Origin of the sequence: Brevibacillus sp. NL20B1 (genome assembly GCF_018195675.1) — a bacterium.
In the GTDB taxonomy this organism is placed as follows: Bacteria; Bacillota; Bacilli; order Brevibacillales; family Brevibacillaceae; genus Brevibacillus; species Brevibacillus aydinogluensis.
The window spans coordinates 1-115,343 of the sequence record NZ_JAGTPT010000010.1 but is presented as its reverse complement, the minus strand read 5'-3'; the positions used below and the strand labels follow the sequence as shown (position 1 = coordinate 115,343).

Genomic DNA, 115,343 nt, shown 5'->3' with positions numbered 1-115,343 from the left:
CAACGCCTGGGAACGCCAGGGCATTCGCAACCATACCACTCGGTAAATTTACTTGCTCCCCCTTGCTGTCTTTTTCTACCGTATAGGAAGAAACAGGCAAGGGGGTATTTTTATGGGTGGCATGTTGCGCCGGATGGCACATTTGCTGCTGCTGGCTGTTCTGATGTTGAGCAGCGTGGTTCCGCCCGGTTGGGCCAAACAGAGCACTGCGCTTTCCCATGAGGCGGGGGACAAGCCTCGCGAGAGCGAATGGACCACGCTTGCACACCAGGAGGGCGAAGGTGGAGAAGAGACGACAGCGGAGGAAGCAAAGGAAGCGGACGACTCCGATTCAGTGACGGGAGAGGAGGAGTTGGGCGCGGGTGACGTGGGAGAAGAGGGCGAAGAGGCAGAAGAAGTCGAAGACGGGATTCATGAGTCGGACGAGCAGGCGGACCGCAACCTGCAGGAACAGGAAGAGGAGTTTACCCGGCGCTTTTCCGGCAGGAAGAAGCCGTCGGAAGTGGAACTGCGGGCGCTGCCCGCGACGTACGAACTGGAGCCCAATGACACCTTTTCCAAAGCGGATTGGATGTTTGCCGGAAAGGACGCGTATGGCCGGATTGGAAAAAGCGGTGACGTGGATGTGTGGAAAATGAAAGCTCCCACAAACGGGACGATCACGTTTACGCTTTTTGATATTCCCAGCAAGACAGATTATTTTCTGTACGTGTTCGACAGCGAAGGGCGTGAGCTGGGGCGTTCTGACCAACCGCGAAGTGACAGGCAGCGGGTGGAAGACGTCGCTGTCGAAAAAAACAATTGGTACTACGTGAAAGTGGAGGGCAGCCAGGGGGCCTTTAACAAGAAAGTGTACTATCGCCTGAGGGCGGATGCCGTGGCGCAAAATGAAGGCAAGCAGGATGAGTACGAACCAAATGACACGATCAAAAACGCTCGCGAACCGGAGGACCGCGAAAACATCGTGGCCAATTTGCATCACCTTGACGATGTCGATTTCTACCGCGTGACGGTCAACCTGTCTTCCACGATCCGGGCAACGCTCAGCAATATTCCCGAGGGGATGGACCTTGACTTGTACCTGTACAACAAGGAAAACAAGCTGGTTGCCAGATCGGAAAAGGCCAAGAATGCCGACGAGCTGATTGTGTACAACGGCGACCCCGGCACCTATTTCGTAAAAGTATCGGCCAGCCGCAGCTCTGCGCTCAAGCCGCATGCCTACAAGCTGTCGATTACGACTGCGACGATTCCGGTCATTCTGATTCCGGGTATCGGCGGTTCCCGGCTGGAGGTTGAAGAGAACGGGAAAACATCGGAAATATGGCTGGGCCTGTGGGAGATGAGCGTGGGTATCAAAGATCCGCGGCACCGCAAAATCTTGTCGCTGGAACCCGTCAAGAATGGAAGCATAAACGTACAGCCCCGCCAACCAGGGATCAAAGTGTTTCCGGAGCGGGCGGATGGCGGGTTTCGCGCCATCGAATATCTGTCGTATGCTTCACTGGATGTCATCAAGAAAAAAGCGGAGCAGTATGCAAGCATGGTCAAGCATCTGGAGAAAATGGGGTACGAGAAAAACCGGACGCTTTTTGCCATGCCTTACGATTGGCGGTACAGCAACGCCGATAACGCCACTTTTTTAAAACAGAAAATAGACGAGGCTCTAAAGCGATCTGGAGCCAGTCAGGTACAGTTGGTGGCCCACAGCATGGGCGGATTGCTGGTGCGGGAGACGCTTCTGTCCAACGTGTCCTACCAGCAGAAAACAAAGCGTATCATTTACATGGGCACCCCGTTTTTGGGATCGCCCCGTGCATACCAGGCGATCAAATACGGCTACAACTTCGACATCCCTGCACTGCACGAGGAAACGGGGAAAGTCATCTCTGCATACGCTCCGGCTGTATACGAACTGCTTCCTTCCCGAAAGTACTTCGACACGGAAGCGTTTCTCAAAAAAGATGCCGTGCATTCGTACTCCTATAAAGAGTTCTTGCAAGATCGGCAGATCCGCCTGGACTATGACCCGTTGGTCAAACAAGCGGGGGAATTGCATGAAAAGTGGGACAACAAGATCATCTATGTGCCGCAGTATTCGATCATCGGAATAGGGCAAACGACGCTGTTGGGATATGTCATGAACCCGGTATCCCGTCAGTTAGAACCGTTTTTTGACAAAGGTTTTGGAGATGGGACAGTACCCTATGTGAGTGCCACCTATGCCCAAAAAGACATCAAGAAACAGTATTTCATCCTCGAGGAGCATGCCAAGCTGCCGGTTAATCCGTACGTCATCCAGCAGGTGGGCCATCTGCTGATTGGTATCGAGGATGTGCAGAAAGGAATGCGGCGGACTCCCAAGCAAACATCCTCTTACCTGTATTACATCCTGTCCCGCGAAGACGGTGAATTTCCCGAAGTGATCGTCTCCAAGTCCGGCAGGTCCATGCGGATTGATCCTGAGAAAAAAGAGGTGTGGGACGATGTGCGCGTCGAATACCACGGCAATATCGTGGTGATTCACGTGCTGGACGGCCAGCCGCTTCACTTTCAGGAAATGCCGCGTTCCAAGCACAGTTCCTCGGCCAAGTTGCTGATCCGGCGGTTTTCATCAGATGATCAGCAGGAATCGGGACGACTGTTCCGTCTTGTAGAAAACCGAATGGAACACGTGAAAGGAATAGAAATTGATGAGCGCTGACGTCATCCTCTACATCATCATGTGGATCGTTCCCGCCTGGGAATTCGGCGGACCTTTGATCGGTCTGGTAATTTCCGGATACTTGAGCCTTATTTTCGGCATCCGCATCTGGCTGATCATGGCGGTTACCTTTCTTGTGACCTTTTGTTATTTCGAATTGCGTCTCGCCGAGTATACCATGTTCAATTCCTGGGAATTTAACGCACTCATGGCGTTTCACAGTGCCTGGAACGTGGCTCTGCTGATCTGGCTGATTGGTAAAGCGGTGCGAGCAATAAGAGGAAAGCGACCGAGGAACTGACGAGTGGCTGGGCGTCAGGCACACTGTCCTCAGGATGATTCTGCTGAGCGTTGAGCGTAGCTGCAAATGGCCAGACACGCCGAAAAATTGCGCCTCACACTGTTTCCAGGTAGAATATGCTGTAAGAAACAACGGGTCAAAAGAGGGTGGATCACGTGGACATTTTTGACAGCAAATCTGGCGGTTTTACGATCGTGAGCGGAAAAACGAACGTGCACGGCGGTTATGGGCAGGGGGTGCTTGACCTGAGCGCTGTCTCCTCCGTTATCATTGACGGGGACAAGGCTTACATCGACATGGGTGCTATGCATGCAAAAAGCGCCGTGGAAAAAGGCGTCAAGTGGACGACCAACAAGGAAGAGGTGCCCAACGGCAAGCCGTATTGGGTGGTTTGGGTAACGGTTGACCGCAACGATTCGGGGCCGTATTACGCCGGGGTAACCGCCTGCTACATGGAGATTGACCGGGAGGCTCGGCGCGGATACAAAATTTTGGCCGACCATGTCAACCGAATGGACTACTCGATGAAACGGCGCATCATGGTGTCAGAGCTAAACGACACGGAAAAAGCGGCGCTGAAAAAGCTGTTGATGGAACACAACCCGGCGATGTGGGAGAATTCCAGCGAGGAACTGAAGCAGGCGTTGGCGTAAAGTTGGCGTTATAAAGCAGGACGTGCACGTGCACGGTTGAGCCTTTCGTTCGGTCCATCCTGTTGTCTGGTTGGGCGAAGCTCAGCGTGTAGACAAAGTCCGCGGCGCATGGGAGATCGGGCCCGCTCGCTCGCTTGACGCCCAGCACAGAAGCGGATGAAGTCCGCTCCAAAACGAGACGCGGGTAGGGGACAAACATCTGGGTATTTCGAGGAAGTGAGACTTGTGTCCTTGTTGATTCCCGCGTCTTCGTTTTTCCGCTGAGTCGGTCGTCAAAGGAGCTCGCTTGGCCCAACCCTTCATGCGACGCACATTGTCTTCCGCTTCGGTTGATGAACAGGCAGGCCTTTCGGCCTGGAAATCATTTTTTGTGGACGCTAACTCAATGAACCGTTTGTCTTCAGTATGGAAGCTGTAAATCTTGAACGGAATGTGAACAAATTGTGAAATCAATTGTTAGTCGTATTGAAGTCAGGTAAACTTATTTCCATAGCTGTATACATGTACACTAGGTCAGCAAACAGGAAAAGAGCCCGTCTCTCTTTTCCTGTTTGTCTTTTTTTACGAAAACGTTTGCTTCGCTGTGTTTGCTGCTGATCCGTGATGTTGTTGGAGCATTTTTCAGCGCATGTCCTGTCCGCAGATGCGTGAAACTAGGAAAGCACGGCCACACTGTTGACGGAAGGGGCGTTGAAGATGACCGACCGTATACAAGGGGGAGAGCTGCCGGGGAACGACGCTCAGGCAGGTCACGACCATTTCGTGCGGCACGGCGGCGTCCATTTTCGCACGCACGTGTCTCCCCAGGAAATCAACAACTTTGTCCGCAAGTTGCCGGCCGGAAAACGGGAGAGCCTGTTTGAAGTGCTGGATGAGCTTGACCGCGCCGGGCTGATCACCATTTGCAATGACCACGTGTTTGCCGATGGCAACGGCGTCGTGGGGGGCGGCGAAGAAGCGGCCCGCTGACGACAAAGAAGAATCAGCCCCCTGACGGCAAAGAAGGCTGTCCCCGGCAGTTTCGTTCTGCCGTGCAGGACAGCCTTTTTTTGTGCCTACTCGGTCGGTTTCCACCAACTGCCCATGCGCTGCCAGAACGAGGGGGTGTCCGGAGGCGGGAGCGGCGTGGGCGTTTCATGGTTGGGGAGGTGATCGGTGCAGTACTCCTGCGGCTCGGTACCTTTGGCAAAGTAGAACAACTGCGGGTTGGGGCAGTGCTCCGTCGCCAGCTTGCCCGATGCCGGATCGATGTACACCGACACCACCCCTGCCGGCATGTCAAACAAGGCGGGAGGCTGGTCTTTCAGCGCACTTTCCATGAACTGCGCCCAGATTTTTTTGGAGAGGTAGCCTTCGGTGACATCGTCCACTTTTTGGTTTTTGTCGTATCCCACCCAGACGGTGGTGACCAACTGCGGCGTAAATCCGCTGAGCCAGGCGTCGTAATCGGTGGAGCCGGTTTTGCCTGCGACGGGCCTGTTCAATTCGCCCGCCACCCGGTGGCCTGTGCCGCCCGGTTCAAACACGCTCTGCATCAGATTGATCAGCAGTGCCGAGGCCACCGGATCGGCCACTCTGGTTTTCTCCGGTTTTTCCTCGACGAGCACGTTTCCCTGGCTGTCCTCAATCCGGGTGATGGCAATGGGCTTCACCCGCTCCCCTTTGTTGGCGATGGTGACGTAGGCGGTGTTCAATTCAAGCGGGGAGACGAGCGACGTGCCCAGGGCCAGCGAGGGTACAGCCTGCAGCTTGCTGGTGATCCCCAGCTCGCGGGCCTGATCCACCACTTTTTGCGGGGTGAGATGGTCGATTGTCTTGACCGCGTAGATGTTGTCCGAAGTCTTGATCGCCTCCCGCATGTTGATATAGGCATGGGCGTAGCGCTCCCCAAAGTTTTTCGGGATGTAGGTCTTGCCGTTGTCGTAGGTGAACACGGTCGGTTCACTTTTCATCTGCGTCAGCGGCGTAAAGCCGTTTTGCAGGGCGGCCAGGTACAAGATCGGCTTGAACGCAGAGCCCGGCTGCCGCATGCTCAATGCCCGGTTGTACTGGCTTTTGGTGTAGTCACGTCCGCCCACCATCGCCTTGATGTGGCCGGTGGCCGGGTCCATGGCAACCAGCGCCACCTGCAGATCGGGTTTGTCTTTCGGCAGCACTTTGGCGATGATGTCTTCCGCTTTTTTCTGCATCACCGGGTCCAGGGTCGTGTGGATTTTCAGTCCTCCGTGGATAAAGGTCTCTTCGTCGATGCCGTATTTGTTCTTCACCAGGTTGGCAATGTAATCGCGAAAATAAGGGGCTTGTTCAGCCGCGGCTTCGGTGTTGCGCTCCTTTAGCTTGATCGGTTCGGCATACGCCTGCTCCGCCTGTTCCGGCGTAATGTAGCCGGAGCGGACCATGGCCTGGAGAATCACCTGCTGCCGCGATTTGGCCTTGTCAAAGTCCACGTAGGGAGAGTAGTACGACGGCCCTTTGGGGATGCCGGCCAACAAGGCGCTTTCTGCCAGCGTCAGATCCTTGGCGTCTTTGCCGAAGTACGTTTGCGCGGCGGCCTGGGCGCCGTAAGCGGAATGGCCGTAGTAGATCTGGTTCATGTACATCTCCAGGATTTCGTCCTTACTGTAATTTAGTTCCAACTGGATGGCCAACAGCGCTTCCTTTATCTTGCGCTCCCAGGTCTTGTCCATCGAGAGATACAGGTTTCGCGCCAATTGCTGCGTGATCGTGCTGGCTCCCTGCCGCTTTTCCATGTGGATCACGTCCACGTAGGCGGCCCGAGCCAGACGCAGCCAGTCGATGCCGTAGTGCTTGTGGAAGGAACGGTCTTCGATGGCGATCGTCGCCTGCACCAGGAAGGGGGAGATGTCCTTCAGCGGGACGACAAACCGGTTCTGGCCGCGGTGCAGCGTATCCAGCACCTCACCGTTGCTGGCGTAAATGGTCGTCGTCTGATTGATCGAGACTGCCGGCAGCGGCTGCGAACGAAGGTAGAGAATCAGCAGCAGGGCGGCAAACGAACAGCACAATAGGCTGAGTATGAATAATTTTATGAATTTCTTCGCCCAACGCAGATAGCGGAGCAGCGGGGCTTCCCGGATTACTTCCATGTCCTCTCTAGTCCTTTCCCCTCATATTTTTTCGAATCGGGACATACTAACCAAACGATAGGGTTACTGTCTAGTATGGGACAAACTCCGGTTGGATAAACTTAACGGCCGCGCCGGGCAGCGCGTCTCGCAAAAATTGCTTGCATTTTGGGAGGCAGCCACTATAATTTTCTTGGCAGATACGAATGGCAGCGGTCTGGACTAATTTGGCAGGGACTGGCCGCTATCTCCTGCCAAACCGGCGTCGGCCGGGGTCTTTCAATACCAATGCGGTTAGTTAAGGAGGGTACATAATCATGAACATGGAACTGTGGTACACCGAAAAACAAACGGAAAATCACGGTATTACGACAAAGATTACCGAGACGTTGTACAGCGAGAAAACCGAATTTCAACAATTGGATATCATCAACACCAAGCAGTTCGGCCGCATGCTCGTTCTCGACGGCATGGTCATGACCACTGATGTGGACGAGTTTGTCTACCACGAAATGATCGCCCACGTTGCCCTCAACACCCACCCGAACCCGAAAAAGGTGCTCGTCGTGGGCGGTGGCGACGGCGGTGCCATTCGCGAAATCGTCAAACACCCCTCCGTGGAAAAAGCCGTATTGGCGGAAATTGACGGTGGCGTGATCGAGGCCAGCAAAAAGTTTTTCCCGGCCATCGCCAGTGAGCTGTCCGGTAATCCGAAAGTGGACGTGCAGGTGATCGACGGCATCAAGCACATTCACGACCACAAAGGCGAGTACGACGTGATCATGGTCGACTCCACCGAGCCGGTCGGACCGGCTGTAGGCCTGTTTGAGAAAGGATTTTACCAAGGCATTTACGACGCGTTGAAACCGGATGGCATCATGGTGGCGCAGACCGAGTCCCCGTGGTTCAACCGCGACTTGATCAAACGCGTGTTCAAGGATATTAAATCGATTTTCCCGATCACCCGTCTGTATACGTGCAGCATCCCGACCTATCCGTCCGGCCTGTGGAGCTTTACGATCGGCTCCAAACAGTACGATCCGCTGGAAGTGGATGCGAGCAAGATCAAGGATTTGAACACCAAGTACTACAATGCGGAGGTTCACTACGCCGCGTTCAAGCTGCCCAACTTCGTGGCCGAGCTGACCCGCGACTAAGGATTGGGAGGAAGAAACAAGATGCGTTTTGACGAAGCGTATTCCGGCAACGTCTTTATCCGCAGCCATGGCAGCTACGAGGAGAGCCAGGCGGTCATCTACGGTATGCCGATGGACTGGACGGTCAGTTTCCGTCCCGGTTCCCGTTTCGGCCCGGCCCGCATCCGCGAGGTCTCGATTGGTCTGGAAGAGTACAGCCCGTATCTGGACAGACTGCTGGAAGACGTAAAGTATTTCGATGCGGGGGATATTCCCCTGCCGTTTGGCAACGTGGAGGGCAGCCTGGATGCGATCCGCACGTTTGTCAGCAAAATTTTGGCGGACGGCAAGTTTCCGATCGGTCTGGGCGGCGAACACCTGGTGACCTGGCCGGTAATTCAGGCTGTGTACGAAAAGTACAAGAGCGACCTGGTCATCTTCCACTTTGACGCCCACACCGACCTGCGCGACCATTACGAGGGGTATGAGTACTCCCACTCCACGCCGATCAAAAAGGCGTGCGATCTGATCGGCGGCAAAAACGTCTATTCGTTTGGCATCCGCAGCGGGATGAAGGAAGAGTTTGAGTGGGCGAAAGAAAACATGCACCTGTACAAGTACGACGTGCTGGAGCCGGTCAAACAGGTGCTGCCGACGATTGGCAACCGCCCGATCTACCTGACGATCGACATCGACGTGCTTGACCCTGCATACGCGCCGGGTACCGGCACGACCGAGGCGGGCGGCATCACCTCCCGCGAACTGCTGGAGACCATCCACTACATGGCGAAAAACGGCGCCAACGTGATCGGCTGTGACCTGGTGGAAGTGGCACCGGTCTACGATCACAGCGAGATGACCCAGATTGTGGCGTCCAAGATCGTGCGCGAGCTGATTCTGGGCTTTGTAAAATAACAGACGGTACCACAAGCGTCCCCGGTTTCACACTGGGGGCGTTTTTTTGTCGGATGGGGCGGAAGCACACGTGATGACGGGCGTTTGGGGGTCTATTATAAAACTTTTTTATTTACAAAATTAAAAATATTGCGTATGATAGTGGCAAATCCTTCCACATGCAGTTCAGGGGGCGCATTCCATGAGAGAAGTGTTTGCCAACCGTCAGTTTCGCAAGCTGTTTTTTTCCAACCTGTTTTCCGGCTTTGGTCAGGGAATGACCATGATCGGCATTGCCTGGTACTTGGTGGAAACGACCGGATCAGCCGAGCTGCTCGGCTCCACCATGTTTGTCTCGGCTGTGCTGATGTTTGTGGTCGGCCCGTACATCGGCACGTTGATCGACCGTTTTTCCCGCAAACGGATGCTGCTGGCGGAGCATGTGATCGGCATTGCCGTGCTGGCCGCCCTCGCGATGTGGGGCTTTTTCGGTCCGTATACCAAGTGGATGCTGGTCGCCGTCTACCTGGTGACGACCCTGATGTTTCAGATTCATTACCCGTCGCAGTCGGCGCTTGTCCAGGAAATGTTTGAGCCGCGGCACTACAACGACATCAACAGCCTGCTGGAGATTGAGGGACAGACGTCGTCCGTGCTGGCCGGGGGGATCGCAGGGTTTCTCCTGGAGGCATACGGGCTGCATGTCGTTTTGCTGATTAACGCCTGTACGTATCTGGCAGCCTTCGGTCTCATGGCCACCATGGCCTACACCTTTACCCTGGAGCGGGAAGTCCGGAACAACAGCGGGGTCAACTGGGTGGGCCAACTGCTCCAAAGCTGGCATTACATACGGGAAAAACGGGGCTTTCTCCTGTTTGGCATCGCGGCGTTGATGCCGTTTATTGCGGTGATGGCCGGCAACTTGTTGAAGCCTGTTTACGTGAATCAGACCTTGAAAGCGGACGTGACGGTGTTTTCGCTCGGAGAAACGGCATACGCCATCGGCGCGGTGGCGGCCGGATTCCTGGTTGCTGCCGTGACAAGGAAGTACGGCCAGGTTCCGGCGATGGTTGGCAACACGCTGCTGTTTGCTGTCGTCATGGCAGTCATGGTGGCGCTGCCCTACGGATGGGCCCTGATTGGCGCCTACATGGTGTTCGGCTGGTGCAATGCTTCTGTCCGGCTTATCCGGCAGTCGCTGTACATGACGGTCGTGCCGAAGCCGTTCATGGGACGGGTCATGAGCTTTTTCAATTCACTCGGGATGATGATGCGCTTGCTCCTGATCGGCGTGTTTACGTGGATGATTGACCGGACCGGGGCCGGGATGGGGTACCTCGTGCTCGCCGGACTGCTGCTGCTCGCCGCCGTCGGGATTGTGGGAACGATGCGCCATCTGCTGGATGAGCAGTCCGGTCAGTCGGCGGTTGCAACAAAAGAGCGATGAGGCGTACAATGGACGGGTACAAGCAGAACGGGAAGTGAGGACGATCCATGCAAGACGTGCTGATCACCCTGACCGCCAGACAGCGCACGGGAGGAGATTGGGAGGAAACAATCTATCGCTATGCCGGCCGATGCGTGGAAAAGACAGGCGGCTGGTATCTGACGTACAAGGAGCAGCTGGAAGGGGCCGGCGAGGTGAGCACGACGCTGAAGCTGGCAGACGGGACGGTCACCCTGCTGAGACAGGGCGACGTGCAGACGAAACAGCAGTTTCAGCAGGGCATGAGCCACCAGACGACCTACCGCAGTCCCTACGGGCTGTTTTCGATGGAGACCCATACACGCAAGCTGCGCATCCGGCATGAGCAGGGAAGGCCGGTCCAGGTAAGAGTAGCTTACCAGCTGTGGCTGAACAGCCAGTATATCGGCGAGCACGAACTGACGCTGAATGTGGAGTGGCCCTCCGCGACACACTGAACAAATCAAGCGGTCATAACCAACCATTGGCGATAATCTTGTGCAAACTGGTGTACTTGGAGTAAAATGATGCTAGAAAACACAAGCAGCAGAAAGGTTGCAAGCAATCGCCTGCGACCAGGCTGGTACCGTTGGTGGAAAAGAATCACAAAGGTCGGCAAACCGATGCGATTCTTTTTGGGCCAAGCGTGGTATGATAGGAACAGCAGATGCATATGGTAAAAAAGGCTACAGATGAGGCGACATCTGCAGCCTTGTACAATAGCTGCTCCCTTTACGGGATCGGCTCAGAATTTGACCGAAGTGACCTCCGGTTCTCAACTCAAGGGGAGGTCACTTCTTTTTTTGCGTCAAAGCAACAATCGCCACGACGAGACTCAGCAGGCCGACAATAAAGCCGCCGAACTGAATCATCAGGCTCATGGTTTCGTGCGTTATTGCCATGCTCTCACCTCCCCCGTTTCCGACGTGGGAGATGAGCCGACCACCCTTGAGGAGCCGATGTCTATGAGTATAGCATAATTTTCCGCTGCGGAGCATGGATCAACAGAAGGGGGAAATAACGTGCACGGCATGGAGTGATGGGCCAGGCTCGTTCGCTATAGCCGGTCGGGGCGGTTTTTTCGTACAATAAGGGTAATTCACACAAGGAAAGGGGAGGGGCATCGTGGGGTTTGCACTCGCAACCGGTGGCATGGCCGGCCTCGTTCTGGCCGCGTTTCTGGCTTTGGGAGACGGACTGTTTCAAACGTCGACGCTCTCCGTCCTGATTGACGTCAGCTATGTCCCCGGCCTGGAGGGACTGCCGTCCGTGGTCGAGCTGTTGGTCCACCTGTTGGTCAGTGCAATCGTCGCGTTTTTCATGATGTACTTTTATCCCCGAACCCGCGGCGAGCGGAGAATCAAATATCTGTCGTACTGGGTGCTCGCCTTTGCTGCGGCCTATCTGCCATTTAGTCTGCTCAGCGGCGCGGCCGTGTCGTGGGCAGATTTTTTCCTCTGGCTGCTGGGCCATCTGCTTTACACGCTGATCATCGCGGTGCAGGCGGAACGGCAGCGGTGACTGCCGAAAATTCGGCACAGTGATGATTTTTTGGCAGTTTGTTCGAAAGGAGGCTGTTACACTCCATGCCGATGTCGGAAACGGTGGAAATGCTGCAGGCCATCCTGGGAACGATCGATGAGGGAATCCACGTCGTTGATGCGAACGGCATTACCATTTATTACAATCACGTGGCGGCCAGACTGGACGGGCTGACGCCTGACGAAGTGCTGGGAAAGCCGCTGCTGGAGGTGTTTCCCTCGCTGGACCGTCACTCCAGCACACTGCTGAGGGTCATTGCGAGCGGCGAACCGATCTACGACCAGCCGCAGACCTACACCAACTGGAGAGGGATGCGGGTGGAGACGATCAATACGACGCTGCCCGTGCGGGTGGGCAATCGGCTGGTCGGGGCGGTCGAGGTGGCCAAGGATATCCGCAAGCTGAAAGAGCTGTCAGAGCGGCTGCTCGACCTGCAGGCGCAGATCAGCAAGCCGAAGCGGGCCAAGCGGAGCAAGCTGGACGGGGACGGGCTTTCCTTTCAGTTTGCCGATATCCTGACACAAAACGAACAGATGATGCGGTTAAAAGACCGCGCGAGAAAGGCGGCCCGCACTTCATCTCCGGTATTGATCTACGGAGAGACGGGGACGGGGAAGGAACTGTTCGTCCAGTCGATCCACCAGGCGTCGTCCCGCTGCGGCAAGCCGTTTATTGCGCAAAACTGCGCGGCCCTGCCGGCTTCGCTGCTGGAAAGCCTGCTGTTTGGCACGACCAAGGGCAGCTTTACCGGAGCAGACGACAGACCGGGACTGTTTGAACTGGCGGATGGCGGGACGCTGTTTCTCGACGAGTTGAACAGCATGCCGCTGGACCTGCAGGCAAAACTGCTGCGCGTGCTGCAGGACGGGCAAATCCGGCGGATCGGCAGCAGCAGCGCCGTACGTGTCGACGTGCGGGTGATCGCTGCCGTCAATGAACCGCCGCTGGAGTTGGTTCGGCGCGGCGCGCTGCGATTGGACCTGTACTACCGCATCAACGTGGTCTCCTTTGAGCTGCCGCCGCTGCGGGAGCGCAGGGAGGACGTGGACCTGCTCGTCCGCCATTTCCTCGACAAATACAATCGCCGTTTTCACATGCAGGTGCAAAACATCAGTCCGGAGGTGGCCGACCTGTTCAGGCAGTACGACTGGCCCGGCAACGTTCGCGAACTGGAGCACGTGATCGAGGCGGCGATGAACATGGTGGAGGGAGCAGTGATTGAACGGGAACACCTGCCGCCGTACTTGGCGGAGCGTTCGCTGGTGAACGGTCCGGGCGAGACCGGACCAGGGGAGATCGGATCGGCCATCCCTCCTATCGAGGCGTGGGCGGCAAAACAGCGCACGCTGCCGGAGGTGCTGCGGGAGGTGGAGGAACGGTGCATTGCCGATGCGCTGAAATCCACTGGCGGCAACGTGCTCAGGGCGGCACGGCTGTTGGGCATCCCCCGGCAGACGCTGCAGTACAAACTCTCGCAGCGGGGAGCAGGCGAACGGTAAGTGCCGAATTTTCGGCAGTCCAAAAACTCCTACAGATGGAAAATCTGCTTGCCAATGCTTTATTTTCTATATTCAAAATCTTTTGATTTGATTGGCACGACTGTTGCATTCCCTTTGTTGTTGAGGAATACACGCGTATCTTCACACAACGCAAAGGGGGATGACAAGGATGACGGTTACAGCCAAACGTGACTGGCGCCAGATCGAAATGTGGAAAGACGTCACCGAAGAACAATGGAACGACTGGATGTGGCAGCTCACCCACACCATTCGGACTGTAGATGAATTGAAACAGGTGATCAACCTGACACCGGAGGAGGAAGAGGGTGTACGCATTTCCAACCAGACCATCCCGCTCAACATCACGCCCTATTACGCCATGCTGATGGACCCGGACGATCCGAAAGATCCGGTCCGCATGCAGTCCGTTCCGCTTTCCTCCGAGATGGTTCGGACCAAATACGACATGGAAGACCCGCTGCACGAGGACACTGATTCACCGGTGCCGGGCCTGACGCACCGGTATCCGGACAGGGTGCTGTTTTTGGTCACCAACCAGTGTTCGATGTACTGTCGTTACTGTACGCGCCGCCGCTTCTCCGGCCAGATCGGCATGGGCGTGCCGAAAAAGCAGCTGGACGCCTGTATCGACTACATCCGCCGTACGCCGGAAGTGCGCGACGTGCTCCTCTCCGGGGGCGACGGTCTGCTGATCAACGACCGCATCCTGGAGTACATTTTGAGCAATTTGCGGGCCATCCCGCACGTGGAGATCATCCGCATCGGCACGCGCGCTCCGGTGGTGTTCCCGCAGCGGATCACGGAAAACCTGTGCAACATCCTGAAAAAATACCATCCCATATGGCTCAACACGCACTTTAACCACCCGAAGGAGATTACCCCGGAAGCGAAGCGGGCCTGCGAAATGCTGGCCAACGCCGGCGTGCCGCTCGGCAACCAGTCGGTTATCCTGGCGGGCATCAACGATTGTCCGAATACGATGAAAAAGCTGGTGCACGAGCTGGTCAAGATTCGCGTACGGCCGTACTACATCTACCAGTGCGACCTGTCCGAGGGGATCGGCCACTTCCGCGCGCCGGTCAGCAAAGGGATCGAGATCATCGAACACCTGCGAGGCCATACCTCCGGCTATGCGGTGCCGACGTTCGTGGTGGACGCGCCGCATGGCGGCGGCAAAATTCCCGTCATGCCCAACTACATCATTTCGCAGTCGGCCGACAAAGTGGTGCTGCGCAACTTTGAGGGCGTGATTACCTCGTATCCCGAGCCGAAAAACTACCACGCCCACGACGAGGAGAATTGCGAGTACTGTCAGGCTGCCAAGGGCAAAGCCGTCGGCATCGCCGCGCTGATGAGAGACGAAGCCGACAACCTGGAGCCGGCTGACCTGCCGCGCAACAAGCGGATTCAGGCGACCAAGATCAAATCGCTGGCAGACATCCGGCAGGAACAAAAAGAAAAGAAATTGCAGAAAGAACAAGAACACAAAGAGGTGTCCGGCAAATAGGCCGGATGGACCGCATAGGCTGACAAGGCCGCCAGGGAAGCCAGGGTTGCTGGCATTCTCTGGCGGCTGTTTGCGTGGAGGAGATTTGCAGGTGACGAATGGGAGCAATCTGTGTTAATATCAGGGCAGACGATTCTGAACGAACGCTCAGTCTGGACAGGCTGCCGCGGTTTGACAAGCGTTTGTGTAGGAATCAACATAATGAGTGAATAGTCATTCATTTTTTCTTGCGATTCTGATAAGATAGAAAAAAACGGACGAACATGAAAAGGGGGAGAAGACCTTGCTGGCCTTGCTCAATCTGATCGCGTTTTTCCTGGTGCTCGCTTACGGTCTGTACCTGGTCTGCCACGTCCTGTACAGCCGGTATCTGTTTATCAAACTGGGCAAAAAGCCGGACGTCAAGGACGACTTCGGCACGCGCCTGAATTTGCTGCTGGAAAACGTCGTCTTTCACAAAAAGCTGTTGAAGGACAAAAAGAGCGGCATCATGCACGTCGTCATGTTTTACGGCTTCATTATCCTGCAGTTTGGCGCCATTGAACTGATCGTGAAAGGTCTGGTGAAGGGCTTTGAACTGCCATTTGGCAGCGCTCACAAGTACTTCAGCCTGATGCAGGAGATCACTGTCTTTCTGATTCTCGCGGCAGTCAGCTACGCGTTCTACCGCCGGTATATCGAAAAGCTGAAGCGGCTGAAGCGCGGATTCAAATCGGGACTGGTGCTGCTGTTCATTTCCACGCTGATGGCAACAGTTTTGTTCTCACTCGCGTTTGAGCAGCTCTGGTTGGGGCACGAACCGTCCGGCTACGCGCCGTTTTCCTCGCTGATCGCGATGGCGTTCGCCGGCATCCCCAATACCGCGGCGGCCGCGCTGTTCTACGTGTTCTGGTGGCTGCACCTGCTGATCCTTTTGGCCTTCGCCGTGTACGTGCCGCAGTCCAAGCACGCTCACCTGATTTTTGCGCCGATCAACGTCTGGTTCAAAAAACTGGACCCGCCCGGCAAACTGTCCAAAATCGACTTTGAAGACGAGACGCAGGAAGTGTTTGGGGTCGGCCGGATTGAGGATTTCACCCAGACGCAGCTGATCGACCTGTACGCCTGTGTGGAGTGCGGTCGCTGCACCAGCATGTGTCCCGCCTCCGGCACCGGCAAGATGCTCTCCCCGATGGAATTGATCACCAAGATGCGGGATCATTTGACGGAAAAAGGAGCGGCGATCACCTCCCGCACGCCGTGGATGCCGAGCTTCGCCTTTACCGGCTCGACCGCCAACCAACTGGCGCTGCAGGCGTCGGAAGTGGCGGCGGCGTCCGAGGGAGCGACCGCAGTCGCCTACGAGAAAAACCTGATCGGCGACGTGATTACCGAGCAGGAGCTGTGGGCCTGCACCACCTGCCGCAACTGTGAGGATCAGTGCCCGGTGATGAACGAGCACGTGGAAAAAATCATCGACATGCGCCGCTACCTGGTGATGACTGAGGGCAGCATGCCGCAAGAGGCGCAGCGGGCGCTGAACAACATCGAGCGGCAGGGCAACCCGTGGGGCATCAACCGCAAGGACCGACTGAAGTGGATCGAAGGGCTGAACGGCCAATACGACGTGCCGACCGTGCAGCAGGTGGAGGAATTCGAGTATCTGTTCTGGGTCGGCTCGATGGGCTCGTTTGACAACCGCAGCCAGAAGATTACGCAGGCGTTTGTCAAGCTGATGCACGAAGCCGGGGTAAGCTTTGCCATTCTCGGCAACGAGGAGAAAAACTCCGGTGACACCGCTCGCCGCATCGGCAACGAGTTTCTGTTCCAGCAGCTCGCCCAGGAGAACATCGCGCTGTTCCAGGCTTACGGCGTGAAGAAGATCGTCACCTGCGACCCGCATGCCTACAACACCTTTAAAAACGAGTACCCCGAGTTCGGCCTGGAGGCGGAGGTGTATCACCACTCCGAGCTGCTCGCCCAGTGGGTCAAGGAAGGACGTCTGAAGCCGACCAAGGAAGTAAAGGAGCGCATCACTTACCACGACTCCTGTTACCTGGGCCGCTACAACGAGATTTACGACAAGCCGCGTGAGATCCTCACGGCGATTCCAGGCGTGGAGATTGTGGAAATGAAGCGGAGCGGCTGCGACAGCATGTGCTGCGGTGCCGGCGGCGGCCTGATGTGGATGGAGGAGCACGAAGGCACCCGCATCAACGTGGCGCGCACCGAGCAGGCGCTGGAAGTAAATCCGACGGCCATCGCCAGCGCGTGTCCGTACTGTTTGACAATGATGAACGACGGCATCAAGATGAAAGAAATGGAGGATCAGGTCAAAACCCGCGACATTGCCGAGATTCTCGCCGATGCCTTGTGATTTTGAAGAGTGTTTTTGGTGTGCTAATCCCTGCCCTGTCTAAGGGTGGGGATTTTTTTGCATAAAACGCAATAATAGGGGGTATCAATCGTTTCTCTTTTTTACCTAGTAAGTGAAAACGACAATGACCGGTCTAAAGTCGTTTATCTACTAGCTAAAGGAGAGAATATGATGGCGTTGATACCAATTCCAACAGAACCTGTTAAAGTTGATGGTGTTCGAGATACTTATGTAGACTTGAATCCAAATACCGATCCCAATGATAAAGTACAAGCTTTCGTTGATGCGTTCAAACGAGTTGCCGAAGATGCTAGCGATGAATGTTATGGCTTGCCTGTTGAGGTAATCCTCGCTATGTGGGGAGGAGAATCAGGATGGGGTGCAAGTAAAACACAACGAAACAATCAAAATTGGTCAAACATGAAATATGTAAGTAGTTCCAATCCACCAGGAAACTATGGCAAAGGAGAAGGCGGATGGGCTGCTTATATCGGTCGCAGTACCCATGCTAACTCCTTTGCGCGGTTCTTTAAAGAAAATAGCCGATACTCTGCGTTAATCAATTATTTGAAAAGCACAAACAACCCCAGTTCAGAAAAATGCATACGATACATCGCGGATGCCGGGTATGGCGGCTCCGACCATGATCAATACTATGATGAAGTAATGGGGTATCTGGAAACACTCCGCAGACGAAGCAATCTGTAGTTTGGAAAGAAGCACCATGTATATGGTGCTTCTTTGTTATAGTCCCGTGTGCAGAGCTAAATGTAGATCGATTTCTTTTTTCACCCAGCCGCCATAATCTTTAACCTGATAGATCTTCCATTCATCCAGATTATGCGGGTTCTGCACACCGACAAAGGCGTCATTTGGATTCTGCGGATCAAGATAAATCACGATATCCTTTCGAGGGAATTCATTTACCCCGCTTTCCGGAATGAAGGGCTTTTGGACAATTCTTATGTACACTTTGTCATATTGACTTGTTCCTTCTTCCAGTTTTTCTTGCAGGAATGGCAGTTTTTGCTCGTCCCCCAATTCCTCGCCGTCTCTTCGATAAGCAAACCTGTACAAATCTTTGGCATTCACAAGAATCCCCATGCAGCGCGAAGGATTCTCGAAAACAAAACGATCATGCCCTCTTTGCACCACAAGCTTTTCCACTTCTTCAGCCTGTGAATCCACTGAATGTGGCGCCGATACCTGCTCATGATTATGTTCTCCCTGGGAAGAAACGGCACTGCACCCGCTTGCGATTCCGAGCAATATGAGGAAAAGAATACATTTTTTCATGTATGCCGCACACCTTTCCATCGCCCTTTGTTTAGATACTATATTGGACGAGTGAAATTCCAATAAGTTTCATATTTTGGAAAACCGTGCATCTATCAAGCGAAAACATTCGAAAAAACCGGATGTTTTACTAACAGGAAATTTACCTAGAGAACAGGGGGGATTCGATGGAAAATCAGTCAATGTTTGATTACTATCGCCAAATGTTAAAACGGATCGCATGGAGATTACAGTATCAAGCAAATAAAGTATATCGCCATGAAAGCGTGCTTGAGGATGTATGGACAAAAGAACACAAGGGATTGGTAGTATCAGATCTATTTGTTAAGGAGTTGCTCAGTAGCCTTCCTGATAGAGGACGTTTTATCCTTCAAAAGGTGGTGATTGAAGGCATACCTGAAAGAGAAGTGGCGAAGCAACTTAATATTTCACAGAAACGAGTAAATGTTTGCAAAACAAAGTATTTACAGCAGCTACGTCAAAAACTCATTTCTGATTGACAGCGGGACTATACGGAACCAACAGCCCCTTGGATTTTGCGCTCCCATACAGCGTCAGAAAGGCAAGCGGGATGCCCGTCCGGCAACGAATGGCTGCCGGACTGACAAGAAAAGTCAGGCGTCCTTTTTTTCGTATTACATTGACTATTCAGACGGGAGACGGCAAAATGAAAGTAAGCAAAAATGAGCGATCGCTCGATCATTTTGTAATGAATGCCATGCAGCGAGGAGGAGCCGAGATGAAAACAGTAATTGCGGGGGCGGCACGCACCCCGTTTGGCAAGTTCGGCGGCGCGCTGAAAGACGTTTCCGCAGTTGATCTGGGGGCCATTGCGATCAAGGAAGCACTCAAGCGGGCCGGCGTGTCCGGCGAGCAGGTGGACGAAGTGATCATGGGCATGGTCGTACAGGCGGGAGCGGGGCAGGTGCCCTCCCGTCAGGCGGCCCGCAAGGCGGGACTGCCGTGGAACGTGGCCAGCCAGACCATCAACAAGGTGTGCGCTTCCGGGATGAGGGCGGTCACCATGGCCGACCAGATCATCCGCGCCGGAGACGGGCAGATCATCGTGGCTGGCGGCATGGAGAGCATGAGCAGTGCGCCGTATGCACTGCCCAACGCGCGGTACGGCCTGCGCATGGGCGATGCGGTTGTGCGCGACCTGATGATGTACGACGGGCTGACCTGCCCGTTTGATCAAGTGCCGATGGCCGTCCACGGCAGCAACGTGGCGGAGGAGTACGGCATCACCCGCGAGGAGCAGGACCGTTGGGCGCTGCGCAGCCAGCAGCGAGCGGCCAGGGCGATGGCGGCCGGTCTGTTCGACGAGGAAATCGTGCCGGTGCCGGTACCGCAGAAAAAGGGCGATCCACTCCTCGTCACCAAAGACGAGGCGCCGCGTCCCGACACCACGCTGGAGGTGCTGGCCAAACTGCCGCCGGTGTACAAAAAGGACGGCACGATTACCGCCGGCAACGCGCCTGGCATCAACGACGGCGCGGCAGCGATGGTGCTGATGGCGGAGGACAAGGCGGCCGAATTGGGGATTCGCCCGCTGGCAGTCATTCTGGGTCACGCGCAGGTGGGCGCGGAGGCGCCGTACATCGCCACCACGCCGGGACTGGCGATCCAAAAGCTGCTGGAAAAGACCGGCACGCGGCTGGACGAGATCGATCTGTTTGAAGTGAACGAGGCATTTGCCGCCGTTATCCTGACCAGCGCCAAGATCGTCGGTTGGGACGAAGAAAAGGTAAACGTCAACGGCGGGGCGATCGCGCTCGGCCATCCGATCGGGGCGAGCGGGGCGCGAATTATCATGCACCTCGTGTACGAACTGCGGCGCCGCGGGGGCGGGTTGGGCGTTGCCGCCATTTGCAGCGGAGCGGCCCAGGGAGACGCGGTTCTGATCAAGGTGTTCTAGTCTCTGCGGGGACCGGTTGCGTTTGGACGGGTGAATAAAAGGCATTGTTGCGAGGAAGGGGACGTGTTTATGAACATTCAAACGATCATGGTCGTAGGTGCGGGACAGATGGGCAGCGGCATCGCCCAGGTGGCGGCGCAGGCCGGTTTTCGGGTGATTCTCCACGACATCCGGCAGGAATTTGTGGACCGCGGCCGGCAGACGATTGAGAAAAATCTGGCCCGCAGCGTGGAAAAAGGCAAAATGAGTGCGGAAGACAAAGAGGCGGTGCTGGCCCGCCTGACCCTCTCCGTCGATCTGACGGATGGCCGTGACGCAGACTTTGTGGTGGAAGCGGTTACGGAAAACATGGGCGTGAAAGCGGAGATTTTCCGCCAGCTGGACGAGATCTGCCCGGCGCACACGGTGCTGGCCAGCAACACCTCCTCGCTGCCGATTACGGAAATCGCTGCCGTGACCAAACGGCCGGAAAAAGTAATCGGCATGCATTTCATGAACCCGGTGCCGGTGATGAAGCTGGTCGAGATCATCCGCGGCCTGCAGACGGCGGACGAGGTGTATCAGTTGACGGAGGACCTGGCCAAACAGATGGGCAAAGTACCGGTCAGCGTCAACGACTTTCCCGGATTCGTCTCCAACCGCGTGCTGATGCCGATGATCAACGAGGCGATCTACTGCGTGTACGAAGGCGTGGCCGAGCCGGAAGCAATTGATGAGGTGATGAAGCTGGGCATGAACCATCCGATGGGGCCGTTGACGCTGGCCGACTTCATCGGGCTGGATACCTGCCTGTACATCATGGAAGTGCTGTACGAAGGTTTCGGCGACTCCAAATACAGGCCGTGCCCGCTGCTGCGCAAGTACGTCAAGGCTGGCTGGCTCGGCCGTAAATCGGGACGAGGCTTCTACGTCTACAACTAGAATCTGTACGCGGCAAAGAGGGAGGACGCGATGGATTTCCGATTTAGCGAAGAGCATGAGATGATGCGCCGGATGGTGCAAGATTTTGCCCAAAAGGAGATCGCTCCGTTCGTTCCCGTCATGGAAGAGACGGAACAGTTTCCCCGCCACATCGTGAAAAAAATGGGGGAAACCGGCTTGATGGGCATTCCGGTACCGGAAGAATGGGGCGGAGCTGGCGCTGACTTCATCTCGTACATTCTGGCCATTCACGAGATTTCCAAAGTAAGCGCCACCGTGGGCGTGATTCTCTCCGTGCACACCTCTGTCGGCACCAATCCGATCCTGTATTTCGGAAGCGACGAGCAAAAGCGAAAGTACCTGCCCAAGCTGGCCAGCGGCGAATACCTCGGTGCGTTTGCGCTGACCGAGCCGCAGGCGGGATCGGATGCGGGCAATATCCGCACGACGGCCGTCCGCAAAGGGGATGAATACATCCTCAACGGCAACAAGGTGTTCATCACCAACGGCGGCGAGGCGGACGTATACATCACATTTGCCGTGACCGACCCGTCCCAGGGGCGAAGGGGCATCTCCGCGTTTATCGTGGAAAAGGATACGCCAGGCTTTATCGTCGGCAAAAAGGAAAAGAAGATGGGGCTGTTTGGTTCCAATACGACGGAACTGATTTTCGACAACGCGCGGGTGCCGGCCGAAAACCTGCTCGGGCAGGAAGGCATTGGATTCAAGATTGCCATGGCCAACCTCGACTATGGCCGGATCGGCATCGCCGCGCAGGCGCTGGGCATCGCGGAAGCAGCCGTTCAGTACGCGACCGATTACGCCAAGGAACGGAAGCAATTCGGCCAGCCGATTATCAAGCAGCAGGCGGTCGCCTTCAAGCTGGCCGACATGGCGACGCGGGCGGAAGCGGCGCGGCTGCTGGTCTACCGGGCCGCCTTCCTGCGCAGCCGCGGGCTTGCGTGCGGCATGGAAGCGTCCATGGCCAAAAAGTTTGCCTCCGACGCGGCGATGATAAACGCCACTGAGGCGGTGCAGATCTTCGGCGGATACGGGTACACCCGGGAGTACCCGGTGGAGCGGCTGTTCCGCGACGCCAAGGTGACGCAAATCTACGAGGGCACCACCCAGATTCAGCACATTGTGATCGCCAAACATCTGCTGTCCACTTGAGAAACGGGACGCACGAATAACCATGACGCAGGGGAGTGGGGAACATGAATTTTCATCTGACGGAAGAGCAGGAAATGCTCCGCAAAATGATTCGCGACTTCGCGGAGAACCAGGTGGCGCCGACAGCGGCGGAGCGCGATGAGGAAGAGCGCTTTGACCGGTCCATTTTTGAACAGATGGCGGAGCTGGGGCTGACCGGCATTCCCTGGCCGGAGAAGTACGGCGGCGCGGGAGCCGACTACCTCAGCTACGTGCTCGCCGTGGAGGAGCTGTCCCGCGTGGACGCGTCCATCGGTGTCACGCTGTCCGCCCACGTTTCGCTGGCGAGCTGGCCGATTTACAAGTTCGGCACGGAAGAACAGAAGCAGAAGTACCTGCGGCCGCTGGCGGAAGGCAAAAAGCTGGGCGCTTACTGCCTGACCGAGCCCGGCTCCGGGTCCGACGCTGCCGGGATGCGCACCACTGCCGTGCGCGACGGCGATCACTACGTGCTAAACGGCTCCAAGATTTTTATCACCAACGCGGGCGAGGCGGAGATTTACATCGTCTTTGCCTTGACCAATCCGGAGCTGAAGCACAAGGGAATCACCGCCTTTATCGTGGAAAAAGGCATGCCCGGCTTTACGATGGGCAAAAAGGAAAAGAAGCTGGGGATTCGCTCGTCGCCGACGCTCGCCGTCAACTTTGAGGACGTCCGCGTTCCCGTGGAAAACGTGCTCGGTGAAGAAGGACAGGGCTTCAAGATCGCGATGATGACGCTGGATGGCGGGCGCAACGGCATCGCCGCCCAGGCGCTGGGCATCGCGCAGGGGGCGTTTGATCACGCGCTGGCGTACGCCAAGGAACGGCACCAGTTCGGCAAACCGATCGCGTCGCTGCAGGCGATTCAATTCAAGCTGGCCGACATGGCGACGAAAATCGAGGCGGCTCGACTGCTCACCTACCAGGCGGCATGGCTGGAAGACCAGGGGCTGCCCTACGGCAAGGCATCGGCGATGTCCAAGGTATTTGCCGGCGATATCGCCATGGAAGTGACGACGGAGGCGGTGCAGATCTTTGGCGGCTACGGGTACACCCGCGAGTATCCGGTGGAACGCTTCATGCGCGACGCCAAGATCACTCAGATTTACGAAGGAACCAACGAGATTCAGCGAGTTGTCATCAGCAACTACCTGCTGAAAGAGTAAGATGCAGCACAGTACAGGGCGAGAAGAGGGCTTTTCATGCACGAGATCACACGGCGCATCCTGGCGGGCGACGCGCGCGGGGCAGCCCGCGCCATCACCTGCATCGAAAACGATTATCCGGAGCGGTCGCAGATCCTGCGGGAACTGTTTCCTCACACCGGCCGGGCGAAGCTGATCGGCATTACCGGGACGCCGGGCGCGGGCAAAAGCTCGCTGGTGGACTGTCTGATCAGCTACCTGCGCACATTGGGGTTGAAAATCGGCGTGGTGGCGGTTGATCCGACCAGCCCGTTTACCGGCGGCGCGCTTCTGGGCGACCGCGTGCGGATGCAGAACCACGCGCTGGACAGCGGTGTGTTTATCCGCAGCATGGGGACGCGGGGCAGTCTCGGCGGCCTTTCCCGCAACACGCGGGACGCCGTGCGGGTGCTGGACGCGTACGGCTGTGACGTCATCCTGATCGAGACGGTCGGGGTAGGGCAGTCGGAGCTGGACGTGATGACCATCGCTGATACGACGGTGGTGGTGCTTACTCCCGGCGGAGGCGATTCGGTCCAAGCGTTCAAGGCGGGCATCATGGAGATTGCCGATCTGTTCGTGATCAACAAAGCCGATCTGCCGGGCGTGGAAAAGCTGCGGATCGAAGTGGAACAGATGCTGGATCTGGCCAAGCATGACGCGCCTTGGCGTCCGCCGATCGTCCAGACGGTCTCCACGCGCGGCCAGGGAATGGCTGAGCTGTGGGAGCAGGTGGGACTGCACCAGCGCTTTTTGCAGGAGAGCGGAGAGGGGCAGATACGCCGCTCCCGCCACCTGCAGGAGGAAGTGCTGGACATCGTTCGCGATTCTCTCTACCAGCGGCTGCTGGGCAGCATCGAAGCGGGCCGGTACCGGGACGAACTGGAGCGAGTGGCAGCGCGGGAAGCCGACCCGTACTCCACTGCCGACCGAATTGTCCGCGAGTGGTGGGGACAGACTCCCTGAGCGGAGGAATAAAGAAAGATTGGCGTTAGGCGCTCTCTCGACGTATAATATACGGGATATAATAGAAAGAGAGCGTTGCGGTCTTTCTTTTTCCAAATGTTGCCTGACCAAACGCTCAGTCGGTTGGAGAGGTGTAAGAAATCATGTCTGAAAGACGAAAAACCATACCGTCCCTGGTAAAGGACCCCAAGCTGATCGAAAAGCGGCGGGAGCAGATTATTGAAGCGGCTGTCGATCTGTTCATCAACAAAGGGTTTCACAAGACGACCACGCGGGAGATCGCCCGTGCGTCCGGATTCAGCATCGGCACCCTGTACGAATACATCGAATCCAAGGAAGACGTCCTCTATCTGGTGTGCGACGCCATCCACGCGGAAGTGGAAAGCCGCCTGCGCGAGGCGATCACGTTCAACGGCACCGGCTTGAAAATCCTGAAGCTGGCGCTGAAGAGCTTTTTCCGCGTGATGGACCAAATGAGCGACCGCGTCCTGTTGATCTATCAGGAGTCCAAGTCGCTGCCGAAAGAGACGCTGCGCTACGTGCTGCAGCGCGAGGAAGAAATTACGCAGATTTTCGAGGAGATTCTGCGCAAAGGCATTGCCGACGGGTCCATCGGTATTGACGAGAAGCACGTCAAGCTGATGGCTGACAACATCATGGTGCTGGGTGAAATGTGGGTATTCCGCCGCTGGGCGTTAAAGCGGCACTACACACTGGAGGAGTTCACCGAGAAGCAGACGGCTTTGCTTTTGCGGGAGGTCAGCGTCTCCGAGTAAACGAGTAACTTGATATTCGGGGAGAGTGGAACGATGGAAACGGAAGTGTATCGTCCGCAACACAAGGTTCGCTTTGTCACGGCTGCCAGTCTCTTCGACGGGCACGACGCGTCGATCAACATCATGCGCCGCATCCTGCAGGCATCAGGGGCGGAAGTGATTCACCTGGGGCACAACCGCTCCGTCGATGAGATCGTTACCGCTGCCATCCAGGAAGATGTGCAGGGGATTGCCGTCAGTTCCTACCAAGGCGGTCACGTCGAGTTTTTTAAATACATGGTGGACCTGCTGCGTGAGAGAGGAGCGGGACACATCCGCGTCTTTGGCGGCGGAGGCGGGGTCATCGTTCCACGGGAAATCCGCGAGCTGGAAGCGTACGGCGTCTGCAAGATCTTTTCCCCTGACGACGGCCGCCGCCTCGGGCTGCAGGGGATGATCAACTACATGCTGCGAGAGACCGACTTCCCCACAGTCACGGAATTGACGAGTGAGGTGGAGGAACTGCGTCGGCAGCAGCATCAGGCGATCGGCCGGCTGATTTCCGTAGCGGAGTACGGCGTGGAAAAGCCGGAGTGGAAGGAGCGGCTCACGGACGGACTGCCGGAGCCGGAGCGCACGGTGCCGGTGCTGGGGATCACCGGCACAGGCGGCGCGGGAAAAAGTTCACTGACTGATGAGCTGGTTCGCCGCTTTTTGCGCACCTATGCCGACAAGACCGTCGCGATCCTGTCCGTCGACCCGTCCAAGCAAAAGACGGGCGGAGCACTGCTTGGCGACCGCATCCGCATGAATGCCAACAACACGCCGCGCGTCTACATGCGCAGCTTGGCCACGCGCCGGTCCGGCTCGGAACTGTCGGCCGCCGTCAAGGATGCGATCCGGGTGGCCCGGGCCGCCAACTTTGACCTGATCATCGTGGAAACCAGCGGCATCGGACAGGGAGATGCCCAGGTGAAGGATGTTTGCGACGTTGCGCTGTACGTGATGACCAGCGAATTTGGCGCCCCATCCCAGCTGGAAAAGATCGACATGCTCGACTTTGCCGATCTGGTGGCAATCAACAAGTTCGAACGAAAAGGGTCGGAGGACGCGCTGAGAGAGGTGCGCAAGCAGTACCGGCGCAACCACAACCTGTTTGATGTGCCGGATGAGCAGATTCCCGTGTACGGCACGATCGCCAGCCAGTTCAACGATCCGGGCACCAATGTGCTGTTTGCCGCCCTGATGCGCAAGATCGTGGAAAAAACAGGTGTCGACTGGCCGGTGGAACATCTTGACGCGACGCCGGTCAAGACGCACAAGACGGCACTGATCCCGGCGGAGCGCGTCAACTATCTGCAGGAGATCGCCAACACGGTGCGGGCGTATCGGGGATTCGTCACCGAGCAGTCGGCGATTGCCCGCAAGCTGTATCAACTGCACGGCGCCAAGGAGACGCTGCTGGCGTCGGGCGAACCTGATGCGGCCCAGGTGGTCCGTGTGCTGGATCAGCAGATTGCCCATTTTGAAGGCAAGCTGCATCCCGAGTGCCGCCGCATCCTGGACAACTGGCCGAAGCTCAAGGAACAGTACCGGCAGGATCAATTTGTCACCAAGGTGCGTGACAAGGAGATCGTCACCCGGCTGTACACGGAGTCGCTCTCCGGCACCCGCATCCCGAAAGTGTGCCTGCCTGAATTTGAAGACTGGGGCGAAATTTTGAAATGGTCGCTCAAAGAAAACGTGCCGGGACAATTCCCGTTCACAGCGGGCGTCTTCCCGTTCAAGCGGGAAGGGGAGGACCCGAAGCGGCAGTTTGCCGGGGAAGGCACACCGGAGCGGACCAACCGGCGCTTTCACTTCCTGTCGCAAAACGACGAGGCGAAGCGGCTCAGCACGGCGTTTGACTCGGTAACGCTGTACGGCGAAGACCCTGATTACCGCCCCGACATTTACGGAAAGATCGGCAACAGCGGTGTCAGCGTCTGTACGCTCGACGACATGAAGAAGCTGTACGCCGGGTTTGACCTCTGCGCGCCTACCACCTCCGTATCCATGACCATCAACGGTCCGGCGCCGATCATACTGGCCATGTTCATGAACACGGCGATCGATCAGCAGGTGGAAAAATTCGTGGAGCGGGAAGGGCGACAGCCGACGCCGGACGAGTACGAGCAGATCAAGGCGTACACGCTGTCTACAGTGCGCGGCACGGTGCAGGCGGACATCCTGAAGGAAGACCAGGGACAAAATACCTGCATCTTCTCCACCGAGTTCGCCTTGCGGATGATGGGCGACATCCAGCAGTACTTCATCGACCACAAGGTGCGCAACTACTACTCCGTCTCCATCTCCGGCTACCACATCGCCGAGGCGGGGGCCAACCCGATCACGCAATTGGCGTTTACGCTGGCCAACGGCTTTACCTACGTGGAATACTACCTGAGCCGGGGCATGCATATCGACGACTTTGCGCCCAATCTGTCGTTCTTCTTTTCCAACGGACTGGACCCCGAGTACACGGTGATCGGCCGGGTGGCGCGCCGCATCTGGGCGACCGTGATGAAAAACCGCTACGGCGCCAACGAGCGCAGCCAAAAGTTGAAGTATCACATTCAGACGTCCGGGCGCTCCCTCCACGCGCAGGAGATGGACTTCAACGACATCCGGACCACGCTGCAGGCGCTGATCGCCATCTACGACAACTGCAATTCGCTGCACACCAACGCCTACGACGAAGCGATCACCACGCCGACGGAAAACTCCGTCCGCCGCGCCATGGCGATCCAGATGATCATCAACAAGGAGTTGGGGCTGGCGAAAAACGAGAATCCGCTGCAAGGCTCGTTTATCATCGAGGAACTGACCGATCTGGTGGAGGAAGCGGTGCTGCAGGAATTTGAGCGGTTGAACGCGCGCGGCGGCGTGCTCGGCGCGATGGAGACGCAGTATCAGCGGGGCAAGATCCAGGACGAATCGATGTACTACGAGATGAAAAAGCACAGCGGCGAGCTGCCGATCATCGGGGTGAACACCTTTATCAACCCGAACGCCTCGGAAGAGGACTACGAGATCGAGCTGGCGCGTGCGACGGAAGAGGAGAAAGAACAACAGATCCGCACCCTGCGCGCCTTCCACGAGCGGCATCGCGAGCAGGCGCCGGCTGCACTCAAGCGGCTGCAGGAAGTGGCGATGTCCGGCGGCAATATCTTCGCCGAGCTGATGGAGACGGTGAAGGTGGCTTCGCTGGGACAAATCAGCGCCGCGCTGTACGAAGTGGGCGGACAGTATCGACGGAATATGTAGACGCAATATGTAAAAACGAATGCCCGCTGTGCGAAAGCAGGCTGCTTCCGCAAGGCGGGCCTTTTTTCGTTCCGCTGCCGGGGAGTGTGTCGAAACGGATGCAAGACGGCCGATGTAAATGGGGACATAGCTGTCACCACGTTCGCATCGGCAGTGCGCCGGGAGCCGGGTGGATGAACAGCTGCACGAAGGGCATCGTGTAGGCAAACAGGATCAAGCCAACGGCCACACCGATCCAGATGGACCAGCGTTCCAGAAACAACGGCGGTTTGGGCTGATCAGGGGTGACCTCGCCGATGGGGTATTCGTTGGGCGTTTCCGTTTTCGGCGCAAAGAACCACAGGTATACGGCGATAATCAGAAACAGCACAATTCCCGTGAACAGGATGCCCCCGCCCCACGCCATCGCTTGACGGTAGGGGAACCACATCTGGGCAACAGGATGGTCGTTGTACGTCGTGTAGCTGATTCGCCGCGGCTCGCCCAGGAGCCCGACAGCGTGCATCCCGCCCGACATGAGCGCCATCCCGATCACCCAGGTAAACGCCTGGACGATCCCCAGACGATTCATCGCCGGGGTCAGTGTCCGGCCGCGCAGCACCGGAATCAGCATGTAAGATATTCCGAAAAATGTAAGGATGACGCTGGTGGCCAGGGTAAGGTGAAAGTGGCCGGTTACCCATAACGTGTTGTGAACCACCTGGTTTAACTGATAGCTGGCATTGATAATCCCGCCGATGCCGGCCGGTACAAACAGGACCATGCCAAGAAACGGCGCGAGAAAGCGAACGTCCTTGTACGGCAGCTTGGTGATCCACCCCAGCAGCCCTTTTCCCCCTTGGGAACGGCCGGCCAATTCAAACGTGGCCAAAATGGAAAACGCCGTTAAAAACGAGGGAATGACCACGAAAAAGGTGAGAACGGTCTGCACAAACTTCCAGACCGAGTCAATGCCCGGCTCGTTAAACTGGTGGTGCAGCCCGACCGGTATGGAGTAGAGGATAAACAGAATAAACGTCAACCGAGGCAGCGAATTGCTAAAGATGCGCCCTTTTATCAGCCGAGGGATGTTGACGTACCAGTAAATGTAGGCCGGCAGCAGCCAGAAGTAGACCAGGGCGTGACCGAAATACCAGAACAACGTCCGGCTCAGGCTGACATCCACCCGTTCTGTCCACCCCATTGACCAGGGAATCAGCAGGAACAGCATTTCGATCGCGACGCCGAGGGTGCAGATGACCCATAATATCATCGTCGCGACAGCCATGTAGGCAAACAGCGGGGACGATTCGCCGGGATGAGCGCGCCTCCATCTGCGGAAGGCGGAAAAGATGGTGACGCTGCTGCACCAGCTTCCGACCACGACGGCAGTCAGGCCGACGTAGAACAGCGGAGAGGCTTTGAGCGGTGCGTAAAAGGTGTAGAGCACGGACGCGTCATTTGTGAGGATGGGAATGAGTGCAAGCGCGGTACCCGCCGCCATCAGGACGAAACCCGTCCATCCCCATGCCCGTTCCCGTGGTGTCAGCTCGCCTCCCGTTGTTTTGGCCACGCCCGAAAAGAGAAATCCGATGATGAAAAAGGTGGTGAACACCAGGGCCAGACTTACCCCGTGCAGGGTGAGCAGCTGATAGTAACCGAGTGCCGATGGCAAGCTAATGACGCCCGTCCGCTGCAGGGTCTGCAGCACTCCCGCCAACGCTCCAAGCAGCAGGGCCAGATAGGCAAATCCGATGTGGGCCTGAATAAGCAGTTGGTCATTGCGATGAAAGCGAAAGTCGCTTTTGCCGACTGTGGCACCGCCGAAGCCGGTGTTTTGCAAGTCATTCATCTTCAACAACTCCACCCGTTTTATTGAACCACCATTTTGGCCATCATGACCTGATGGCCGATGCCGCAGTATTCGTTGCACAAGAGCAAATACTCTCCCGGCTTCTTGAAGGTATAGGTAAATTCCGTGACATGTCCCGGCAGGACCATCATGTTTACGTTGGTTCCCGGTATGGCAACGCCGTGTATGACATCAGGGCTGGTCACGCGAAAATGAACGGTCGATCCCGCGGGAACGGTCGGGGCGGCCGGCAGGAAGTTGAAGGCCTGGGCCACCATGACGACCTGATACTCCTTGTCGCCGACAGGATAGACACCCGGTTTGTCAAACGGCGCCGTGCTCAATACCTGTTCCGGAGCGACCGTCCGCTCGTGACCGGCGGCCGGGTGCAGGTTCATCGCGAATGCCATGATCCCGGTGACGAGAAGAAAGATAATGAGGGTGATGACGCCGAACCACAGCCAGATCTTTTCGTAACGAGGCAAATCAATTCCCAGCACCGCCATTCCTCCTAACCTACTGCCGACTGAGATACAGGTCGAAAATGCTGACCCAGCCGAGAATCATCAGGACGCCCAGGACCATCACCAAAAAAAAGCTGCCGGCCAGTTGTCTGTCGTTTTTCATTGTCACCCTCCGCTGCGTGTGAGTTACAATATTAGACATTTCCCACATACTGGGTGGTTATGCACTCCTCTGCGTCCTGTTCTACCACATCACAGTTTGACGCCTCGGGATGCTAGAAAAACCGTTTGAATTCCTTGCATTTTTGTCTAAAATAATGAATACTGTAAGGTAGCCTATTTACCGTTGATCAGAGACCAAGGTCTCGGCCGAACGGCGAGAGCCTTGACGGAACGCCAAGTTTTCCAATGAAAGGACGTGCCCTGGGTGAGTCAATTGCTTGCACATATGGACCGTGAAAAAATGAACGAAATGGCATTGGTTGACATCGCGTACGAGATTTTGCGCGAAACCAATCGGCCGTACAATTTCCGCGAGCTGATGGACGAATTGGCTGCCCTGCGCGGAATGACAGAAGAGCAAAAGATGGCCATTATTGCCCAAGTATATACGGAAATCAACATCGACGGCCGTTTTGTCTGCCTGGGAGACAACACCTGGGGATTGAAGCGGTGGTACCCGACAGACGCCGTGGAAGAAACCCAGGAGGGCGGCAAGAAGAAGAAGGTGCTCCTCGACGACGACTTCGACGATTACGAGATCGAGGAAGACATCGTCGAAGAGTACGAAGAGGACGAAATCGCTATCTTCGAAGACGACGAAGAGTTCCTGGACGATGCGGCGTTGGATGACGAACTGGACCCTGAAATTGACGATGAGGAAGAAATTGTGGAAGACGATGAGCTGTTTGACGACGAAGACGCAGACAGCGAGGATGCGGAAGTTGACGAGGATAACGAGGATTTTTAGATTCTTGACTTCCGCCTAAGAGACAGATAAAATACTCCTTGGGCTTCACATGAAGAAGGATTTAATATGGGAAACTACAAAACAAAAGTGCCCCCTGCCCGAGCTGGATCGGGGTGGGAACCGCTTTTGTTTTTTCTTTTTTTGGAGCCGTCTTCATCGTTGTTTATCTGTACAATCATCACGCAACAGGGGAAAGAGGGGACGTAAATCATGACCAAGTACATTTTTGTGACAGGCGGGGTTGTATCCTCGTTGGGAAAAGGAATTACTGCCGCTTCTTTGGGCCGACTGCTGAAAAACAGGGGCCTAAAGGTAACCATCCAAAAATTTGACCCGTACATCAACGTCGACCCGGGTACGATGAGCCCGTATCAGCACGGCGAAGTGTTCGTCACCGATGACGGGGCGGAAACGGACCTGGACCTGGGGCACTACGAGCGCTTCATCGACATCAACCTGAGCGCCAACTCCAACGTGACCACCGGGAAAATCTACTCCGCCGTCATCGCCAAGGAGCGCCGCGGCGACTATCTGGGCGGCACCGTTCAGGTCATTCCGCACATTACCAACGAGATCAAGGAGCGCGTCTTCCGTGCGGGACGTGAAACCGGCGCCGACGTGGTCATCACCGAAATCGGCGGCACCGTGGGCGACATCGAGAGCCTGCCGTTCCTGGAGGCGATCCGCCAGATCAAGAGCGACATCGGTCGCGAAAATGTCATGTACATTCACGTCACCCTGATCCCGTATATAAAGGCTGCCGGCGAGATGAAAACCAAGCCGACACAGCACAGCGTCAAGGAACTGCGCAGTCTGGGTATCCAGCCCAATGTCATCGTCACCCGTACCGAACACCCGCTGTCCCAGGAGATGAAGGACAAGCTGGCGCTGTTCTGTGACATCGACAAAAACGCGGTGATCGAATGCGTGGACGCCGAGACCTTGTACGACGTGCCGCTGCAGCTTCAGGCACAGGGTCTGGACGATTACGTCTGCCGCCACCTGGGACTCACCTGTCAGGAAGCAGACATGACCGAATGGAAAGCACTGGTCAACAAGATCAAAAATCTGTCTCGCACCACCCGCATCGCCATTGTCGGCAAGTACGTGGAGCTGCACGACGCCTACCTCTCCGTCGCGGAGGCGCTCTATCACGGCGGCTACGCAAACGACAGCAACGTGGAGATCAAGTGGGTGAGCGCCGAAGAAGTGACGCCGGAAAACGTGCATGAACTGCTGGGCGACGTAAACGGCATTCTCGTGCCGGGCGGATTCGGCGACCGCGGCATTGAAGGAAAGATTACCGCCACCCGTTACGCCCGCGAAAACAAGGTGCCGTTTTTGGGCATCTGTCTGGGCATGCAGATCGCCGTCATCGAATTTGCCCGCCATGTGGCCGGTCTGGAGGGCGCTAACAGCTCGGAAATCAATCCGAATACGAAATACCCGGTCATCGACCTTCTGCCGGAACAAAAAGAGATCGAAGACATGGGCGGCACCATGCGGCTTGGTCTGGGACCGACCAAAGTGGAGCCGGGCAGCCTGGCCGAAAAGGCGTACCAGAGCACACTGGTGTACGAACGCCACCGTCACCGCTACGAAGTGAACAACGAGTACCGCGAGCAGTTGGCTAAGTTGGGCATGCGCTTTGTAGGTACTTCCCCGGACGGCCGTCTGGTGGAGATTGTGGAGATTCCGGACCATCCGTGGTTCCTGGCTACGCAGTTCCATCCGGAATTTACCTCCCGTCCAAACCGTCCGCAGCCGCTGTTCCGCGAATTTGTAAAGGCTTCGCTGGCGTACAAGGGCTAAGCGGCGCGGGTCGTACCCAAACAAAAAAGACGCACCTTCGGATCTCCGGTGGTGCGTCTTTTTGTCCAGGATTTTTGGCCCGGGATGGAAACAGGGCGTCAGCGCCGTCCCGTCTGTGATCCGTTCGCCGGACGATTTTCGTCTGATGCCAGTCTTGTCTCACCAATCAGGCGATCGCTAATGGAACAGCGGGGCCAGCCAGGCCACCCAGTGGGCCGCCGGCACGAGCAGGAACTGAGCCAGGATCGTGCCGAAGAAGCGGGACACCATCAGCGACAGGTACGTGTCCCGGATCGTCTCGGTCGGGGCTTGTCCCTGCAGGGCCTTGTCCGTCAGCAGCGCCACCTGCGGATCGATCAGCACGGTCATGATGATGGTGGCAAAGCCGTTGACCAGACCCGAGGACATCAGCACCGTCGCCTTGAAAGCAGGGGCGAGCAGCGACGCGTACAGGACGGACAGGATGCTTGTCGTGTAGATGCCGGTGACGACGCAGTTGAGCAGCAGCAGCCGTTTGGGGATGCCCCGGAAACGAAACCGCGACAGCGCCCGCCAGCGGGGCAAGCGGATGTGATGCCGGACGTGGCGAATGCTGTGGACCGTGACGGATGTCCGCAGCATCTGCGGGATGGAGCCGGCCAGTTCCAGGTGGGCGATCAGCCGCTTTGAGAGCTGGACGCAGGTGGGAAACAGGAGGATGGCCGCCAGCGTGCCCAGCGATGCGGCACCGATGATCATGTGCAGATCGGGGGCCACATCCGCATGAGTGACGGTCGCCCGGTCAATCAGTCCGCCGGTAAACGGACTTTGCATCAGGTTGGCGGTGCGGGAGACGAGCAGAACCATGCCAGTCAGAGACAGCGCGACGGCCAGCCGCGCTGTCTGCACGCCGGCCAGGCGAATGGCGAACGAAAGCGTCTCCGTGGCGTGGATCACAAATGTAAACAGGCAAATCAACCAGACTGTATTCATACGGGTTCAGTCACCTTGCATGTGTCGAAAATGGTTATCCTTCATTATACTTCAAAGGTGCTGCCGGGGAAATTTTCCACTAGCCGTTGCAGGATTTTCCTGATTTTAGGCGAATCAAGGTAATTTAAGTAAAACGGTCTATTGAGCAGGGGGATAGGAAAACCATGCAGGATAAACGGGAGAAAAAAGTGTTGGTTGTGGACGATCAGTACGGCATTCGCATCCTGCTGTACGAGGTGCTTGGCAAGGAAGGCTACAAAACGTTCCAGGCGGCCAACGGCAAAATGGCCCTGGAGATCGTGGAAAAGGAGTCGCCTGATCTGGTGATCCTCGATATGAAAATCCCCGGCATGGACGGCATTGAGATTTTAAAACACATCAAAAAGATCAACCAGGACATCAAGGTCATCATGATGACCGCGTACGGCGAGCTGGACATGATCAAGGAAGCGACACAACTGGGAGCGTTGACTCACTTCACGAAGCCGTTTGACATTGATGAGCTGCGCATGGCTGTGCATCAGCAGTTGGCTTGTTAACGACACCAGGGTCCCGGGACCCGGGCCCCGGACAAGCGTACCTGTTAACACGCAAATTCATGTGGTATAATAGGCCACGTTACAGAGTCTGCTAAGGAGGATATATCAATGCCACTGGTACCTATGACCGCTTTTACTGAAGACGTCAAGAAGCATAAATACGCTGTCGGACAGTTCAACCTCAACAACCTGGAGTTTACGCAAGCGATTACGGAGGCAGCGATCGAAGAGAAATCCCCGGTAATTTTTGGCGTATCCGAAGGCGCGCTGAAGTACATGGGGCTTGAGTTTACCGTTGCGATGGCCAAAGCGGCGGCAGAGCGCGCAGGTGTTCCGGTTGCCCTGCACCTGGACCACGGCAGCAACTTTGACATCGTAATGAAATGTATCCGTGCCGGTTTTTCTTCCGTGATGTTCGACGGGTCTCACCATCCGTATGAAGAGAACATTCGCCTGACCAAAAAGGTTGTCGAGGCTGCCCATGCGGTCGGCGTTTCCGTGGAAGGCGAGCTGGGTACCATCGGCGGGGTAGAGGACGACCTGTCCGTGGATGAAGAAGACGCTACCCTGGCAAATCCGGAAGAAGCAATCCGCTTCTGGGAAGAAACCAAAGTAGACTATCTGGCCATTGCTGTCGGAACGGCACACGGCATGTACAAAGGGGAGCCGAAAATCCGCTTTGACATCATCGAAAAAGTGGCAAACAACATCGGCGCTCCGATCGTGCTGCACGGCGGCTCCGGCGTACCGGATGAAGCGATCAAGAAATCGATCAGCCTGGGCGTCGGCAAAATCAACGTGAATACCGAAAGCCAAGTCGCATGCACCGAAACGGTGCGCAAAATCCTCGCTGCCAAGCCGAACGAAATTGACCCGCGCAAATACCTGGGACCGGCCCGCGAGGCGATCAAGGAAGTCGTTAAAGGGAAAATGCGCCTGTTCGGAAGCAGCAACCGTGCGTAACCAAGGAGGTACACATCGTGCGTTTTTTGATAGATACCGCTAACGTCGAAGAAATCCGCGAGATTCACGAGTGGGGCGTGGTGTCCGGCGTGACGACCAACCCGTCCCTCGTTGCCAAGGAAGGGCGCGATTTCATCGAGACGTTGAAAGAGATCATCGACATCGTGGACGGCCCGATCAGTGCGGAAGTGATCAGCACGGACGCCAAGGGCATGATTGAAGAAGGGGAGAAGCTGGCTTCCCTGTCCAAGAACATCGTGATCAAGGTGCCGATGACGGCAGAAGGCCTGAAGGCTGTCAAGCACTTCGCCAAGCGGAAAATTCGCACCAACGTTACGTTGGTATTTACTGCCAACCAGGCGCTGCTGGCCGCACGGGCTGGCGCCACCTACGTTTCCCCGTTCCTGGGCCGTCTGGACGACATCGGCCACGACGGCATGCAATTGATCGAAGACATCGCCGAAATCTTTTCCGTTCACGGTCTGGAGACGGAAATCATCGCCGCCTCTGTCCGCCACCCTGTTCACGTGACGGAAGCGGCACGCCGCGGCGCTCATTTCGCTACAATCCCCTATAAAGTGTTCAAACAACTGATTGCTCATCCGCTGACCGACAGCGGTCTGGAGAAGTTTCTCGCGGACTGGGCAAGCATGAAACAGACGAGTGTGTAAAAGGCCTAAGCACCTTTTCCGTTGGGGAAGGTGCTTCTTTCCCGATTACGCCTGAGGAGAGCTACGCATGGAAAAGCTGATCATCAATGGTGGGAAGCGACTCGAGGGTTCGGTTTCCATCAGTGGAGCCAAAAACAGCGCCGTTGCCCTGATTCCTGCCGCGCTCCTGGCAGACGGGCCGGTCGTAATAGAAAATCTGCCGCATATTCAGGACGTGGAGATTTACTGTGAGCTGCTGAAGGAAATGGGAGCGGATGTCCTGTTCGAGGACGACTGGATGGAAGTGGACGGCCGTCCGATGCAGCTGAAGCTGATGCCCAACGGACGCATCAAGAAGCTGCGGGCTTCCTACTACCTGTGGGGAGCGCTTCTGGCCAAATTCGGCGAGGCCCATGTCGGTTTGCCGGGCGGCTGCGACCTCGGTCCGCGCCCGGTCGATTTGCACATCAAGGGCTTTGAAGCGCTGGGAGCCCGGGTGGAAAACCAAAACGGCGTCATGACCCTTCGCGCCAAAAACGGCCGCCTAAAAGGCGCGCGCATCTACCTGGACCTGGTCAGCGTCGGAGCGACGATCAACATCATGCTGGCTGCGTCCAAGGCGGAGGGTGTGACGATTATTGAAAACGCTGCCCGCGAGCCGGAAATCGTCGACGTCGCCACATTGCTGAACAACATGGGCGCCAAAATCAAGGGGGCCGGCACTGACATCATCCGGATCGAGGGAGTGGAACGCCTGCGGGGCTGCCGTCACACGATCATCCCGGACCGGATCGAGGCGGGCACCTACATGATCGCGGCAGCCGCGACGCGGGGTAGCGTTACCTTGGAAAACGTCATCCCCAAACACCTGGAGTCCGTCACGGCCAAGCTGCGGGAGATCGGGGCGGAAGTGCTGGAAATGGACGACTGCATTCAGGTGAACGGGCGGGAGGTTTACCGCGCCATCGACGTGAAAACCAGCCCGTATCCTGGCTTTCCGACCGATTTGCAGCAGCCGATCACGACCTTGCTGACGCTGGCCACAGGCACCAGCGTCGTGACGGACAACATTTACAGCGCCCGTTTCCGCCACGTGGACGAGCTGCGCCGCATGGGGGCCAACCTGAAAGTGGAAGGGCGTTCGGCGGTCATCGAAGGCACAAGACAGTTGAACGGGGCCAAAGTGGTCGCCTCCGACCTGCGCGCAGGCGCAGCGCTGGTCATTGCCGGGCTGGCCACGCCGGGCACGACGGAGTTGGAAGGATTGGAACACATTGATCGCGGTTACGAAAATCTGGTGAGCAAGCTGCAAAGCCTGGGAGCCGATGTGAAACGGATCGGTCTGCCCCGCATGGAGCGCCATCCGCGGTAACCGCAGCAAATGCCAGGAGAGGAGTCTTCCGATATGGAACGCAGTCTTACACTAGAACTGGTACGTGTTACAGAAGCGGCAGCGCTGGCATCCGCCCGCTGGATGGGCCTCGGCAAAAAAGACGAGGCCGATGACGCGGCAACGACGGCGATGCGCAAGGAGTTTGAAAACGTGCCGATGGACGGGATTGTTGTCATCGGTGAGGGAGAAATGGACGAAGCACCGATGCTGTACATCGGGGAGCAGCTGGGCCAGGGGGTGGCGCCGGCCGTGGACGTAGCCGTCGACCCGCTGGAGGGCACCAACATCGTTGCCAAAGGGACCTGGGGAGCCATCTCGGTCATCGCCATCGCCGACCGCGGCAACCTGCTGCACGCTCCTGACATGTACATGGAGAAAATCGCCGTCGGTCCGAAAGCGGTGGGCAAAGTGGACATCAACGCGCCGATCAAGGATAACCTGAAGGCAGTCGCCCAGGCCCAGGGCAAGGACATCAGCGACCTGGTGGCAATCGTGCTGGATCGCGACCGCCATCAACGGATCATCCACGAGATCAGGGAAGCCGGCGCGCGGATTCGGCTGATTTCCGACGGGGACGTGGCTGCGGCGATCAACACGGCGTTTCCCGACACGGGCGTGGACATCCTGTTCGGGTCCGGAGGGGCTCCTGAAGGCGTGTTGGCAGCGGTCGCCCTCAAATGCCTTGGCGGCGAGATTCAGGGCAAGCTGCTGCCGCAAAACGAAGAAGAGCTCGAACGCTGCAAGCGGATGGGATTGGCCAATCCGCATCAGGTCCTGTACATGGACGACCTGGTGAAAGGGGATGACGCCATCTTTGCCGCCACCGGCGTTACCGACGGTGAACTGCTCAGGGGCGTGCGTTTCCAAGGCATGCGCGCCACGACCCATTCCGTCGTCATGCGCGCCAAAACGGGAACCGTGCGCTTTATCGAAGGAAACCACCGCTTGGAGCGCAAACCCCGCCTGGTATTGTAAGCCGGCGATCGGACGAGAATAGAGAAAGAGAATACAAAGAGTGGTGGAATCATGTTACTTTCCGAACTAGAAGAAAAGAAGCTGACCGAACTGTACAAGCTGGCAAAGGAATACCAGATTCCGTACTATTCCCAGTTGAAGAAAAAGGAACTGATCTTTGCCATCCTGAAAGCCAGGGCAGAACGGGACGGTCTGATGTTTATGGAAGGGGTGCTGGAAATCCTCCCCGAGGGCTACGGATTCCTGCGCCCCATCAACTACCTCCCCAGCTCGGAGGACATTTACATCTCCCAGTCGCAGATTCGCCGGTTTGATCTGCGGATGGGGGACCTGGTATCCGGCAAGGTGCGGCCGCCCAAGGAAAACGAACGGTATTTTGGGTTGCTGCAGGTGGAAGCCGTAAACGGAGAAGACCCCGAATTAGCCGCCGAACGCCTTCACTTCCCCGCCTTGACACCGTTATACCCTCAAAACAAACTCGTATTGGAAACCGTTCCGGAGCGCATTTCCGCACGCCTGATGGACCTTATCGCCCCTGTCGGGCTTGGCCAGCGCGGCCTGATCGTCGCGCCGCCCAAAGCGGGAAAAACCATGCTCCTCAAAGAAATTGCCAACAGCATTACGGAAAACCGGCCGGACATTCACCTGTTTGTCCTGTTGATCGATGAACGGCCGGAAGAGGTAACCGACATGCAGCGCTCCGTCAAGGGGGAGGTCGTCGCTTCCACGTTTGACGAGCTGCCGGAAAACCACATCAAAGTGGCGGAACTGGTGTTGGAGCGGGCAAAACGATTGGTGGAACACAAAAAGGACGTCGTCATTCTGCTCGACTCCATTACCCGTCTGGCGCGCGCCTACAACCTGGTGATTCCGCCCAGCGGACGGACGCTGTCCGGCGGGATTGACCCGGCCGCGTTTCACCGGCCCAAGCGCTTTTTCGGATCGGCCCGCAATATCGAGGAAGGCGGCAGCCTGACCATCCTGGCGACCGCTCTGGTGGAGACGGGCTCCCGCATGGACGATGTGATTTACGAAGAATTCAAAGGGACAGGCAACATGGAGCTGCACCTGGACCGCAAACTGGCGGAACGCCGCATCTTTCCGGCGATCGACATTCGCCGCTCGGGCACCCGCCGCGAAGAACTGCTGCTTTCCAAAGAAGAGTTGGAGAAGCTGTGGGCGATTCGCAAAAGCATGAACGAAACGCCGGAATTCGTCGATTCGTTCATCAAGCGACTGGCGGAGACCAAGACCAACGAAGAATTTTTGCAGACGTTTGAATCGCATAAAACGCGCGGAAAACAAGCAAACGTGACGGCAGGGTAATTTACTTGCCGTCATTTTTTTTTGGGCCCCCGCATACGGTAAAAGCAGAGTTTCTGGAACGTGCGGCGGCTGCTGGGCCCGTGGCGAAGCGGCACCGCAGAAAGGAGGAGCGGCTGTGGAGTTCGCGCAAATGTCCGCTGATTGGGGCGGGAAGCAACAGATCATGCAGGATGTGGCCGGACAGGTGCTGTTTCAAGCGTTTAATCCTTACGCCTCGCTGACCAAACCGGCCCCGGCCAAGCGGAGCGATGTGATGACCTATACGGTTCAGCGGGGCGACACGCTGTCTGGCATTGCTCATCGGTACGGGTTGTCCCTGAAGCAACTGGTGGAACTGAACAGGCTGGCCAACCCCAACCTCGTGGGAATCGGCATGAAGCTGAAACTGAGTCAGGGCGACGTGACCCATACCGTCCGCCGCGGCGAAACCTTGGACGATATTGCCCGCCGGTACGGCGTAAGCAAGGAACTGCTGCAGGAGCGCAATCCGCTGCTTCGACTCATGTCGGACAACCTCTACATTGGACAAACCATCCAGATCCCTGTCACCAACCCGCAATCGGTGACGGCCAAGGAGTGGCAGAAGCGGCGCGGCGCCGTACAGGTGGCCAGCCGCCAGTCAAGCCGTTCCCGCGTGCTGGATTGGCCGGTCAAACAGGCGACCGTCACCAGCGGCTTCGGCACACGCTGGGGAAAGATGCACAAGGGCATTGACATGTGGAATCAGGACGAGGGGCGGACCCCCATTCATGCCGCCAAGGAAGGCGTCGTCGTGGAAGCCGGGAGCGGCCGTTCCGGTTATGGTTATTTGGTTGTTCTCGATCACGGAGAAGGACTGCAAACCTACTACGCACACATGCGCAAAATTCTCGTTTCCCCGGGCCAGTACGTGGAGCGGGGGGAAGTTCTCGGCTACATGGGGCGGACCGGCGATTCCACCGGGTACCACCTGCACTTCGAGGTGCGGCAGGACGACGTGCCGATCAATCCGCTGCGTTACTTGAGCAGGTAACCCTTCACATTTACATTGACATGCCGTTGCGTTACAATGGGCTGAGCGAATAAAGCGAGGCGATTTTTCAATGTATGTGGTATACGCAGACGAAAACGGCAACGTCTACGACCACCCGGGACTGCTCGCGGTGGCGCGTAACGGCGATATCCTGACGGAGATTTTGGAGGACGAACTGATTCCCCTGCCGGAGGGAGCGACGCTGGTCAGTTTGCCCAATACGGTGGCGATCGGCATGGACCCGGACACGGGTGAGATGGTGAAGCTGGACGGGTGCATGGCGGTCGGCGCCCTGATCCCCCAGGGTTATACCCGGCTGCTTCTGCCGGGCTACATCAAGACCGACAAAAACAGCAAGCTCCCTCTGTTCGGCTACACGGCCGTGGTGTGGAAAGACGGCGGCTTCTGGGTGGCCGGTCGGCAGAGCGATGATCCGTACCAATGGAATCCGCTCAACTTTCCGATGGACGAGCTTCGCCAGCGGGTTGAGCAGACACTGGAGCTGTTTCCCAACAACCGGATTTTGCGCCACCTCTCCCACTGTGCGCTGGAATACGAATGCCTGACTGCCTCCAATAACTTTTTCAACCGCTGGGAGGGCAGTCTGCCGGTATCCTACACCTGTAACGCCGGTTGTTACGGCTGTATTTCCGAACAGCCGGAGGACAGCGGTTTCCCGTCTCCGCAGACGCGGATGAACTTCAAGCCGACGGAAGACGAGCTGGTCGAGGTGATGCTCCATCACCTGCGGACGCCGGAGAGCATCATCAGCTTTGGCCAAGGCTGCGAAGGGGAACCGTCCACGATGGCTTCCATTATCATTCCGGCGATGCGCCGCGTCCGTGAGCAGACCGACATGGGGTACATCAATATCAATACCAACGCCGGGCTGACCGATCACATCAAAGGCATCGTGGACGCCGGATTGGACCTGATGCGGATCAGCATCATCAGCGCGATTGACGAACACTACAACGCCTACTACCGGCCGCGCCACTACACGCTGGAAAACGTGGCCCGCTCGGCAGAGTACGCCGCATCCAAGGGCGTGTACACGTCGATCAATTACCTCTGTTTCCCGGGCGTTTTTGACCGCGAAGAGGAGATGGAGGCAATGATTAACTTCATCCGCCGGACCGGCATCAAGCTGATCCAGCTGCGCAATCTCAACATCGATCCGGAGAGTTACCTGGCGATGATCCCGCCGGCCAAGGGGGAAGTGTTCGGGATGAAGCAGGCGATCGAGATCTATCAGCAGGAGCTGCCTGATGTCGTGATCGGCTCGTTTACGCACGTGCCCCCGGCTGAGCTGCGCCGCCGGAAAAACATGGCGTAGCGGACAGTCTGTTGCATTTCGCTTCGAACCGTGCTACTATCTTGTATGTGCATTTGTATATAACTCTGTTTCGGCAAACGATTCAGGGCGGAAAAGAGGTGTATGAGGATGAAACAAGGTATTCACCCGGACTATCACATTGTGAAAGTAACATGTGCATGCGGCAATGAATTCGAATCCGGCTCCGTGAAGCAAGCGCTGCGCGTGGAGATTTGCTCCAACTGCCACCCGTTCTTCACCGGCAAACAAAAGTTTGTCGATGCCGGCGGCCGCGTAGACCGTTTCAAACGCAAATACAATCTTTCCTAATCGGGAAGAAGAACCAGGCAGGGATCACTGCCTGGTTTTTGCTTTTTTTGCGCAAAAAACGTTCCGTTTCGCGGCATGTACCCCTACAATAGAGCCAGAAGCCCTGACGAATGACCTTGACGGGGGAGCCCGGAGCGGCATCGTTCGGAAGGGAAAATGATCGTAAAGGGAGACAGACAGGTGGCACAACTGTATTTTCGCTTTGGGGCGATGAATGCTTCCAAATCCATCCAGTTATTAACGGTGGCTCACAACTACGAACAGTCAGGCAAAAAAGTGCTGGTGTTTACCCCGGCCATCGACGACCGGTACGGTGTCGGCAAGGTAGCCTCACGTGTGGGGATCAGCCGGGAAGCGATTCCGATCAGCGACGATACGGACATCTTTGCGATCGTCGCCGGTGAGGAGGGCCGCCCGCACTGCGTCCTGGTGGATGAAGGACAGTTTCTCGGCAAGCAGCATGTGGAACAGTTGGTCAAAATTGTCGATGAACTGGACATCCCGGTGATCGTGTACGGGCTGTTGAAAGACTTCAAAAACCAGTTGTTCCCGGGCAGTGCCCATTTGCTGTGCGAAGCGGACAAGATCGAGGAGATCAAGACCGTGTGTGTGTACTGCAACAAAAAAGCGACCCACATCCTCAAGTTCAAGGACGGTCGACCCGTTTACACCGGAGAGACGATCGAGATCGGCGGAAATGACACGTACAGCAGCGTATGCCGCCGCCACTACTACCACCCGCCGGTTGCATACTGAAGGCGGCCCTCGCTTGAGGGATTCTGCTCGTGAAGGCCTCCCCTGTTTGCCTGTGAATGGCCGTCGCCTGCGATGCGCACAATAAGGCAAACAGGAGGTGGCTTTTTTATGCGATGCCAGTCCTTTTGGAAAAGTACTCTGGGCGTGCTGGCCGCCGTTGTGCTGGCATCTCCCCTGACGGCCGGGTGCGGCCGGACGATGCCCCAGGAGCAAAGCTACGGCGCGCAAAGTTACGATCCACAGCAGCACGCGACCATCAAAAGCGATCGGAATGATGACGCCATTGACCGGGGGGCGTCTCCGCTGGAAGACCGGGACAGCTTGATGGGGCGCAACCAAAACCCCAACATGATTATCGGTCACAGCAACGTGCGTTCCACACAGATCGATATGGACAACATGGAAGCCATGGCCAAATCGGTGCCGGGCGTGGAAAACGCACGAATCACACTGAGCGGCGGAAATGCATATGTTACGTTGGATTTGATCCCCAACGTCACGGCAGCGCAGGCCCGGTCCATCGAACAGCAGGTGATCGCCGCCCTGCGTAAAAAAGTGCCGCGCTACGATTTTCACATCACCTCAAACGACGGGTACCATCGCTGATTCCCCGCCCGATGCTTTTGTCAGGCTGGACTGATGCCAGCCCTGCCTGCCAGCACCGGCTGCGGGGTACAGCCGCATGGCGATCCTCCTCCCCGTCACTCGCTGTTCGGCTCGGTCGGGCTTGTTTGCCGCACTGTTTGAAAACCAAGCTTCTTCGATGCAATCGCTTGTCTTAAGTCCAAAGGCTCGGCCATGCCGGGCCTGTTTGCCTGCTTGTGCCGTTTTGACTTTTTCCACATCTCCCTCTATAATTTATCTGTTATAGTCGACAGTATTTTAACGGTGGGGTGAAATGCAGTGTTCGAGCGCTTATCTGCGGTTGAAGAGCGTTATGAAGAAGTGACCAATCTCCTATGTGACCCCGACGTCATCAACGATACGAAACGACTGCGCGAACTGTCCAAGGAGCAGGCTTCTTTGGAAGAGACAGTGGTCGTCTACCGTGAATATAAATCGGTCGTAAGCCAGCTTGAGGATGCCAAGGCGATGCTGGAGGAAAAGCTGGACGACGAGATGCGCGAAATGGTAAAGATGGAAATTTCCGACCTGAGCAAGCGCAAGGAACAGCTTGAGGGCCGTTTGAAAATTCTGCTGCTGCCGAAAGATCCCAACGACGAGAAGAACGTCATCATGGAAATCCGCGGCGCGGCAGGTGGCGACGAAGCTGCGCTGTTTGCAGCCGATTTGTTCCGCATGTACACCCGCTACGCCGAGCGGCACGGCTTCAAGGTGGAAGTGCTGGAAGCCAACCCGACGGACATCGGCGGCTACAAGGAAATTGTCTTTTCCGTCAGCGGGCGCGGTGCGTACAGCAAGCTGAAATTTGAAAGCGGCGCACACCGTGTGCAGCGCATTCCGGCCACGGAGTCGGGCGGACGGATTCACACCTCCACGTCGACGGTCCTCGTGCTGCCGGAAGCGGAAGAAGTGGAAGTAGAGCTGAACGAAAAAGACATCCGCATCGATACGTTCTGTTCCAGCGGCGCCGGCGGGCAGAGCGTCAACACCACGAAGTCGGCCGTGCGGGTGACCCACATTCCGACCGGCATCGTGGTTTCCTGTCAGGATGAAAAGTCGCAGAACTCCAACAAGGAAAAGGCGCTGCGCGTACTGCGCGCCCGCCTGCTGGACTATTATCAGCAGCAGCAGATGGCGGAGCAGGACGCCACCCGCAAAAGCCTGGTGGGGACAGGCGACCGCAGCGAGCGGATTCGCACCTACAACTTTCCGCAGAGCCGCGTCACCGATCACCGCATCGGTCTGACGCTGCACCGTCTGGAAGCGATTCTGGAAGGCGAATTGGACGAAGTCATCGACAACCTGATCATGCACGAGCAGACGGAGCTGTTGAAGAGTCATGCAAGCACAGCGTGAATGGCCGGATGTGACGACAGTACGGGAAGCCCTGGCACGGGCTTCTTCCTTTTTACGCGAGGCGGGCGTGGCCGATCCGCCGTTTGAAGCGGAACTGCTGCTCCGTCACTGCCTTGGGTGGGACCGGACCCGCTATTTGATTTCCTTGGGCGAACCGATGCCCGCTGACGCCCTGGCGTGCCTGATCGACCTGTGTCAGCGCCGGGCACGTCGCGAACCGATCCAGTACATGATCGGCACTCAGGAGTTTTACGGCCGTCCCTTTCGCGTCCGTCCCGGCGTGCTGATTCCCCGGCCGGAGACGGAGATTCTGGTGGAACAGGTGCTGCGGCACGCAGCTGTCATCTGGCCGTCGGAGCAGCCGCTCGTCGTCGCAGACATCGGCACGGGCAGCGGAGCCATCTGTGTCACGCTGGCCTGCGAACGGCCGCATTGGCAGGTGAGCACGGTAGATCTCTCGCCGGACGCCACCGTGATCGCGCGCGAAAACGCGGAACAGTTGGGCGCACGCGTCCGCTTTTTGCAGGGAGACCTCACCCAACCGCTGGTGGAGGAAGGTCTGCAGGTGGACATTCTGGTCTCCAACCCGCCGTATATTCCGAGTGCCGTGGTCGACACGCTGGACGCAGAAGTGCGGGCGTACGAACCCCGGCTGGCGTTGGATGGAGGGGCGGACGGACTGGACTGCTACCGCCGCCTGTGCGAGGCGCTGCCTGCGGTGCTGAAACGGCCGGGGCTGGTCGCGTTTGAAGTGGGCATTCATCAGTCCCGTGACGTTGCCCGTCTGATGAAGGAAAGCGGCGTGATCGACGAGGTGGAGATCATCCCCGATCTGGCGGGGATCGAGCGGGTCGTCGTCGGGCGTGCGGGGACACCCTCCTCTCAGCGCTGAAGAAGCGTGGTCGTGTGCGCAGCACGATCGTTTGCCGTACGTCACGCAGACGTCTTGAACCGCTGTGTTTATCGCGGAAGCTCCGCATACGTTACGCTAGAGTCGGATCGTTTTGCCAGAGTCGCATACGTTTCGCTAGAATCGCGTAATGTTTTTGCGAGAGTGCGTATGTTTTCGCTGGATTCCGTCCATACTGGTTGCTAGAAAAAGAGATTCGCAGCAACTGTATGAGAAAGGGAGTAGGATAAACATGAAGCGGTTCTGGTTGGCGGCATTCTGTGTGTTGATGTTAATGATGAGCTGGGAGGGACAGCTTACGGCGGCCAATGTGCTTGACAACGGGCCGATCCCTCAAGAGTCGATCCGGCTGCGGATTATCGCCAACAGTGATTCCTTGCAGGATCAATGGCTGAAACGGGAAGTGCGTGACGCGATCGTCGCACGGATGAACGAGTGGGTCACGGAGATCCGCTCTTACGAGGAAGCCCGCCAGGTGGTGGCTGCCCGGCTGCCGGAATTGCAGCAGCTTGTGGACCAGACGATCCGGGAGCGGGGGTTTTCCTACCCGGCCGAGGTTGATTTCGGTCGTGTTCCGTTCCCGACCAAATTGTACGGGACGTATGTGTACCCCGCCGGGGACTATGAGGCGCTGCGCGTCCGAATTGGCGAAGCCAAGGGGCAAAATTGGTGGTGTGTCCTGTTTCCGCCGCTTTGCTTTATCGACATGTCCAACGGCGACGCGGTCCAGGCGGCGTCCGTCGAGCCCGATACCGAGTCTGAGCCGTCAGGCCAAGACGACGGACAAATGGAGGCGGCAGCGCAGCAGACGCTGCCGGCCGTGATGGCTGACGTTGATTCCGAATGGGAAGCATTCGCGGAACGGCGCCTGGCTCACCTGGAAGCCCGCTGGTTGGGCGACGTGGAAATGGCAGCAGATCAACCGCCTGCCGAGCGAGAGGGCAATCCGTACAAAGCTGCCGATCGCGACGCGAAGCAGGAGCAGCAGCCAGCCGGCAAAAACCCGCAGGGAACAGACGTCAAGGAGACGACGGCTGTTCAGCCGAATATGGAAGTACGCTTCTTCTTCTGGGAAAAACTGACCGCCTTCTTCTCCTGATTTTCAAGATAACGACACCCGGTTACGCCGTGGTGTCGTTTTGCATATCGCTTGGGAACGTTCTGAAAAAAGTGAAACTTATTCACAAGTTACCCACAGCCTGTTGAAAACTTGTATCATCACCTCTATACTAAAGGCACGAATTGTTGTGAAACGAGCATACGGAAAGGATATTCGCCAAGATGGAAGAGCATCGGGAAACAAAGCTATGGACTGTGAATAACACTGTGGATAACGCTGTGGAAAATTGGCAGGGTTGTCCACAGATTGTGGATGCCGCCCAACTGCTCCGCGACGGGGAGGTCGTCGCCTTTCCCACGGAAACCGTGTACGGGTTGGGGGCAAATGCATTGTCGGACGACGCTGTGGAAAAAATATTTTTGGCAAAAGGCAGACCTGCCGACAATCCACTGATTGTCCATGTAGCCGACGAAGCACAACTGCAAACGGTTGCCGAAGCGGTGTCGGATAAGGCCCGCCGGCTGATGGAGGCGTTTTGGCCCGGACCGTTGACGCTGATCCTTCCCAAGACGGACCGGGTGGCCTCGTTGGTGACGGCCGGGCTGAACACGGTCGGCGTGCGGATGCCGGACCATCCCGCTGCGCTGGCGCTCATCCGCCAGGCTGGTGTGCCGGTGGCCGCGCCCAGCGCCAATCGCTCGGGCCGCCCCAGCCCCACGACGGCTGCCCACGTCCTGACTGACCTGGACGGCCGCATCGCCGGCGTGCTGGACGGCGGTCCCACTGGTGTCGGGGTGGAATCGACGGTCATCGACGTGACGGTGGAGCCGCCGATCATCCTGCGGCCGGGAGGCGTCACCCGCGAGCAGTTGGAAGCAGTGATCGGCCCCGTGGAGCTGGACCCCGCCTTCTCCGCCGGTTCGGCGGAAACTCCGCGCTCGCCCGGCATGAAGTATGCCCACTACGCTCCAGAGGGCGAGATGTGGCTCGTCGAAGGTGAGGAGCCGCGCGTCCGGGAAAAAATGAACGGCATGCTTGCCGAGGCCAAACGCCGCGGACTGCGCACCGGGGTGCTGGCCAGTGCGGAGACGGCATCGTATTGGCAGGCACATCCCGAAGCCGATGTCGTGCTCTCCGTCGGGTCGCGGGCGGAACCGGGTGAAGTGGCGCAGCGCCTGTACGCGGTGCTGCGGCAGTTCGACGAGCGACAGGTGCAGTTTATCGTCGGGGAAACATTTCCCCGCTCCGGTCTGGGAATGGCGGTCATGAACCGTCTGGAAAAGGCAGCAGGCGGACGCATTCTGTCCGTGTGAATGTCTAAACGCCCTCTTGTCCGCATATGGTGAAGAGACAGGAGGGGGAGCGGTGTGGACCTGACCATATTTCATTGGGGACAATTTTTAACCCTGCTGGTGATTGCCTTTGCCCTGAGCATGGACGCGTTTTCACTGGGAGTGGGCGTGGGGATGGTGGGCATGCGCCTCAGAGAAATCATCAAAGTCAGCATCACCATCGGGTTGTTTCACGTAGCCATGCCCTTCGTGGGGATTGCCATCGGGGTGTACTTGTCCGGGCTGGTCGGGGATATTGCAGTGTTTATCGGCGGTGCGGTACTGATGGTCATCGGTGCGAATATGCTGTGGAACGGGTTCGTGCAGAGCGAGGAAAAGAGCATCCTGTGCACGAAAGGACTGGGACTGTTGCTGTTTGCCGTCAGCGTCAGCCTGGACGCGATGACGGTCGGCTTTTCCTTTGGCTTGATAGAGGTAAACAAACTGCTGGCGGTCACCCTGTTTGGCATCATGGGCGGTGTGATGGCCTACTGCGGCCTGATGATCGGACAAAGGGTGGGAGGATGGCTGGGCGAGTACAGCGAAGTATTAGGTGGACTGATTTTGCTGGGATTTGGTCTGAAATTCATGCTGTGACACTGCTGGCTGACGGCAGCGGCAAAACGGGCCCGAAATATTTGAAAGATCGCTTGCTTGGAAGATGGTTCTGACAGCAGCTTCGCCGGAAAGGGGGAGAGACACGTGAAGCGCATCTTGTTCGTCTGTACGGGAAACACCTGCCGCAGCCCGATGGCAGAGGCGCTGTTTAAAGCGAAGGCAACGGACGGCCAGTGGGAAGTCCGTTCGGCGGGAGTGGCCGCGTTCGACGGTCAGCCTGCTTCCCTGCACGCCATGCAGGTGCTGGCGGAACGGGGTATCGATCACGATCATCAGGCACGTCGGCTGAACGACGACTTGGTCGCCTGGGCCGATCTGATCCTGACCATGACGCAGGGCCACAAGACGATGATCCAGAGCATGTTTCCCGGTGCAGCAGAAAAAGTGTTCACACTGCGGGAATATGTCGGCGTGGAAGGGATGAGCGACATCGCCGACCCGTTTGGCGGTACGGTGGAGGACTACCGGCGCTGCGCAGAGGAAATCGAAGAGTCGCTGGACTACCTGATTAACAAATTCACAGGCTGACGTTGCGGCGCATATCGTGAAGAGATGAGGTGCTGGCAGTCGGCCAGGGCCTGCTTTTGTATAATATGGCGAACATTTTTTTGCAACTCACTTAAAAATGTTCACTTTTTACATTGCGGATTCTGATGTATAATGGCAGAAGATCACGACACAAGCGAGGGATGGCAGGATGAAAGTGGCGATTGGCGCCGATCACGGCGGGTACAACCTGAAGGAGGAGATCAAGAGGCTGTTGACCTCGATGAACATTTCCTTTGAAGACTTCGGCTGCACCTGCAATGATTCGGTCGATTATCCCGACTACGCATTGCCGGTGGCGGAAAAAGTGGCGGCAGGGGAGTTTGACCGCGGCATCCTGGTATGCGGGACAGGCATTGGCATGTCAATCGCAGCCAACAAGGTGCCCGGCATCCGCTGCGCACTGGTGCACGACACGTTTTCCGCGCGGGCGACCCGCGAACACAACGACTCCAACGTACTGGCCTTGGGCGAACGGGTGATTGGTCCGGGGCTGGCGCTGGACATCGTGAAAATCTGGCTGGAGACGGAGTTCCAGGGAGGGCGTCACGCGCGCCGCGTGGAAAAAATTGCAGCGATTGAAGCCAAACATGCGGGAGTGAAGTAAGGTGGACATGCTCGCAATCGAACGGCAGGTGAGCGCGCTCGTCTCTGAAGTGGCAGAGTTGGCCGAGCTGCGGCCGGGGCAGATTCTCGTCATCGGCTGCAGCACCAGTGAGGTGCTGGGCAAGCAGATCGGCAAAGCGGGCAGCCGGGAGGTGGCGGCCGCCATTTACCGGGGGATTGCCGCCGTTCAGGAACAACGCGGTTTTGCGCTGGCTTTTCAATGTTGTGAACATTTGAACAGGGCGCTGGTCGTGGAGCGAGAGACACAGGAACGTTACGGTCTGGATGAAGTGACGGTCGTCCCCGTGCCGCAGGCGGGCGGTTCAATGGCCGCACACGCATACGCCCACATGGCCGATCCCGTCGTGGTGGAGCACGTTCGCGCACATGCCGGCATCGACATTGGCGACACGCTCATCGGGATGCACCTAAGGCACGTCGCCGTCCCCATTCGCCCCTCCTGCCGGACAGTGGGGGACGCACATGTCACCGCAGCGCGGACGCGTCCCAAGCTGATCGGCGGAGCCCGGGCGGTCTACGACCGAACACCGTCGTCGGAGAGTTGTACCTAGGTCGGACAAGCGGTATTCCTACCAAGATCCCTGAGTGTAAAGAGGAGGAGACAAGCATGCTAGAGTTTTTGCGCAAGCAGGATCCGCAGGTGGCGGAAGCAATTCGACTGGAACTGGGCAGGCAGCGCGACAAGATTGAACTGATCGCGTCTGAAAACTTTGTCAGCCGCGCCGTTATGGAAGCGATGGGCACGGTTCTGACCAACAAGTACGCGGAAGGCTACCCGGGCCGCCGCTACTACGGCGGCTGCGAGTATGTGGACGTCGCCGAAAACATCGCCCGTGACCGCGTCAAGGAGCTGTTCGGGGCGGAGCACGCCAACGTGCAGCCTCACTCCGGGGCTCAGGCCAACATGGCGGTCTACTTTGCCGTACTGAAGCCTGGTGACACCGTGCTCGGCATGAACCTCTCCCACGGCGGACACCTGACGCACGGCAGCCCGGTCAACTTCTCCGGCACGCTGTACAACTTTGTGGAGTATGGTGTGGACAAGGATACCCACCGGATCAACTACGACGATGTGCGTGCAAAAGCTCTGGAGCACAAGCCGAAGCTGATCGTCGCTGGCGCCAGCGCGTACCCGCGCACGATCGACTTTGCCAAGTTCCGCGAAATTGCCGACGAAGTCGGTGCGTATTTCATGGTGGACATGGCCCATATCGCCGGTCTCGTGGCGGCGGGACTCCACCCCAATCCGGTGCCGCATGCGCACTTTGTCACCTCCACCACCCACAAAACCCTGCGCGGTCCCCGCGGCGGCCTGATTCTCTGCAAGGAAGAGTTCGCCAAGGCGATCGACAAGTCGGTTTTCCCGGGCGTGCAAGGCGGTCCGCTGATGCACGTGATCGCAGCCAAGGCGGTCGCGTTCGGCGAAGCGCTGCAGCCTGAATTCAAGACGTACGCGCAGCAGATCGTCAACAACGCTCAGGCATTTGCCGAAGCGCTGAAAGCTGAAGGGCTGACGCTGGTTTCCGGCGGCACCGACAACCACCTGGTGCTGGTAGACGTGCGCAACCTCGGCTTGACCGGAAAAGTGGCGGAGCACCTGCTGGACGAAGTGAACATCACCACCAACAAAAACACGATTCCGTACGATCCGGAAAGCCCGTTTGTCACCAGCGGCATCCGCATGGGTACCCCGGCAGTGACCAGCCGCGGCTTTGACGAAGAAGCGATGAAAGAAGTGGCAGCCATCATCGCCCTGACCTTGAAAAACCCGGAAGACGCAGCCAAACACGAAGAAGCTCGCCAACGCGTAGCGGCGCTGTGCCAACGCTTCCCGATGTATGAAGGATTGACGATTTAATTTCAGAACGTGCATGCTGTGGCAAACAGACCCCGTGAATAACTCCGGGGTCTCAGCATGTAGACAAAGTCCGTGGCGCATGGGTGATCGGGCCCGCTCGCTCTCTTGACGCCCAGCAAAGAAGTGAATGATGTCCGCTCCAAAACGCGACGCGGGCAGGGGGCAAACATCTGGGTGTTTCGACGAAGTGAGACTTGTGCCCCCTGTTTTTCCCCGCGTCTTTCGTTTTTCCGCTGAGCAGGTCGTCAAAGGAGCTCGCTTGGCCCATCCCTCCATGCGATGTACGTTGTCTTCAGCTTCGGTTGATGAATGTGCAGGCCTTCCGGCCTGGAAATTATGGAAATCGATTTCTGTGGACGTTTACTAAATAAACAGTTTGTCTTCAATTTAAGACCCCGTGAATAACTCCGGGGTCTGTTTTTTGTTTGTAAAACACGATGTATGGTTTGATTTTTATGCATATTGTTCCGGACATAATCGAATTCGGCACTCGCCTTTGTTGGAAATCATGTGAAAAAATGTTAGGATATGCTTGTGTTTTTACAAATGAGGTTTGCTCGTAATCTAATCAACACGGGGGAATTCCCAATGAATAATCATCGGAAATTTGATATTGCTGAAAGCCATGTTAGTGAGCTGAGAGAATTTTTCTTGGAAAAATACAAGGAATAGACAAACGGTAAATGTGGTGCCCCGTGTAAGCAACAAGGAAGGGCCATCATATAAAAAAAGCCCCCACTCGGGCAGGGAAAGAGAAAAAAGTACGAAGATTGGGCAAATTGACGGCGCCTCTCTCCTTCGCTATGATGGAAAAGATGCATTGATACGGAAACGGAGGAACATGCATGAGCCGCGTATACGTATTTGACCACCCGCTGATCCAGCACAAGCTGACCTATATCCGTGACAAAAACACGGGAACCAAGGAATTTCGTGAACTGGTAGACGAAGTGGCAACCCTGATGGGATACGAGATTACCCGCGACATGCCTTTGGAGGAGACGACCATCGAAACACCGGTGGCGACCTGTAAAGCACGCGTCATTTCCGGCAAAAAGGTGGGACTGGTGCCGATTTTGCGTGCCGGTCTGGGTATGGTGGACGGTTTGCTGAAACTGATTCCCGCTGCCAAGGTGGGCCACGTCGGCCTGTACCGCGACCCGGAGACGCTGCAGCCGGTGGAATACTACGTGAAACTTCCGTCCGACATTGCCGAACGTGAACTGATCGTCATCGACCCGATGCTCGCAACCGGGGGTTCTGCGGCAGCGGCCATTACCGCCTTGAAAAAGCGGGGGGCCAAAAACATGAAGCTGATGTGTCTGATTGCTGCGCCGGAAGGCATCAAGATGGTGCAGGACGAGCATCCGGACGTGGACATCTACGTCGCCGCCATCGACGAGTACCTGAACGACCACGGCTATATTGTGCCGGGCCTGGGCGACGCTGGCGACCGTCTGTTTGGGACGAAGTAGGAGAGGAAGTCCGATGAAAAAGCTGAAAGTGATGACTGTGTTTGGGACGCGGCCGGAAGCCATCAAGATGGCGCCGCTCGTGCACGAATTGAACAGGCACGAAGACCAGATCGAGTCGATTGTTTGCGTGACCGCCCAGCACCGTCAGATGCTGGACCAGGTATTGGACATCTTTGACATCCGACCGGACATTGATTTGAACATCATGAAAGACCGGCAGACGCTGGTGCAGATTACCACCCGCGCCCTGGACGAGCTGGATGGCGTGATGAAGGAAGTAAAGCCGGACATCGTTCTGGTGCACGGCGATACGACCACCACCTTTGTCGCCAGCCTGGCGGCGTTTTACAACCAGGTGGCGATTGGGCACGTGGAAGCGGGCCTGCGCACATGGGACAAGTACTCCCCCTTCCCGGAGGAGATGAACCGGCAGCTCACCGGCGTGATGGCCAACCTGCACTTTGCCCCGACCGAGGGTGCGGCAGAAAACCTGCGGCGTGAAAACAAGCCGGAAGAGGCGATCTACATCACCGGCAACACCGCCATTGACGCGCTGAAAACAACCGTCCGCAGCGATTACACCCATCCCGTGTTGGAACGCGTGGCCGGCCGGAAAATGGTGCTGATGACCGCTCACCGGCGGGAAAACCTGGGTGAGCCGATGCGGCGGATTTTCCGCGCGGTCCGACGGCTGGTCGACGAACATGACGACATCGCCGTCGTATATCCGGTGCACCTCAACCCGGCTGTGCAGGAAGTGGCGCAGGACGTGCTGGGCGGACACGAGCGCATTCACCTGATCGAACCGCTCGACGCCTTTGACTTCCACAACTTTGCCCGCCGTGCCCACCTGATTCTGACAGACTCCGGCGGCGTCCAGGAAGAAGCGCCGTCGCTGGGTGTGCCGGTGCTGGTGCTGCGCGACACCACGGAGCGGCCGGAAGGAATCGCAGCCGGCACGCTCAAGCTGGCCGGCACCGACGAGGATCAGGTGTTCTTCATGGCCGATCAGCTGCTGCGCGATGCCGACGCGTACGACGCCATGGCCCGCGCTGCCAATCCGTACGGAGACGGGGAGGCTTCCCGCCGGATCGTCGAGGCGATTTTGCACCATTTCGGACGCAGAGCGGAGCGGCCGGAACCGTTCCGTCCCGGCTTGTAATTCCGGGCTCTGTTCAACGAGGAGGCGTTGGTAAAACGCCTCCTTTTTGCTGCCCGTAAAACGGCGGTGCAAACGGTCCCCGATGGTCGGTATTTCCAGCAAAGAAAGTGCCTCAAACCATGAAACTATCACCTTGCTCGTGCGTCTATTATGTTGCTGAGACAGTATGAAACAAGAGATATAGGAGAGGAGTTACCAACATGAGAGGGCGGAAGGTTGTCTCGCTTCTCACGGCTGCTGCGGTAGCGTGGGGAGCTTTTGTTCCGTTTGCGCCGGTTGCGGTCCAAGTGGCGCAGGCGAGAGCGGAAACAAGCCCCTTGCAGATGATGTGGGAGACCCCGATCGGGGAAGGGACTATGTTGCAGAAATACACGAAGTCGTTCGGAGGTCAGCAGATCACCATCATGGTGACCAAGGTGGACCTGAACAATCCCTACGTGGAGGTCAAGCCGGTCTACGGCACCAACGGCAAGCTGACCGAGCGGCAGACGGTTACCCAGATGGCTCGGGAGACCGGTGCTGTTGCCGCCATCAACGCCGACTTTTTCAACATGACCAAACGGGGTGCGCCGTTTGGCATCGTCATGAAGGACAAGCAGTTGATCTCGTCGATGGGGCACATCTCCTACTGGTACAGTCTGGGGATTACCAGCGACAAAAACGCGGCTATCGAAAAGTTCGGTTTTACCGGAAAAGTGACGGCACAAAACGGCAATTCGTTTCCGCTGCAGGGACTCAACAAGGAAGAATACAATCCCAGCGAAGGACGGAAAAGTCACGAGAACCAGTTGAACCTGTATACGCCGGCGTTCGGCAAGACCAGTCTCGGAGCGATTGCCGGCTACAAGGACGTCGTCGAAGTGCTGTTTGTGGACAACGTGGCCAAGGAAGTGCGCATCAACCAACCCGGCTTTTACATACCGTACAACGGCTACGTGCTGTGGGGACACGGCGCGGCTGCCAACTTCCTGAAGCAAAACTTCCCGGTGGGGTCAAGGGCGACTGTCGAGTACCAGACGACGCCGCTCAATCAGGACTGGGTGCAGGCGGTGGGCGGAAACGTGCTGCTGGTCGATCAGGGCAAAGCGCTGTCCTCGTTCCCGGCCGACAAATCGATTCTCTCGATCAACGCCCGCACCGCTGTCGGCGTCCCCCGCGACGGCAAGACGCTGTACATGGTGACCGTGGACGCGAGCAAAGGCGTCTATCTGGATGAATTGGCCAAAATCATGGCCGAACTGGGGTCCTGGCGGGCGGTGAACTTCGATGGCGGCGGTTCGACCACGATGGCCGTGCGCATGTTGGGCGAAACGCACGCCAGCCTGGCCAACCAGCCAAAAGACGGCGCGGAACGGCGGGTTCCGACCGGACTGGCCGTGTACAACACGGCGCCGCCGGGAGAACTGGCAGGTTTCCGGATCTTCGGCCCGACAGAAATGCTGATCGGTCAAACGGCGGAGTTTACGACCAAGGCGTACGACTCGCACTACCAGCCGTACGCAGTCAATCCGTCCACCATCGTCTGGGAGGCCGGGGACGCGGGCACGTTTAACGGACAGTACTTCACCCCGACCCGTTCGGGACAGGTATCGGTTACGGCGCGTGTGGGCAGCGTGGCCTCGAGCAGTGCGGTGCACGTCATTTCCGGCAGCGAGGTGCAGCAGATCGTCGTCTCGCCCAATCCGATCACCATCGCGCCCGGACAGACGCTTACCCTGGACGTGAAGATCAAGACGAAAAAGGGACAGCTGATCCAGGCGACCCCGCTCAGCGTCCAGACCAGCGTCAATTCGGCAGCGGCGACGGTCAACGACAAGCTGCAGCTCGTCGCGGGACAGGAACCGGGCAGCGGGACGCTGACCGTAACCTACGATGGCGTCACCACCAGTGTGCCGTTCGTCGTCGGGCAGTTTGAACAGCCGTGGCTTACCTTTGACAATCAAACAGGCATGCACCATGCGGCCGTGCCGGCTTCGATCAACAACAGCGGATCGTTTACCGCGGTATCCGATCCGGTCTTCCGCACCCGCAAGGCAGCCAAGCTGCTCTACAACTTCTCCGGTGCGCCGGCGACCGACCTGCGCATCGCCTACGGCCGCGTTGCATCCCAGCCGGTGACCATACCGGGCAAACCGATCGGCCTGGGTCTGTGGGTGTATGGAGACAACAGCAAGCACTGGCTGCGTGCAGAGGTCATCGACGCCAACGGCAAGACCGTCTACGTCGATTTGGCCCAGTCAATCGACTGGAGCGGATGGAAGCAGGTCAAGGGGTACTTCCCGGCCAACGCAGCCTACCCGCTGAAGCTGAAGAGCATCTACGTCGTCGATCGCCCCGATGACGGCAACCGTCACGACCAAGGAACGCTGTACTTTGACGAGGTTTCCCTGCTCCTGCCGAGCACGGCCGGCAATCAGCCGACCGGCAGAGACATCGTGCCGGAGACGCCGGGCACCCTTTCCCTGGGCGCTGAACTGGACCTCGGCTATTCGTTCGTGCGCACGGCGTCTTTTCTGCAGTCTGCTTCGATCAAGGTCAATTCGATTGTGCAGCAGCAGCTCCCCGGTTACGTGCCGGCCGACTACTCGTTTACCATCAAGCCGGGCGCTCTGAAGGAAGGTCAAGAGGACCAAATCTCCACGTCGCCGGTGACGTTGACGCTGACGCCGAAACAGTGGCTGCCGGGCAAAGGCGTGGGCCTGCTGTACGTAAACGAGGCAAACAAGACGTTTGACCAGATCCCTGGCGCCGTCAATGCAAAGGGGCAGTGGGTGTACGAAGTGAACGCCTACGGCACGTACATCCCGTACTACATGGACGGCGGCGGCGTCGCCTTCACGGACATCGCCAACCACCCGGCCAAGGCGGAAATCACCTACATGGCACAAAGGGGCCTGGTGAAGGGATTGACGGAAACCACGTTTGGCCCCGAAGTCCCGCTGACCCGCGCCCAGTATGTCACACTGCTGGCTCGGACGTTCGAGTGGGAGCTGCCGTCCTCGCCGAAGCTTGGCTTCAAGGACAAAATCCCGGCATACGCACAAGGGGCGGTGCAGGTGGCAGTCTCCAAAGGGCTGGTCAAAGGGTATCCGGACAATACCTTCCGTCCTGATCAACCGGTGACCCGGGCGGAAGCGGCTGTGATCCTCGACCGCGTGCTGAAACAAAAGGGGACGACGTCCAAGGCGATCACCGACAAGCAGGTATGGCCCGCCTGGGCTGCCTCGTCGATTACCAACATCGTCGGGCTGGGGCTGATCGACCCGATCGGCAGCAGGTATGAGCCGAACAAGGCGACCACCCGTGCAGTTTGCGTCGTGGCGATGTACCGGATTTTGCAGAAAAAATAATTGATCGGAATGTCGACGAAAGACCGAGTTCTTCCCGAGGGAAGACTCGGTCTTTTGTTCTGTTTTTGGCCGGGTCTTCAAAAATCCTTTGCAGAAATTTGTTAACTAAAATACAATTTTGGTTGACAAATTGTTTTCCAAATATTGTGCCGAAGGAGGGGACCCGGTTGTCACATCCACATACCTACGAAGAATTGGCACGAAAAAACAAACAGTACCTTTGGCATCCCTTCACGCAAATGAAGGACTACGTGGCGGAAGATCCGCTGATCATCGCGCGGGGCGAGGGGATCAAGCTGATTGACGTAAACGGCAAGGCCTATTACGACGGGTTTTCGTCCGTCTGGCTGAACGTTCACGGCCACAACGTGCCGGAGCTGAACCGGGCGATTGTCGAGCAGTTGGAGCAGGTGGCGCACTCCACCCTGCTGGGCATGGCCAATGTACCGTCCATTCTGCTGGCGGAGCAGCTTGTCGGCATTGCGCCCGACGGCTTGACCAAGGTGTTCTACTCCGACAGCGGAGCGACCGCCGTGGAGATCGCCTTGAAAATGGCGTTTCAGTACTGGCAGAACATTGGCGTCACCGGCAAGCGTTCCTTTATTACCATGAACAACGCCTACCACGGGGATACGATCGGCGCCGTCAGCGTCGGGGCGATTCCGCTGTACCACGAGGTGTACCGGCCGCTGCTCTTTTCCTCGTATACGATCCCGTACCCCTATCCATATCGTCACGAGGGAGAGCGGTCCGCCGTCGAAGAGACGCTTGCCAGTCTGGAGCGGCTGCTTATTGAGAAGGCGGACGAGATCGCCGCGCTGATCGTGGAGCCGATCGTCCAGGGGGCGGGCGGGATGATCATCATGCCCGACGGCTGCCTGAAGCAGATAGCCGATATGGCCCGGGCGTATGACGTGCTGCTGATCGCCGACGAAGTGGCTACCGGTTTTGGCCGCACCGGCAAGATGTTCGCCTGCGAGCACGAAGGCGTGACGCCGGACATCATGGCGGTGGCGAAAGGGATTACCGGCGGCTATTTGCCGGTAGCCGCGACGCTGACAACGGACCGGGTATACGACGCCTTTTACGCCGACTACGAGGAGCAGAAGACGTTTTTCCACGGTCATTCCTACACCGGCAATCCGCTCGGCTGCGCCGTCGCCCTGGCCAACTTGCGTCTGCTTAAAGAGCGGCGGATCGTCGAGGGAGTGGCGGAAAAATCGCGCCGTCTGGCGAAGCTGCTGGCGCCGCTGGCCGATTTTGACCACGTGGGAGAGGTGCGGCAAAAAGGCTTTATGGTCGGCATCGAACTGGTGCGGGACAAGCAGACCAAAGAGCCGTATCACTGGGATGAGCGGATCGGCGTCCGGGTCTGCCGACGGGCGCGGGAAAACGGGCTGCTGACCCGGCCGCTGGGCAACGTCGTCGTGCTGATTCCGCCGCTGGTCAGCACGGAGGACGAACTGGCGGAGATGGTGGGCATTCTGGCGGAAGCGATCGAGGACGTAACCGCGTCAGCCGCGGTCAAAGGAGCGTGACACAGATGGGAGACGAGTGCTTCGCCGGCTTGTTCGTCGCCGGCACCGACACCGGGGTGGGGAAAACAGTCGTGACGGGCGGACTGGCCGCTGCCCTGCGCGAGGACGGCCTGAATCTGGGGGTCTGGAAGCCGGTCCAATCGGGGGGAGAAACGGAAGAAGAGCGGGATTCGTACCGCCTGCGCACGCTTTCGGGTGTAGCCGACGCCTGCGAGGAGATCGCCCCGTTTTCCTTTGCCGCGCCGCTGACCCCGCTGCTTGCCGCCGAGGCGGAGGGCGTCAGCCTTTCCCTGGAGACGATCATCGCGTCCGGCCGGCCGCTCAAGCGCCGGCACGATGCGCTGCTGGTGGAAGGAGCGGGCGGATTGGCGGTTCCCTTGACCGCAAGCGAGCTGATGATTGATCTGGCCGCCCGCCTCGGCATGCCGCTGCTGCTCGTGGGGCGCGCCGGTCTGGGGACGATCAACCACACCCTGCTGTCGGTGGAGTACGCCAGGCAGCGGGGCATCACGGTAGCGGGGGTCATCCTGAACGGCAGCCGTGCGGACAATGGCGACCAAAGCGTGGAAAGCAACGCGGCGATGATTGAACGGTTCGGCGATGTGCCCGTGCTCGGGCAAATACCCTGGTTGGAAGGGAACATGACCCGTGCCGGTGTGATCGAAGCGATACGCCGCCATGCCGATCTGGAGCGCATCCGCGGCTGGGTGGAAAAAAGCATGCTGCAAAAAGGAGAGGATTGCCGATGAATCGAATGGTGACGGCCGTAAACTGGGAGGATTACGCGGAAAAAGCGCTGGCCGGGGAGGGACTGACGCGGGAGGAGGCGCTGTCCGTGCTGCGGGCGGACGACGACGACATCCTGCCGCTCATGCACGCCGCTTTTCGCGTTCGAAAGCGCTACTACGGGAAAAAGGTAAAGCTGAACATGATCATCAACGCCAAGAGCGGGCTGTGTCCCGAAGACTGCGGCTACTGTTCGCAGTCGATCGTCTCCAGCGCGCCGATCCAAAAGTACACGCTGTTGGACAAGGAGACCCTCCTGGCAGGAGCGCGTGAGGCGCTGAACCGCATGGCCGGCACCTACTGCATCGTCGCCTCCGGACGGGGCCCCACGGACAAGGAGCTGGAGCAGGTGATCGAGGCGGTCAGGGAGATTCGCGCCACCATGCCGCTGAAAATCTGTGCGTGTCTCGGCCTGTTGAGTGAGGAGCAAGCGGCCCGGCTGGCGGAGGCGGGCGTCCACCGCTACAACCACAACCTGAATACCAGCCGCGCCAACTACAGCAACATCACGTCGACCCATACCTACGATCAGCGCGTGGAAACGGTGGAAACCGTGAAGCAGTCGGGGATGTCCCCCTGCTCCGGGGTGATCATCGGCATGGGAGAAAGCGATGAGGAGGTCGTCGAGATGGCGTATGCGCTGCGCGAACTGGACGCCGATTCCATTCCGGTCAATTTCCTTAACGCGATTCCCGGCACACCGCTGGAAGGATACGGGCGGACGCCGGCCCTGCGTGCGCTCAAAGTGCTGGCGCTGTTCCGGTTTGTCTGTCCGACCAAGGAAATCCGCGTCGCAGGCGGGCGCGAGGTCAACCTGCGGACCCTGCAGCCGCTGGCCCTGTACGCGGCCAACTCCATTTTCGTCGGCGATTACCTGACCACGCCCGGCCAGGAGGTTGCGACCGACCATCAGATGATAGAAGATCTCGGCTTCGAGATTGAGCGCTGCGCGCTGCAGGAGTGAGGCGGATGAACGGAACCGTCTATTGCGACTGGATGGAAGCGGAGCTGGACGCGCTCCGGCAGCAGTCCCTGCACAGGTGCCTGCGCATCGTGGACGACCGCGGCGAGGAAGGGGGCAAATGGCTGACAGTTGGCGGCAGGAGGCTGTTTAACCTCTCCTCCAACGACTACCTGGGCCTGGCGGGCGATCCCCGGATCGCCGATGCTGCCCGTCAGGCGGCGGAACAATGGGGAGCGGGAGCAGCCGCCTCCCGGTTGATTTGCGGCAATCACCGCTGGTATGCCGATCTGGAAGAACGTCTGGCCGAATGGAAGCAGCGGGAAGCGGCGCTGGTCTTCGCCAATGGCTACATGGCCAATCTGGGGGTAATCGCCGCGCTGGTCGGGCGGGCGGACGCCGTGTTCAGCGACCGGCTGAACCACGCCAGCATTGTCGACGGCATCATTCTCAGCCGCGCCCGCCACTACCGCTACCGCCACAACGATCCGGAACACCTGGAGCACCTGTTGAAAAAGCACGCCGGACACCGCCGCGCCCTGATCGTCACCGATGCCGTCTTTTCCATGGACGGAGATGCGGCGCCGCTAAGTGAACTGGTGGAGCTCAAAGCGCGCTGCGGCGCGATGCTGATGGTGGACGAGGCGCATGCCGGCGGCGTGAGAGGCAGCAGGGGGCAGGGGCTGTGTCACGAACTGGGACTGCACGAGCAGGTGGATGTGATCATGGGCACCTTCAGCAAGGCGTTTGGCGTGTACGGCGCCTACGTCTGCGCCGACCGCGTGCTGATTGACTACCTGGTCACGAAGACGCGCCCGCTGATCTACTCCACCGCGCTGCCGCCGATGGTGGTGGCTGCCGTCCGCAAAGCGCTGGAAGTGGTGCAGGAGGAAGGCTGGCGCCGCACCCGGCTCAGGGAAAACAGCGCCTGGTTTCGCCGGCGGCTGCGGGCGTGCGGTTTTGCGATCGGAGAGGGCGACTCGCCGATCATCCCGTGGATCGTCGGCGACAACAGGCAGGCGCTCCGGTTGAGTCAACGTCTGGAGGAGCGGGGGATCGCCGCCGTCGCCATCCGCCCCCCGACCGTACCGGAAGGCACTGCCCGCATTCGTTTTTCTCTGATGGCGACGCATACGCGTGAGGAATTGGAGGAGGTTATTCGGCAGATGCAGTTGGCGGCGGGAGCAGGGGAGGTGGAGACGGGATGAAGGCGGCGATGCTGTGGTTGAACGGGTGGGGGATGTCCGACGAGGTGTGGTGCAGCATGCAGAGCCAGTTTCCGGAGTGTGCGCACACCGTCCCTGACCTGTCCGTGGCGGACCAGCCTGAAGCGTTTTACGAGATCGCCCGTCAGGCGGCATTATCGACTGCTTCCCTGCCGCTGATCGCGGTCGGCTGGTCGCTGGGCGGGATGCTGGCACAGCGGCTGGCAGCTGAGGGGTTGGCCGCAGGGCTGGTCTTGATCGGCACGACGGCCCGGTTTGTGCGTCCCCGCGAGGAGCGGCGGCTCGGCTGGCTGGACGCGCAGGTGCGGCGGATGGAGCGGGCGCTGTACGCGGATCGGACGGGCGTGATGCGGACGTTTTGGCAATCGATGTTTACGGCAGAGGAGCGGCAGCAGGCCGATTCGTCCGTCTCTGTATGCGACGCATGGCCCCTGTCGGCACTCGCGGCCGGATTGTCTTACATGCGGGAGGAAGACCTCCGTCCGCATCTCGGAAGCATCACCTGCCCGACGCTGGTGATTCACGGGACGGCCGACGGGATCTGCCCGTTTTCGGCAGGGGAGGAATTGGCCGCGAGCATACCGGCGGCCCGGCTGGAGGCAATCGTCGGGGGAGGTCACGCGCTGCCGCTCGTCCATTGTAATGCTGTAGCGGACGCAATCAAAAGGATGGTGGAACACAGTGTGGAAAGCAGCAGTCAGCAGACGGTTCAGTGAAAAGGCTGACACCTATGACCGGTACGCCCTGGTGCAGCGGGAGATGGCGGCGGAACTGGCGGCAGCGCTGGAGGCTGAGATGCCGCTGACGAACGAGGTTCGCCGGGTGGTGGAAGTAGGCTGCGGTACGGGCGGTTTGACCAGCCTGCTCCGCGATCGCTGCGGCAGTGCGGAGTACCTGGCGCTGGACATCGCGCCGGGCATGCTGGAAGCGGCGCGGCGGCGCCTTGGCCCGACCGGGCGGACGTGCCGGTTTGTGCTGGCCGACGTCGAGGAGTGGATCTGGAAGCAGGCGGAGCAGTGGGCCGATCTGATCGTCTCCAGCGCCTGTTTTCAATGGCTGCGGCAGCCGGAGAGGACGGCGGAGGGACTGTACCGGCTGCTGCGGCCGGGTGGCTCGCTGCTATTTGCCACCTTTGGGCCGCGGACGTTTTGGGAACTGCACGACTCGTTTTCATCGGCCTACCGCAACCTCCGGCGGGAGCCGCAGCGGCACGGGCTGTCATTTTGCACGCCGGACGAATGGCGGGCGATGCTGGATCGGGCCGGTTTTGCCGGCGTGCGGATACGTACCCGGGAGGTGCGGCTCCACTATCCGGACGTGCGTTCGTTTTTGCACGCGGTCAAGGGAATCGGCGCCAGCACCTGTCCGGCGTCGGACAGCGCCGGGTTGGGGCAGCGGCGGTTGCTGACGGAAATGATGGAGGCGTACCGGAGCCGTTTTGGCGGAGCGGAGGGCATTCCCGTCACGTACGAACTTGTCTATGTGGCGGCCGAACGGCAGGAGGGAAGGGAAAAATCGGTTGGTCCCAACCGGCAGGATATTTTGCGAAAAAAGGGAATTGTATGATGAAGACCTTCATGCTGTTTTCCAAGGAGTGATCCAGATGAGTCAGAAAGAGGTAGTGATTGTCAGCGCAGTGCGCACGGCCATCGGCAGTTTTCAGGGCTCGCTGTCCGGTGTCAGCGCGCCGCAGTTGGGAGCTGTCGTGCTGGAGGCGGCTTTGCAGCGGGCAGGCGTTGCGAAGGAAGCAGTGGACGAAGTAATCATGGGCAACGTGCTGCAGGCTGGACTGGGACAAAATCCGGCGCGCCAGGCGGCGATCCGCGCAGGACTGCCGCAGGAGACGCCGTCAATGACGATCAACAAGGTATGCGGCTCAGGATTGAAAGCGCTTCACCTGGCCACCCAGGCGATTCTCTGCGGCGATGCAGACGTGGTGCTGGCCGGTGGCATGGAGAACATGAGCCAGGCACCCTACCTGCTGGAAGGGGCCCGCAACGGCTACCGCATGGGCGACCAGAAAGTCGTCGACTCGATGATCCGCGACGGCTTGTGGTGTGCGTTCAACGATTATCACATGGGCATCACGGCGGAAAATCTTTGTGTCGAGTACGGGATTAGCCGGGAAGAGCAGGATGAATTTGCCGCCTGGAGTCAGGAAAAGGCGCAGCGCGCCCTGGCAGAGGGGCGTTTTCGCGACGAGATCGTGCCCGTGCCGATTCCGCAGAAAAAGGGAGACCCGGTCCTGTTTGAGGTGGATGAATTTCCTCGCGCCGGCGTGACGGTGGAATCGCTCGGCAAGCTGCGGCCGGCATTCAAAAAGGACGGAACGGTGACCGCGGGCAACGCGTCGGGTATCAACGACGGAGCGGCCGCCCTGTTGGTCATGTCCGGCGAAAAGGCGGCCGAGCTGGGTGTCAAGCCGCTGGCCCGGATCGTCGCCAACGCCAGCGCCGGTGTCAACCCGGGCATCATGGGCATCGGACCAGTACCGGCGACGCAGCGGGTGCTGAAAAAGGCAGGTCTCTCACTGGACGAGATCGATTTGATCGAGGCCAACGAGGCGTTCGCCGTCCAGTCGCTGGCAGTCGGAAAGGCGCTGGGCATCCCGCGCGACAAACTGAACGTAAACGGCGGTGCAATCGCCCTCGGACACCCGATCGGCGCCAGCGGAGCGCGCGTGCTGGTCACGCTGATTCACGAATTGCACAAGCGTTCAGGGGTAAAATATGGATTGGCGACGCTGTGCATCGGAGGCGGACAAGGAGTGGCCACAGTCGTCGAGAAACTGTAAGCGGACAGGCTTCAGTTTCATGCGCAAGGAGACGTACAACTTGTCGGTTTTTGTAAGAAATGGTTCGCCATTTTCAAATGTGAACGCTTTGTGTACAGAATAAACCGCACGTTGACAAAGGGAATAAATCTTCGTTAATATGGATGAGGGCAAAGGGGCACTTGACACCTGCCCTCTCCTTGTGTATGAAAGGGGGCGGTCCAGTGCCGAAAATTGATAATCCGTGGCGGGCCATCACGCTGGTCAGCCTGATCGGTGTCGATCTGGCCGTCTGCGTTATCGCAGGCGTCTATCTGGGCAGGTACGTCGACAACCTGCTCGCCACCAAACCGTGGTTTATGATGATCGGATTGCTCGCCGGATTGGGTATAGGCGTGTACAGTGTCTACCGCATAGTCCGCGGTTACCTGTAGGGAGATTGAACATGCATACGTTTACTTCGGCTATGCGAGCGGCTTTCCGCTATGCTTTTGTTTGTATGGCCCTGGTTGTGATACTCTGGGCCCTGTTGCCTCAGCATCGATTGTTTTTGCAAAGCCTCCTGCTCGGTATGGGCGGGAGTGTCCTCAGCGGCACGCTGCTGGTCAGCAAAACCTGGCGGATCGGCCAGATGGCTGTCGATCCGAATGTGCGGCCGAAAGGAACTGGCATGCTGCAGCGCCTTCTCGTGGCCGGATTTGCCGTCTTTATGACAATCCGCTTTCCCCATCTGTTTGTGCTTTCCGGCGTGCTGATCGGCCTTTTCCTCTTTCAAGTTCTAGGCTTCTTTTTTGTTTATCGCTCCTTCAAATAGATTGGATTGACAAGCATTTTTTTCGATCTGACTTTGTTGGTGCAACAGATTCGCACGGAAGAAAGGGGTGAATTACATGCATTACTCTTTGCGATTCAAATGGTTGGGTATGGTATTTGACATCTCGACCATCATTGCGATTGTGGTAACAGCCTTGATTGTGCTGTTCTTCTGCATCGGGATGACCCGCAACCTCACCTCTGGCGTTCCCGGAGGCAGGCAAAACGTGATGGAGTGGATTGTCGACTTCGTCACCGGTATCACCAAAAGCTACATCGAGCCGAAAAAGGCAGCCGGTTTTGTCTCGCTGGCGCTGACGCTGTTCCTCTACATCTTCATCGGGAACCAGTTGGGCCTTCTGTTCAACGTGAACACGGCGATTCACAACAATCCTGAGAAGAACCAGTATGTGAGCGATACCGTCAAAGACATGCTGACGGTCGCTACGACGGAAGAAGCCAAAAAGGAAAAGCTGGCGAAGCTGGAAGAGGAGATCAACGATCCTCACGGCCACGGCGCCTCCATCGGCTGGTGGAAATCGCCGACCGCCACTCCGAGCGTAACCTTTGCGCTGGCATTGGTGGTTCTTCTGTACGCCCACTACCTGGGGATGAAGAAAAGCTTTGGCGGCTGGCTCAAGCACACGTTTCTGAACCCGATTCACATCCTCGAAGAGTTCATCATCAAGCCGCTGACGCTTCCGTTGCGTCTATTCGGTAACATCTTCGCGGGCGAGGTTCTCATTGCGTTCCTGCTTGGCGTGGGGATCTTCGGCAGCATTCCGCTGTTCCTGTGGCTGGGCTACTCCGTATTCGTCGGCTCGGTCCAAGCCTTTATCTTCACCACGCTGGCGATGGTATACATTTCCCAACAAGTGAATGACCAACATTAATTCGCAGTAGATGTTTATTTTTCACAACACTAAGGAGGTATTTTTACAATGGAAGGTTTGGCTCTTGCAATCGGTATCGTATTTGGTCTGGCTGCTCTGGGTGCAGCGATCGGCAACTCCCTGGTAATTTCTCGTACAATTGAAGGCGTCGCTCGCCAACCGGAAGCACGCGGTAGCCTGATGGGTCTGATGTTCCTCGGTCTCGGTCTCGTCGAGGCGGTTCCGATTATCGCGGTTGCGATTGGTTTCATCCTCTTCGGTCGTCTGTAAGCGAGCGAACAATCGAAACGATAGGCGGGGGCTTGACCTTCGCCTCTATTTTGGTCAGTGGACGGTGTACACGTTTCCATTGACACCGGTGTCGGCTGAGTGTGGCGTCCCGTACGGCGCACCGCCGACACTCGCACATCTTGTGCGTAACATAGTGGCTTGCCTCGCCTGGTGCGCGGCGATGCCACGTTATTCTTGCGGAAACAAACGGCTGTACCCGTAGAGATACATTCTCCTGTGTGCAAGGAAGGAGTGAAACGAATGCTCGACTTTGGTGCCGTAGCCCTCGAATGGGGCTCGCTTTTAACCCAAGCTATCGTATTCCTGCTGCTGCTGCTGGCGGTTCGCAAGTTTGCCATGGGCCCGATCGTGGCAGTGATGGAAAAGCGTCGTCAGCATATTGAAAACGAAATCACCACGGCTGAGCGCAGCCGCAAAGAAGCGGAAGCACTGCTGGCCGAACAGCGCCGCGTGCTGGACGAAGCTCGCCTCGAAGCCAAATCGATCATCGACCGCGCGACGAAGCAAGCGTCCGATGAAGCAGCCAAAATCGTGGCTGACGCCCAAGCTGCTGCTGAACGCATGAAAGCGGACGCAAGCGCGGAACTGGCGCGTGAAGTGGAGAAAGCGAAGGCAGAACTGCGCGACCAAATGACCGGTCTGTCCGTACTGCTCGCATCCAAGATCATCGAGAAAGAACTGGATGAAGCGACGCAAAAAGCGACGATTGACAAATTCCTCGCTCAAGTGGGAGATCGCCTATGAGCGGCGCGGTAAGCAAGCGCTACGCTCGCGCGTTGTTTGAAGTAGCCAGCGAGCGTGGGAAGCTCGACCAGATTGAAGCGGATCTGAAAGCGGTCGTGGAAGCGATTGAACAGAACGCCGATCTGAGCAAGATTCTGCTCCACCCGCACATCGCGCGTGCGGCGAAAAAATCCCTGGCCGACGACCTGTTCAAACGCCATGTGAGCGAAGAAACGCACAACTTCCTCAATGTCCTGATCGACAACGGACGCGAGGGACAACTGTTGGAGGTCTACCGCTCCTTTGTGCGGATGGCCAACGAAGCCCGCGGCATCGCCGAAGCGACCGTGACCAGTGCCAAGCCGCTCAGTGACGAAGAACAGGCGGAGCTGGCGGAAAAGCTCGGACAAAAGCTGAACAAGAAGCTGCGCGTGCAAACCGTCGTGGACCCGTCCATTCTGGGCGGCATCGTCATCAAGATCGGCGACCGTCTGTACGACGGCAGCATCAAGACAAAACTGGAACACTTCGCGCATCAGCAATAAGATCGTTTGGATGAATGGGGTGAATATATAGTGAGTGCAATCAGACCAGAAGAAATTAGCTCCCTCATCAAAGAGCGGATTGCTAATTTTACATCTGAAATCGAAGTTGTGGACGTAGGCACGGTCATTCAGATCGGTGACGGTATCGCTCGCGTTCACGGTTTGGAAAAAGCCATGGCGGGGGAACTGCTCGAGTTCCAAAACGGCGTCATGGGTATGGTACTCAACTTGGAAGAAGACAACGTGGGTGTCGTTATTCTCGGTCCGTTCCGCGACATTAAAGAAGGCGACACGGTAAAACGCACCGGCCGCATCATGGAGGTGCCGGTGGGCGAAGCGCTGCTCGGCCGTGTGGTAAACCCGCTCGGTCAACCGCTCGACGGACTGGGCCCGATCAACACGACGGAATTCCGTCCGGTTGAAAGCCCGGCTCCTGGTGTTATGGCGCGTAAATCCGTTCACGAGCCGCTGCAAACCGGTATCAAGGCAATCGACGCGATGATTCCGATCGGTCGCGGTCAGCGCGAGCTGATCATCGGTGACCGTCAAACCGGTAAAACGGCTGTGGCGCTGGACACCATCATCAACCAAAAAGGCCAAAACATGATTTGTATCTACGTGGCAATCGGCCAAAAGCAATCGACCGTTGCCAACATCGTGGAAACCCTGCGCAAGCACGGTGCCCTGGAGTACACCATCGTGGTGTCCGCGACGGCGTCCGACCCGGCTCCGCTCCTGTTCCTGGCTCCGTACGCAGGCGTGTCCATGGGTGAATACTTCATGTACAAAGGACAGCACGTCCTCTGCGTGTACGACGACCTGTCCAAGCAAGCAGCGGCATACCGCGAAATGTCCCTCCTGCTCCGTCGTCCTCCGGGCCGCGAAGCGTATCCGGGTGACGTCTTCTACCTGCACTCCCGTCTGCTGGAGCGTGCTGCGAAGCTCTCCGACGAAATGGGTGCCGGTTCCCTGACTGCACTGCCGTTCATCGAAACGCAAGCGGGTGACATTTCCGCGTACATTCCGACCAACGTAATCTCCATCACCGACGGTCAGATCTTCCTGGAGACCGACCTGTTCAACTCCGGTCAACGCCCTGCGGTTAACACGGGTCTTTCCGTATCCCGCGTAGGTGGTGCGGCGCAAATCAAGGCAATGAAAAAAGTTGCCGGTCCGCTCAAGCTGGAGCTGGCCCAATACCGCGAGCTGGCAGCGTTTGCGCAGTTCGGTTCCGACCTGGACAAGGCGACGCAAGCCCGTCTGACCCGCGGTCAGCGCCTGATGGAAGTCATGAAGCAAAACCAATTCGATCCGATGCCGGTGGAGAAGCAGGTTGCCATCATCTACGCCGCAACCAAAGGCTATCTCGACGATATTCCGGTAGAGGATGTGCGCCGTTTCGAGAAGGAATTCCTCTCCTACCTCGATTCCAACAAGCCGCAACTGCTCGAACACATTCGCACGACCAAAGAGCTTCCGGATGAAAAAGACCTGAACGCAGCGATCGAAGAGTTCAAAAAAGGCTTTTCGGTTAGCCGCTAAGCGGATATAGATTGACATCTGTTGCATGCCGGCCGACTGCGGTTCGGCATGCACCCCCAAGGTGGTGAAAAGAGAGTGGCTAAAGGAATTCGCGAAATTCGAAGCCGTATCAAGAGCTTTAAGAATACGCGCCAAATCACCAAGGCGATGAAGATGATGGCGGCAGCGAGACTTCGCCGCGCCCAGGAGAGAGCGGAAGCGGCACGTCCGTATGCTCACAAGATCCGGGAGGTTATTGCCAGCATCGCGAGCGGCACGACTGCGGTAAAACATCCGATGCTGGAATCCCGGCCGGTGAAAAAGACCGGGTACATCGTCATCACCTCGGACCGCGGCATGGCTGGCGGCTATAACGGAAACGTCATTCGGAAAGTGCTCCAGGCCATCAAGGAGAAGCACAAGTCGCAGGACGAATACGCCATCTTTGTGCTGGGGCGCAAAGGGCGCGATTTTTTCCGCAAGCGCAACTACCCGATTATTGATGAGGTCGTGGGACTGCCCGGCAACCCGACGTTTGCCGACATCAAGAAAATCGCCAGCGCGGCGGTTCAGATGTTTGCCGACGAAAAAATCGACGAGCTGTACCTTTGCTACAATGAATTCCGCAGTGCCATTTCGCAGGTGCCGACGATTACCCGTCTGCTCCCGCTGAACGCTGTGGAGAGCGGTGAACAGCGCCAGATGAACTACGAATACGAACCGTCCGCTGAAGAAGTGCTGTCGGTGCTGCTGCCGAAATATGCAGAAACGCTCGTGTACAGCGCGCTCCTGGATGCAAAGGCGTCTGAGGAAGGAGCCCGCATGACCGCGATGGGCAACGCAACGGACAATGCAACCGCCATGATCGACAAGCTGACACTGGAGTACAACCGTGCCCGTCAGGCAGCCATTACCCAAGAGATCTCCGAAATTGTCGCAGGTGCGAATGCGCAAGCGTAATGGCTAGGTAAACGCCCAAATCAGTTTCACAGGAGGGAAGAAGTAAGATGGCGAAAGGACGCGTGGTTCAGGTAATGGGTCCCGTTGTAGACATCGAGTTTGAACGCGGACACCTGCCTGCCATTTACAATGCGATCAAGATTCAACATAAAGCGCAAAACGCGGGGGAGCGCGACATTGATTTGACCGTTGAGGTTGCGGTTCACCTGGGCGACAATCGCGTACGTACCGTTGCGATGGCATCCACCGACGGTCTGGTGCGCGGCATGGAAGCGATTGACACAGGTGCTCCGATCTCCGTACCGGTTGGTCAGGTAACCCTGGGCCGTGTATTCAACGTGCTGGGTGAACCGATCGACCTGAAGGAACTGGGCGAAGTGGAGCGCCGCGACCCGATCCACCGCAAAGCGCCGGAGTTTGTAGAACAAGCAACGACCGTAGAAATTCTCGAAACCGGTATTAAGGTAATCGACCTGCTCGCGCCGTACATCAAGGGTGGTAAAATCGGTCTGTTCGGCGGTGCGGGCGTAGGAAAAACCGTTACCATCCAAGAGCTGATCAACAACATCGCACAAGAGCACGGCGGTATCTCCGTATTCGCCGGCGTAGGCGAGCGCACGCGTGAAGGTAACGACCTGTATCACGAGATGAAAGACGCAGGCGTTCTGCCGAAAACCGCGATGGTGTTCGGTCAGATGAACGAACCGCCGGGTGCGCGTCTGCGCGTGGCGCTGACCGGTCTGACCATGGCGGAGTACTTCCGTGACGAAGAGGGCCGCGACGTACTCTTGTTCATCGACAACATCTTCCGCTTTACCCAAGCGGGTTCCGAGGTATCCGCGCTGCTGGGACGCATGCCGTCTGCGGTAGGTTATCAGCCGACGCTGGCAACCGAGATGGGTCAGCTGCAAGAGCGCATTACCTCTACGAAAAAAGGTTCCGTAACGTCCATCCAAGCGATCTACGTACCGGCGGACGACTACACCGACCCGGCTCCGGCTACGACCTTCGCACACTTGGACGCTACCACCAACCTGGAGCGTTCTATCGCCGAGCTGGGTATCTTCCCTGCGGTTGACCCGCTCGCATCCACATCCCGTGCGCTGTCCCCGGACATCGTCGGACAAGAGCACTACGAAGTGGCGCGTGGCGTGCAAAAAATCCTGCAGCGCTACAAAGAGCTCCAGGACATCATCGCGATCCTGGGTATGGACGAGCTGAGCGACGAAGACAAGCTGATCGTAGCTCGTGCACGCCGCATTCAGCGCTTCCTGTCCCAACCGTTCCACGTGGCCGAGCAGTTTACCGGCTTCCCGGGCAAATACGTCCCGCTCAAGGAAACGGTCCGCAGCTTCAAAGAAATCCTGGAAGGCAAGCACGACGATCTGCCTGAGGCGGCATTCCTCTACGTAGGTACGATTGAGGAAGCGGTTGAGAAAGCGAAGACCATGGCGTAAGACACCCTGGAAAGGGGAGACCAGTAAGTGAGCAAGATGACAGTGGAAGTCGTAACTCCTGAACGGGTTGTCTACAGCGGCGAAGCCAGCATGGTCATTGCCCGAGGCGTGCAGGGGGATCTCGGTATTTTGCCGAACCACATGCCGCTGGTAACCCCGCTGAAAATAGCGCCTGTTCGGATCAAGACGGAAGGCGAGAAAGAGATTCGCATGGCCGTAAGCGGCGGGTTCATGGAAGTTCGCGGCGACAAGGTGACGATTCTGGCCGAGACGGCAGAACTTCCGGAGGACATTGACGTGGAACGCGCCAAGGCGGCAAAAGAACGCGCCGAAAAGCGTTTGATTGACAAGCATCCGGACCTCGACATTCGCCGTGCCGAACGCGCCCTGCAGCGCGCCATGGCTCGTCTCGATGTGACCAACAATCTGTAAGCAAATATCCCCGCGCCACCCGGTTGCGGGGATTTTTCCTGTAGCGGGACGATTTTTTTCCAGTTGGTACTGACCTGCTGTTTCCGTTATAATAAACCTAATGCTCTGTGCCGAGGCGTGCCGTGTGCCCTATAACAGCGAAGGGGGCTGGACGGCACCGGCGATCGGAAAGAAGGAGAGTGTAAGTCATGCAAACGATTCGCGATATTCGCAATAACCAGCAAGGTGTAGTCATTCCCAGCGGATATACGGCTAACGGCTGGTACAACGTGTTGTCTCATGACATGAACGTCCTGTTTCAGGCGTTGTGCTACGTGGTAACCAAATGCGAAAGCAAGGAAGAAATGAAGCAGCAATTGGACAGCTTCAAAGGATTGCAGCATGTGTTTTCCACACTGAATAAGGAAAAATTCAAGTCGGAACAGGACTACAATGCCTATGTGGAGCACGTGGAGAAACACAAGGAGTTCCTGGAGCGCTCCGGTTATCAGTACCCGACCTCCCGGGATGAGGCCATCGAACTGCTGACCAAGTGGGGGCTGGTACTGGACAAGGGCGACGTGTGGGACATCCCCGTACATCCGTTCCCGGACACGGTCGATCTGTTCCAACTGACCGATGCGGAGAAATTTGCCCTGACCCACATCAAGCTGGAGGTATTGGTTCATCCGATCTTCAGCCGTTTGGTGTTGAAACTGCATGAGCACGAGGAAAACACCTTTACCTACACCAAGGCTGAACTGAAAGAGATGCTGAACACCAACGATGCGATGCTGAACGAAGTGCTGATCAAGCTGACGCCGTATATGGAAGAGCCGATTGAAAACATGTTTGAGATTCCGGATGACCAACCGATGACCTTTACGGTTGTATGGGAGCGCATTTACGAGGATTTCCTCGGACAAGAGTTCTCCGCGAATGTTCAATAATAAAGGATATTTGTAATTGGAAAAACTTAGGGACTTTTCTCTAAGTTTTTCCTTTTATTGTCAGAGGAGGGGGCTTTGGTTAGACACTCGTTTGGCGATTTGCTATAATGATGTAGGTATTTTTTTCTAACAGTGTCAGGTTGGATCAGCAGCTTGTCCTGGGGCCGCATGATGCACGAAAAAATACCAGTGTCAATTGTATCGGGATTGCGTTCAAAATTTTTCATATTTTTCACAGAGCGGAGGGAACGTCGGTGAGTGAGGTTTACACCAACAATTACGTGATTGTGGCGATTTTCCTGATCCTTGGGATACTGCTGCCGGTGGCAACCGTGAGCATCATCGGACCACTGCTGCGTCCCAGGAAGCCGACGCCGGAAAAGCAAACCACCTATGAAAGCGGTAACATTCCTGTGGGGGACAGTTGGGTGCGCTTCAACGTCAAGTACTACATTTTCGCCCTGCTGTTTGTCATTTTTGATGTAGAAACCCTCTTTCTCTATCCATGGGCGGTCGCCTATAACCAGTTGGGCCTGTTTGCCCTGATAGAGATGGTGATTTTTATCACGTTGCTGGTGGTTGGTTTGATCTACGCTTGGAGAAAGAAGGTGCTGGAATGGAACTAGATCTCACGAGCATCGCGCCTGAACTGCAGGAAGAACTGAATCGCAACGTCATGTTTACGACGCTGGAAACGCTCAAGGGGTGGGTGAGGAGCAATTCCCTCTGGCCGCTGACGTTCGGGTTGGCCTGCTGTGCCATCGAGATGATGGGTACCGGCGGCTCCCGATTCGACCTTGACCGCTTTGGCGTCATTTTCCGTGCCTCCCCGCGGCAATCCGACGTGATGATCGTGGCTGGCACGGTCACGAAAAAAATGGCGCCGCTCTTGCGCAGATTGTACGACCAAATGCCGGAACCCAAATGGGTCATCGCCATGGGCTCCTGTGCCACGGCCGGCGGGCCGTACGTGAGGTCGTACAGCGTGGTGAAAGGTGTAGACCAGATTGTGCCCGTCGATGTCTACATTCCGGGCTGTCCTCCCAACCCGGCAGCATTGATTTACGGCATAAACAAGCTGCAGGAGAAAATTCGCTACGAGGCGAAGACCGGAAAGCGGGTGACCAGCCAATGAGCGACGAAAAGCGCAAACCGACGCCGGAAGAAAAGGCGAAGGCTGCGGCAGAGGCCCGGGCCAAGGCTGAGGCGTTGCGTAAAGCGAAAGAACAGCAGGCGAAAGGGACAGAGCAATCAGCGGCATCCCCTTCGAATGCACAGGCTGCAGGCGGCGACACGTCTGAAGTCCAGCCAACTGCGGCCAAGCCTGTTTCGGAAATGACACCGGAAGAGAAGGCGAAAGCAAAAGCAGCGGCAGCAGCAGCTGCGGCGGCGAAGGCAAAGGCCGCGCGAGAAGCGGCAGAAGCTGGCGGAGCAGAGTCGGGCGGAGACGCCGACGCGAAGGCAAAAGCGGCAGCGGCGGCCAAGGCTAAAGCAGCGGCAGCAGCAGCTGCGGCGGCAAAGGCAAAGGCCGCGCGAGAAGCGGCGGAAGCTGGCGGGGCAGAGTCGGGCGGAGACGCCGACGCGAAGGCAAAAGCGGCAGCAGCGGCCAAGGCTAAAGCAGCGGCAGCAGCAGCTGCGGCGGCAAAGGCAAAGGCCGGCGGGGCAGCAGGAGCTGACGAGGCAGCCGAAGCGCCCAAACAGCCATCTCCCAATCAGCCGTATTTGGACAAATACGTGACCCGTATTTCCGAAGCGTTTGGTGCGGATGTGCTGGAAGCAGCCTATATCAACGAGCTGTCCAAAGACGTTCCGACGCTGGTGGTGAAAAATGAGCGCTGGCATGATGTGGCCCGGTTTCTGAAAGAAGACGAGGCGCTGGCGTTCGACTACCTGTCCGATTTGCACGGCGTCGATTACGAAGACCGCATGGAAGTCTACTATCATTTCTATTCCTACAAAAATCGGCAGAGCCTGGCGGTAAAGGTCAAAACCAACCGCGAACAACCCAGTGTCTCGTCGGTTATGGACATTTGGCGCGGTGCCGATTGGTGTGAACGGGAAACATTCGACTTGTTGGGTATTTATTTCCCGGGACATACCGAATTGCGTCGAATTTTGCTGCCGGACGAGTGGATCGGCTATCCGCTGAGAAAAGATTACGTGCAGTACGACGAGGAGGTGTAGCAGATGAACCGCGACATCCTATTGACGAATGCCACGACATCTCCTGAGTCGGGTATCCGGACGGAAGAAATGCTCCTCAACGTCGGACCGCAGCACCCCAGTACCCACGGTGTATTGCGTCTGGTCGTCAAAATTGACGGGGAGACCATCAAGGAAGCAACTCCCGTGATAGGTTATCTCCACCGGGGGACGGAAAAGCTGGCGGAAAACCTGACGTACACGCAGATCATTCCCTATACTGACCGGATGGATTACGTCGCTGCCATGACCAACAACTACGTCTTTTGCCACGCCGTCGAGACGATGATGGGCGTGGAAGTGCCGGAGAGGGCGCAATTCCTGCGGCTGATCGCAATGGAGCTGAACCGCGTGGCCAGCCACCTGGTATGGTGGGGGACGTACCTGTTGGACCTCGGGGCGATGGGACCGTTCCTGTACGCCTTCCGCGACCGGGAAAGCATCCTGGATTTGTTCAATGAGCTGTGCGGAGCGCGTATGACATTCAACTACATGCGCGTCGGCGGCGTGAAGTGGGATGCGCCGCCAGGCTGGATCGACAAGGTAAAAGAGTTCGTCCAATACATGAAAAAGGAATTGAACAACTACCACAGACTGGTGACCGGCAACGAAATATTCATCAACCGGCTGCGGGGGATCGGCAAGTTTGATCAGAAGACTGCGCTGGATTACTCGCTCTCCGGCGTAATGCTGCGGTCCACCGGGGTGAAGTGGGATTTGCGCAAAGACGAGCCGTACTGCATTTACGACCGTTTCGAGTTTGACGTGCCGACGGCTACCGAAGGCGACTGCCTGGCGCGTTACCATTTGCGGGTGGCGGAGATCGAACAGTCGTTGCGCATTCTTGAGCAGGCGCTCGATCAATTTCCCAGCGAGGGAGAAATCATGGGCAAAGTGCCTCGCGTCATTCGTCCGCCAGCAGGCGAGGCGTTCGTGCGGATCGAGGCGCCGCGCGGGGAGATCGGCTGCTACATCGCCAGCAACGGCAAGGATAAGCCGTGGCGCGTGAAGTTCCGCCGCCCGTCGTTCCACAATCTGCAGATCCTGCCCAAACTGTTGGAGGGCGAAAACATCGCCAACATGGTGGCCGTCCTGGGCAGCATCGACATTGTGCTCGGGGAGGTTGACTGCTGATGAGCGATCTGTTGCAACAAACGCCCTCATGGAGCACCACACTCTGGTTTGCTCTGGCGGCGGTGGCACTGCTGCTCGTCGTGCTGTTTTTCGTCACCTACGCGATCTATTTTGAACGCAAGGTGATCGGCTGGATGCAGCTGCGGATTGGTCCCAACCGCGTCGGTCCTCTCGGTCTGTTGCAGACGGTGGCGGACGTGGCGAAGCTGCTGCTGAAGGAAGATACGAGGCCACAGCATGCCGACAAGGCACTGTTTACGCTGGCCCCCATTCTGGCGTATGCGCCCGCGTTTGGCGTCCTCGCCGTCATGCCGTTTACGGACAGCATTCGCTTTGCCGATCTGGGCATTGGCCTGCTCTATTACATCGCCTTGTCCGGCATCACCGTTCTGGGCGTGATTACGGCTGGCTGGGCTTCCAACAACAAGTATTCGCTGATCGGCGGATTGCGCTCCGCCGCGCAGATGATCAGCTACGAAGTGCCGCTGGTCATGTCTGTGGTCGGGGTCGTGCTGATGACCGGCAGCATGAACCTGCGGGAGATTGTATTGGCGCAGCAGGATGTGTGGAATATCGTGCCGCAGTTTCTCGGCTTTGCCGTCTTCATCGTGGCGGCACAGGCGGAGCTGAACCGCACGCCGTTCGACCTGCCGGAGGCCGAATCGGAACTGGTGGCCGGCTACCACGTAGAGTACTCCGGGTTCCGCTTTGCCATGTTCATGCTGGCGGAATACGTCTACATGTTCGGCATGGGCGCCCTGGTGACCATCCTGTTTTTGGGCGGCTGGCTGCCGATCCATCCCAGCCTTTCCTTCATTCCAGGTATTGTCTGGTTTGTTCTCAAATTCTTGCTCTACGTCTTTTTCCAGTTCTGGGTGCGTGCGACGTTCCCCCGTCTGCGCGTCGACCAGTTGATGTCGTTTGCCTGGAAAGTACTTCTGCCGCTGGCGCTCTTGAACATCCTGCTGACCGCCGTGGTGATTTCCTTCCAGAACGGCATGATCTCCTAGACGCCGAGCCGTATCACGATCTTGACCAGAGGGGTGACACACATGCTAGGACTGGCCAAAGGCCTGGGGTATACATTTAAAAAGCTGACCGAGAAAAAAGTGACCCATTTCTACCCGGACGTGCCCTTTCCGATGCCGCCCCGGTTTCGCGGCATTCAGCACTTCTCGCCGGAACGATGCATCGTCTGCAACCAGTGCGCGCGCATCTGCCCGACGCAGTGCATCCAATTGACGGGCAAGCCTCATCCCGATCCGGAGAAAAAGGGGAAAATCATTGACACCTACGACATTAACTTTGAAATCTGCATCCTGTGCGACCTCTGTACGGAGGTGTGCCCAACGGAAGCGATCGTGATGACCAACAACTTCGAGTTGGCCGTGTACAGCCGGGACGAGTTGTACAAGGACCTGAAGTGGCTGGACGACAACAATACCAACGTCAGGGAGGAGAATTAATCATGACCGGCGAATTTCTGGCCTTTTTCATCCTCTCCCTTCTGACGATCGGCGGCGCGGTCTTCATGATCAGCTTCACCCGGGTGGTGCACATGGTCATTTCGCTCGGGATCACGTTTATCAGCATCGCCGGCTTGTTCATACTGCTGGACGCCGAGTTCATTGGCGTGGCCCAGGTGCTGGTATACTCGGGCGCCATATCCATCCTGATGCTGTTCGGGATCATGCTCACCAAGCACGACGCTTCCGACGAAGGGACGGGACGATCCTGGAAGAACATCTTCAGCCTGGTGTTTGTCGCTGGCCTGTTCGGCCTGATGTTCTGGGGCATCCAAAAGACCACATGGACGGCGCCGCCGGAGGGGTCCGCGCAGACAGTCAGCGTCAAGCAGCTTGGCGTGGAGATTTTCACGAAGTATGTCATTCCGTTTGAACTGGCATCCGTTCTGCTGCTGGTGGCGCTGGTGGGCGCGATCATCATGGCGAAAAAGGAGGGGGACAGCGAATGAGTGTAAACATTACCTCCTATTTGCTGGTGGCCCTGATTTTGTTTTGCGTCGGACTGTACGGGGCACTGACCAAGCGAAACGCGGTGGTTGTCCTGCTGTCCATCGAACTGATGCTGAATGCGGTCAACATCAACCTCGTGGCGTTCGCCAAGTACGGGCTGTTCCCGGCCGTGACGGGGCAGATTTTCACCCTGTTCACGATGACGGTGGCGGCAGCCGAAGTGGCGGTGGGACTGGCAATCCTCATCGCGCTGTACCGCAACAAAGTGACCGTCAACGTGGATGAGATGGATTCGATGAAACGCTAGACGAAAAGGAGGACAAAGATGGATACCCTGATGCAATACGCGTGGCTGATTCCTCTGTTTCCGCTTCTTGCTTTCATCGTGATCGTCTCGTTTGGCCGTCAGTTGAAAGAAGGAGCTGCCGCCGTCGGTATCCTGTTGACTGCCGTGTCGTTTGGGTTGGCGGCGCTGACGTTTTGGCAGAGGTTTCAGGAGGGAGCGTCCGATTACGCGTTCTCCCTCGACTGGCTGCAGGTGGGCGACATCGTCATCACCATGGGCTTTGAAGTAAACCAACTGAATGCCATGATGCTGGTGATTGTCACACTGGTCAGCCTGCTCGTGCAAATCTACTCCAAGGGATACATGCACGGAGACGAGCGCTTCCCCGTGTTTTACCAATACCTGGCCTTGTTCACCTTTTCCATGCTGGGTCTGGTGATCTCGCCAAACCTCTTGCAGGTCTACATCTTCTGGGAACTGGTAGGGGTCTGCTCGTTCCTGTTGGTGGGCTACTACTACTTCAAGCCGGAGGCCAAGGCGGCTGCGAAAAAGGCGTTTATCGTCACGCGGATCGGCGACCTGGGCTTGTTCATCGGCATCTGCCTCCTGTTCTGGTGGACCGGCAGTTTTGAGTTCGCGCAAATTTTTGACAGCATCGCGCTCGGCAAACTGGAGCCGTGGATGATTACGCTGGCGGCGATCCTGATCTTCGTCGGCGCAGTCGGCAAATCCGGCCAGTTCCCGCTGCACACCTGGCTGCCGGACGCGATGGAAGGGCCGACGCCGGTGTCCGCCCTGATTCACGCAGCGACGATGGTGGCGGCCGGCGTGTACCTGGTGGCGGTCACGTATCCGCTGTTTGTCGCGTCTGATATCGCACTTAATGTGGTGGCCTACGTCGGGGGGTTTACGGCCATTTTTGCCGCGTCCATCGGCCTGACGCAGCGCGACATCAAACGTGTGCTCGCCTACTCGACGGTCAGCCAGTTGGGCTACATGATGCTGGCGCTCGGAGTGGCCGGAGCGGCCGGCTATGTGGCGGGGACGTTCCACCTGATGACGCACGCGTTTTTCAAGGCGTTGCTGTTCCTCGCGGCCGGCAGTGTTATCCACGCGGTACATACGCAGGACGTGTTTGAGATGGGCGGCCTGTGGAAAAAGATGCCGGTAACCGCGCTGACGTTCTTGATCGGCTGTCTGGCGATTGCGGGGATTTTCCCGTTTGCCGGCTTCTGGTCCAAAGAGGCGATTCTCAGTGCCGTGTACGAGGCGCACCGCTTTGACCTCTTGTGGCTGGCGATCATCGCCGCGTTCTTCACTGCGTTTTACATGTTCCGGCTGTTCTTCCTGACGTTTGCCGGGGAGCCGCGGGGCAGACATGACGGCCACGAATCGCCGGGGGTCATGACCGGTCCGCTGCTGATCCTGGCCGTGCTGGCGATCGGGGCCGGCTTTGTCAATACGCCGTACGCCCCGTATCTGACGGAATGGTTGCTGTCCGGTGAAACGGGCGAGGTCATTACCGCCGCATTCGGCGAGGGAACGGGCCACGCCGCCGCCTGGCTGCAGGTCGTGGCGCTGTTGGTCTCGCTTTTGGGCATTGTGCTGGCCTATCTGATGTACGGCAAGCGCTACATTCCGGCGGACGCCATCCCGGAAACGATGCCGTGGCTGTATCAATTGTCCTACCGCAAATACTTTATTGACGAACTGTATCACCACGTCATTGTCCGTCCGCTCAACTGGCTCGGACTGCTGCTTGATTTGTTCGACCGGTACGTGGTGGACGGTCTTGTGGCCCTGACCGCGAGCATCACCAGAGGCATCGGCTCGCTGCATGCCCGGGCACAAAACGGCCAGGTGCAGTCGTACGGGGCCGTGGTGCTGTTCGGATTGCTGCTGTTGGTTGTCGCGATCAGCCTGACGGCGCAGGGAGGTGGATTCTTTGGTCAATAGTATCCTGCTGAGTTTGATCGTCTTTTCGCCGCTGCTGGCCATCCTGATCCTGGCGTTCGTCCCGCGTCATCAGGGCGGTGTGATCAAACAGATTGGGGTGCTGGGCACGCTGCTGCCGCTGGCGCTGTCCCTGATGTTGTTCGCCGCCTTCAACTACGAGACGGCGGAGCCGCAATTTGTCGAAAGCGTCAAGTGGATTTCCATCCCGATCGGGTTTGCCCAAGGGGGGGAAATGTTCACGTTTGACCTGGACTATGAGCTGGGAGTGGACGGCGTCTCCATGCCGCTGATCGTTCTCACGGCGATTGTCGGCACGCTTGCCGCTGTCGCCTCCTGGCAGATCAAAAAACGGCTGAAGGAATACTTCATCCTGTTTCACCTGCTGCTGATCGGCATGCTGGGCGTATTCGCCTCGCAAAACCTGTTTCTGTTCTTTATCTTCTTTGAACTGACGCTGGTGCCGACCTTTTTCCTGATCGGCATCTGGGGCTACGGAGAACGCGAACGGGCGACCAACAAGTTTTTGCTGTACAACGGGATCGGCTCTGCGGTCATGCTGATCGCCTTCATCGTGCTGTTTGTCTTCCTGCAAACGTTGAACATGGAGAAGATCGCGACGATTTTGGCAGCGGCCGACCATCCGGCTGCCGCTGCGATGACGCCGGCGTTCCGCTTCGGCCTGTTTCTCGCCTTGTTCATCGCGTTTGCGGTCAAACTGCCTGTGTTTCCGTTCCACACCTGGATGTTGAAGGTGCACGTGCAGGCGCCGCCGGCGATTGTGATGATCCACTCCGGTATTCTGCTGAAAATGGGGGCATACGGGCTGTTGCGCATGGGCATCGGCTTTTTCCCCGAACAGGCGTATCAGTTTGCCGGGTGGATGGCGGTGCTGGGGCTGATCAACATTTTGTACGGAGCCGTGCTCGCCTTTGTCCAAAAGGACTTGAAAATGGTGCTGGCTTACTCCAGTATCAGCCACATGGGCATCGTCTTGCTGGGATTTGCCGCGATGAACACGATCGGGTTTCAGGGAGCGATGTTCCAGGTAGTCTCTCACGGCTTCATCTCTGCGCTGCTGTTTTTCCTGATCGGCGTGATCTGGGAACGGACGCAAACGTCGATGATCAGCGAACTGGGCGGCCTGGCCAAATCGATGCCGTTTGTGAGCGGCATCCTGCTGGCGGCCGGGATGGCCTCCCTGGGACTGCCGGGCATGTCCGGCTTCATCAGCGAATTCTTCGCCTTCCTGGGTTTGTTCGGCGACATGCCGGTTCACGCCGCAATCGGCACGCTGGGCATCGTGTTGACGGCCGCCTACCTGCTGCGGGCGATCCTGCGCACGACGTTTGGCCCAACGCCGGAGCGGTTGAAGGGGTTGGCCGACGCTCAGCCGATGGAAGTGGTGCCGATGGTGGTGCTGCTCGGCTTCATCATCCTGATCGGGGTCTATCCCGCCGTGCTCGGCAATCCGATGCAGCAGACTCTGAAAACGCTCGTACCCATCGTGACGGGGATAGGAGGGTAATCCATGGACGTAAACACTATCTTCTCGTATGACTGGAGCTACCTTCTGCCCGAATGGATCATTCTCGGCTTTGCCACCGTCCTGACCCTGTTGGATGTGTTTGCCGGAAAACGGTTGAGCAAAACGGTGACAGGCTGGCTGACCCTGGTCGGCGTCGTGCTGGCCGGCGTGTTTGTCTTCGTCAATCTGAACACGCTCGACAAACCTTACAGCTACATGGCAGACATGCTCAGGATTGACGACTACGGCAATGCGTTCAAGCTGCTGTTTTTGGCGGGGGCAGCCTTTACCCTGCTGCTGTCGATTCCCTACATGAAGCAGGGGGAAGTGAAGCACAGCGGCGAATACTACTACCTGCTGCTGACCGGCCTGCTTGGTGCGATGGTGATGGCGTCGTCGGCCGACCTGATCACGCTGTTTGTCGGGCTGGAACTGCTGTCGCTCTCCTCGTACGTGCTGGTCGGACTGCGCAAAACGTCGCTGCATTCCAACGAATCAGCATTCAAGTACGTCGTGTCCGGCGGCATCGCCAGTGCAGTCACGCTGTTCGGGATGTCGTACCTGTACGGTTTGACGGGAACCACCAACATTTACGAGATTTCCTCCCGTCTGGTTCACGCGTCCTTGGCAGGTTACCAGTTCCTCATCTACGCCGCGTTTGCTTTTCTCGCGGTGGGGCTGGCCTTTAAAATTTCCGCTGCGCCCAACCACATGTGGGCACCGGATGTCTACCAAGGAGCGCCAACGCCGGTCACTGCCTTTTTGGCGGTCGTCTCCAAGGCGGCTGGGTTCGCGCTGGTGTTCCGCCTGTTGATGATCGCGTTCTTCCAGGTTCCTGGTGAGGAAGGCCGGTTCTTTTTCCAGGAGGGCAGCCTCTATCTGGCCGTGATGGCGGCAGCGTCGATGATTATCGGGAACACCATGGCGCTGCGCCAGACCAACGTCAAGCGGATGATGGCTTACTCCGGAATCGCTCAGGCGGGGTACCTGCTGGTGCCGTTTGTTCCGCCGACGACCCTGTTCTTTAGTGAAATTGTGTTTTACCTGTTTGCCTACCTGCTCGTCACGTTCGGCGCGTTTGCCGTGATCATGGTCGTCACGCGCGACCAGCAGACCGAAGAATTGAAGGCATTCGCCGGGTTGTACCACCGCTCGCCGCTGCTTGCGGTGGCGATGAGCATCTTCCTGCTGTCGCTGGCAGGGATTCCGATTACTGCCGGGTTCTTCGGCAAGTTCTACCTGTTCATGGGCGCCATCGCGCAGGAAAACTACTGGCTGGCAGCAATCATGATTGCGACCAGTGTGGTATCCTACTACTACTATTTCGGGATCATTCGGCAGATGTACATGCGGTCAGGCACGACCGAAGCGCCGCTGGCGGTGCCAAAGAGCATCGGCGCCCTCGTCCTGGTCCTCGCCGTTGCCACCGTATTCTTCGGTGCGCTTCCGGGTGTCGCCACCGACTATCTGCAGGCCCAGTTCAATCCGTCGTTTAACTTTGGCGACATGCTGCCGCCAGAGTTTCAGTGAAGGACGGGCAAACATCAGGTACAATAAAGGGGACGGCTGTCACGACAGGCCGCCCCTTTTTTTGCACATTCTGTACTTATGGAACAAGGCGGGTTTGCCGATACAGGAGAAGGAGGAAACACCATGCAGCAAGAAATTTACGGAGTTGTCAGCATCATTTTGACTGTGTTTTTCATCGCTTTGAGCTGGTGGGCGCTGCAGGCCATACGCTTCGATCTGTTTCTGAAAAAACCGGACGGCGCGCAGGCCAAGCTGCTGCAGATCCTGCTGTCGCTCGTCATCGGATACGAAGTGGCCCGCTTTTTCCTTGACTATCTGAGCTGGTCGCTGATAATTGGACAAGTATTCTCCTGACCGCATCCACACGCAGGCGATCTGGTTACGCATCGCGGCTAGCGGATGAAGTCTCTCCATGCGCAACTGGTATATCCCTCCAATTTTCCGTGCAAACTAAAAAGTACAAAGAGAAGCGCGTGAAAAGGGAGAGGAAGACGATGGGGAAATGGTCGGGGTGGTGGCTTCTGCTGCTGTTGGCTGCGGCGGTGACGGTTTGGCGGATGCCCGCAGAGGCAAAGCTGGAACGACCGGCAGCGGCGCAGCTGCTCGCCGCAGTGGAAGGCTCCGGAGCAAAAGGTGTATCAATCCAGGTGCGAATGCGAGCCGAATTGGGCCAGGCATCTGGTCCCGCGCAAGTAAAAGCGTTGGCCGAAGCATGGGCACATCGGCTTGACATTCCGGTACCACAAGCCGATCGGACGCGGAAATCCAATCTCCATGTGTACCAAGTCCTGTTTGAACGGCAAGGGGTTCAAGGACAGTTCCAGGTCACAGGGGTCCCTCGGCAGGGGGCCTATGATGTATATCTTGTGCTGTCTCTGACCGGCTCACCTGATACCCTACAATATATAGGGGTGATACAGGACTCTTTCGACAAAGCCCTGACAAAAGCCGACATGATTCCGCAAATTAGCACTTGTGTTCGCGGAATGTACAGTGTTAAACTGAGTGTTGATCAACAGGAGGGTAAAATTTTGGCGATTTTTCGCGCCCTCCACGCGATGGAACTGGAGCGTTTGCGGGACGATACGGTTGTCAGCATCTCCGGGTATACACCGGCATGGAAACCGTTTATCGCGTTAAATGACAAAACGAAGATGAATCTGCAGGTGGCTACTCATCGAGACAGCCAATCTGGAACGTGGATTACCGTAGGTACACCGATAATCACAGCGGAATATTAGCACGCGGAGGGGTACACATTGGATAAAATCATTGTCCGCGGTGGTAAGGCATTGGCCGGGAAGGTCAAGGTTTCCGGCGCCAAGAATGCCGTACTCCCTATTATTGCAGCATCCATTCTGGCAGAATCGGGCACATGCGTCCTTCACGACGTACCCGCTCTGGACGATGTCAGAACCATATGCGACCTCTTGAGATCGTTGGGAATTTCCCTTACATATGATCGTGAAGTGCTGACGATTCAGGCTTCCCGGTTGACGAGTGTGGAAGCCTCCTATGATTTGGTTCGCAAAATGCGTGCGTCCTTCCTGGTGATGGGGCCGCTGCTCGCCCGTCAAGGAAAGGCGCGCGTTGCACTTCCCGGGGGATGTGCGATCGGCACCCGTCCGATCGACCAGCACCTCAAGGGCTTTGAGGCGATGGGCGCCAAAATCGAAATTGGACAAGGCTTTATTGAAGCCAGTGTCGAGGGTCGGCTGAAGGGCGCGAAAATCTACCTGGATATTCCGAGCGTGGGCGCTACGGAAAACATCATGATGGCCGCGGCCCTGGCCGAGGGAACGACCGTGATTGAGAATGCCGCGGAAGAGCCGGAGATTGTGGATCTGGCCAACTTCCTCAACGGCATGGGCGCCAAAATCCGCGGCGCCGGCACCGGATCGATCCGCATCGAAGGCGTGGAATCGCTCAAGGGCTGCACCCACTGTGTCATTCCCGACCGGATCGAAGCCGGAACGTTCATGGTGGCGGCGGCGATTACCGGCGGCGATGTCTTCATCGAAGGCGCAATTTGTGATCACCTGAAATCCGTCACTGCCAAGCTGCGGGAAATGGGAGTGACGGTGGACGAGCAGGAAAACGGCATTCGCGTCCGCCGCAGCGGCCCGATCAAGGCGGTTGACGTTAAAACCTTGCCGTATCCCGGCTTCCCGACAGACATGCAGTCGCAGATGATGGCACTCCTGCTGGTATCGGAAGGCACCAGCATCGTGACGGAAACGGTGTTTGAAAACCGCTTCATGCACGTCGAAGAATTTCGCCGGATGAACGCCAACATCAAGATCGAAGGGCGCAGCGCCATTGTAGAAGGCGGTGTCAAGCTGACCGGCAGCAAGGTCACGGCCACCGACCTGCGGGCTGGAGCAGCTCTGGTGCTGGCCGGCCTGGTGGCGGAAGGCGAGACCGAGGTCTCGGGTCTGCACCACATCGACCGGGGCTACGTCAACTTTACGGAAAAGCTGCGCCAACTGGGCGCCGACGTCGAACGGGTGTCCCCGGAAGCGGAAGTTCGGGAAGCGACGTCGTCCGAGAAAGTGAAAGTCAGCTTCTCTCCCAATTTTGCTTAATGAATGACTGCAAAAACGAATAGACAAGAGAGACTTCCCTGTGCGGGAAGTCTCTTTTTTTGTGCCATGCAGGCAAATAGGACGTTTCCCGTCTCTCTGACTCTCTCGTTCTAGCTATTGCTGCTTGTACATAGACTGAAATTGTCCAGCACAAATCGGGGAGGAGCTGTCGCATGAAACGTTACCTGATCGTTTGGTTTATCGGTTTGCCGATACTGCTCGTGTTGATGCCTGCCGCACTGGTGACACTGTTTTCTCCCCTGTCAGACGGCGGCACCGACGTGGCAGCCGTCGCACCGCACACTCCGTCGTCAAACCGTCCGAAGATCGAAGTCAAGGTGTACCGCACCAACAAGAAGACAGTGGAGACCGTCCCGCTGGAGACGTATGTCGAAGGCGTAGTCGCGGCGGAAATGCCGGCCGAATTCGAGATCGAGGCGCTCAAGGCGCAGGCCATGGCGGCACGCACCTACATCGTCAGACGGCTGAGTGAAAAGGCGTTCGGCGACGTTCCGGAAGGGGCGCACGTATTGGATACGGTCAAACACCAGGCGTACCTGGACGAGCAGCAGCGCAGGGAGCTGTGGAAGGAGCAGTTTGACTGGAAAAACGGGCGCATTCGGCAGGCGGTGCAGGCCACGGCGGGAGTGGTTCTCACCTATCAGGGGGAACCGATCGACGCCACATTTTTTTCCACCAGCAACGGCTTTACCGAAAACGCCAGCGAGTATTTTGAAAAGCCGGTGCCCTACTTGAAAAGCGTCGCCAGTCCCTGGGACATCCAGTCGCCCAGCTATGAGAAAACACAGGTGATGACCGTGGCCGATCTGGAGCAAAAACTGGGGGTGCGCATCGCGCAGGAGGCGGCTTCCGGGGGCAGCTGGTATCGGATCGTGGAGCGGACCACGGGCAATCGCGTGGGCAAGATCAGCATCGGCGGCAAGGAATTCAGCGGCCGCGAGTTTCGCGAACGGCTGGGGCTCAACTCCTCCGCCTTTACCATGGAACTGCAAGACGGCAAAGTGTACATCACGACCAAAGGGTACGGGCACGGCGTCGGCATGAGTCAGTGGGGCGCCAACGGGATGGCCAAAGCGGGAAAAAACGCGGAGCAGATCGTCAAATACTTTTACCAGGGCATCTCGCTGGAGGACTGCGGCAGCGTCCTGAAAAGCTAGACGGGCCGCTTTGCGCAAATTTTCAAGATTTCCCTCACTCTCAGGTTTATCCGCCAAAAAACTGGCGATACTGAGGGATGAGGTGATGAATACAATGGAAGATCAAAAAAATCAAAATCAACCGATTCCATTTAAAAAGGCTGGCTCCTGGAGAAACATCCTGGGCAAGAAGTGGGCGTTTCCGGCAATCTACATCGGCACCGCAGCAATCATTCTCGCTATTGTGATGTGGTACCAGAGTGGCGTCACCGATACGGAGCCGGGACAAACCGCAAACAACGGCGGCGTAGCAGTCTCGACACCGCAGGACGGCACCGCCATTCCGGCCGATGAATCCAACGGCAAGGACGGCGCGGTACCGGTGGCGGGCAATCCGCAGCAGCTCGCATGGCCGGTCGGCAAAGGCGTGAAGTACGAGCAGGGCATGGGCTTCTTTGACGAACAGGCGTCCAAGGAAGAACAGCAAAAGGCGCTTGTCACGTACAAGGACACCTTTATTCCGCATACCGGGATCGACCTGAAGGCGACCGACGGCAATAGCTTCGATGTCACCGCTGCGTTCGCCGGCAAGGTGACCAAGGTGGAAAACGACCCGCTTGTCGGCTTCAAGGTGGAAATTGAGCACGACGACAAGCTGACCACGGTCTACCAAAGCCTGGAGAACGTTACCGTAAAACCGGGCGACCAGGTCACCCAGGGACAGGTGCTGGGGAAAGCCGGACGCAACGTCTATGAAAAGGACGCCGGTGTTCACCTCCACTTCGAGGTGCATGTGGACGGGGAACCCGTCAATCCGGAGCAGCACCTCGTCAAGCCGGAAGCGGAAAATCAGTAAGTTGACCGCTGACGCAAACGCCCAATCCGGGAGCAAACACAAACACATGCAAAATAACCTGCAGGGACGGGTCTCTGCAGGTTTCTTTTTTTCGCCTTCTTTCATTTTCGCCAAAATAACGTGCGGGAGGCCCGGGTGTACACGCCCTTGAAAAAAGATGCGGAAGTGCCGGCTTGTCAGGCTTGGAAACGTAGAATATGTGTCCGCACCCCCCCATATATTGTAACAGACAATGTTGATACAGGGAGGCGAGTAGCGTGCACGACTACATCAAAGAGCGAACCATAAAGATCGGTCGATACATTGTGGAGACGCGCAATACGGTTCGCATGATCGCCAAAGAGTTCGGTGTTTCCAAAAGCACGGTGCACAAAGACCTGACAGAGCGGCTGCCTGAGATAAATCCGGAATTGGCGAATCAGGTAAAGGAAATTTTGGAGTACCACAAGGCAATCAGACACCTCCGCGGAGGGGAAGCGACCAAGATCAAATACAAACGGAGAAGTAAAAAAGTCCGGGTGGAACAGGAAGAAAGCGTGTAGCAGTACCGGGTTGCGTTGAAAATATTTCCTTCCAGATAGGAAGAATTTCCTTGTCCTCTCACGTGCAACCGCCTATGATAAGTGATAGGAATGAACTGGAACAGGGAGGACTTTCATGTTTAGCAAAGATATCGGAATTGACCTGGGCACGGCCAATGTCTTGATTTTTGCGAAAGGCAAGGGCGTTGTCCTGGATGAACCGTCTGTCGTAGCAATCGAAAATCAGACAAATAAAGTGCTGGCCGTGGGGAACGAGGCGCGCCGCATGGTGGGGCGCACCCCGGGCAACATCGTGGCGATTCGGCCTTTGCGGGACGGCGTGATCGCGGACTTTGAGATCACGGAAGCCATGCTGAAACACTTTTTGGCCAAAATCGGCGGAAAAAGCATGTTTGCTCGCCCGCGCATTTTGATCTGCTGTCCGACCAACATCACCTCGGTGGAGCAGAAAGCCATCCGCGAAGCGGCTGAGCGCAGCGGCGGGGCACGCGAGGTGTTTATCGAGGAAGAGCCGAAAGTGGCGGCGGTTGGAGCGGGCATGGACATCTTTCAACCTTCCGGCAACATGGTGGTGGATATCGGCGGAGGTACGACGGACGTAGCAGTCCTGTCCATGGGGGACATTGTTACGTCTTCCTCCATCAAAGTAGCGGGCGACAAATTTGACCTGGCCATTATGCGGTACATAAAAACCAAATACAAGCTGCTGATCGGGGAGCGTACGGCCGAGGACATCAAGATGCAGATCGGAACGGTTTCCGGCGGGCGCCAGGACGAAATGGACATTCGCGGCAGGGATATGGTGAGCGGGCTACCGCAGACGATTACCATCCGCTCGTACGAAGTCCAGGAAGCCCTGGCCGAGTCGGTTAGTGCGATTGTACAAGCCTCCAAATCCGTTTTGGAACGAACACCTCCGGAGCTTTCTGCCGATATTATTGATAAGGGCGTTTTTCTGACCGGCGGCGGCGCACTGCTGCACGGGATCGACCAACTGCTGGCCGACGAACTGAAGGTGCCTGTGCTGGTGGCGGAAGATCCGATGATGTGCGTGGCCAAAGGGACGGGGATCATGCTGGACTATCTGGACAAGGCGCCCACGTATCGGAAAAAGAAGTTTTTCGGGAGGTAATACCGCGTGATCAGAGGCTTGTATACGGCTGCTGCGGGCATGCTGGCAATGCAGCAGCGTCAGGAAGTGCTGGCCAACAACCTGGCCAACATCAACACACCGGGCTACAAGCAGGACGTAGGCGTCATGCGCGCCTTTCCGGAACAGTTGATCGCGCGCATCCGCGATCAGGAAGGACCAAATATTCAAGGACTGCCCGTCATGAGCGGTCAGCCTGCCGTGATCGGCCGGCTGCATTCCGGCGTCTACATGTCGGAGGCGCTGCCGATTTTCCGCCAGGGCGATATTGCGGAGACGCGCAATCCGTACGATGTCGCATTGTTGGACAACCTGCAGCCGGACCAGGACGGAAATGAGCGTCGGCTGTTTTTTAGCGTGGCCAGACTGGACAACCCCGGACAGGCTGCCCAGCCCGATCAGATCCGCTACACGCGCAACGGCAACTGGAGCGTCAATGCAGACGGCTACCTGGTCACGTCGGACGGCTACTACGTGCTGGATAACCAGAACCGGGCCATCCGGGTGAACGATCCGGCCGATCCGGCAAACAGCGCCGGCCAACAGCTGAAGATCGGTGACGACGGCGCCTTGTACCGTGTGGACGAGGCGGGCAATGCTCTCATGCTGCCCGGCGGCAGTGAGCGGCTTGGCCTGAAAGTGGTGACCAATCCGCTGCAGCTCGTGCGGGAGGGTACCAACATCTACCGCTGGGAAGGCGGCGGACAGCCGGAGGATCTGGTGCAGGCCCTGCAGAATGACCGGACGGCGAGAGCGCTGGGCCAATATACCGATCCGGCGGTGGAAGGGCGTTACGGTTTGAAGCAGGGCTGGCTGGAGCGAGCCAACGTGGACCCTGCCCAGACGATGACCGACATGATGACGGCGCTGCGGGCGTATGAAGCCAATCAGCGCGTGATTACCACAGTGGACGGCACGCTGGAAAAAGCGGCCAATGAAATTGGCCGGGTAAACGGGTAAGATAGGAGGTAGAATGGATGCAGTCACTGAACATCTCGAGCGCGGCGCTGCGCAGCGTCCAGCAGGCATTGGACACGACTGCCAATAACCTGGCCAACATCGATACGGTCGGTTTCAAGCGGCGCACGGCGTCGTTTTCCGAACTGCTGTCCGATTCGCTGAACGAACAGCCGGCTGCGGACAGGCAGCAGCGTTCGACTCCGCCCGGACTGCGCATCGGCAGCGGGGCGCGGATCGGCTTGACCAAACTGGACATGGCTCCGGGCAGCGCCAGGATCACCGATGTCCCCACCGATTTGATGATCGAGGGAGAAGGGTTTTTTCTGGTAAGCCGGCCTCTCTACGACAACAACGGGACGATGGTGGGCGAATCGTACCGCTTTACGCGAAACGGTGCCTTTCAGGTGCGTTTCGAAGCCAAACTGGGCGCGTATGTCCTGCATAATGCAGCGGGAGACCTGCTGACAGACACAGACGGGGTTCCGATTATGATCAACGGCCCTGTACGCAATCTGCAGGTATCCCCCGAGGGAGTCGTCACCAACGACGGAACCGCGGTGGGACAGATTGGCGTGTGGAAGGTGCTCAACCCCGATCAATTGACACAGGTTGGGGAAAATGAATACGACGCCGAGCTTGCGTCCGGCATGACGCCGTACTCCAAGTATGAGCTGTCTGCCGCCAAGATCCGTCAGGGAGCGCTGGAAGCTTCCAACGTCAATCTGCAGGAAGAGATGTCCCAGTTGGTCAACGTTCAGCGGGCCTACCAGCTCAACGCCCGTGCGATTGCGATTGCCGATCAGATGATGGGTATCGCCAACTCCCTGCGCAGCCGCTAATTCACTCGGAATGTCGGAGGAGACATCAATGGACCAAGGAAAGGGAAAACGTATCCCGCGTGACGGACAGATGGCCCGGGATAGAGAGCAGCGCCGGGGCGGCCAGGCGTGGCCGTTTCGACTGGCCCAAATCCTGTTTATCCCGTTTCTGATGTTTTTCTCGCTGGTCATCGGTCTGGTCATCGGATACAGCGTGCTGGGAGACAAACCGGCTTCCGAAGTGTTTGATCTGAACACCTATAAGCACATGTACGATCTGATTTTTCAGGGCACATGATCACACACTGACATGTGGCAGCAGAAGACGGCCCCAACCGACGCAGGGTGAGGGGCCTCTTCTTATGACTGGAAGTCGGAAAAAGATGTCGCTGCTTGCTCATTCTTCCAGACCTTGTTGCGTCTGCTGTCCTAAGAGTATAATAATGGAGTGGCGAAAACAGGGAGTGACGATCTTCATACGGAGGGATATCCGTGAATCTTCCCAATGCGCTTACCGTCTTTCGCATCGTTCTCATCCCTTTGTACCTATACGTCTTTTTTCAGTCGTTTCCGTACCATGTGGAGATCGCCCTAGGCATCCTCATCCTGGCGGGAATTACCGATATATTGGACGGGTACATTGCGCGGAAGCACAAACTGGTGACCACGTTTGGCATCATGATGGACCCGCTGGCAGACAAGTTGATGATGATGGCAGTGATCGCCTCGTTGTTTCTGACAGAGCGGATCAGTATTTGGGCCGCCCTGTTTTTCTTTGCGCGGGATGCGGGCATGATCATCGCCGCCGGCTTTTTCCATTTTCGCGGGAAAAAGACAGTCCCGGCCAACGCCTTTGGCAAGCTGACAACGGTCTTGTTTTACATCGCTTTTCCGTTGGTCATGTACCGGTACCAGTACGGCGAATTGATTCTCTGGAGCGTGATCGCGTTTTCCTTTGTGACCACAGCCATTTACCTGGTGAAGTTTCGGTTGCTGAACCGCGCGATGTGATGCGAGGCGGATGGAAAAGAGCACTTCCGCCGCATGGAGGAAGTGCCCCTTTATCTTAACCCCGGTCTGACGTCGGAGACGGGGGGGGTTGTCTTTATTCTCAGTTTGCGGTATGTTCTTCATACACGGATGCAACGTATAAAGTATGGAAATGGAGCGGTGTTTATGGAATTGCGGACCCCTTTGGACGCAGTTGACATTCAAGCGATCCTTCCCCATCGTTACCCGTTTTTGCTGGTGGACAAGATTGTCGAGCTGGAACCGGGCAAACGGGCCGTGGGGATCAAAAACGTTACAATCAATGAACCGTTTTTCCAAGGCCATTTTCCCGGCTACCCGGTCATGCCCGGTGTGCTGATCGTCGAGGCACTGGCCCAAGTGGGCGGAGTGGCGATGCACACGGAGGAAACCAAAGGAAAACTGGGGCTGTTTGCCGGCATTGACGGCGTCCGGTTCAAGGAGCAGGTAAAACCGGGCGACACACTCGTCCTGGAAGTGGAAATGACGCGCTTGCGCGGCTCCATCGGCAAATGTCACGCGATTGCGAGGGTGAACGACAAGGTCGCGGTCGAGGGCGATCTGATGTTTGCTCTGGTTGACGTGAAGCAGGCACATTCATGAATTTCTTGAATGTGCCTTTCTTTTCGGGTAGAATGGCTAATGTGCAACTTTTTATAGGCGCATAGCGTCTCTACAATGAAGGTGAAACTATTGACCAAACAGGTCGCAACCATATTGGGAGTGCCGTTTTCCACGCGCGGTTTTGCCGGAACGGTCGATGATCTTGTCGAACGCATCGAAAACGGACGCAAAACGCACGTCGTCACCGCCAATCCGGAGATCGTCATGCTGGCGCGGGAAAAGCGTTCGCTGCGCGCCATCCTGGAACAAGCCTACGTCGTTCCCGACGGCATCGGGATCGTGTACGCGGCCAGGTGGACGAAGCAGCCGATCAACGAGCGCGTCACGGGCATCGATTTGCTCGAAGCGTTGATGGCGGCGGCGGACAGGCACCAGTGGAAAGTATATCTGTTGGGGGCGTCCCCGGAAGTGAATCGGCTGGCGGCGGAAAAGCTGGCGGCACGATATCCGGGTGCGCGCATCGTCGGGTATCGGGACGGATATTTTCAACAAGGCGAAGAGCCGGCAATCGTGGAGGAGATTGCGGAAAAAGCGCCCCATCTGCTCTTTGTGGCGATGGGCTCTCCCAAGCAGGACGAGTGGATCGCCAAATATCGCGATCAACTGCAGGCAATCCTGATGATGGGAGTGGGCGGCAGCTTTGACGTCATTGCTGGGAAAGTAAAGCGAGCGCCAAAGCTGTGGCAGCGGCTGCATCTGGAGTGGCTGTACCGGTTGCTTGCTCAGCCGTCGCGCTGGAAGCGGCAGTTGGCCATTCCGCGCTTTGTGTGGACTGTCTTGAAGGAAAAAGGGGAAAACCGCTCCGGAAGGTGCCCGTAGAGAGGAGAAACTGCCGATGTCAACGATGATTTTCGGGTTTCTGACTTCACTGATCGTGGCTTTTGCGGCCACACCCTATGTGAAAAAACTGGCTGAATCCATCGGCGCCGTAGATAAGCCCAACCAGCGCAAGGTGCATACGCGAATCATGCCGCGCATGGGCGGGTTGGCCATCTACGCGGGCTATCTCGTTTCGTTTTTGCTGTTTGTTCCATTTTCCGGTTTCAAGGAAATGTTGGGGATTTTCATCGGCGGAACGATCGTCATGACAGTGGGGATACTGGACGACAAACTGCAGCTATCGCCCAAGTGGAAGCTGTTTGGCCAATTGTTGGCGGCAGCCGTGGTCGTCATTCCGTTTGGCCTGAAAATCGGCATTGTCAACCTGCCGTACGAAGGCAGCATTGACTTTACCAGCGGCTGGCTGCTGTGGCTGGCGGCCCCGATCACGATCATTTGGATCGTCGGTGTCACCAACGCGGTCAACCTGATCGACGGTCTGGACGGGCTGTCCGCCGGCGTATCGGCCATTGCCACTGCCACCATGGCGATCGTGGCGCTGCTCAACGGTCCCGGCTACGAACACGTGGCCATCTACTGTTTCGTGCTGCTGGGGGCCATCCTGGGTTTTCTGTACTTTAATTTCCATCCGGCCCGCATTTTTATGGGGGACACCGGTTCGCTGTTTTTGGGCTTCAACCTGGCGGCGCTGTCCATCATGGGCTTTAAGGAAGCGCTGTTCGTCTCGTTCATCATCCCGATTGTGGTGCTGGGCGTTCCGCTCTGGGATACGTTCTTTGCGATTGTTCGCCGAATCGTGAACAAAAAGCCGATTTCCAGCCCGGACAAAGGGCATCTGCACCACTGTCTGCTGAACATGGGCCTGTCGCATCGGGCCACGGTTCTGACCATCTATACGATCAGCATCTTCTTCGGCACGATGGCGATTGTGCTGACGAAAACGACCAAATGGACAACCATCATCGTGATGGCAGCGCTGCTGTTCGCGATGCATCTCGCCACCGAGGTGGTCGGTCTCGTCGGCCGCCGTCACCGCCCGCTGATCAACGCGGTCCGACGGTTAAAAATCAAGTATACGGAACGGCGAAGCCACTAGTCGGGCAAACCCCTGCTGGATGACCAGCAGGGGTTTTTTCCGCTTTTTAACATAAAGAAGTAAAGCAAAACCGATGATTTTCCGATAAAAGAAAAAGACGAGAATGGCGTCTCTTACGCTCTCGGGCAGGGGACAAAATCCGAGAACAAAAACATGTGGAGAGGTGAAGACCTTGCAAACGACGTATCAGCAATTTCGGCGTTGGCTCGCAGTATGTCTGACGATGCTGCTGCTGGTGACCGGCCTGGTTCCGGCGATGCCTGCGTCAGCCGCGGGAACCTGGACGATTACCAACCCGTCGTCCATCGTGGTGGACAGCTCCGAGACTAATGCCTTCGGTACTTTTGCCAATCCGGTTGAGGTCAAGAACAGAACGATTGACGGCATCGTCCTGACCAATACGGCCGCCTCCGGCAACACGGTCGCCGTGGCCGTAGACGGCACGCAGGTAATCTATAATCCTGCCCCTGCCTTTGTCGGACAGACGCTGACGCTCCCGCCGATCACGATTGATCGGAACGGCGCAGTGACCAAAGTGGAAGTATGGTTTGGCTCCGAAAAAGCCACCATGTACTACAAGCTGGAAAAACAGCAGACCGGGGCGACACTGCAGATCGTGCCTCCGTCCGATCTGATCCCGCCGGTCAATCCGAACCAGCCGGGCACCGGGAACAGTGCCAGTGATGCGCTTGTTACCCATTCCGGCAAACTGACCAATCTCAAGATCAAATACTCGGATCCCGGCAATCTGGACCCCAGCCCCGTACTGGAAGTGCAGGTGGACGGGAAAGCGGTTCAGACCATTACGGCTCCGACAGCGAAAAACGACGGCTCTGAGATTCCTGTCGGCACCATCGATCTGAAAAACGGTATCAACGTTATCAAGGTGGTGTCGGTCAACACCGGCTATGAAAGCCTGCAATATTACGATTACCGACCGCAGAACAGCCCGATTGTCCTGATCGATTACCCCAATCAGGGGACAAGCGTCACCAATCCGTTGCTGCATGCGGAAAACAAAATTACGCTGCGCGGGATTTACGGATCGGGTGTGACAGGCGCCAACCTGCGTCTGAAAATTACCACCAACAACGGGCAGACGATTGAGGATCTCAGTTCCACGACGCCGACCCTGAGCGGCACCAACACCTTTACGTTCTGGGACATCCCCCTGAAGCCGGGATTGAACGTCATCTCGTTCTATGAACGGGTGGGAAGCGTCACCAAGGAACACTATCAATTCTACGTGCAGTACAACAACACGCCCTATATTGACAGCATCAGCGTAAATGACACGCCGCTCACGTCGGCTACCACGCTGATTACGGTGGCATCGACCAACCGTTTGACCCTGAATGTGGACGGTAAGGTGAAGAACGCCGAGAAAGTCATCGTGAAAAACGTGACCACCGGCGACGAAGTGGAGGCGAGGGTCACGTCCGGCGCATTCGCCGCCAACCTGCCTTCGCAGTTGGGTGAAAACCGGCTGGAGTTTACCGTTTACAACGACAACAAGAAAGTGGGCGTCATCATCCGGACGATCCATGTGGTGTCCCGTTCCCAGGATACCGCCAACCAGTTCTATAACGTGACCATTCAAAAACAGGGAACACCGCCGACACCTGTGACCAATCTGGTGCAGGGCCAGGTGGCAACCCTGCCGGGAACCAACAGTCCCAACAGCGAAGCGTATCAAATCACTGGTACGGCTCTGCTGCAATTTGAAGAGACCGACAAACAAACGATCAAGCAGTTTAAACTGGAGTACAAAAACGAAAAAACCGGGGGAACGTTCTCGGTAGACAACATCTCGCCCTCTTCCCGGACGTACAAGGGCAACGGCTTTACCGAGTATGTCCTCACCGCGCCGATTGCAAGCGGCGGTGCTGATATCGGCATTTTGGATGACGGCGTCACCTACCGGGTAACCTTGAGCTACGAGTACACCACCACCGATCCGACCACGGGCCTGCAGACGGACTCCGGGTTCTTCCAGGTGAACGGGTACGACTACAGGTTTACCTATGTGGACGGTTCCAAACCGCGATTTGTCGAAGCGTACATCGACTCGACCTTGCTGTCCGAGTACACGGTCAACCCGGTGGGGAAATCCACCTTTACGGTAGACCTGAAGACGGTGAACATGGGCGGTACGCAGTCCAATTACACCGTAACGTACAACGGCAGCCCGATTAACTATACGCTCGACGCGCTTTCTGCAACGCAGTTCAGGTTTACCCTGTCCAACCTGCCGGCGGGTACTGGGGATCTGGAGATCAGGTATTCCGACGGCACGACGTCCCTGTCCGTCACGTACAAACTGAACATCCAGATTGCGCCGTATCTGCAGCTGACGTACATTGACGGTTCGGGACAGGTCCGCAGCTTTGAGAGCGGGTATCAGATCAAGAGTGACGACGACTTCGTTTCGCTGAGCGGGAAGGTGTACAACTACGACCTGACGTCCAGCAACATCGAAGTCAAGCTGAACGGAACGACGATTACTCCGACAGTGGGGTCCAACAACACCTTTACGATCAGCAAGGCATCCCTGCAGAACAACATCAAGTCCAAAGGCGAACACACGCTGGAAATCACGCTGACCACGCAGCCGTCCGTCAGCTTCACGTACAAGATCCTGTACATCACGTCCAAAGCGCCGACGATTGAAGACGTCAAGCTGGAAATCAGCGAAAATGGCAAGGACAACGAACTGGTCAAACAGCCGACAGACACCGCTTACCGGACAGGCGCCAAGTTCCTGAGCCAGTTTACGTTTACGGTAAAAGACGCAGAGCACGTCTACATTGAGAAAAACGGCAGACGCATTGCCGATTTCCGCTACGAAAACGGCGACTGGGAACAAAAGGAAGACAACCAGGATTACAACGACACGCTGAGCCAGATTCCTTCCGGGCTGCGCCGGGAGTTCCAGGAGTACAACTTCGATGCTCAAACGAAGACGTCGTTTAGGGCCAGAATGCGCAGCAGCGACTACGGCGACCTGCTGGAGCAAATTCAGGATGAGATCACCAAAAGCGAGGAGCAGGAGCAAAAACTGGCGCTCTTCCCGCTTACCCTGAAGAAGAACGGCACCACCACCTACACGATCGTGGCCGAAGACGGCAACGGCGCGGTGGTTCGTTACGATGTGAAGATTGACCAGACCACTAACAGCTGGGAAGTCATCTCCCCGGTCAAAGCCAAGGAAAGCGACCCGTACATCATCGTCAATGCCAACAGCGTGCCGATCAAAATCTTTGCGGAAAATGCGACCAAGGTGATGTTCGGCAAAACGGAAGCGAAGGTAACCAACACCACGGAGCGGGATTTCGAGTACAATGAAGACCTGGGCAGACCAGTCCCGAAATCCTACTATGTGTTTACCGCTACCGTTGCGTTGAAAGCGGGCCTGAACAAGATCAAGTACACCGTTTATGTCGGCAACACGTCCTACAACGACGAGATTCAGATTTTCAATGCCAACTCGTCCGTAAACGGTGCCGAGTATCGCGAAGTATTGGGCAAGAAAACGTCGTTCAGCGTCTTTGACAAGAGCCTGGAGCTGAAGTTCCCTTCCGGAACCGTACTGGTGTCGCCGCCCAACAAACGGGAGGGCAAAGAAGTCACCAATCCGACCAAGGACATCTTTGTCGATGTGGAGCTGTACTTCGGCATTGCCGACCGGACGACCGGACAAGTGTCGATTCCGGACGATGACATGAAGTCCAAACTGGCGCTGAATGAAAACTTCAACTACGCCAGCCCGCTCTACTACATTGATGCCGGTGACAAAAACGCGCCGGGCGGACGCGATCCGTACTACACCGACGGGGACGAAATCGATACCTTCAAGGATCGCTACGAAGACAACCTGGTGCCGAGCAAACAAGGCACATTGACGATCAAGTACGATCAGTCGATTGTCAACGCGGCCAACAACATCCTGACCGTGTACTATCACAATGGGGATGAATGGCAAAACCTTGGCGGAGTCGTCAATACCAGCAAGAAGACCATCACGGTGCCGTTTGCCGGATTTGGGTACTACATGGTCATGAAGACCAGAGAGTCGTTTGACGACGTGGTCAATCACGATTTTGCGCGTGACGCGATGGAGACGCTGTACGCCAAAGGGATCATGCCCAACTACAGCGCCATCTCGTTTGGAGCCAACCGTGACATCACGCGCGGCGAGTTTGCCACCATGCTGGTGAAGGCGCTCGACCTGCCGATCAATGACGGTCCGTACGCCGACAGCCGCACGCCGTCTTCGCCGACGTTCAACGACGTGCGTCCGACACGGGACACGTGGGACTACCAGTACAAATACATTGAAACGGCGGCCCGCGCCGGCATCGTTCGCGGCAAGGAGCCGGGCTACTTCCGTCCGGACGATCCGCTGACCCGCGAAGAAGCGGCAATTATGATCGCCCGCGCGCTCAACCTGAAACTGGGCACGCCGGATGCGGCAAAAACGGCCCTGGCCAAGATGTTTACCGACGCCAAGGATGTCGGCTACTATGCGCAGCCTTCCGTACTGGCGGTGGCCAAAGCGAAGATCATGAATGGCGAACCGAACGATCCGACAGCCAAAAAGCCGACGTACCGCTTCCTGCCGAAGTCTTATCTGACCCGCGCAGAGATGGCGGTCATCACCATCCGCGTCATGGTCCAACTGAAAAAACTGCCGAAGCAGTAACAATGAAAGAAGCTGAAGAGGAATTTCCTCTTCAGCTTCTGTTTTTGTCGTCCAGATACTTGTCAAATCTCTCGCGCAGCAGGAACAGCTGCTTTTCCTGTTCCCACACCTTTTTGTCCAAAAAGGTCACGGTTTCGTTGGTTTGTTTGAACGCCGCGTGGAGATCGTGGACGTCCGCCTGCACCTCTTCCAAGCGGGCGTTGGTATGACCGACCATCTGGATGAGAGAGGCCGTCATCTCCTCCACGCTGATTAAGCGGCGCTCGTGTTTGTCCAAGCGCTCCTCGATCCGCTCAAACCGTTTGTCAATCTGTTCAAAACGCTTGTCAATCTGTTCAAAACGTTTGTCAATCTGTTCAAAACGTTTGTCAATCTGTTCAAACCGATTGTCAATCTGTTCAAACCGTTTGTCGATCTGCTCAAAACGCTTGTCAATCTGTTCAAAACGTTTGTCAATTTGCTCAAACCGCCTGTCCACGTTCTGAAACCGCTTGTCGATCTCCCGAAACCCCTGCTCCATCCGCTCGGCAACAGCATCCAGCTTGTCAAACAGCTCGTCCAGCGTTTTCCCCACTGCGCTCCCCGCCTTTACGAATTGTTGGTTTCTTGCTTACCTCTCCATCCTAGACAATCTTAGTGCGGGACACAAGTTTTTCGATTCGGGTTATTCGTCTCCGCCAACGGCCTCCACCGGCACTTCCACGTACTCGCGATCCCCCAGCACAATGTCGGCCTGTCCGTTGGTCAAATTGGTCATCTGCTCCACAAAGGCATCCTGTTGGCCATCGGGAATCAGCAGGTGTACAGTAACTTTGTCCGTGTAGTCGGTGGCGGTGACCCGGTGCTGGCCGAGGCGCAGTTCGTTTTCCACCTTGCCCCACCAGTGATAGTCGACGGTAACCGATATCTGCTGGTGCAGGGTGTGGACGACGATGCCCGCAGCCTTTAGCGCCGTGACACAGCCGGCCGTGTAGGCGCGCACCAGGCCGCCCGCACCCAGCTTGATCCCGCCGAAATAACGGGTGACTACGACCACGGTGTCCTTGAGGCCGTTCTTTTTGATGCACTCCAGGATCGGCTTGCCGGCTGTCCCGCTCGGTTCTCCGTCGTCGCTGGAGCGCTGAATCTGGTCGTTTTCGCCGATGACAAAGGCGGAACAGTTGTGCGTTGCGTCCCAGTGCTTCTTTTTAATCATGGCGATGAAGGCGGCAGCCTCTTCTTCCGTTGTGACGCGTTGGGCATATCCGATAAACCGGGAACGCTCGATGACAATTTCGTCTTCACCATACCCGGCGACTGTTTTGTACTGCTGCAGCATGTTACACATCACCTCAAGGGTTAGCATAGCACGTTCCGGTGCGCTGCGCGAATGGTGAAATTTTTTCGCCGCTCATTCGTACTAACACGGGACAGTTTTCATGTGCTAACAGGGAGAGCGGAGGTGTATACATGGTAAAGTATGAACGGTAGGAGGATAAACCTGGAAGTGCGAGATTCTTCGTGTACGAAACATTTAACTGTGATATAGTGAATCTTGGGACAAACCACCAAGTTTCCGTACTGTCGGAACCGACAAAAATGCGAAAAGGAGTGCAGAAACATGAACCTTCCATATTCGCCGAAGAAATGGCTGGCCATCTCGCTGGCTGCGCTTGTCGCCACCTCGATTGGCGCAGGGGCCATGGCCCAGTCTGCCAACGATGGGACCGCATCTCAGGCGACCAATCAGACACAAACCACTCCCTCGAACCAGAACAATCAAGCGGACACAGCCGCTAAACCTGTCGCGCAAGATGCCGCAGAGACACTGACGCTGGAAAAAGCGGTGGAACAGGCGCTGAAGACAAATCCCAAGCTGCAGCAGGCCCGCCTGGACGAAAAGAATGCAAGCGTCAACGCCGAGCTTACATACAGATCGGTAGCGGAGATCCCTTCCGAATTCGTCCGTTCGCTGGACGCCGCCAAGCAAAAATACGTGACCAGCGCGCAGGCGAAAATGACGGAAAAGCTGAACAAGCTGGCGGTACAGGCAACGGAGAACCAAATCAAGCTGGGAGCTCAACAACTGTATTACGCCCTGCTGCATGCACAAGCCGACCTGGATCTGAAGAAACAAAGCCTGGAGCGTGCCCAGACCCAGCTCAAGGTGGCCAAAGCCCATTTTGACGTTGGCACCAAGGCGAAGACGGACATCCTGCAGGCGGAAATGGGCGTAGCCGGTGCGCAGGCAGCGCTGGCGGCGGCGGAAAACAACGTGGAGATTGCCCGCATGAAGCTGAACGAATTCCTCGGGGTGGATTTGGACAAGAAATGGAAGCTGTCCAACGAAAACAAACAGGTGGCCGCCCCGTCGATGACGCTGCAACAGGCACAGGAAAAGGCGCTGCAGCAGCGTATCGAAATCACGCAAAAGCAGGAAGAGTTGAGTCTGGCCGAACTGAATGTGAAGCTGATTGAGGAGTATTCCGCCCTGTCCACGTACCCGGGCAAAATCGCCCGCTACAACGTGGAAAAGGCAAAGCTGGCGATCGAGGAACAAAAGCGCACCGTCTCCCGCGAAGTAGCGGAAGCCTACTACAGCCTGAATGCGGCGAAACTGAGCATCGAATTCCAAAAAAAGGCCAAGGAAGCGGCGGCAGAGAGCTATCGCCTGACCAGCCTGCGCTATGAAAACGGCCTGGCGACCACGCTGGAAGTGATTCAGGCAGCAGAAGCGCTTGCTGATCAGGAGAACCAGTACGAACAGGCCGTGCAAAACTACAACCTGGCTGTCGTAAACTTCGAGACAGCTACAGGAAGGTAACGGAAGAACAGTAAATTTTCTTGGCAATTTGGAAAAAGATTCATGAGTGACAGTCCGTCCCGCCTGTCCTATAATACGAGGTGTGGCGGATGTCACTGCATACATAATACGTGAAAGTAACGGCCACAAAAAAAATTAAAAACTTTTTCGGAGGCACCGCAACTTTTTCAGGTCTGAGGCGTTTAATAGGATGTCACACGAAAAACGGGGAATTGTGTAAAAAAGATTCACGAAATCTAGCAACTGTGTTACACTAGGGATTGCCGCGTTTACACAATACTGAAAATACTAGAGATTTATGTGAGCAAGAATGTCAATGCAGTCCTGCGAAAGGAGGTGACACGCGCTTGCAGGATTCGGGCTTTAAAAAGAGAGATAGATCGAAAACAAATATTCCCCAAGAACAATTTGTTTATACCAGAGGAGGAGAACCCAAGGTTATGAAAAAGGTTGTTAACAGCGTACTGGCAAGTGCACTTGCACTTACTGTAGCACCGATGGCATTCGCTGCCGAGGAGACCACCAACACCGAAGCTCCTAAAATGGATACCGAACTGCAGAAAGTAGTAGGACGTCTGGCAGCACTGAACCTGGTTTCCGGTTATGGCAACGGCGAATACGGTGTGGATCGTCCGATCAACCGTGCCGAGTTCGCTACCCTGATGGTTCGTCTGAAAAACATGTCGGAAGGTGCAAAACTGGCACAATACCAGTCCATCTTCACTGACGTAAAACCGAGCGACTGGTTCTCTGGCTATGTTAACGTAGCTTCCGGTCAAGAAATCGTAAAAGGTTACCCGGACAAAACCTTCCGTCCTGGCAACAACGTTACTTACGCAGAAGCTGTAACCATGATCGTTCGCGTTCTGGGTTACGAGCCGGCTGTTAAAGGCGTATGGCCGAACAACATGATCGCAGAAGCTGCGAAGCTGAACATTGCGAAAAACATCGCAGCTCCGAACAACGCGGCTACTCGCGGCGACATCTTCAGAATGATGGACAACGCGCTCCGCGTAAAACTGATGGAGCAAGTTGAGTTCGGTACTGACATTCGTTTTGAAGTAAAAGACGAAACCCTGCTGACCAAGTACCTGGACGTTGACGTATACGACATGGAGTGGGCTCGCGACAGCAAAGGCGAACTGCCGATCGTATCCAACGTACCGGTTATCGGTCTGGGTTCCCTGAAAGCCAACGAAATCATCCTGAGCGGCAAAGACGCCGGCATGGGCTCCAAAGGCACCACGTTCAAAGTGGCTGACGGCATCAACCCGAACGAGTTCGCTGGTCAACACGTACAAGTGTGGATCAAGGACGACAAGGAAAACACCGTTGTATGGATGGAAGGTTCCGAGGACGAAGACGTGGTTATGGACCGTCTGGGCACCTTCTACCTGAACGACAAGTCCAAGTTCAAAGTGGATGACATCAGCAAAACTTCCGATCTGAACGATCTGGAAATCGAACTGGACGGCAGCGGCAAAACCTATCGTTTCACCGAAGATACCAAAGTTACGTTCAACTTCCAACCGTACGACAGCAACGTAAAAGGTATCAAGGAAATCATTAAGGCGAACGAGAATTACACCTTCTCCGCCAAAGTTGTTCTGGATAAAGACAACAAAATCAGCTACATCCACGTAATCGACGACCAAAGCCTGAACCAAAACAAAGAAGGTTACAAATACGGTTCCGAAGTTATCAAGAAAATCGACGCTGACAAGAAACGCATCGAGAACCTGGATGGCGGCAACTTCAACGCGCTGAAAGACCTGGAAGAAGGCGTAGACTTCCTGGTATTCCGCGACAACAAACCGGCGAAGCTGGCCGACCTGAAAGAAATGGACGTGTACAGCGTTTACTACGCAAACGGCAACAAGAAAAAACTGCTGGTATTCGCGAACAGCACCGTAGTTGAAGGTAAAGTGGAACGCGTAATTGTACGCAACGACGGCGACAACCGTCTGGAAATCGACGGCAAAACCTATCGTTTCCGTACGGGCTCCACTTACTCCGACAACGCCAACAAAGATGTAGAAGAACTGAACTCCAGCAACTGGGATCTGGTTCGCGACCTGCGTGGCGAAGAAGTTAAACTGTACCTGGATGCATCTGGCCGTATCCGCCACATCGAAACCAAGGACAGCGTAGACGATCGCCGCTTCAAAGCAATCGTGACCCGCAAAGCCGAGTACAACAAAGGTAAATACGAATTCGGCATCATCAACGAAAACGGCAAAGAGCTGGATATCACGATCGATGCGGAAGACGTTTACAAAGCAGATGGCGAGTCGTACGAAGATGATCCGGATCAAATCGAAGAGGACTTCGTACCGAGCAAGACCGACATCATGCTGCTGGAAGTAACGCTGGATTCCAAAGGCGAAGCAGAGAAAGTTAAAGTTCTCCCGATCAAGCTGAAACAGCTGAAAGACAAAGCTTGGAATGACGCGGCTGACGAAGATGATGAAACCATCAAGGATGAAGACGGTCTCTACACCGTTACTTCCGACACGGCCATCTTCGACATGACTGACAATATCACCACCGGCAGACGTCCCGAGCTGAAAAACCCGGGTGTAGTGAAGTTCTCTGACATCGCTGACAAAAACGGTCTGGATGTATACTATGCCGTAGATGAAGAAGAAGAAGAAGTAGACGCAATCTTCGTTGTTGCTGGTAAAGGCCTGGGCAGCAAAACGATGTACGGTCTGGTTACCCAAATGGGCGGCCGCAGCGACAACGACGAGATCGAGGTTATTACCAAAGACGGCGAAACCGGCAAGGTAACGACCAAAACCTTCAAACTGGACGACGATCTCGAAGAGCTGCTGGATAATAACATCAACCGCGGTGACTTCATCGCATTCCGCCTGAACTCCAGCGACGAAGTTATCGTGAAAGATGTTGTCGAAGTAGTTGACAGTGCTCAAGACATTGATGGCGCTGACTTCTTCGGCGATGGCAATTACAAACCGGCAACTGACAAAGAACTGGAAAAAGCAGATCTGCATGCTCTGACGGTTGCTCGCGTTGACAAGAAAGATGGCAGCAACAAGTTCTACTTCGATTATGCCGAAGGTAAGCGAGCTACGTTCACGCTGAACTCCAAAACTGCCTTCATCAACGCGTATGACATGGAAGAAGGCGACGGTGTCGACGTAGGCGACTACGTAATCCTCGTAGAAACCGACGACGATGGTAACATTTGGGACTACGTCATCAAAGTATCTTCCGAAGATGATGCGAAGAGAGACTACGATGACGATGAGCTCGAAGATTACCTGACCAACTTCTTCAAACAATTCGCTGGCGGCAAAGTTGACCCCGAGGATCCGGAAGATCCGGTAGATCCGGTAGACCTGCTTGACGAAGAATCTGTAGAAGTGGTTGTAACAGATGTACTCCCTGGCGTCCTGTCTTCGTACAAAGTTTCCGGTACTGCTGCACCAGGCGCAACTGTGAAGGTGAAAGTTGGTACTCGTGAAGGCCAGGCAACTGCAGACGACAACGGTGACTTCGAAGTAACCGTTCTGGGCAAAGTGGGCGAGACTGAAGTAGTTATCACCTCGACCAAAGACGGTAAATCCGAAGAGTACACCCATAAAATCTCCAAGTAAGTCGGGTCTACTCATCTAGGTTTGATTGAGGGCATGGAATGAACAGGGGCAGAGGGAATCCCCTCTGCTCCCTGATTCAATGCCTCGTAATCGTAACAGATGCTCAGTTTAAGGAGAAACACATACATCACGATTGCCAGCCTAGAAGTGTCTCTCCATCTATGATAAACAGATAAACAGACAGAAAAGACAAAATTCCTATCTAGATCTGGAGGGGTAGTACGTGAACAAAAAGCTTGTGCTTTCTGTACTCTCGACAGCTGTTGTAGCAAGCATGGCTGCTTCCGCTATGGCGAAGCCGGACGCTGGCTTTTACGTTGGCGGCCAAGTAGATAAATACTATAACATCGATGCTTTCTTCAATCACTTTGACGAGGCGCTTGACGAAATTGTGGATAATCTGGACAGCACCACCTATGTTGACGCTGATGGTAATGCTGCTTCGTTCCAGGACATCCTGACGGCAAACGGCGATCTGAGCAAAGTGATGAAGCCGGCTAGTCTGGATCACTTTGAAAAGAATCCGTACGCTATCGTAGACGGTACTGGTTCCTACAATCCTGAAGAGGATGAAGACCTGCTGCCGGTAGATGAAGGCGAGCTGAAAGTTGAGAGCGTAAGTGCTATTCACTTGGCACAGTTTGTGATTAAGTTTGGTGCGCCGGTTGATAAAGCAAGTGCGACCGACCCTGCAAGCTATAAATTTGATGGTGCTGCTTTGAATGGTACTATCGTTCTTTCTTCTGATAAGAAAACGGCCACTGTCACTTTGGCAACACCGGTAACTAATAACACTTACCACACTGTTGAAGTACTGGATAGCACAATTAAAGCTGATGGCTCCATTACTGACTATGTTCCTGCGAAGACCGAAGCCGTCCTCTTTAATGATACCACTAAGCCGGAAGTGAAAGATTCCGTATACTCTCCGGACGGTGAAATCTACAAGCTTACTTTCAGTGAACCGGTAAAAACTCTGGGTACTATCAACGTTTATGACGAAAATAATCAAGTAGTAGCGACCCAAAACGATTTCACTTTGGCAAGTGATAAGTTGTCCGCTACTCTTGATACATCCGCAAGTGGTATAAACCTGGCTGCAAACAAAACCTATCGCGTTGTCATGGTAGGTGCCAAGGACCTGGCTGACAACTTCTTCGCAAACAACCGGGTAGAAAAAACCTTCAAGAAAGAGAAAACCGATACTGTTGCACCTAACGTTGTTTCTGTTACGGTAGTTAACAGCACTACGGTTCGTGTTGCATTCAACGAAGCTGTTCAAGTTGATGCTACTACTGGAAAAGTTGCCGATATCACTGTAGATGGTGGTACAACTACTGACTTGAAGGTAGTTGATACTACACCTACAGCAGTTGGTGAAGCAATTGAGGTAACGCCTGGCACAGTTTTTGATGTACGGGTAAGCAATACTCCGCTTACCGGCGCACATACGATTTCTATCAACAACTTTAAAGATTTGCAAGGAAATGCAGTTACCACACCAGTTGTTAAGAACTTCCAAGTTAATGCTGATACCACTCCGGCAAATCTGACCAAGACCGAAGCGGCTAACAAGGTTGTTACCCTGACTTTCGATGAAGATGTTACTTTGGGTACTTCCCCGTCGGCTACTCTTGTAACTCCGGATAATGTTGAAATTGCTGTTGGTAGCGCAGCGTTCCAAACTGTTACAACCAACAGTAAACAAATTAAAGTAGATTTGTCTTCGGTAGTAACGACTCCTGTTGTTGGTAACTATCAACTGAAGATTGCTAGCGGGTCGATCCAAGACACTGCAGCAACTCCGAATACGAAAGACTATACTGCAACTTTTGCCTTGACTGCTGATACGACTAAACCTACTGTTACAGCTGTTACTGTTCAAGGTACCTATGGTAACGATGTTGTAGTCGTAGCCTACAGTGAAGATATGGGTGCAAGTGCTCTTGACGTAAACAACTATCTGGTTGATGGTCAGAAAGTGTTCGAGAGTGCTGTATTCTCTTCCAACAAGCAAACTGTAAAACTCACGCTTAAACCGGGTGTATTCGATATCACTGGTGATCGCGTTCTCACCATTGAAAATGTAGCAGATTTGGCTGGTAATAAGATTGATAAATATACCGGAACTGCTGAAACTTACAATGAAAATGTAAAACCTGTTATTACCAAAGCCGAACTGCTTGGTCTGGACAAAATTGTACTGACTTTCTCTGAGTCTGTTGACAACGTAGATGATACAGACTTTGAGGTTTATACTGATGGTGCTTCTACACCTCAAGCTATCACGGTAGCGCCGCAAGGTACTTCTGATTCGGTTTATGAGATTACCTTGAGCACTGCGATTACTGATCTGTCCAAAGAAGTTACTTTGAAAGTTCTTTCTAGCAACGACATTGTGGACAAACCGGCTGGTAACAAATTGGCTACTAGCGGTAAAGTTAGTGTCGAACAATAATCATGCCATGACGAAAGAGCCCGAGCAATCGGGCTCTTTTTCTTATCTCCGATACCTTTCCAGAAACTCCTCCACCGACTTTTACATCCTTAACGGTTTTGGCGGTATTGTTCACAAACCCCGTAAACCGTCCAACAGCTCAAGGCTCAATTTCATTGCCGTTCATTCCGGCTAGATTCTCCCGACGTGTGTTGTTGAAAGACGTTATGTTGCATCAAGTCCCATTCAAATGATCTCTACTGGATTACCTTCGTTTATTGCCTCCCTCAAAATCGTTGACACTGTCAGACGTTGTTCCCTGCATCACGACAGATTCCAACATTTCATTGATCTTACGGAAAAAGCCAATTTACTCGTGTTTGCCCTCAGTCCGATGGTAAAAAACAATCGGCCACCCCAAAGACTAGGGTAGCCTTCTTGAGCATCTTTATACATGGGCAGGTTCGGGCGTTTGCTGATGAAGTGGGGGAGGAACCAACCATCCCTTTTCCTTGTTAATGCGCAACAGGCGGGCGCCGTATGTGGCTTTCGTCATATGGAATTGACCAAACATCAACGCGATATCTTCACGAATTGCCTGCCCGATAATTTGGCTGCAAGATACCAACCCGGCAGCTATGTCCAACGATACGCTGGCGGCAATTTCCGGATCGTTGAACCGTGCTCCCACCGGGATGCTTTCCAACGAAGCGGTTGGCCGTTCTGGTGGAGAGGGTGGCAGACCGATTCCGTTGACCTTGAGCAGCTCTTCAATCTGCGTGATCTCCTGCTTCATATTTTTCGTCAGGTCTTCAAGAAATGTTCGCAAATCCTTGTCTCCCGTGTGGTTGATTAGTGTTTGATAACCAACCAACATCCCTTTGGTTACAGTAAGGTAACTCCAAACACCAAAGACTTCCCCATAGTGCATTGGCTCGTTCTGTGGATTTCCGCTTAAAATACCCATAACCGTCCTCCCAGCATTGATTTGCGTTGTAACATTTAAATGGGTTCTCCTGACAACATAGGTAACCCACTGTTATTGTTACCGGGAGTTTGAGGTTTAGCATGGTAATGTTTGGCGGATTTGCCCATCGTGAATGATGTTACACAGAGGTTGTTCGGCGCCGCACGATCCAGCCTGTGACAAGCAGCAGCAGGGCAACTACATCATATGAAAGATCGAACAGGAATTGTTGCGCCCCTGGCTTGACGTGGTGAAGCTGCAAGAGGTGGTGATTCACAATACCCTCCAGCAAATTAAATGTGCCGGCACCCAGTAAAAAGCTGCCCCAGAATGTGCGTGGCGAGTCTTGGGGATTCCCTTTCCATAATAGGATGCCTGCGACAAAGATGATCAAGGTCACGAATAAATGAAAAACGCCGTCGCTGATGATTTGGTGCACGCGATCCGTATGCATGTTTACACTGTGCCACTGCAGGATTTGATGAAAGACAATGCCATCCAGCATTCCGATCATACCGACACCAAACAAGAACGCTCCCATTGCTGTTGCCCTCACGTTTTCTGCCGACCTCCTTTCGCTTCACTAGCATTATGGCCAGTTCAAGGTAAAAAAAGCCCTGTTTTGTCTACAAACGGGAACCACTCGGCAATTCGAGTGGTTTTTTTATGCCTAACTTTACCTATTTGGGTAGAGGAGAGTTGTTCATGCATATCGACTGCCTCACATCTGCATGGTCAGTCTTAATCAAAACATTTCAGAAAGGGAGCAGAGAACATGGGAAGACAAGTGATGAATCTGGTGTTGCTATTTGTTCTGGGTCTTACCGTACTGATTTCACCTGGAGCCACAATGGCCAATTCACCCCCGGCAACTGCCCGTGAAAAACCGCCAGGTATGGGTGATGAGCAACGAGACGTTGTACGGGCGGCGACTGACACTCCGTCAGGTAACAAGACGAGTGAGCCGTTCACCTCAGATGGTATCGTGTCTTCTTCTGGCGCTTCTCGCAATTTCACGTACACGTATAATGCCAGAAACCAACTGCAGTACCTGTACGAAAACGGTGTATTGAAAATGGAATTCATCTATGACAACAACGGCAACCTGATTCGGAAAAAAAGTATATGAAAACTGACAGTAATAAGGAGGTAGCAATGAGTGTGAAAAAATGGATGCGCGGGTTTCTCTCTTCTGTTCTTACCATATCCCTGCTGGTGCCTTCTGTTACATTTGCCAGGGTGGATGAACGTTTATCTGCGACACCCGTATCTGACGACAGCAACGAACAACCAGCAGACACAAAAGCATGGTTGTCTGCATACAAAGAAGTCTTACAGGCTGCGATAGAGCTGCAACAAAAAAAATCGGACGAAATCCCTTCCTTTACAAAAGATGAAGTGATGGCGATGACATGGGATTCGTTGCCGGCAGATGTCGTCTGGGGCATGTATCAATCGTTTGATCGGAAAACCTTGCAGATTGCTGCCTATTTTTATCCGCTGTTGGACCGCTTCTTGTCCCAGGACGAAAAAGTGGAAAAATACCAGTGGACGGACGAGGCGGTCATGTCCGAAATTGGTCGGCTTGGACAGGAGCAGTACACATTGCTCAAACAGGCGCTGCCAGTCATCGAGCAGCATTACCAGCGCTGGAAGGAAACCAAGGGAAACAAGGCAAAAGCGCCGCTTTCGTCTCTCGCCGATTCAGGTCTCACTTCCAGCCCGCCAGATGAAGAGTACGAACCTGAAGGGCTAACCTACCGGTATAAGCGCAATACCGAGAACCTTGTCGATGAACTGTACCGCACAGCCAATATTAAAGAGACGGATGTGCATCTGGAAGGAAAACACGGGATGGATCTCAAGCTGGAACGGCAGTATTCCTCTCTGGATGCGATGTTAGGGCGGATTTACTACAAGAGCAAGTGGGGTGAAAACATATGGGTAGGGAATGGAGGATACCACGAAAAGTATCACCTGCCTGTGGGATGGAAATGGAATATCCCCATGATTGAGGAGATCGACAGAGAGAACATCCGCTGCACCTACGATGAAGATTTATCCAAGTATTTTTGCAACCGTACTTATGAAAAGGATAGTAAGCGTTATGTGTTTACGCTGGACGACGGCACAGTGCTTGAGTCTAAATCCAAAGAAGGAGACTGGGTAAACTATCCCTATCTCGGCGCCTCTATGGAGTACAAAAGGTGGGAAATCAATGGCGTGGAACACATTGCCTGGTTGAGGTACAACGGCTACTTGTACAATTTTTCCATAGAGAAGTCATACAATAGTGATGGTGATACGTATGTGGTCACCAAAACCAATGCGTATGGAGATGAAATCGTCTACCGCATTCCGGAAAAGAAGGAGAAACCGATAGAAATCATCGACAGCGTCGGCCGCTGCATCGTTATGGAAAAACGCTTGTACAACGTGGTTAGCGATCTCAAAGTCTATGCCGATGCGTCCAAAAGCCGCTTGTTAAAGCATATAAAGTACAACTGGAATGAGACCCCTAGCAGGGTCATTGAACATGACGTCAATGGCAATGGCAGCAAGATAATCGCGGAGTATACCTATCACGATTCGGGGGTATTCGGCGAGGCAGAGTTTAACCTGAAACCCGGGTATTCCTTTCCGGCGAACATTCCACTGGACTACAACGGAATGGAGTCGACGGTCTACACCACCGATGACTACCAGAGACGCGGCACCACCAAGTACAATTTGCTGCGTGAGGTATCGTACCCGGTGGAAGGCCTGCAGATTACCTATACGTACAGCCCTTATAAGCCGGACGAACCTGATTTTCTCAGCCGCGGCGTGGTCCGGTTGTACCACGATGACGAGAAGCTGACCTATACGACGTATCATCCGGTGACAGCAGTTGACATTCGCTTTGCCAAGACGCCCCACCCGGAGCGTCAGAAGCAGGGATGGTACTCGCATACAATTTACTATCCGCTGACGAATAAGGAAATCTGGAAGTCGTCCAAGGATTTGTCTGTCCGGCTGAAAAATCAGACCCTGCGGGAAGGGTCGATCGTCAAAACGCAAATTGTACAGTACGGGAGCCCGAACCAGGAAAAAGTCTTCACACCCAATCCGGACAAAACATTTTTGCCGCAATCAGTCAAGACGTACATCGGCACTGGAGCGGATACAGACACCATTCTTCTTCCTCTGACGTTAACGGAAGGTGACAAAGAATACCGCTACCATCCCGTCAGCTATGTAAGCTATCTGTACAGCGGCCGAGAGACGAAGCCACGGTACGAGTACCGCTTTTTGGGGCGTCCCGCTTCGTTTACCGACGATGCGGATGTGTACCAATTTTTGTTGGCACCCGACATCAATCGTTTGGACAGTGTTGCAAGCAGGCTGAGCAAGTACGCCCAGGTCACGGCGTACAGCTACAACAGCTACGGTGATTTGACCAAATTGGTGGACCCGCAAGGAAACGAAACGACGTGGACCTACACAGCGACGACCTATTACCTGCGGTTGCTAACGAAGATGAAGCGGACAGCAGCCGGAAATCCCAATCATTTTCACGAGGAATCGTATACCTATAATGCTGACAAATTGCTGGAAACGGAGCACATCGTCGATTCGTATCCGGATGGAACGACGACGAAACGGGAAGAAATTGCTCGCGCGTACCAGTACAACAGCCAGAAGCTGGTTTCCACTATCGTGGAAGCGACGAAAGGATCGGACGAGAAATTTTTTGATAAAAAAATTGAATCTTACGACCGCTATGGCTTA

The 115,343-nt window shown here is 56.3% G+C and carries 105 protein-coding genes and 1 pseudogene (1 of these 106 running past the window's edge); 96 read left to right on the top strand and 10 right to left on the bottom strand.

Annotated elements, in window-relative coordinates; genetic code table 11:
• The 5 genes from KDN35_RS09130 to KDN35_RS09110 all read left to right on the top strand — a co-directional run.
• Positions 1-46, top strand: partial view of an ABC transporter permease gene (locus tag KDN35_RS09130; protein WP_212132580.1) — the final stretch only. 3,842 nt of this gene lie to the left of the window's left edge; the window shows 46 of its 3,888 coding nt (coding positions 3,843-3,888); the start codon falls outside the window, past its left edge; the stop codon is at positions 44-46.
• A gap of 66 nt (positions 47-112) precedes the next feature.
• Positions 113-2,704 (top strand): lipase/acyltransferase domain-containing protein, encoded by a 2,592-nt coding sequence (locus tag KDN35_RS09125; protein ID WP_212132579.1) that lies wholly within the window; start codon positions 113-115, stop codon positions 2,702-2,704.
• Positions 2,694-3,005 (top strand): hypothetical protein, encoded by a 312-nt coding sequence (locus KDN35_RS09120; protein WP_171564026.1) that lies wholly within the window; start codon positions 2,694-2,696, stop codon positions 3,003-3,005. Before KDN35_RS09125 ends, KDN35_RS09120 begins: the two co-directional genes overlap by 11 nt.
• Positions 3,006-3,160: 155 nt before the next feature.
• Complete coding sequence (locus KDN35_RS09115; protein WP_212132589.1) at positions 3,161-3,658, top strand: YwhD family protein; 498 nt, start codon at positions 3,161-3,163, stop codon at positions 3,656-3,658.
• A 696-nt stretch (positions 3,659-4,354) separates the two neighbouring features.
• Complete coding sequence (locus KDN35_RS09110; RefSeq protein ID WP_212132578.1) at positions 4,355-4,627, top strand: hypothetical protein; 273 nt, start codon at positions 4,355-4,357, stop codon at positions 4,625-4,627.
• 86 nt (positions 4,628-4,713) lie between these two features.
• Here the strand turns inward: KDN35_RS09110 and KDN35_RS09105 are convergent, their stop codons facing one another.
• Positions 4,714-6,765: a transglycosylase domain-containing protein gene (locus tag KDN35_RS09105; RefSeq protein WP_171564031.1), complete on the bottom strand. Its 2,052-nt coding sequence runs from the start codon at positions 6,763-6,765 to the stop codon at positions 4,714-4,716.
• Positions 6,766-7,067: 302 nt separating this feature from the next.
• Between KDN35_RS09105 and speE the strand changes: the two genes are divergently transcribed.
• The 4 genes from speE to KDN35_RS09085 all read left to right on the top strand — a co-directional run bounded on the left by speE (position 7,068) and on the right by KDN35_RS09085 (position 10,697).
• The gene (gene speE, locus KDN35_RS09100) at positions 7,068-7,901 is read left to right on the top strand and encodes a polyamine aminopropyltransferase (protein ID WP_171564199.1); all 834 of its coding nucleotides are present in this window, start codon (positions 7,068-7,070) and stop codon (positions 7,899-7,901) included.
• Positions 7,902-7,922: 21 nt separating this feature from the next.
• On the top strand, positions 7,923-8,795 hold the full coding sequence (speB, locus tag KDN35_RS09095; protein WP_171564032.1) for an agmatinase: 873 nt from the start codon (positions 7,923-7,925) through the stop codon (positions 8,793-8,795).
• Between the two features lie 181 nt (positions 8,796-8,976).
• A complete protein-coding gene (locus tag KDN35_RS09090; RefSeq protein WP_212132577.1) occupies positions 8,977-10,221 on the top strand; it encodes an MFS transporter in 1,245 nt (414 codons plus the stop codon).
• 47 nt (positions 10,222-10,268) lie between these two features.
• The gene (locus tag KDN35_RS09085) at positions 10,269-10,697 is read left to right on the top strand and encodes a YwiB family protein (RefSeq protein WP_171564034.1); all 429 of its coding nucleotides are present in this window, start codon (positions 10,269-10,271) and stop codon (positions 10,695-10,697) included.
• 333 nt (positions 10,698-11,030) lie between these two features.
• Here the strand turns inward: KDN35_RS09085 and KDN35_RS19870 are convergent, their stop codons facing one another.
• Positions 11,031-11,141, bottom strand: coding sequence for a putative holin-like toxin (locus KDN35_RS19870; RefSeq protein WP_230077523.1), 111 nt, complete (start codon positions 11,139-11,141; stop codon positions 11,031-11,033).
• A 223-nt stretch (positions 11,142-11,364) separates the two neighbouring features.
• Here KDN35_RS19870 and KDN35_RS09075 point away from each other — a divergent pair, with 223 nt between their 5' ends.
• The 5 genes from KDN35_RS09075 to KDN35_RS09055 all read left to right on the top strand — a co-directional run bounded on the left by KDN35_RS09075 (position 11,365) and on the right by KDN35_RS09055 (position 17,872).
• Positions 11,365-11,760, top strand: a complete 396-nt coding sequence (locus KDN35_RS09075; RefSeq protein ID WP_230077522.1) for a hypothetical protein — start codon at positions 11,365-11,367, stop codon at positions 11,758-11,760.
• Between the two features lie 65 nt (positions 11,761-11,825).
• Positions 11,826-13,280, top strand: a complete 1,455-nt coding sequence (locus tag KDN35_RS09070; protein WP_171564036.1) for a sigma-54 interaction domain-containing protein — start codon at positions 11,826-11,828, stop codon at positions 13,278-13,280.
• A gap of 169 nt (positions 13,281-13,449) precedes the next feature.
• On the top strand, positions 13,450-14,808 hold the full coding sequence (gene kamA, locus KDN35_RS09065; protein WP_171564037.1) for a lysine 2,3-aminomutase: 1,359 nt from the start codon (positions 13,450-13,452) through the stop codon (positions 14,806-14,808).
• A 283-nt stretch (positions 14,809-15,091) separates the two neighbouring features.
• Entirely contained in the window at positions 15,092-17,164 is a 2,073-nt protein-coding gene (locus KDN35_RS09060; RefSeq protein WP_212132575.1) for a (Fe-S)-binding protein, read from the top strand.
• 171 nt (positions 17,165-17,335) lie between these two features.
• Positions 17,336-17,872: a glucosaminidase domain-containing protein gene (locus KDN35_RS09055; protein ID WP_171564040.1), complete on the top strand. Its 537-nt coding sequence runs from the start codon at positions 17,336-17,338 to the stop codon at positions 17,870-17,872.
• Positions 17,873-17,908: 36 nt separating this feature from the next.
• Here the strand turns inward: KDN35_RS09055 and KDN35_RS09050 are convergent, their stop codons facing one another.
• Positions 17,909-18,460, bottom strand: coding sequence for a hypothetical protein (locus KDN35_RS09050; protein WP_171564041.1), 552 nt, complete (start codon positions 18,458-18,460; stop codon positions 17,909-17,911).
• Between the two features lie 167 nt (positions 18,461-18,627).
• Between KDN35_RS09050 and KDN35_RS09045 the strand changes: the two genes are divergently transcribed.
• The 8 genes from KDN35_RS09045 to icmF all read left to right on the top strand — a co-directional run bounded on the left by KDN35_RS09045 (position 18,628) and on the right by icmF (position 28,704).
• The gene (locus tag KDN35_RS09045; protein WP_171564042.1) at positions 18,628-18,960 is read left to right on the top strand and encodes a sigma factor-like helix-turn-helix DNA-binding protein; all 333 of its coding nucleotides are present in this window, start codon (positions 18,628-18,630) and stop codon (positions 18,958-18,960) included.
• A gap of 239 nt (positions 18,961-19,199) precedes the next feature.
• Positions 19,200-20,378 (top strand): acetyl-CoA C-acetyltransferase, encoded by a 1,179-nt coding sequence (locus KDN35_RS09040; protein ID WP_212132574.1) that lies wholly within the window; start codon positions 19,200-19,202, stop codon positions 20,376-20,378.
• 69 nt (positions 20,379-20,447) lie between these two features.
• Complete coding sequence (locus tag KDN35_RS09035; protein ID WP_171564044.1) at positions 20,448-21,299, top strand: 3-hydroxybutyryl-CoA dehydrogenase; 852 nt, start codon at positions 20,448-20,450, stop codon at positions 21,297-21,299.
• A 30-nt stretch (positions 21,300-21,329) separates the two neighbouring features.
• Entirely contained in the window at positions 21,330-22,472 is a 1,143-nt protein-coding gene (locus KDN35_RS09030; RefSeq protein ID WP_212132573.1) for an acyl-CoA dehydrogenase, read from the top strand.
• Between the two features lie 44 nt (positions 22,473-22,516).
• Positions 22,517-23,659, top strand: coding sequence for an acyl-CoA dehydrogenase (locus tag KDN35_RS09025; protein ID WP_171564046.1), 1,143 nt, complete (start codon positions 22,517-22,519; stop codon positions 23,657-23,659).
• A gap of 36 nt (positions 23,660-23,695) precedes the next feature.
• Entirely contained in the window at positions 23,696-24,643 is a 948-nt protein-coding gene (gene meaB, locus KDN35_RS09020) for a methylmalonyl Co-A mutase-associated GTPase MeaB (RefSeq protein WP_171564048.1), read from the top strand.
• 143 nt (positions 24,644-24,786) lie between these two features.
• Positions 24,787-25,419 (top strand): TetR/AcrR family transcriptional regulator, encoded by a 633-nt coding sequence (locus tag KDN35_RS09015; protein ID WP_171564049.1) that lies wholly within the window; start codon positions 24,787-24,789, stop codon positions 25,417-25,419.
• A 33-nt stretch (positions 25,420-25,452) separates the two neighbouring features.
• The gene (gene icmF, locus KDN35_RS09010) at positions 25,453-28,704 is read left to right on the top strand and encodes a fused isobutyryl-CoA mutase/GTPase IcmF (protein WP_212132572.1); all 3,252 of its coding nucleotides are present in this window, start codon (positions 25,453-25,455) and stop codon (positions 28,702-28,704) included.
• Positions 28,705-28,837: 133 nt separating this feature from the next.
• Here the strand turns inward: icmF and KDN35_RS09005 are convergent, their stop codons facing one another.
• Both KDN35_RS09005 and KDN35_RS09000 read right to left on the bottom strand, forming a co-directional pair.
• Positions 28,838-30,535 carry a b(o/a)3-type cytochrome-c oxidase subunit 1 gene (locus tag KDN35_RS09005; protein WP_212132571.1) on the bottom strand — a complete coding sequence of 566 codons (1,698 nt, stop codon included), beginning with the start codon at positions 30,533-30,535 and terminating at the stop codon, positions 28,838-28,840.
• Between the two features lie 20 nt (positions 30,536-30,555).
• The gene (locus KDN35_RS09000) at positions 30,556-31,026 is read right to left on the bottom strand and encodes a cytochrome c oxidase subunit II (protein ID WP_171564201.1); all 471 of its coding nucleotides are present in this window, start codon (positions 31,024-31,026) and stop codon (positions 30,556-30,558) included.
• A gap of 400 nt (positions 31,027-31,426) precedes the next feature.
• Here KDN35_RS09000 and rpoE point away from each other — a divergent pair, with 400 nt between their 5' ends.
• Positions 31,427-31,969 carry a DNA-directed RNA polymerase subunit delta gene (gene rpoE, locus KDN35_RS08995; protein ID WP_171564052.1) on the top strand — a complete coding sequence of 181 codons (543 nt, stop codon included), beginning with the start codon at positions 31,427-31,429 and terminating at the stop codon, positions 31,967-31,969.
• A gap of 210 nt (positions 31,970-32,179) precedes the next feature.
• A complete protein-coding gene (locus KDN35_RS08990; protein WP_171564053.1) occupies positions 32,180-33,781 on the top strand; it encodes a CTP synthase in 1,602 nt (533 codons plus the stop codon).
• A 177-nt stretch (positions 33,782-33,958) separates the two neighbouring features.
• Here the strand turns inward: KDN35_RS08990 and KDN35_RS08985 are convergent, their stop codons facing one another.
• Positions 33,959-34,753 (bottom strand): lipid II flippase Amj family protein, encoded by a 795-nt coding sequence (locus tag KDN35_RS08985; RefSeq protein ID WP_171564055.1) that lies wholly within the window; start codon positions 34,751-34,753, stop codon positions 33,959-33,961.
• A 164-nt stretch (positions 34,754-34,917) separates the two neighbouring features.
• Here KDN35_RS08985 and KDN35_RS08980 point away from each other — a divergent pair, with 164 nt between their 5' ends.
• From KDN35_RS08980 to KDN35_RS08650, 67 genes are all read left to right on the top strand, one after another.
• On the top strand, positions 34,918-35,292 hold the full coding sequence (locus KDN35_RS08980; RefSeq protein ID WP_029100404.1) for a response regulator: 375 nt from the start codon (positions 34,918-34,920) through the stop codon (positions 35,290-35,292).
• A gap of 108 nt (positions 35,293-35,400) precedes the next feature.
• A complete protein-coding gene (gene fba / locus KDN35_RS08975; RefSeq protein WP_171564056.1) occupies positions 35,401-36,255 on the top strand; it encodes a class II fructose-1,6-bisphosphate aldolase in 855 nt (284 codons plus the stop codon).
• Between the two features lie 17 nt (positions 36,256-36,272).
• Positions 36,273-36,926: a fructose-6-phosphate aldolase gene (gene fsa / locus KDN35_RS08970; protein WP_171564057.1), complete on the top strand. Its 654-nt coding sequence runs from the start codon at positions 36,273-36,275 to the stop codon at positions 36,924-36,926.
• A gap of 67 nt (positions 36,927-36,993) precedes the next feature.
• Positions 36,994-38,277, top strand: a complete 1,284-nt coding sequence (locus KDN35_RS08965; RefSeq protein ID WP_171564058.1) for a UDP-N-acetylglucosamine 1-carboxyvinyltransferase — start codon at positions 36,994-36,996, stop codon at positions 38,275-38,277.
• Between the two features lie 33 nt (positions 38,278-38,310).
• The gene (gene glpX, locus KDN35_RS08960) at positions 38,311-39,273 is read left to right on the top strand and encodes a class II fructose-bisphosphatase (protein WP_171564059.1); all 963 of its coding nucleotides are present in this window, start codon (positions 38,311-38,313) and stop codon (positions 39,271-39,273) included.
• A 51-nt stretch (positions 39,274-39,324) separates the two neighbouring features.
• Positions 39,325-40,599, top strand: coding sequence for a transcription termination factor Rho (gene rho, locus KDN35_RS08955; protein WP_212132570.1), 1,275 nt, complete (start codon positions 39,325-39,327; stop codon positions 40,597-40,599).
• A gap of 115 nt (positions 40,600-40,714) precedes the next feature.
• Positions 40,715-41,611 (top strand): peptidoglycan DD-metalloendopeptidase family protein, encoded by an 897-nt coding sequence (locus KDN35_RS08950; RefSeq protein WP_212132569.1) that lies wholly within the window; start codon positions 40,715-40,717, stop codon positions 41,609-41,611.
• A 70-nt stretch (positions 41,612-41,681) separates the two neighbouring features.
• Positions 41,682-42,947, top strand: coding sequence for a radical SAM family protein (locus KDN35_RS08945; protein WP_171564062.1), 1,266 nt, complete (start codon positions 41,682-41,684; stop codon positions 42,945-42,947).
• Positions 42,948-43,055: 108 nt separating this feature from the next.
• Positions 43,056-43,256, top strand: coding sequence for a 50S ribosomal protein L31 (gene rpmE / locus KDN35_RS08940; protein ID WP_171564063.1), 201 nt, complete (start codon positions 43,056-43,058; stop codon positions 43,254-43,256).
• A gap of 180 nt (positions 43,257-43,436) precedes the next feature.
• Positions 43,437-44,012, top strand: a complete 576-nt coding sequence (locus KDN35_RS08935; protein WP_171564064.1) for a thymidine kinase — start codon at positions 43,437-43,439, stop codon at positions 44,010-44,012.
• 108 nt (positions 44,013-44,120) lie between these two features.
• Positions 44,121-44,618: a sporulation protein gene (locus KDN35_RS08930; protein WP_171564065.1), complete on the top strand. Its 498-nt coding sequence runs from the start codon at positions 44,121-44,123 to the stop codon at positions 44,616-44,618.
• 297 nt (positions 44,619-44,915) lie between these two features.
• Positions 44,916-45,992 (top strand): peptide chain release factor 1, encoded by a 1,077-nt coding sequence (gene prfA / locus KDN35_RS08925; RefSeq protein ID WP_171564066.1) that lies wholly within the window; start codon positions 44,916-44,918, stop codon positions 45,990-45,992.
• Positions 45,976-46,884, top strand: coding sequence for a peptide chain release factor N(5)-glutamine methyltransferase (prmC, locus tag KDN35_RS08920; protein WP_171564068.1), 909 nt, complete (start codon positions 45,976-45,978; stop codon positions 46,882-46,884). The genes prfA and prmC overlap by 17 nt, the downstream gene beginning before the upstream one ends.
• Positions 46,885-47,134: 250 nt before the next feature.
• Positions 47,135-48,001: a stage II sporulation protein R gene (gene spoIIR, locus KDN35_RS08915; RefSeq protein WP_171564070.1), complete on the top strand. Its 867-nt coding sequence runs from the start codon at positions 47,135-47,137 to the stop codon at positions 47,999-48,001.
• A 182-nt stretch (positions 48,002-48,183) separates the two neighbouring features.
• Complete coding sequence (locus tag KDN35_RS08910; protein WP_171564072.1) at positions 48,184-49,275, top strand: L-threonylcarbamoyladenylate synthase; 1,092 nt, start codon at positions 48,184-48,186, stop codon at positions 49,273-49,275.
• 54 nt (positions 49,276-49,329) lie between these two features.
• Positions 49,330-49,890 carry a manganese efflux pump MntP gene (locus KDN35_RS08905; protein ID WP_171564073.1) on the top strand — a complete coding sequence of 187 codons (561 nt, stop codon included), beginning with the start codon at positions 49,330-49,332 and terminating at the stop codon, positions 49,888-49,890.
• Between the two features lie 105 nt (positions 49,891-49,995).
• Positions 49,996-50,439 (top strand): low molecular weight protein arginine phosphatase, encoded by a 444-nt coding sequence (locus KDN35_RS08900; protein WP_171564075.1) that lies wholly within the window; start codon positions 49,996-49,998, stop codon positions 50,437-50,439.
• Positions 50,440-50,608: 169 nt separating this feature from the next.
• Positions 50,609-51,064 (top strand): ribose 5-phosphate isomerase B, encoded by a 456-nt coding sequence (gene rpiB / locus KDN35_RS08895; RefSeq protein ID WP_171564077.1) that lies wholly within the window; start codon positions 50,609-50,611, stop codon positions 51,062-51,064.
• A 1-nt stretch (position 51,065) separates the two neighbouring features.
• Entirely contained in the window at positions 51,066-51,635 is a 570-nt protein-coding gene (locus tag KDN35_RS08890) for a TIGR01440 family protein (protein WP_171564079.1), read from the top strand.
• Positions 51,636-51,691: 56 nt separating this feature from the next.
• Positions 51,692-52,942, top strand: coding sequence for a serine hydroxymethyltransferase (locus KDN35_RS08885; RefSeq protein WP_171564080.1), 1,251 nt, complete (start codon positions 51,692-51,694; stop codon positions 52,940-52,942).
• An 845-nt stretch (positions 52,943-53,787) separates the two neighbouring features.
• Positions 53,788-54,417: a uracil phosphoribosyltransferase gene (upp, locus tag KDN35_RS08880; RefSeq protein WP_171564081.1), complete on the top strand. Its 630-nt coding sequence runs from the start codon at positions 53,788-53,790 to the stop codon at positions 54,415-54,417.
• Between the two features lie 13 nt (positions 54,418-54,430).
• Positions 54,431-55,579 carry a non-hydrolyzing UDP-N-acetylglucosamine 2-epimerase gene (gene wecB / locus KDN35_RS08875; protein WP_212132568.1) on the top strand — a complete coding sequence of 383 codons (1,149 nt, stop codon included), beginning with the start codon at positions 54,431-54,433 and terminating at the stop codon, positions 55,577-55,579.
• Between the two features lie 200 nt (positions 55,580-55,779).
• Complete coding sequence (locus KDN35_RS08870) at positions 55,780-58,929, top strand: phosphodiester glycosidase family protein (RefSeq protein ID WP_212132567.1); 3,150 nt, start codon at positions 55,780-55,782, stop codon at positions 58,927-58,929.
• Between the two features lie 98 nt (positions 58,930-59,027).
• The gene (gene bioA / locus KDN35_RS08865; RefSeq protein ID WP_481752767.1) at positions 59,028-60,467 is read left to right on the top strand and encodes an adenosylmethionine--8-amino-7-oxononanoate transaminase; all 1,440 of its coding nucleotides are present in this window, start codon (positions 59,028-59,030) and stop codon (positions 60,465-60,467) included.
• 5 nt (positions 60,468-60,472) lie between these two features.
• The gene (gene bioD, locus KDN35_RS08860) at positions 60,473-61,216 is read left to right on the top strand and encodes a dethiobiotin synthase (protein WP_212132566.1); all 744 of its coding nucleotides are present in this window, start codon (positions 60,473-60,475) and stop codon (positions 61,214-61,216) included.
• The gene (gene bioB, locus KDN35_RS08855; RefSeq protein WP_212132565.1) at positions 61,213-62,217 is read left to right on the top strand and encodes a biotin synthase BioB; all 1,005 of its coding nucleotides are present in this window, start codon (positions 61,213-61,215) and stop codon (positions 62,215-62,217) included. Before bioD ends, bioB begins: the two co-directional genes overlap by 4 nt.
• Before the next feature lie 5 nt (positions 62,218-62,222).
• Positions 62,223-63,422: an 8-amino-7-oxononanoate synthase gene (gene bioF / locus KDN35_RS08850; RefSeq protein WP_171564087.1), complete on the top strand. Its 1,200-nt coding sequence runs from the start codon at positions 62,223-62,225 to the stop codon at positions 63,420-63,422.
• Positions 63,419-64,156, top strand: a complete 738-nt coding sequence (locus KDN35_RS08845) for an alpha/beta fold hydrolase (RefSeq protein WP_212132564.1) — start codon at positions 63,419-63,421, stop codon at positions 64,154-64,156. The genes bioF and KDN35_RS08845 overlap by 4 nt, the downstream gene beginning before the upstream one ends.
• On the top strand, positions 64,122-65,006 hold the full coding sequence (bioC, locus tag KDN35_RS08840; protein ID WP_212132563.1) for a malonyl-ACP O-methyltransferase BioC: 885 nt from the start codon (positions 64,122-64,124) through the stop codon (positions 65,004-65,006). Before KDN35_RS08845 ends, bioC begins: the two co-directional genes overlap by 35 nt.
• 37 nt (positions 65,007-65,043) lie before the next feature.
• The gene (locus tag KDN35_RS08835) at positions 65,044-66,234 is read left to right on the top strand and encodes an acetyl-CoA C-acetyltransferase (protein WP_171564093.1); all 1,191 of its coding nucleotides are present in this window, start codon (positions 65,044-65,046) and stop codon (positions 66,232-66,234) included.
• A gap of 203 nt (positions 66,235-66,437) precedes the next feature.
• A complete protein-coding gene (locus KDN35_RS08830; protein ID WP_230077507.1) occupies positions 66,438-66,647 on the top strand; it encodes an AtpZ/AtpI family protein in 210 nt (69 codons plus the stop codon).
• Between the two features lie 11 nt (positions 66,648-66,658).
• Complete coding sequence (locus KDN35_RS08825) at positions 66,659-67,027, top strand: ATP synthase subunit I (protein ID WP_171564094.1); 369 nt, start codon at positions 66,659-66,661, stop codon at positions 67,025-67,027.
• A gap of 76 nt (positions 67,028-67,103) precedes the next feature.
• Complete coding sequence (gene atpB / locus KDN35_RS08820) at positions 67,104-67,919, top strand: F0F1 ATP synthase subunit A (RefSeq protein ID WP_171564096.1); 816 nt, start codon at positions 67,104-67,106, stop codon at positions 67,917-67,919.
• 48 nt (positions 67,920-67,967) lie between these two features.
• Positions 67,968-68,189: a F0F1 ATP synthase subunit C gene (gene atpE / locus KDN35_RS08815; protein WP_015893623.1), complete on the top strand. Its 222-nt coding sequence runs from the start codon at positions 67,968-67,970 to the stop codon at positions 68,187-68,189.
• 261 nt (positions 68,190-68,450) lie between these two features.
• The gene (gene atpF / locus KDN35_RS08810; RefSeq protein WP_171564097.1) at positions 68,451-68,954 is read left to right on the top strand and encodes a F0F1 ATP synthase subunit B; all 504 of its coding nucleotides are present in this window, start codon (positions 68,451-68,453) and stop codon (positions 68,952-68,954) included.
• Complete coding sequence (locus KDN35_RS08805; protein ID WP_171564099.1) at positions 68,951-69,478, top strand: F0F1 ATP synthase subunit delta; 528 nt, start codon at positions 68,951-68,953, stop codon at positions 69,476-69,478. The genes atpF and KDN35_RS08805 overlap by 4 nt, the downstream gene beginning before the upstream one ends.
• Positions 69,479-69,508: 30 nt before the next feature.
• Entirely contained in the window at positions 69,509-71,020 is a 1,512-nt protein-coding gene (gene atpA / locus KDN35_RS08800; protein WP_171564100.1) for a F0F1 ATP synthase subunit alpha, read from the top strand.
• 75 nt (positions 71,021-71,095) lie between these two features.
• Complete coding sequence (atpG, locus tag KDN35_RS08795) at positions 71,096-71,959, top strand: ATP synthase F1 subunit gamma (protein ID WP_171564102.1); 864 nt, start codon at positions 71,096-71,098, stop codon at positions 71,957-71,959.
• A gap of 47 nt (positions 71,960-72,006) precedes the next feature.
• Positions 72,007-73,416, top strand: a complete 1,410-nt coding sequence (gene atpD / locus KDN35_RS08790; RefSeq protein ID WP_029100366.1) for a F0F1 ATP synthase subunit beta — start codon at positions 72,007-72,009, stop codon at positions 73,414-73,416.
• 27 nt (positions 73,417-73,443) lie between these two features.
• The gene (locus KDN35_RS08785) at positions 73,444-73,848 is read left to right on the top strand and encodes a F0F1 ATP synthase subunit epsilon (protein ID WP_065067430.1); all 405 of its coding nucleotides are present in this window, start codon (positions 73,444-73,446) and stop codon (positions 73,846-73,848) included.
• A gap of 188 nt (positions 73,849-74,036) precedes the next feature.
• Positions 74,037-74,777: a DUF6042 family protein gene (locus KDN35_RS08780; RefSeq protein ID WP_171564103.1), complete on the top strand. Its 741-nt coding sequence runs from the start codon at positions 74,037-74,039 to the stop codon at positions 74,775-74,777.
• 254 nt (positions 74,778-75,031) lie between these two features.
• On the top strand, positions 75,032-75,403 hold the full coding sequence (locus tag KDN35_RS08775) for an NADH-quinone oxidoreductase subunit A (protein WP_171564105.1): 372 nt from the start codon (positions 75,032-75,034) through the stop codon (positions 75,401-75,403).
• On the top strand, positions 75,394-75,912 hold the full coding sequence (locus KDN35_RS08770) for a NuoB/complex I 20 kDa subunit family protein (RefSeq protein ID WP_171564107.1): 519 nt from the start codon (positions 75,394-75,396) through the stop codon (positions 75,910-75,912). Before KDN35_RS08775 ends, KDN35_RS08770 begins: the two co-directional genes overlap by 10 nt.
• On the top strand, positions 75,909-76,961 hold the full coding sequence (locus tag KDN35_RS08765) for an NADH-quinone oxidoreductase subunit C (protein ID WP_212132562.1): 1,053 nt from the start codon (positions 75,909-75,911) through the stop codon (positions 76,959-76,961). The genes KDN35_RS08770 and KDN35_RS08765 overlap by 4 nt, the downstream gene beginning before the upstream one ends.
• A 3-nt stretch (positions 76,962-76,964) precedes the next feature.
• Positions 76,965-78,113: an NADH-quinone oxidoreductase subunit D gene (locus KDN35_RS08760; protein WP_171564110.1), complete on the top strand. Its 1,149-nt coding sequence runs from the start codon at positions 76,965-76,967 to the stop codon at positions 78,111-78,113.
• Entirely contained in the window at positions 78,110-79,123 is a 1,014-nt protein-coding gene (nuoH, locus tag KDN35_RS08755) for an NADH-quinone oxidoreductase subunit NuoH (protein ID WP_171564203.1), read from the top strand. The genes KDN35_RS08760 and nuoH overlap by 4 nt, the downstream gene beginning before the upstream one ends.
• A gap of 42 nt (positions 79,124-79,165) precedes the next feature.
• Positions 79,166-79,579, top strand: a complete 414-nt coding sequence (nuoI, locus tag KDN35_RS08750) for an NADH-quinone oxidoreductase subunit NuoI (protein WP_171564111.1) — start codon at positions 79,166-79,168, stop codon at positions 79,577-79,579.
• 2 nt (positions 79,580-79,581) lie between these two features.
• A complete protein-coding gene (locus KDN35_RS08745) occupies positions 79,582-80,088 on the top strand; it encodes an NADH-quinone oxidoreductase subunit J (RefSeq protein WP_212132561.1) in 507 nt (168 codons plus the stop codon).
• Positions 80,085-80,396: an NADH-quinone oxidoreductase subunit NuoK gene (gene nuoK / locus KDN35_RS08740; RefSeq protein WP_171564115.1), complete on the top strand. Its 312-nt coding sequence runs from the start codon at positions 80,085-80,087 to the stop codon at positions 80,394-80,396. The genes KDN35_RS08745 and nuoK overlap by 4 nt, the downstream gene beginning before the upstream one ends.
• 18 nt (positions 80,397-80,414) lie before the next feature.
• Positions 80,415-82,331, top strand: a complete 1,917-nt coding sequence (gene nuoL / locus KDN35_RS08735) for an NADH-quinone oxidoreductase subunit L (protein WP_171564116.1) — start codon at positions 80,415-80,417, stop codon at positions 82,329-82,331.
• The gene (locus tag KDN35_RS08730) at positions 82,321-83,856 is read left to right on the top strand and encodes a complex I subunit 4 family protein (RefSeq protein WP_212132560.1); all 1,536 of its coding nucleotides are present in this window, start codon (positions 82,321-82,323) and stop codon (positions 83,854-83,856) included. The genes nuoL and KDN35_RS08730 overlap by 11 nt, the downstream gene beginning before the upstream one ends.
• 3 nt (positions 83,857-83,859) lie before the next feature.
• Complete coding sequence (nuoN, locus tag KDN35_RS08725) at positions 83,860-85,386, top strand: NADH-quinone oxidoreductase subunit NuoN (protein WP_171564120.1); 1,527 nt, start codon at positions 83,860-83,862, stop codon at positions 85,384-85,386.
• Between the two features lie 123 nt (positions 85,387-85,509).
• Entirely contained in the window at positions 85,510-85,740 is a 231-nt protein-coding gene (locus tag KDN35_RS08720) for a DUF1146 family protein (RefSeq protein WP_171564121.1), read from the top strand.
• 140 nt (positions 85,741-85,880) lie between these two features.
• Complete coding sequence (locus tag KDN35_RS08715) at positions 85,881-86,627, top strand: YwmB family TATA-box binding protein (RefSeq protein ID WP_212132559.1); 747 nt, start codon at positions 85,881-85,883, stop codon at positions 86,625-86,627.
• Positions 86,628-86,645: 18 nt separating this feature from the next.
• A complete protein-coding gene (gene murA / locus KDN35_RS08710) occupies positions 86,646-87,971 on the top strand; it encodes a UDP-N-acetylglucosamine 1-carboxyvinyltransferase (protein ID WP_212132558.1) in 1,326 nt (441 codons plus the stop codon).
• A 173-nt stretch (positions 87,972-88,144) separates the two neighbouring features.
• Positions 88,145-89,149 (top strand): stage II sporulation protein D, encoded by a 1,005-nt coding sequence (gene spoIID, locus KDN35_RS08705; RefSeq protein WP_171564126.1) that lies wholly within the window; start codon positions 88,145-88,147, stop codon positions 89,147-89,149.
• A 94-nt stretch (positions 89,150-89,243) separates the two neighbouring features.
• Positions 89,244-89,984, top strand: coding sequence for a M23 family metallopeptidase (locus KDN35_RS08700; RefSeq protein WP_212132557.1), 741 nt, complete (start codon positions 89,244-89,246; stop codon positions 89,982-89,984).
• A gap of 257 nt (positions 89,985-90,241) precedes the next feature.
• A complete protein-coding gene (spoIIID, locus tag KDN35_RS08695) occupies positions 90,242-90,526 on the top strand; it encodes a sporulation transcriptional regulator SpoIIID (protein ID WP_003388385.1) in 285 nt (94 codons plus the stop codon).
• A 115-nt stretch (positions 90,527-90,641) separates the two neighbouring features.
• Complete coding sequence (mreB, locus tag KDN35_RS08690) at positions 90,642-91,658, top strand: rod shape-determining protein (RefSeq protein WP_171564130.1); 1,017 nt, start codon at positions 90,642-90,644, stop codon at positions 91,656-91,658.
• A 6-nt stretch (positions 91,659-91,664) separates the two neighbouring features.
• The gene (locus tag KDN35_RS08685) at positions 91,665-92,636 is read left to right on the top strand and encodes a flagellar hook-basal body protein (RefSeq protein ID WP_212132556.1); all 972 of its coding nucleotides are present in this window, start codon (positions 91,665-91,667) and stop codon (positions 92,634-92,636) included.
• 17 nt (positions 92,637-92,653) lie between these two features.
• Positions 92,654-93,475, top strand: a complete 822-nt coding sequence (locus KDN35_RS08680; protein WP_171564134.1) for a flagellar hook-basal body protein — start codon at positions 92,654-92,656, stop codon at positions 93,473-93,475.
• 28 nt (positions 93,476-93,503) lie between these two features.
• Positions 93,504-93,752 carry a DNA-directed RNA polymerase subunit beta gene (locus KDN35_RS08675; RefSeq protein ID WP_171564135.1) on the top strand — a complete coding sequence of 83 codons (249 nt, stop codon included), beginning with the start codon at positions 93,504-93,506 and terminating at the stop codon, positions 93,750-93,752.
• Between the two features lie 194 nt (positions 93,753-93,946).
• Positions 93,947-94,465 (top strand): CDP-alcohol phosphatidyltransferase family protein, encoded by a 519-nt coding sequence (locus KDN35_RS08670; RefSeq protein WP_171564136.1) that lies wholly within the window; start codon positions 93,947-93,949, stop codon positions 94,463-94,465.
• 165 nt (positions 94,466-94,630) lie between these two features.
• Complete coding sequence (gene fabZ, locus KDN35_RS08665; protein WP_171564137.1) at positions 94,631-95,086, top strand: 3-hydroxyacyl-ACP dehydratase FabZ; 456 nt, start codon at positions 94,631-94,633, stop codon at positions 95,084-95,086.
• 75 nt (positions 95,087-95,161) lie between these two features.
• Positions 95,162-95,926 carry a WecB/TagA/CpsF family glycosyltransferase gene (locus KDN35_RS08660; RefSeq protein ID WP_171564138.1) on the top strand — a complete coding sequence of 255 codons (765 nt, stop codon included), beginning with the start codon at positions 95,162-95,164 and terminating at the stop codon, positions 95,924-95,926.
• Positions 95,927-95,942: 16 nt separating this feature from the next.
• Positions 95,943-97,043: a glycosyltransferase family 4 protein gene (locus tag KDN35_RS08655; RefSeq protein ID WP_171564139.1), complete on the top strand. Its 1,101-nt coding sequence runs from the start codon at positions 95,943-95,945 to the stop codon at positions 97,041-97,043.
• Positions 97,044-97,206: 163 nt separating this feature from the next.
• Positions 97,207-101,745, top strand: a complete 4,539-nt coding sequence (locus KDN35_RS08650) for an S-layer homology domain-containing protein (protein WP_349290967.1) — start codon at positions 97,207-97,209, stop codon at positions 101,743-101,745.
• Between the two features lie 31 nt (positions 101,746-101,776).
• On the opposite strand, the gene KDN35_RS08645 is transcribed toward KDN35_RS08650, so the two are convergent.
• On the bottom strand, positions 101,777-102,319 hold the full coding sequence (locus KDN35_RS08645; protein ID WP_212132554.1) for a hypothetical protein: 543 nt from the start codon (positions 102,317-102,319) through the stop codon (positions 101,777-101,779).
• Positions 102,320-102,409: 90 nt separating this feature from the next.
• A complete protein-coding gene (locus KDN35_RS08640; protein ID WP_171564144.1) occupies positions 102,410-103,063 on the bottom strand; it encodes a YigZ family protein in 654 nt (217 codons plus the stop codon).
• A gap of 282 nt (positions 103,064-103,345) precedes the next feature.
• Between KDN35_RS08640 and KDN35_RS08635 the strand changes: the two genes are divergently transcribed.
• The 3 genes from KDN35_RS08635 (at position 103,346) to KDN35_RS08625 (ending at position 110,626) form a co-directional block, all read left to right on the top strand.
• Positions 103,346-104,548: a TolC family protein gene (locus tag KDN35_RS08635; RefSeq protein ID WP_212132553.1), complete on the top strand. Its 1,203-nt coding sequence runs from the start codon at positions 103,346-103,348 to the stop codon at positions 104,546-104,548.
• A 440-nt stretch (positions 104,549-104,988) separates the two neighbouring features.
• On the top strand, positions 104,989-108,168 hold the full coding sequence (locus KDN35_RS08630) for an S-layer homology domain-containing protein (RefSeq protein WP_212132552.1): 3,180 nt from the start codon (positions 104,989-104,991) through the stop codon (positions 108,166-108,168).
• Between the two features lie 223 nt (positions 108,169-108,391).
• Positions 108,392-110,626, top strand: a complete 2,235-nt coding sequence (locus KDN35_RS08625; protein ID WP_212132551.1) for a hypothetical protein — start codon at positions 108,392-108,394, stop codon at positions 110,624-110,626.
• Positions 110,627-111,053: 427 nt separating this feature from the next.
• Here KDN35_RS08625 and KDN35_RS08620 read toward each other — a convergent pair whose 3' ends face one another.
• Both KDN35_RS08620 and KDN35_RS08615 read right to left on the bottom strand, forming a co-directional pair.
• On the bottom strand, positions 111,054-111,572 hold the full coding sequence (locus KDN35_RS08620) for a DUF3231 family protein (RefSeq protein WP_212132550.1): 519 nt from the start codon (positions 111,570-111,572) through the stop codon (positions 111,054-111,056).
• Between the two features lie 139 nt (positions 111,573-111,711).
• Complete coding sequence (locus KDN35_RS08615) at positions 111,712-112,128, bottom strand: DUF2243 domain-containing protein (protein ID WP_349290966.1); 417 nt, start codon at positions 112,126-112,128, stop codon at positions 111,712-111,714.
• A gap of 219 nt (positions 112,129-112,347) precedes the next feature.
• On the opposite strand from KDN35_RS08615, the gene KDN35_RS08610 reads away from it, so the two are divergent.
• Positions 112,348-112,701, top strand: coding sequence for a hypothetical protein (locus KDN35_RS08610; protein WP_212132549.1), 354 nt, complete (start codon positions 112,348-112,350; stop codon positions 112,699-112,701).
• 272 nt (positions 112,702-112,973) lie between these two features.
• Positions 112,974-115,343 (top strand): annotated as a pseudogene (locus tag KDN35_RS08605) (RHS repeat-associated core domain-containing protein); the annotation flags it as partial.

Bases quoted from the DNA above. Each gene is read 5' to 3' on its own strand.
- KDN35_RS08780 (WP_171564103.1), top strand. From the start codon at position 74,037: ATGCAAACGATTCGCGATATTCGCAATAACCAGCAAGGTGTAGTCATT.
- KDN35_RS08980 (WP_029100404.1), top strand. From the start codon at position 34,918: ATGCAGGATAAACGGGAGAAAAAAGTGTTGGTTGTGGACGATCAGTAC.
- KDN35_RS08640 (WP_171564144.1), bottom strand. From the start codon at position 103,063: ATGCTGCAGCAGTACAAAACAGTCGCCGGGTATGGTGAAGACGAAATT.
- rpiB (WP_171564077.1), top strand. From the start codon at position 50,609: ATGAAAGTGGCGATTGGCGCCGATCACGGCGGGTACAACCTGAAGGAG.
- spoIIR (WP_171564070.1), top strand. From the start codon at position 47,135: ATGAAGCGGTTCTGGTTGGCGGCATTCTGTGTGTTGATGTTAATGATG.
- KDN35_RS09055 (WP_171564040.1), top strand. From the start codon at position 17,336: ATGGCGTTGATACCAATTCCAACAGAACCTGTTAAAGTTGATGGTGTT.
- KDN35_RS09015 (WP_171564049.1), top strand. From the start codon at position 24,787: ATGTCTGAAAGACGAAAAACCATACCGTCCCTGGTAAAGGACCCCAAG.
- KDN35_RS08655 (WP_171564139.1), top strand. From the start codon at position 95,943: ATGTCAACGATGATTTTCGGGTTTCTGACTTCACTGATCGTGGCTTTT.
- KDN35_RS08630 (WP_212132552.1), top strand. From the start codon at position 104,989: ATGAAAAAGGTTGTTAACAGCGTACTGGCAAGTGCACTTGCACTTACT.
- KDN35_RS08745 (WP_212132561.1), top strand. From the start codon at position 79,582: ATGACCGGCGAATTTCTGGCCTTTTTCATCCTCTCCCTTCTGACGATC.
- fabZ (WP_171564137.1), top strand. From the start codon at position 94,631: ATGGAATTGCGGACCCCTTTGGACGCAGTTGACATTCAAGCGATCCTT.
- wecB (WP_212132568.1), top strand. From the start codon at position 54,431: ATGAAAAAGCTGAAAGTGATGACTGTGTTTGGGACGCGGCCGGAAGCC.
- KDN35_RS09125 (WP_212132579.1), top strand. From the start codon at position 113: ATGGGTGGCATGTTGCGCCGGATGGCACATTTGCTGCTGCTGGCTGTT.
- atpB (WP_171564096.1), top strand. From the start codon at position 67,104: ATGCATTACTCTTTGCGATTCAAATGGTTGGGTATGGTATTTGACATC.
- spoIID (WP_171564126.1), top strand. From the start codon at position 88,145: ATGAAACGTTACCTGATCGTTTGGTTTATCGGTTTGCCGATACTGCTC.
- nuoL (WP_171564116.1), top strand. From the start codon at position 80,415: ATGGATACCCTGATGCAATACGCGTGGCTGATTCCTCTGTTTCCGCTT.
- speE (WP_171564199.1), top strand. From the start codon at position 7,068: ATGGAACTGTGGTACACCGAAAAACAAACGGAAAATCACGGTATTACG.
- KDN35_RS08770 (WP_171564107.1), top strand. From the start codon at position 75,394: ATGGAACTAGATCTCACGAGCATCGCGCCTGAACTGCAGGAAGAACTG.
- prmC (WP_171564068.1), top strand. From the start codon at position 45,976: ATGCAAGCACAGCGTGAATGGCCGGATGTGACGACAGTACGGGAAGCC.
- KDN35_RS09090 (WP_212132577.1), top strand. From the start codon at position 8,977: ATGAGAGAAGTGTTTGCCAACCGTCAGTTTCGCAAGCTGTTTTTTTCC.
- KDN35_RS08985 (WP_171564055.1), bottom strand. From the start codon at position 34,753: ATGAATACAGTCTGGTTGATTTGCCTGTTTACATTTGTGATCCACGCC.
- KDN35_RS09070 (WP_171564036.1), top strand. From the start codon at position 11,826: ATGCCGATGTCGGAAACGGTGGAAATGCTGCAGGCCATCCTGGGAACG.
- KDN35_RS08870 (WP_212132567.1), top strand. From the start codon at position 55,780: ATGAGAGGGCGGAAGGTTGTCTCGCTTCTCACGGCTGCTGCGGTAGCG.
- KDN35_RS08680 (WP_171564134.1), top strand. From the start codon at position 92,654: ATGCAGTCACTGAACATCTCGAGCGCGGCGCTGCGCAGCGTCCAGCAG.
- KDN35_RS08825 (WP_171564094.1), top strand. From the start codon at position 66,659: ATGCATACGTTTACTTCGGCTATGCGAGCGGCTTTCCGCTATGCTTTT.
- rho (WP_212132570.1), top strand. From the start codon at position 39,325: ATGTTACTTTCCGAACTAGAAGAAAAGAAGCTGACCGAACTGTACAAG.
- KDN35_RS08675 (WP_171564135.1), top strand. From the start codon at position 93,504: ATGGACCAAGGAAAGGGAAAACGTATCCCGCGTGACGGACAGATGGCC.
- fba (WP_171564056.1), top strand. From the start codon at position 35,401: ATGCCACTGGTACCTATGACCGCTTTTACTGAAGACGTCAAGAAGCAT.
- KDN35_RS08805 (WP_171564099.1), top strand. From the start codon at position 68,951: ATGAGCGGCGCGGTAAGCAAGCGCTACGCTCGCGCGTTGTTTGAAGTA.
- KDN35_RS09120 (WP_171564026.1), top strand. From the start codon at position 2,694: ATGAGCGCTGACGTCATCCTCTACATCATCATGTGGATCGTTCCCGCC.
- KDN35_RS09105 (WP_171564031.1), bottom strand. From the start codon at position 6,765: ATGGAAGTAATCCGGGAAGCCCCGCTGCTCCGCTATCTGCGTTGGGCG.
- KDN35_RS08845 (WP_212132564.1), top strand. From the start codon at position 63,419: ATGAAGGCGGCGATGCTGTGGTTGAACGGGTGGGGGATGTCCGACGAG.
- KDN35_RS09050 (WP_171564041.1), bottom strand. From the start codon at position 18,460: ATGAAAAAATGTATTCTTTTCCTCATATTGCTCGGAATCGCAAGCGGG.
- atpE (WP_015893623.1), top strand. From the start codon at position 67,968: ATGGAAGGTTTGGCTCTTGCAATCGGTATCGTATTTGGTCTGGCTGCT.
- KDN35_RS08990 (WP_171564053.1), top strand. From the start codon at position 32,180: ATGACCAAGTACATTTTTGTGACAGGCGGGGTTGTATCCTCGTTGGGA.
- KDN35_RS08965 (WP_171564058.1), top strand. From the start codon at position 36,994: ATGGAAAAGCTGATCATCAATGGTGGGAAGCGACTCGAGGGTTCGGTT.
- bioF (WP_171564087.1), top strand. From the start codon at position 62,223: ATGAACGGAACCGTCTATTGCGACTGGATGGAAGCGGAGCTGGACGCG.
- nuoI (WP_171564111.1), top strand. From the start codon at position 79,166: ATGCTAGGACTGGCCAAAGGCCTGGGGTATACATTTAAAAAGCTGACC.
- icmF (WP_212132572.1), top strand. From the start codon at position 25,453: ATGGAAACGGAAGTGTATCGTCCGCAACACAAGGTTCGCTTTGTCACG.
- KDN35_RS09030 (WP_212132573.1), top strand. From the start codon at position 21,330: ATGGATTTCCGATTTAGCGAAGAGCATGAGATGATGCGCCGGATGGTG.
- bioB (WP_212132565.1), top strand. From the start codon at position 61,213: ATGAATCGAATGGTGACGGCCGTAAACTGGGAGGATTACGCGGAAAAA.
- kamA (WP_171564037.1), top strand. From the start codon at position 13,450: ATGACGGTTACAGCCAAACGTGACTGGCGCCAGATCGAAATGTGGAAA.
- KDN35_RS08930 (WP_171564065.1), top strand. From the start codon at position 44,121: ATGCGATGCCAGTCCTTTTGGAAAAGTACTCTGGGCGTGCTGGCCGCC.
- KDN35_RS09005 (WP_212132571.1), bottom strand. From the start codon at position 30,535: ATGAATGACTTGCAAAACACCGGCTTCGGCGGTGCCACAGTCGGCAAA.
- KDN35_RS09035 (WP_171564044.1), top strand. From the start codon at position 20,448: ATGAACATTCAAACGATCATGGTCGTAGGTGCGGGACAGATGGGCAGC.
- glpX (WP_171564059.1), top strand. From the start codon at position 38,311: ATGGAACGCAGTCTTACACTAGAACTGGTACGTGTTACAGAAGCGGCA.
- KDN35_RS19870 (WP_230077523.1), bottom strand. From the start codon at position 11,141: ATGGCAATAACGCACGAAACCATGAGCCTGATGATTCAGTTCGGCGGC.
- rpmE (WP_171564063.1), top strand. From the start codon at position 43,056: ATGAAACAAGGTATTCACCCGGACTATCACATTGTGAAAGTAACATGT.
- nuoN (WP_171564120.1), top strand. From the start codon at position 83,860: ATGGACGTAAACACTATCTTCTCGTATGACTGGAGCTACCTTCTGCCC.
- upp (WP_171564081.1), top strand. From the start codon at position 53,788: ATGAGCCGCGTATACGTATTTGACCACCCGCTGATCCAGCACAAGCTG.
- bioD (WP_212132566.1), top strand. From the start codon at position 60,473: ATGGGAGACGAGTGCTTCGCCGGCTTGTTCGTCGCCGGCACCGACACC.
- KDN35_RS08765 (WP_212132562.1), top strand. From the start codon at position 75,909: ATGAGCGACGAAAAGCGCAAACCGACGCCGGAAGAAAAGGCGAAGGCT.
- meaB (WP_171564048.1), top strand. From the start codon at position 23,696: ATGCACGAGATCACACGGCGCATCCTGGCGGGCGACGCGCGCGGGGCA.
- atpF (WP_171564097.1), top strand. From the start codon at position 68,451: ATGCTCGACTTTGGTGCCGTAGCCCTCGAATGGGGCTCGCTTTTAACC.
- KDN35_RS09040 (WP_212132574.1), top strand. From the start codon at position 19,200: ATGAAAACAGTAATTGCGGGGGCGGCACGCACCCCGTTTGGCAAGTTC.
- KDN35_RS08835 (WP_171564093.1), top strand. From the start codon at position 65,044: ATGAGTCAGAAAGAGGTAGTGATTGTCAGCGCAGTGCGCACGGCCATC.
- KDN35_RS08610 (WP_212132549.1), top strand. From the start codon at position 112,348: ATGGGAAGACAAGTGATGAATCTGGTGTTGCTATTTGTTCTGGGTCTT.
- atpD (WP_029100366.1), top strand. From the start codon at position 72,007: ATGGCGAAAGGACGCGTGGTTCAGGTAATGGGTCCCGTTGTAGACATC.
- speB (WP_171564032.1), top strand. From the start codon at position 7,923: ATGCGTTTTGACGAAGCGTATTCCGGCAACGTCTTTATCCGCAGCCAT.
- KDN35_RS08660 (WP_171564138.1), top strand. From the start codon at position 95,162: ATGAAGGTGAAACTATTGACCAAACAGGTCGCAACCATATTGGGAGTG.
- KDN35_RS09085 (WP_171564034.1), top strand. From the start codon at position 10,269: ATGCAAGACGTGCTGATCACCCTGACCGCCAGACAGCGCACGGGAGGA.
- KDN35_RS08885 (WP_171564080.1), top strand. From the start codon at position 51,692: ATGCTAGAGTTTTTGCGCAAGCAGGATCCGCAGGTGGCGGAAGCAATT.
- KDN35_RS08910 (WP_171564072.1), top strand. From the start codon at position 48,184: ATGGAAGAGCATCGGGAAACAAAGCTATGGACTGTGAATAACACTGTG.
- KDN35_RS09025 (WP_171564046.1), top strand. From the start codon at position 22,517: ATGAATTTTCATCTGACGGAAGAGCAGGAAATGCTCCGCAAAATGATT.
- KDN35_RS09110 (WP_212132578.1), top strand. From the start codon at position 4,355: ATGACCGACCGTATACAAGGGGGAGAGCTGCCGGGGAACGACGCTCAG.
- KDN35_RS08635 (WP_212132553.1), top strand. From the start codon at position 103,346: ATGAACCTTCCATATTCGCCGAAGAAATGGCTGGCCATCTCGCTGGCT.
- KDN35_RS08620 (WP_212132550.1), bottom strand. From the start codon at position 111,572: ATGGGTATTTTAAGCGGAAATCCACAGAACGAGCCAATGCACTATGGG.
- KDN35_RS08760 (WP_171564110.1), top strand. From the start codon at position 76,965: ATGAACCGCGACATCCTATTGACGAATGCCACGACATCTCCTGAGTCG.
- KDN35_RS08720 (WP_171564121.1), top strand. From the start codon at position 85,510: ATGCAGCAAGAAATTTACGGAGTTGTCAGCATCATTTTGACTGTGTTT.
- KDN35_RS09045 (WP_171564042.1), top strand. From the start codon at position 18,628: ATGGAAAATCAGTCAATGTTTGATTACTATCGCCAAATGTTAAAACGG.
- KDN35_RS08715 (WP_212132559.1), top strand. From the start codon at position 85,881: ATGGGGAAATGGTCGGGGTGGTGGCTTCTGCTGCTGTTGGCTGCGGCG.
- KDN35_RS08945 (WP_171564062.1), top strand. From the start codon at position 41,682: ATGTATGTGGTATACGCAGACGAAAACGGCAACGTCTACGACCACCCG.
- nuoK (WP_171564115.1), top strand. From the start codon at position 80,085: ATGAGTGTAAACATTACCTCCTATTTGCTGGTGGCCCTGATTTTGTTT.
- KDN35_RS08700 (WP_212132557.1), top strand. From the start codon at position 89,244: ATGGAAGATCAAAAAAATCAAAATCAACCGATTCCATTTAAAAAGGCT.
- mreB (WP_171564130.1), top strand. From the start codon at position 90,642: ATGTTTAGCAAAGATATCGGAATTGACCTGGGCACGGCCAATGTCTTG.